The 115343-nt window shown below is 47.0% G+C and carries 98 protein-coding genes, 1 tRNA gene and 1 pseudogene (1 of these 100 running past the window's edge); 62 read left to right on the top strand and 38 right to left on the bottom strand.

Annotated features, from left to right (window positions below; translation table 11 throughout):
* Nucleotides 1-1715, top strand: the 3' portion of a protein-coding gene (locus BT127_RS04875; RefSeq protein WP_075423906.1) for a CotH kinase family protein. The gene continues 322 nt to the left of window position 1, outside the view; 1715 of the gene's 2037 nt are visible here — the last part of the coding sequence; the start codon falls outside the window, past its left edge; it ends in the stop codon at nt 1713-1715.
* Between the two features lie 287 nt (nt 1716-2002).
* Here the strand turns inward: BT127_RS04875 and BT127_RS04870 are convergent, their stop codons facing one another.
* From BT127_RS04870 to BT127_RS04860, 3 genes are read right to left on the bottom strand one after another with little or no spacing between them, the layout of a single operon-like run.
* A complete protein-coding gene (locus BT127_RS04870) occupies nt 2003-3076 on the bottom strand; it encodes a radical SAM/SPASM domain-containing protein (RefSeq protein ID WP_075423905.1) in 1074 nt (357 codons plus the stop codon).
* A 19-nt stretch (nt 3077-3095) separates the two neighbouring features.
* Entirely contained in the window at nt 3096-3926 is an 831-nt protein-coding gene (locus BT127_RS04865) for a dockerin type I repeat-containing protein (RefSeq protein WP_075423904.1), read from the bottom strand.
* A gap of 56 nt (nt 3927-3982) precedes the next feature.
* The gene (locus tag BT127_RS04860; RefSeq protein WP_075423903.1) at nt 3983-4930 is read right to left on the bottom strand and encodes a dockerin type I repeat-containing protein; all 948 of its coding nucleotides are present in this window, start codon (nt 4928-4930) and stop codon (nt 3983-3985) included.
* A gap of 553 nt (nt 4931-5483) precedes the next feature.
* Here BT127_RS04860 and BT127_RS04855 point away from each other — a divergent pair.
* The gene (locus tag BT127_RS04855; RefSeq protein ID WP_075423902.1) at nt 5484-6878 is read left to right on the top strand and encodes an MBOAT family O-acyltransferase; all 1395 of its coding nucleotides are present in this window, start codon (nt 5484-5486) and stop codon (nt 6876-6878) included.
* Nucleotides 6879-6907: 29 nt separating this feature from the next.
* A complete protein-coding gene (locus BT127_RS04850) occupies nt 6908-7858 on the top strand; it encodes a GDSL-type esterase/lipase family protein (RefSeq protein ID WP_075423901.1) in 951 nt (316 codons plus the stop codon).
* Nucleotides 7859-8129: 271 nt separating this feature from the next.
* On the opposite strand, the gene BT127_RS04845 is transcribed toward BT127_RS04850, so the two are convergent.
* From BT127_RS04845 to pth, 4 genes are all read right to left on the bottom strand, one after another.
* On the bottom strand, nt 8130-9029 hold the full coding sequence (locus BT127_RS04845) for a patatin-like phospholipase family protein (RefSeq protein WP_075423900.1): 900 nt from the start codon (nt 9027-9029) through the stop codon (nt 8130-8132).
* Complete coding sequence (locus BT127_RS04840) at nt 9026-9877, bottom strand: hypothetical protein (RefSeq protein WP_075423899.1); 852 nt, start codon at nt 9875-9877, stop codon at nt 9026-9028. The genes BT127_RS04845 and BT127_RS04840 overlap by 4 nt, the downstream gene beginning before the upstream one ends.
* A 162-nt stretch (nt 9878-10039) precedes the next feature.
* On the bottom strand, nt 10040-13498 hold the full coding sequence (mfd, locus tag BT127_RS04835) for a transcription-repair coupling factor (protein ID WP_075423898.1): 3459 nt from the start codon (nt 13496-13498) through the stop codon (nt 10040-10042).
* Nucleotides 13499-13519: 21 nt separating this feature from the next.
* A complete protein-coding gene (gene pth / locus BT127_RS04830; RefSeq protein WP_075423897.1) occupies nt 13520-14146 on the bottom strand; it encodes an aminoacyl-tRNA hydrolase in 627 nt (208 codons plus the stop codon).
* Nucleotides 14147-14891: 745 nt separating this feature from the next.
* Between pth and BT127_RS04825 the strand changes: the two genes are divergently transcribed.
* The 5 genes from BT127_RS04825 (at nt 14892) to BT127_RS04805 (ending at nt 21274) form a co-directional block, all read left to right on the top strand.
* Nucleotides 14892-15902, top strand: coding sequence for a M42 family metallopeptidase (locus tag BT127_RS04825; protein ID WP_075423896.1), 1011 nt, complete (start codon nt 14892-14894; stop codon nt 15900-15902).
* A gap of 2 nt (nt 15903-15904) precedes the next feature.
* Nucleotides 15905-16924 (top strand): M42 family metallopeptidase, encoded by a 1020-nt coding sequence (locus BT127_RS04820; protein ID WP_075423895.1) that lies wholly within the window; start codon nt 15905-15907, stop codon nt 16922-16924.
* On the top strand, nt 16921-17721 hold the full coding sequence (locus tag BT127_RS04815; protein ID WP_075423894.1) for a GNAT family N-acetyltransferase: 801 nt from the start codon (nt 16921-16923) through the stop codon (nt 17719-17721). Before BT127_RS04820 ends, BT127_RS04815 begins: the two co-directional genes overlap by 4 nt.
* The gene (locus tag BT127_RS04810) at nt 17711-18991 is read left to right on the top strand and encodes a methionine gamma-lyase family protein (protein WP_075423893.1); all 1281 of its coding nucleotides are present in this window, start codon (nt 17711-17713) and stop codon (nt 18989-18991) included. Before BT127_RS04815 ends, BT127_RS04810 begins: the two co-directional genes overlap by 11 nt.
* Before the next feature lie 198 nt (nt 18992-19189).
* A complete protein-coding gene (locus BT127_RS04805; RefSeq protein ID WP_075423892.1) occupies nt 19190-21274 on the top strand; it encodes a protein kinase domain-containing protein in 2085 nt (694 codons plus the stop codon).
* 368 nt (nt 21275-21642) lie between these two features.
* Here the strand turns inward: BT127_RS04805 and BT127_RS04800 are convergent, their stop codons facing one another.
* Both BT127_RS04800 and BT127_RS04795 read right to left on the bottom strand, forming a co-directional pair.
* On the bottom strand, nt 21643-22821 hold the full coding sequence (locus tag BT127_RS04800) for an iron-containing alcohol dehydrogenase (RefSeq protein WP_075423891.1): 1179 nt from the start codon (nt 22819-22821) through the stop codon (nt 21643-21645).
* A 13-nt stretch (nt 22822-22834) separates the two neighbouring features.
* Nucleotides 22835-23848 (bottom strand): SDR family oxidoreductase, encoded by a 1014-nt coding sequence (locus BT127_RS04795; RefSeq protein WP_075423890.1) that lies wholly within the window; start codon nt 23846-23848, stop codon nt 22835-22837.
* Between the two features lie 404 nt (nt 23849-24252).
* On the opposite strand from BT127_RS04795, the gene lepA reads away from it, so the two are divergent.
* The 4 genes from lepA to hemW are packed head-to-tail and all read left to right on the top strand — an operon-like array spanning nt 24253 to nt 27951.
* Complete coding sequence (lepA, locus tag BT127_RS04790) at nt 24253-26055, top strand: translation elongation factor 4 (protein ID WP_075423889.1); 1803 nt, start codon at nt 24253-24255, stop codon at nt 26053-26055.
* Between the two features lie 19 nt (nt 26056-26074).
* Entirely contained in the window at nt 26075-26521 is a 447-nt protein-coding gene (locus tag BT127_RS04785; protein WP_075423888.1) for a hypothetical protein, read from the top strand.
* Nucleotides 26522-26860, top strand: a complete 339-nt coding sequence (locus tag BT127_RS04780; RefSeq protein WP_075423887.1) for a hypothetical protein — start codon at nt 26522-26524, stop codon at nt 26858-26860.
* Nucleotides 26857-27951 (top strand): radical SAM family heme chaperone HemW, encoded by a 1095-nt coding sequence (gene hemW / locus BT127_RS04775; RefSeq protein WP_075423886.1) that lies wholly within the window; start codon nt 26857-26859, stop codon nt 27949-27951. Before BT127_RS04780 ends, hemW begins: the two co-directional genes overlap by 4 nt.
* Before the next feature lies 1 nt (nt 27952).
* Here hemW and BT127_RS04770 read toward each other — a convergent pair whose 3' ends face one another.
* The 3 genes from BT127_RS04770 to BT127_RS04760 are packed head-to-tail and all read right to left on the bottom strand — an operon-like array spanning nt 27953 to nt 29352.
* Complete coding sequence (locus BT127_RS04770; RefSeq protein WP_075423885.1) at nt 27953-28609, bottom strand: sigma-70 family RNA polymerase sigma factor; 657 nt, start codon at nt 28607-28609, stop codon at nt 27953-27955.
* A complete protein-coding gene (spoIIAB, locus tag BT127_RS04765; protein WP_075423884.1) occupies nt 28599-29036 on the bottom strand; it encodes an anti-sigma F factor in 438 nt (145 codons plus the stop codon). The genes BT127_RS04770 and spoIIAB overlap by 11 nt, the downstream gene beginning before the upstream one ends.
* Before the next feature lie 10 nt (nt 29037-29046).
* On the bottom strand, nt 29047-29352 hold the full coding sequence (locus BT127_RS04760; RefSeq protein WP_082334899.1) for an STAS domain-containing protein: 306 nt from the start codon (nt 29350-29352) through the stop codon (nt 29047-29049).
* A 326-nt stretch (nt 29353-29678) separates the two neighbouring features.
* On the opposite strand from BT127_RS04760, the gene BT127_RS04755 reads away from it, so the two are divergent.
* The 19 genes from BT127_RS04755 to BT127_RS04670 all read left to right on the top strand — a co-directional run bounded on the left by BT127_RS04755 (nt 29679) and on the right by BT127_RS04670 (nt 47691).
* The gene (locus BT127_RS04755; protein WP_075423882.1) at nt 29679-29927 is read left to right on the top strand and encodes a TM1266 family iron-only hydrogenase system putative regulator; all 249 of its coding nucleotides are present in this window, start codon (nt 29679-29681) and stop codon (nt 29925-29927) included.
* A 22-nt stretch (nt 29928-29949) separates the two neighbouring features.
* Entirely contained in the window at nt 29950-30264 is a 315-nt protein-coding gene (locus BT127_RS04750) for a TfoX/Sxy family protein (RefSeq protein WP_075423881.1), read from the top strand.
* 58 nt (nt 30265-30322) lie between these two features.
* Complete coding sequence (gene hydG, locus BT127_RS04745) at nt 30323-31774, top strand: [FeFe] hydrogenase H-cluster radical SAM maturase HydG (RefSeq protein WP_075423880.1); 1452 nt, start codon at nt 30323-30325, stop codon at nt 31772-31774.
* A gap of 393 nt (nt 31775-32167) precedes the next feature.
* Complete coding sequence (locus tag BT127_RS16425; protein ID WP_139275417.1) at nt 32168-32317, top strand: LPXTG cell wall anchor domain-containing protein; 150 nt, start codon at nt 32168-32170, stop codon at nt 32315-32317.
* Between the two features lie 58 nt (nt 32318-32375).
* Complete coding sequence (locus BT127_RS04740) at nt 32376-32642, top strand: YlmC/YmxH family sporulation protein (RefSeq protein ID WP_075423879.1); 267 nt, start codon at nt 32376-32378, stop codon at nt 32640-32642.
* Nucleotides 32643-32814: 172 nt separating this feature from the next.
* Nucleotides 32815-33576, top strand: a complete 762-nt coding sequence (gene rpsB / locus BT127_RS04735) for a 30S ribosomal protein S2 (RefSeq protein WP_075423878.1) — start codon at nt 32815-32817, stop codon at nt 33574-33576.
* A 22-nt stretch (nt 33577-33598) separates the two neighbouring features.
* A complete protein-coding gene (locus tag BT127_RS04730; protein WP_075423877.1) occupies nt 33599-33835 on the top strand; it encodes a hypothetical protein in 237 nt (78 codons plus the stop codon).
* 72 nt (nt 33836-33907) lie between these two features.
* On the top strand, nt 33908-34825 hold the full coding sequence (gene tsf / locus BT127_RS04725) for a translation elongation factor Ts (RefSeq protein WP_075423876.1): 918 nt from the start codon (nt 33908-33910) through the stop codon (nt 34823-34825).
* A gap of 55 nt (nt 34826-34880) precedes the next feature.
* On the top strand, nt 34881-35609 hold the full coding sequence (locus tag BT127_RS04720; protein WP_075423875.1) for a hypothetical protein: 729 nt from the start codon (nt 34881-34883) through the stop codon (nt 35607-35609).
* An 18-nt stretch (nt 35610-35627) separates the two neighbouring features.
* The gene (locus BT127_RS04715; protein ID WP_075423874.1) at nt 35628-36290 is read left to right on the top strand and encodes a DUF6709 family protein; all 663 of its coding nucleotides are present in this window, start codon (nt 35628-35630) and stop codon (nt 36288-36290) included.
* Between the two features lie 191 nt (nt 36291-36481).
* Nucleotides 36482-37420: an AAA family ATPase gene (locus tag BT127_RS04710; RefSeq protein WP_075423873.1), complete on the top strand. Its 939-nt coding sequence runs from the start codon at nt 36482-36484 to the stop codon at nt 37418-37420.
* Nucleotide 37421: 1 nt separating this feature from the next.
* Nucleotides 37422-38579, top strand: a complete 1158-nt coding sequence (locus BT127_RS04705; protein ID WP_075423872.1) for a DUF58 domain-containing protein — start codon at nt 37422-37424, stop codon at nt 38577-38579.
* Between the two features lie 3 nt (nt 38580-38582).
* Complete coding sequence (locus BT127_RS04700) at nt 38583-40886, top strand: transglutaminase-like domain-containing protein (RefSeq protein ID WP_075423871.1); 2304 nt, start codon at nt 38583-38585, stop codon at nt 40884-40886.
* Between the two features lie 19 nt (nt 40887-40905).
* Complete coding sequence (locus tag BT127_RS04695; RefSeq protein ID WP_075423870.1) at nt 40906-42357, top strand: dockerin type I repeat-containing protein; 1452 nt, start codon at nt 40906-40908, stop codon at nt 42355-42357.
* A 13-nt stretch (nt 42358-42370) separates the two neighbouring features.
* On the top strand, nt 42371-43339 hold the full coding sequence (gene prmA, locus BT127_RS04690) for a 50S ribosomal protein L11 methyltransferase (protein WP_075423869.1): 969 nt from the start codon (nt 42371-42373) through the stop codon (nt 43337-43339).
* 21 nt (nt 43340-43360) lie between these two features.
* Nucleotides 43361-44521: a DUF6348 family protein gene (locus tag BT127_RS04685; RefSeq protein WP_075423868.1), complete on the top strand. Its 1161-nt coding sequence runs from the start codon at nt 43361-43363 to the stop codon at nt 44519-44521.
* Between the two features lie 111 nt (nt 44522-44632).
* Nucleotides 44633-46327, top strand: coding sequence for an NAD(P)H-hydrate dehydratase (locus tag BT127_RS04680; protein ID WP_075423867.1), 1695 nt, complete (start codon nt 44633-44635; stop codon nt 46325-46327).
* 50 nt (nt 46328-46377) lie between these two features.
* Nucleotides 46378-46962 carry a hypothetical protein gene (locus BT127_RS04675; RefSeq protein WP_075423866.1) on the top strand — a complete coding sequence of 195 codons (585 nt, stop codon included), beginning with the start codon at nt 46378-46380 and terminating at the stop codon, nt 46960-46962.
* Nucleotides 46963-47097: 135 nt separating this feature from the next.
* The gene (locus BT127_RS04670; RefSeq protein ID WP_075423865.1) at nt 47098-47691 is read left to right on the top strand and encodes a flavin reductase family protein; all 594 of its coding nucleotides are present in this window, start codon (nt 47098-47100) and stop codon (nt 47689-47691) included.
* On the opposite strand, the gene BT127_RS04665 is transcribed toward BT127_RS04670, so the two are convergent.
* Nucleotides 47684-48022 carry a hypothetical protein gene (locus BT127_RS04665; protein ID WP_075423864.1) on the bottom strand — a complete coding sequence of 113 codons (339 nt, stop codon included), beginning with the start codon at nt 48020-48022 and terminating at the stop codon, nt 47684-47686. The genes BT127_RS04670 and BT127_RS04665 overlap by 8 nt on opposite strands.
* A gap of 260 nt (nt 48023-48282) precedes the next feature.
* On the opposite strand from BT127_RS04665, the gene BT127_RS04660 reads away from it, so the two are divergent.
* The 4 genes from BT127_RS04660 (at nt 48283) to BT127_RS04645 (ending at nt 53180) form a co-directional block, all read left to right on the top strand.
* Complete coding sequence (locus tag BT127_RS04660; RefSeq protein ID WP_175541912.1) at nt 48283-50868, top strand: transglycosylase domain-containing protein; 2586 nt, start codon at nt 48283-48285, stop codon at nt 50866-50868.
* A gap of 62 nt (nt 50869-50930) precedes the next feature.
* Nucleotides 50931-52046: a THUMP domain-containing class I SAM-dependent RNA methyltransferase gene (locus tag BT127_RS04655; protein ID WP_075423862.1), complete on the top strand. Its 1116-nt coding sequence runs from the start codon at nt 50931-50933 to the stop codon at nt 52044-52046.
* A gap of 1 nt (nt 52047) precedes the next feature.
* On the top strand, nt 52048-52713 hold the full coding sequence (locus BT127_RS04650) for a ComF family protein (RefSeq protein ID WP_075423861.1): 666 nt from the start codon (nt 52048-52050) through the stop codon (nt 52711-52713).
* Nucleotides 52710-53180: a C-GCAxxG-C-C family protein gene (locus BT127_RS04645; protein WP_075423860.1), complete on the top strand. Its 471-nt coding sequence runs from the start codon at nt 52710-52712 to the stop codon at nt 53178-53180. The genes BT127_RS04650 and BT127_RS04645 overlap by 4 nt, the downstream gene beginning before the upstream one ends.
* A gap of 378 nt (nt 53181-53558) precedes the next feature.
* Here BT127_RS04645 and BT127_RS04640 read toward each other — a convergent pair whose 3' ends face one another.
* Together BT127_RS04640 and BT127_RS04635 are read right to left on the bottom strand one after the other, a co-directional pair.
* Nucleotides 53559-54509 (bottom strand): hypothetical protein, encoded by a 951-nt coding sequence (locus tag BT127_RS04640; RefSeq protein ID WP_075423859.1) that lies wholly within the window; start codon nt 54507-54509, stop codon nt 53559-53561.
* Between the two features lie 12 nt (nt 54510-54521).
* Nucleotides 54522-55463, bottom strand: coding sequence for a patatin-like phospholipase family protein (locus BT127_RS04635; protein ID WP_075423858.1), 942 nt, complete (start codon nt 55461-55463; stop codon nt 54522-54524).
* 193 nt (nt 55464-55656) lie between these two features.
* Here BT127_RS04635 and BT127_RS04630 point away from each other — a divergent pair, with 193 nt between their 5' ends.
* Nucleotides 55657-55836 (top strand): hypothetical protein, encoded by a 180-nt coding sequence (locus BT127_RS04630; RefSeq protein ID WP_075423857.1) that lies wholly within the window; start codon nt 55657-55659, stop codon nt 55834-55836.
* 308 nt (nt 55837-56144) lie between these two features.
* On the opposite strand, the gene BT127_RS04625 is transcribed toward BT127_RS04630, so the two are convergent.
* From BT127_RS04625 to BT127_RS04595, 7 genes are all read right to left on the bottom strand, one after another.
* Nucleotides 56145-58865 (bottom strand): calcium-translocating P-type ATPase, PMCA-type, encoded by a 2721-nt coding sequence (locus BT127_RS04625; protein ID WP_082334898.1) that lies wholly within the window; start codon nt 58863-58865, stop codon nt 56145-56147.
* Nucleotides 58866-59375: 510 nt separating this feature from the next.
* On the bottom strand, nt 59376-59681 hold the full coding sequence (locus BT127_RS04620; protein WP_075423855.1) for a DUF1292 domain-containing protein: 306 nt from the start codon (nt 59679-59681) through the stop codon (nt 59376-59378).
* 32 nt (nt 59682-59713) lie between these two features.
* Nucleotides 59714-60928 carry a glycoside hydrolase family 3 protein gene (locus BT127_RS04615; protein ID WP_075423854.1) on the bottom strand — a complete coding sequence of 405 codons (1215 nt, stop codon included), beginning with the start codon at nt 60926-60928 and terminating at the stop codon, nt 59714-59716.
* The gene (locus tag BT127_RS04610; protein WP_075423853.1) at nt 60928-61482 is read right to left on the bottom strand and encodes a DUF5662 family protein; all 555 of its coding nucleotides are present in this window, start codon (nt 61480-61482) and stop codon (nt 60928-60930) included. Before BT127_RS04610 ends, BT127_RS04615 begins: the two co-directional genes overlap by 1 nt.
* Nucleotides 61483-61484: 2 nt before the next feature.
* Entirely contained in the window at nt 61485-62522 is a 1038-nt protein-coding gene (locus tag BT127_RS04605; RefSeq protein WP_075423852.1) for a LacI family DNA-binding transcriptional regulator, read from the bottom strand.
* A gap of 266 nt (nt 62523-62788) precedes the next feature.
* Nucleotides 62789-62977, bottom strand: coding sequence for a hypothetical protein (locus tag BT127_RS04600; protein ID WP_075423851.1), 189 nt, complete (start codon nt 62975-62977; stop codon nt 62789-62791).
* Nucleotides 62978-63044: 67 nt separating this feature from the next.
* Nucleotides 63045-64049 (bottom strand): dockerin type I domain-containing protein, encoded by a 1005-nt coding sequence (locus BT127_RS04595; protein ID WP_075423850.1) that lies wholly within the window; start codon nt 64047-64049, stop codon nt 63045-63047.
* Nucleotides 64050-64368: 319 nt separating this feature from the next.
* Between BT127_RS04595 and BT127_RS04590 the strand changes: the two genes are divergently transcribed.
* Nucleotides 64369-65550 (top strand): acyltransferase family protein, encoded by a 1182-nt coding sequence (locus BT127_RS04590; protein ID WP_075423849.1) that lies wholly within the window; start codon nt 64369-64371, stop codon nt 65548-65550.
* A 393-nt stretch (nt 65551-65943) separates the two neighbouring features.
* Here BT127_RS04590 and BT127_RS04580 read toward each other — a convergent pair whose 3' ends face one another.
* Nucleotides 65944-68985 (bottom strand): vWA domain-containing protein, encoded by a 3042-nt coding sequence (locus BT127_RS04580; RefSeq protein ID WP_075423847.1) that lies wholly within the window; start codon nt 68983-68985, stop codon nt 65944-65946.
* A gap of 360 nt (nt 68986-69345) precedes the next feature.
* Here BT127_RS04580 and BT127_RS04575 point away from each other — a divergent pair, with 360 nt between their 5' ends.
* A complete protein-coding gene (locus tag BT127_RS04575) occupies nt 69346-70977 on the top strand; it encodes an alpha/beta hydrolase-fold protein (RefSeq protein ID WP_075423846.1) in 1632 nt (543 codons plus the stop codon).
* 383 nt (nt 70978-71360) lie between these two features.
* Here the strand turns inward: BT127_RS04575 and BT127_RS04570 are convergent, their stop codons facing one another.
* The 10 genes from BT127_RS04570 to BT127_RS04525 form a co-directional block, all read right to left on the bottom strand.
* The gene (locus BT127_RS04570; RefSeq protein ID WP_075423845.1) at nt 71361-73157 is read right to left on the bottom strand and encodes an LCP family glycopolymer transferase; all 1797 of its coding nucleotides are present in this window, start codon (nt 73155-73157) and stop codon (nt 71361-71363) included.
* 77 nt (nt 73158-73234) lie between these two features.
* Nucleotides 73235-75754 (bottom strand): hypothetical protein, encoded by a 2520-nt coding sequence (locus BT127_RS04565; RefSeq protein WP_075423844.1) that lies wholly within the window; start codon nt 75752-75754, stop codon nt 73235-73237.
* A 10-nt stretch (nt 75755-75764) separates the two neighbouring features.
* The gene (rlmB, locus tag BT127_RS04560; protein WP_075423843.1) at nt 75765-76529 is read right to left on the bottom strand and encodes a 23S rRNA (guanosine(2251)-2'-O)-methyltransferase RlmB; all 765 of its coding nucleotides are present in this window, start codon (nt 76527-76529) and stop codon (nt 75765-75767) included.
* Nucleotides 76530-77005: 476 nt separating this feature from the next.
* Complete coding sequence (locus tag BT127_RS04555; RefSeq protein WP_082334896.1) at nt 77006-77896, bottom strand: metallophosphoesterase; 891 nt, start codon at nt 77894-77896, stop codon at nt 77006-77008.
* The gene (locus BT127_RS04550) at nt 77893-78138 is read right to left on the bottom strand and encodes an acyl carrier protein (RefSeq protein ID WP_075423842.1); all 246 of its coding nucleotides are present in this window, start codon (nt 78136-78138) and stop codon (nt 77893-77895) included. The genes BT127_RS04555 and BT127_RS04550 overlap by 4 nt, the downstream gene beginning before the upstream one ends.
* On the bottom strand, nt 78131-79930 hold the full coding sequence (locus BT127_RS04545) for an HAD-IIIC family phosphatase (RefSeq protein WP_075423841.1): 1800 nt from the start codon (nt 79928-79930) through the stop codon (nt 78131-78133). Before BT127_RS04545 ends, BT127_RS04550 begins: the two co-directional genes overlap by 8 nt.
* Before the next feature lie 8 nt (nt 79931-79938).
* Entirely contained in the window at nt 79939-81291 is a 1353-nt protein-coding gene (locus tag BT127_RS04540) for a DHHW family protein (RefSeq protein WP_075423840.1), read from the bottom strand.
* A 10-nt stretch (nt 81292-81301) separates the two neighbouring features.
* Entirely contained in the window at nt 81302-82699 is a 1398-nt protein-coding gene (locus BT127_RS04535; RefSeq protein ID WP_075423839.1) for an MBOAT family O-acyltransferase, read from the bottom strand.
* Nucleotides 82700-82826: 127 nt separating this feature from the next.
* Nucleotides 82827-83411 (bottom strand): hypothetical protein, encoded by a 585-nt coding sequence (locus BT127_RS04530; protein WP_075423838.1) that lies wholly within the window; start codon nt 83409-83411, stop codon nt 82827-82829.
* 45 nt (nt 83412-83456) lie between these two features.
* Nucleotides 83457-83942, bottom strand: coding sequence for a metallophosphoesterase family protein (locus tag BT127_RS04525; protein ID WP_075423837.1), 486 nt, complete (start codon nt 83940-83942; stop codon nt 83457-83459).
* An 89-nt stretch (nt 83943-84031) separates the two neighbouring features.
* On the opposite strand from BT127_RS04525, the gene BT127_RS04520 reads away from it, so the two are divergent.
* The 9 genes from BT127_RS04520 (at nt 84032) to BT127_RS04480 (ending at nt 94063) form a co-directional block, all read left to right on the top strand.
* Nucleotides 84032-84280: a hypothetical protein gene (locus tag BT127_RS04520; protein WP_075423836.1), complete on the top strand. Its 249-nt coding sequence runs from the start codon at nt 84032-84034 to the stop codon at nt 84278-84280.
* A gap of 4 nt (nt 84281-84284) precedes the next feature.
* A complete protein-coding gene (locus BT127_RS04515) occupies nt 84285-84635 on the top strand; it encodes a hypothetical protein (protein ID WP_318257148.1) in 351 nt (116 codons plus the stop codon).
* Between the two features lie 23 nt (nt 84636-84658).
* On the top strand, nt 84659-84949 hold the full coding sequence (locus BT127_RS04510; protein WP_075423835.1) for a hypothetical protein: 291 nt from the start codon (nt 84659-84661) through the stop codon (nt 84947-84949).
* A gap of 11 nt (nt 84950-84960) precedes the next feature.
* Nucleotides 84961-85215 carry a pro-sigmaK processing inhibitor BofA family protein gene (locus tag BT127_RS04505; RefSeq protein WP_075423834.1) on the top strand — a complete coding sequence of 85 codons (255 nt, stop codon included), beginning with the start codon at nt 84961-84963 and terminating at the stop codon, nt 85213-85215.
* 72 nt (nt 85216-85287) lie between these two features.
* Entirely contained in the window at nt 85288-86550 is a 1263-nt protein-coding gene (locus BT127_RS04500; RefSeq protein ID WP_075423833.1) for a thymidine phosphorylase, read from the top strand.
* A 103-nt stretch (nt 86551-86653) separates the two neighbouring features.
* Nucleotides 86654-87160 carry a zinc ribbon domain-containing protein gene (locus BT127_RS17050; RefSeq protein WP_075423832.1) on the top strand — a complete coding sequence of 169 codons (507 nt, stop codon included), beginning with the start codon at nt 86654-86656 and terminating at the stop codon, nt 87158-87160.
* 381 nt (nt 87161-87541) lie between these two features.
* Nucleotides 87542-91570, top strand: a complete 4029-nt coding sequence (locus tag BT127_RS04490; protein ID WP_175541911.1) for an endo-1,4-beta-xylanase — start codon at nt 87542-87544, stop codon at nt 91568-91570.
* Nucleotides 91571-91773: 203 nt separating this feature from the next.
* The gene (locus tag BT127_RS04485; protein ID WP_082334894.1) at nt 91774-92247 is read left to right on the top strand and encodes an RNA polymerase sigma factor; all 474 of its coding nucleotides are present in this window, start codon (nt 91774-91776) and stop codon (nt 92245-92247) included.
* A 1-nt stretch (nt 92248) separates the two neighbouring features.
* Nucleotides 92249-94063, top strand: a complete 1815-nt coding sequence (locus BT127_RS04480) for a PASTA domain-containing protein (protein WP_075423830.1) — start codon at nt 92249-92251, stop codon at nt 94061-94063.
* A gap of 304 nt (nt 94064-94367) precedes the next feature.
* On the opposite strand, the gene BT127_RS04475 is transcribed toward BT127_RS04480, so the two are convergent.
* Nucleotides 94368-95228: an AraC family transcriptional regulator gene (locus BT127_RS04475; protein ID WP_075423829.1), complete on the bottom strand. Its 861-nt coding sequence runs from the start codon at nt 95226-95228 to the stop codon at nt 94368-94370.
* Between the two features lie 323 nt (nt 95229-95551).
* On the opposite strand from BT127_RS04475, the gene BT127_RS04470 reads away from it, so the two are divergent.
* The 5 genes from BT127_RS04470 to BT127_RS04450 are packed head-to-tail and all read left to right on the top strand — an operon-like array spanning nt 95552 to nt 100181.
* The gene (locus BT127_RS04470) at nt 95552-96862 is read left to right on the top strand and encodes an ABC transporter substrate-binding protein (RefSeq protein ID WP_075423828.1); all 1311 of its coding nucleotides are present in this window, start codon (nt 95552-95554) and stop codon (nt 96860-96862) included.
* Nucleotides 96859-97752, top strand: a complete 894-nt coding sequence (locus BT127_RS04465) for a carbohydrate ABC transporter permease (protein ID WP_075423827.1) — start codon at nt 96859-96861, stop codon at nt 97750-97752. The genes BT127_RS04470 and BT127_RS04465 overlap by 4 nt, the downstream gene beginning before the upstream one ends.
* Nucleotides 97749-98579 (top strand): carbohydrate ABC transporter permease, encoded by an 831-nt coding sequence (locus BT127_RS04460; RefSeq protein ID WP_082334893.1) that lies wholly within the window; start codon nt 97749-97751, stop codon nt 98577-98579. The genes BT127_RS04465 and BT127_RS04460 overlap by 4 nt, the downstream gene beginning before the upstream one ends.
* Entirely contained in the window at nt 98576-99718 is a 1143-nt protein-coding gene (locus BT127_RS04455; RefSeq protein ID WP_318257144.1) for a glycoside hydrolase family 88/105 protein, read from the top strand. Before BT127_RS04460 ends, BT127_RS04455 begins: the two co-directional genes overlap by 4 nt.
* Nucleotides 99708-100181, top strand: coding sequence for a GNAT family N-acetyltransferase (locus BT127_RS04450; protein ID WP_075423825.1), 474 nt, complete (start codon nt 99708-99710; stop codon nt 100179-100181). The genes BT127_RS04455 and BT127_RS04450 overlap by 11 nt, the downstream gene beginning before the upstream one ends.
* Nucleotides 100182-100303: 122 nt before the next feature.
* Here BT127_RS04450 and BT127_RS04445 read toward each other — a convergent pair whose 3' ends face one another.
* The 3 genes from BT127_RS04445 to BT127_RS04440 all read right to left on the bottom strand — a co-directional run bounded on the left by BT127_RS04445 (nt 100304) and on the right by BT127_RS04440 (nt 103706).
* On the bottom strand, nt 100304-101776 hold the full coding sequence (locus tag BT127_RS04445) for a DUF2828 family protein (protein ID WP_075423824.1): 1473 nt from the start codon (nt 101774-101776) through the stop codon (nt 100304-100306).
* A 149-nt stretch (nt 101777-101925) separates the two neighbouring features.
* A tRNA-OTHER gene (locus BT127_RS16720) sits at nt 101926-102064 on the bottom strand.
* 406 nt (nt 102065-102470) lie between these two features.
* Nucleotides 102471-103706, bottom strand: coding sequence for an RtcB family protein (locus BT127_RS04440; protein WP_075423823.1), 1236 nt, complete (start codon nt 103704-103706; stop codon nt 102471-102473).
* Nucleotides 103707-103851: 145 nt separating this feature from the next.
* Between BT127_RS04440 and BT127_RS04435 the strand changes: the two genes are divergently transcribed.
* The 7 genes from BT127_RS04435 (at nt 103852) to bioA (ending at nt 110767) form a co-directional block, all read left to right on the top strand.
* A complete protein-coding gene (locus tag BT127_RS04435) occupies nt 103852-105126 on the top strand; it encodes a WYL domain-containing protein (RefSeq protein ID WP_075423822.1) in 1275 nt (424 codons plus the stop codon).
* The gene (locus BT127_RS04430) at nt 105110-106117 is read left to right on the top strand and encodes a WYL domain-containing protein (RefSeq protein WP_075423821.1); all 1008 of its coding nucleotides are present in this window, start codon (nt 105110-105112) and stop codon (nt 106115-106117) included. Before BT127_RS04435 ends, BT127_RS04430 begins: the two co-directional genes overlap by 17 nt.
* The gene (locus tag BT127_RS04425; protein WP_075423820.1) at nt 106095-106877 is read left to right on the top strand and encodes a hypothetical protein; all 783 of its coding nucleotides are present in this window, start codon (nt 106095-106097) and stop codon (nt 106875-106877) included. Before BT127_RS04430 ends, BT127_RS04425 begins: the two co-directional genes overlap by 23 nt.
* A gap of 422 nt (nt 106878-107299) precedes the next feature.
* The gene (locus tag BT127_RS04415) at nt 107300-107908 is read left to right on the top strand and encodes a biotin transporter BioY (protein ID WP_502687140.1); all 609 of its coding nucleotides are present in this window, start codon (nt 107300-107302) and stop codon (nt 107906-107908) included.
* A gap of 2 nt (nt 107909-107910) precedes the next feature.
* A complete protein-coding gene (gene bioB, locus BT127_RS04410; protein ID WP_075423818.1) occupies nt 107911-108882 on the top strand; it encodes a biotin synthase BioB in 972 nt (323 codons plus the stop codon).
* A complete protein-coding gene (bioD, locus tag BT127_RS04405; protein ID WP_075423817.1) occupies nt 108879-109571 on the top strand; it encodes a dethiobiotin synthase in 693 nt (230 codons plus the stop codon). The genes bioB and bioD overlap by 4 nt, the downstream gene beginning before the upstream one ends.
* Complete coding sequence (bioA, locus tag BT127_RS04400; protein WP_075423816.1) at nt 109568-110767, top strand: adenosylmethionine--8-amino-7-oxononanoate transaminase; 1200 nt, start codon at nt 109568-109570, stop codon at nt 110765-110767. The genes bioD and bioA overlap by 4 nt, the downstream gene beginning before the upstream one ends.
* Before the next feature lie 189 nt (nt 110768-110956).
* Here the strand turns inward: bioA and BT127_RS04395 are convergent, their stop codons facing one another.
* Nucleotides 110957-112645: a hypothetical protein gene (locus BT127_RS04395; RefSeq protein WP_075423815.1), complete on the bottom strand. Its 1689-nt coding sequence runs from the start codon at nt 112643-112645 to the stop codon at nt 110957-110959.
* Between the two features lie 198 nt (nt 112646-112843).
* Between BT127_RS04395 and BT127_RS04390 the strand changes: the two genes are divergently transcribed.
* The 3 genes and pseudogenes from BT127_RS04390 to BT127_RS04380 form a co-directional block, all read left to right on the top strand.
* A complete protein-coding gene (locus tag BT127_RS04390) occupies nt 112844-113398 on the top strand; it encodes an RNA polymerase sigma factor (protein ID WP_075423814.1) in 555 nt (184 codons plus the stop codon).
* Nucleotides 113385-114767: a hypothetical protein gene (locus tag BT127_RS04385; RefSeq protein ID WP_075423813.1), complete on the top strand. Its 1383-nt coding sequence runs from the start codon at nt 113385-113387 to the stop codon at nt 114765-114767. The genes BT127_RS04390 and BT127_RS04385 overlap by 14 nt, the downstream gene beginning before the upstream one ends.
* 271 nt (nt 114768-115038) lie before the next feature.
* A pseudogene (locus BT127_RS04380) lies at nt 115039-115343 on the top strand (hypothetical protein); the annotation flags it as partial.

Raw genomic sequence — 115343 nt, 5'->3', positions numbered from 1 at the left:
AAGACAACGTCCTCTCAACAAACATCAAAACTACCTATCCAAGCGCAGGTATGCTCTATGCACCGAAAGATCCCGTTGCAAAGGGCACTGTAATACGTGCTGCCGCTGCGGATAAGGACGGCAGACTCAGTCTTGTGGCTACAAAAAGCTACTTCATAGGCTTCGACCTTTCAGAGAGATATAACGGACTTCCCATAATCTCTATCTCTGTGAACGCCGACGACCTCTACAACGAAAAGACAGGTATCTATAACTTGGGCGAGGTCTGGGATGCTTTCAAGGACGATGAGGCTAATAAGGATCTCATCTCCTCAAATACCTACTGGAAGTATGAGGCTAACTTCACTCAGCACGGAAAAGAGTGGGAAAAGCCTGTACATGTCGATTTCTTCGAGGGCGACGGAAAGCTCGGATTCTCCGAGGACATGGGCATGAGGATAACAGGCAAGGCTTCAAGAGCTGCGGTACAGAAGTCCCTTAAGTTCTATGCACGTAAGGAATACGGCTCGGGCAAGGTGGACTACGAACTCATTCCCGATGCTAAAACGAGTACAGGTTCAGCCATAACAAAGTATGATACATTCGTTATAAGAAACGGTGCAAACGACAATCAGGGCACTAAATTCCGTGATCCCTGCCTTCAGGAACTGGTAAAGGACCGTGATTTCGAGACACAGCAGGGACGTCCCGTAATAGCCTTTATAGACGGCGAATTCTGGGGCGTATACCACATAAACGAGGACTACAGCGGCAAGTATATACAGGAGCGCTACGGCTATCCCTCAAAGGAAGTAGTCATAATAAAGAACGGCGAGCTTGAGGATGGTGAAGAATCCGACCTTGCAGACTATAAGGAGCTTCTGGAATTCGTCCGCGGCAACGACCTTTCATCTGCCGAGAACTACGAAAAACTCTGCAATATGGTTGATATACAGAGCATGGCGGACTATTTCGCAGCTCAGATGTACATAGGCAATGAGGATCTTTTCTATGAGGATTCCGTAAACAACTACCGTATGTGGAAAATGCGCAATAAGATTGATGACGCCGAGGGCGACGGACGCTGGCGCTGGATGCTCTACGATGTGGACTTCTCATCAAACGTTTACGGCGGAAATGAAGGCGGTTCAACCAAAACTATCGAAGATTCGCAATTCACCGACATCGATACCGTTATTTTCACAAAGACACTGAACGAGAATGAGTCTTTCAGACAACTTTTCTTCAACACTGCCCTTGATATAGCCAATAACAACTTCACAGAGGACAAGGTCGAGGCAATGATAGAGAAGTATAAGGAAATGTACATGCCCGTTATGAAGGAGCATTTCGACCGCTTCGGACCTGCCTATATAGTCCCCAGCTTCAGCAGCACATATCCTTCAAGCATCGGAACTCTGAAATCCTTCTTCCGCGGACGTACAGATGTATTCATCGGCGGACTTCAGAACGTACTCGGTGCAGGCGATATCTCCGATATGACATTATGGGTAAACGACCAGAGCATGGGTACCATAAAGGTGAATACGATATCACCGCAGTTCGTTGACAATAACTGGAAATGCAGATATTTCAGCGATATCCCCGTAACTCTCACAGCAGTACCTGCCGAAGGCCACACCTTCACAGGCTGGGTAGGAGACGCATATTCAACGGATACTACTATTGAAGTGCTGCCTCGTGACGTCTATGCAATACAGGCTGATTTCCAGTAAATGCAGTACGTTACAGTGGATTTATATGCATAAGCTTATATTATTTATCGGCGAGATCATTCTGATGAATGATCTCCCTGCTTTTTTTCAGAGCCTTTACTTTAAATTTTAAGCCTGACAGGGTACTCATGTAAAACTACTTGTTTAGTAATACTATAAGAGAGTACCCTGCCAGGCTTAAAATTTGGGGCAGAAAGTCTTTGGAAAAGGGGTTCGGGGGAAGAACCTTTCTTCAGAAAGGTTTTCCCCCGATAATTACATATGAATCTTTTGCATGTATATTTTTATCAGAACAGTATATCCTTGAAGCAGAGCAGCGGCTCGTGCTTATCGAAGTCCCAGCTATGGAAGGAATCTCCGTGGCAATACTGTCTTTCCTGACATGATGCGCATTTTTCGTTCTCTTCGCAGAGATCGCGTCTGAACTCCTTGAAACCGTTCTCCCATACATCCTTGAAGCGGTCTTTCAGGATATTTCCCTGTATGTGCTCGGGGCGGCGTTCGATGTCAAGACAGGCGGTGATATCGCCGTTTGCCATGATACTTGCAATGTATGTACCTGCTGTGCAGAGGAAGTACCAGTCGCGGACTTCTCTTTCGTATTCCATGCCGAGATAGTGGCTGCATCCGTAAGTTACGGGTTCGCCTGCGATACGCTTATTGCGGATATACTCGAACATATATTTATAGTCATCCTCGGTGAGGAGGTATTCAGGGTACTGTTTTGCACGTCCCATAGGCTCGATGTTGACGATACGCCATGAATCTATGTCCATATCGTTGAAAATGCGGTAGAGCTCGTCAAGATCGCCGATATTCTGATGTGTTACAACAGTTGTTGCCTGAACTGCATGGAAACCGCCCACGCGCAGGAGACTTTCTATACCGTCCATAGCTTTCTGCCAGCCGTTCGGAGTGCGGCGGAAAGCGTCATGGTGCTCGGCGAGTCCGTCGATACTGATCGAAATTGTATCCATACCGACACGTTTAAGGTCTCTTGCAACGCTGTCATCGATGAGAGTGCCGTTGCTTGTCATGCCCCAGTGGAATCCCAGCTCGGCAGCGGAGCCCATGATATCGAAGAAATCCTTTCTGAGAAGCGGTTCTCCTCCTGTTATGCATAGCATTTTGTTTTCAACACCGAAATCGCCCTTGACCTCTGCAAGGAATTTCTGGTACTGAGTGGGAGTAAGCTCCTCGGAATGAACGTCGCCGCAGCTGCTTCCGCAGTGGAGACATTTCTCGTTGCATCTCAGAGTGAGTTCGAGAAAGAGGTGCTTCAGCTGTGGGGTAACTTTAAGGCTTTCGCGGTACTGTCGTACCTTATTCATATCATTTATCTTGGTCTGAACGTTAAGCATGGATATTCAACTCCTTAAATTATTGTCCGAAAACCCACGGAGGGCCGTAGAGAGGTGTAGCCATTACAGAAGTAGTAGTTGTTGTTCCGTCGGGATGGTCATATACATCGTTGGTACCTGTAGTTTTTATGTCCTCATTGTTTTCGTTGTTCTGTGTCTCAACGGCGTCGGTCTTTCCTTCAAGGAACTTGTTGAGCTTTACTATATCTGCAATGGAGAATACGCCGTCCTTATTGAGGTCGCCTGCCCACACAAGCGGGAAAGTAACCATTGGATCGTTTTCATCAGGAGGCGAAACGATGAGCTGTCTAGCGGATACAAGATCGAAGGTATTAACTCTGCCGTCGCTGTTGATGTCACCGAAATACGGCTGAGGACCGTAAATTGGTCCGAGGTTTTCGTTTATCTCGGCGATAACTCTGTCGCCGGGTTCGAGTACCGGTGCAGGCTTGGTATTGGTAGCAGTAGTTGTAGTGGAATACATTTCCTCGGTATCCTCGTCATTCTGGGTTGTGGTTCCGAATACCCACGGAGGGCCGTAGAGAGGCGTAGTCATTACAGCAGTAGTAGTTGTTGTTTCATCGAGATAAGGATCCTCGTTAAACACTGTTGTAGTACGAGTATCTGCATCCTCGTTATCCTGAGGAGTTGTTGCAGGCTCGAACATCCACGGAGGACCATACAGTGGAACTGACATCGGCATAGTGGTAGTGGTTGTAGTCACAATAGCCGCATCGGCCTGTCTATTCTGCTGCGGTGAAGCGGCATCGGCTGAACCGGGTTCGGGCATGAAATTCAAAGCTGCTGCGAAAACTGCTGCTGTAAGCGCTGTTGCACTTGTTTTTTTCATAGGTCAAAACTCCTTTCGCAAAGTAGGAAAATCTGCCGGAATTTTCGCTTTTCCGATCAGCGTTCAAACATTGAAGGCGGACCGTATAATGCCGCATAAGTCGGCATTGTGGTTGCAGGTTCGGTAGCCGGTTCTGTAACCGGTTCTTCAGCATATTTCTTCCAAGTTTCTTCACGGGCTTCCTGAACTGCCTTTTCGTTTCCTGCAAGGTACTTGTTAAGAAGCAGAACGTCGGCTATTGAATACACACCGTCCCCGTTGAGGTCGCCGTGCCATACATACTGGAAAGTTGATGTAGGAGGAGTTACGACGGCTTGTCTTGCAAGGATAAGATCGAATGTGTTTACGACCTTGTCTCCGTTGAGATCGCCTGTATAGGGCATAGGTCCGTAGATCGCACCGAATGATTTGTATTCTGCAAGAACTCTGTCTTCAAAATCGGTAACGGGTGTTGTTACGGTATTTGCTTTGGTTGTAGTCTGTGTAGTGGTGGGACGTTCAAAAAACGGGTCAGTCCTGATGTATACAGGCGGACCGTACATAGGCTGTTCTTTGATATCTGTCAGAATGAATGAAGGAATTCCGTCAGCTGTAGTGGTAGTGGTTTCAGGTGTGAAAACGCCTGTAGGTATGGTAAATATTACCGAAGGCGGACCGTAAAGAGGCTGAGCATACAGATCTGTCTTTATAAATGACTGATATCCGGTAGCTGTTGTTGTGGTAGTTTCCGGATCGTCCTGAACAGCTGGCAATGTGAAGAATGAAGGCGGGCCGTAAAGTGCAACCATTAATTCTGTTGAAGGACCGTAGGTCGGTTCATCAGCAGGCTTTGTAAATACTGAAGGCGGACCGTAAAGGTCCTGAGATACCATAACAGCGGGATCGAAAGATGTTTCATTGTTGTTGGCGGACGCTGCATCGGCACTGATCCCGTTATCGGGGATAAAATTCAGCGCAGCCGCAAACAATGCCGCGGTCAGGGCAGTTGCATTGGATTTTTTCATGAACAATCGCTCCTTTCGTATTGTGGTAACGCAGATCGATACATATAATAGAATCTGTTGAGTTAATTATATCCCACAAATAAAGGATTGTCAATAAAAAAGCGAAAATTCGGCAAAAATTCTCCTGTATAAAACACACTCGCAATAAATGGAGCATTTATAACAGATTTTGAAAGAAAATTTTACGGCAAAAGGTTACTAAATGGTTACAAAAGGCGAAATCTGTTGAATTTACTGCGAATAACGTGTAGAATAGTATATAGGTCATCTCTAAAAACCCACTTTTAAGAAAAAACGGCTATGCTCGTCATATGCTGCGTCAAACTCCCTCGGAGTGCGACAGCACGCCTTCGGGAGCTTTCCTTGCCTCTGTCGCACCTATCTGTTTTTTCCTTAACAAAATGGGTTTTCAGAGATGCCCTATAGGCATTTTGTGATGGATATTTCAGCGGACACTTGTTTTTGTCCGTTTTTTTCTGATTCACGGACAAGCGCTCCGTGAACAGTTTCTTACCCCTCACTTTCCATATAGTTCAGATTAAAGGGTGATAGAATGGTTTTCAGCAGCCTGGAGTTTATTTTTATATTCCTTCCTGCATTTATGGCAGTATATGCCTTGACTCCTTCAAGGTATAAAAATGCGATACTTTTCCTTGGTAGTATCATCTTCTACAGCATGGGTGTTCTCAATAACCCGATATACATAATGCTGTTCCTTCTTACGATACTGTTCAATTTCATTATCGGCGAATTTATTTACTATAAGCGACGGTCCGCCAAGGCGTGGCTGACTCTCGGTATTATCTTCAACTTCTGGTGGCTTGTGTTCTTCAAGTATTCGGGATTCTTCCTGACAAATGCGAATGCACTCCTCCGGACGCATATGACGGTAAAGGATATTATCCTTCCTATCGGTATAAGCTTCTATACCTTCCAGAACGTTTCCTATATCATTGACGTTTACCGAAGGAAAACACGTTCGGAACAAAGTCTTGTGAACTACGGCGCATACATCAGTATGTTCCCTCAGCTCATTGCAGGTCCTATCGTTACATACGGGACAGTTGCGGAACAGCTGAAAAAAAGACAGCATACTCCCCGAAAGATAGAGAACGGTCTCAAGACCTTCACCATAGGACTCGGATACAAGGTCCTCATCGCAAACCAGCTTGGCGGTCTCTGGAGAGATGTTGCCAATATCGGCTATGAGAGCATTTCCTCAAAGCTTGCGTGGATGGGTATAATCGCTTATTCTTTCCAGCTGTATTTCGATTTCATGGGATACTCCTACATGGCAATGGGACTCGGTCAGATGATGGCTTTCGATATCCCGAAAAACTTCGATTATCCTTACCTTTCCGTAACTATGACAGAGTTCTGGCGCAGATGGCATATAACACTCGGTTCGTGGTTCAGAGAGAACATATACATCCCTCTCGGAGGAAACAGAAAGGGTACTCAGAAAACAGTCCGCAACTTCCTGATAGTATGGCTGTTCACAGGTCTCTGGCACGGCGCAAGCTGGAACTTCGTACTCTGGGGACTGGTGCTGTTCGGACTTATTATGCTTGAACGCTTCGTTATCGGCGATTTCCTGAATAAATACAGGATAGTCGGACACCTTTACATGTTCCTTGTGATTCCCCTTACCTGGCTCCTGTTCGCTATAACAGATTTCCACGAGCTCGGTATCTACTTCCGCAGACTTCTGCCCTTCCTGCCGCAGAAAACCTATGCGGTCATGGCTGACGACTATGTGAAGTACTGGGGCATCTACCGCAAATTCTTCATTGCGGGCATAGTGTTCTCAACAAGGATACCCGAAATGATATACAAGAAGATCAAGGGTTCGCCTTTCTGTGCGATACTGCTCCTTGCAGTATTCTGGGGATGCGTTTACTGCATGTACAAGGGTATGAACGATCCGTTCCTGTACTTCAGGTTCTGATGACAATTAAGGAGAAGGATGATAGATAAATGAACAAAGGCAAACAATACATATACACTTTCCTGCTTCTGATAACCTGTTTTGTGGCATCGCCCTTCATGTGGCATAAGATCTGGAAAACAAGTGCGGACGCAAAGAAAGAACCTGCTGTACCCGTTTCGGCAAATGTTACGCCGACTGCTCCTGCAGGGGAAGTTCCTGCGGCTACAGAGGCATCTACCGAGGGTTCTGCTCAGCCTGCCGTCAACTATACCGCAGGTTCGGTGAGCTACTTCGATGACGCTCTGTTTATCGGCGATTCACGTATGGTGGGAATCAGTGAGTACGGCTCGCTGAAAAATGCGGACTATTTCTGCAGTGAGGGACTTCAGGCAAGCAGGATAGCTACAGAAGCGGTCGACGGAAAAACTGTGGATGATGTCCTCAACAGCAAGACCTACGGTAAGGTCTATGTGATGCTCGGCATCAACGAGGTCGGAAATGATATGGACACAACGATATCAAAGTACAGTGCGCTTGTGAACGATATCAAGGCGAAACAGCCTCAGGCTATAATATATCTTCTTGCTAACCTGCACGTTTCCTCTTTCGTTGAGGACGGTATCATCAATAACGGCAATATCGATACTCTCAACAGCAGGATAGCTCAGCTTGCGGACTATTCCACAACTTACTACCTCGACGTCAACAGTGTATTCGATGACGGATACGGCGGACTCAATGCCGAATATACATCTGACGGCATTCATCCGCTTGCAAAATACTATGGTGAGTGGAGCGACTGGCTCTGCGCTAATACAGTATCGAAGGACGGACAAGCTGCTGCTCCCGAACAGGCAGAAGTTCCGCAGGATAATGCGGCAGAAGCAACAACTCCATTTGCTGCGGATGCACCGCAGGAAGCTGCTGCCGAGACTGTTACAACTGCCGCTGCCAACAGCAATTCATCAGGAAGCAACGACTATTTCTCGGAGTATTGAACTTGCGAATGATATAATGTAACATAAAGGAACGCCCTCTCTTGCAGGGCGTTCCCTCTTTCAAAACAGTCCACCGGACTGTTTTGAAATTCACCCTTTGCTGAGCGCTTCATATAGCAGGGCTCTGCCCTACCTTACCGGTCCGTCCCCTCTGTCAGCTTCGCTGACATCTCCCCACACTGTGGGGAGTCACCCGCCAAAGGCGCTGCCTTTAGAATCCCAGCATAGTTGGTTTTACAAAAAAACGAAAGCGGACTGTAAAGTCCGCTTTTTATGTATTATCATTCACCAGTGATATGAGCTCGTCCATCCGGTCTGTGGCGTCTTTGTATCCCAGCTCGATGTCATGCGCTATCTTCTCGCTGTTGAGATTCAGAGTTCCCGATATCATCCCTCCAAGGTCCTCGGAAGGTATGATATTCACTATCTTTGCTCCGCTGTAAAGCTTCTGGTCGGAGATATCCGCGTAGTTTTCAAGATGCACCGCTATTATCTTTCGGAAACCCTTTTCGTAAAGGCAGAATATTGGCGTATTATCGCCGTTTTCGGAGTATCCTCCGTCAAAGTACATGCCGTCATGTCCCTTTATGCGTATTCCCTCTGCGCCGCAGAAGAAGCCCGGTATCGCCGAGGATGCAAGTATTATCTGCTTTTTCTGTTCGTCGTCGTACCACGGATAGGGACGGTTAAGGTGGAAACATTCCGCTTTTCTGTCCGTCGGAGCGAGAAAAGTTCTTCTCACTCTCAGGCACATTATGTAAATATCACGCTGAAGCTTGTCGAAGTCGATATATCGGTCGATAAGCTGGGATATCCTCTCCTGCGTGAAGGGAAGTCCCTCAGCTACGAGGTCGCTGACCTGAGAGTAAACGCTGCTGCCCGTATCGTTTGACGAGGGTACGGTATTCATTCCCAGCAATGACTCTGCTATCCTTTTCATGCGGGACCTGTCGGGATTTACAAGGTCGGTGAATTTAAGCTCCTGCCAGACCTGTTCAGCATCTTTGCCCATACACTCCAGCAGTACGGCGTTGAGCGCACCTACGGAAGTTCCCGAAAATGCGCCGATATATCGGTCTATACCGTGCTCGCAGAGCGCTTTGTACACGCCTATCTCATAAGCGCCTTTTGCACCGCCGCCGCTCAGTACGAGTCCTGTAGCTTTTTTCATTGAGCTTCGGCAGCCTCTTCGGGTGTGCTTTCTTCGGAAGCTTCGGACGTATCCTCGGTTTCGGTAGTTTCGTCCGTATTGCTGTAGACTATCGGCAGTGACTCGCCGTTCTCGTCATAGAAAACGATATTGTCAAGGTAAAGGTTGCCCTCGTTCTGAGCGCCCCAGCGCATTATCAGGAAGGAAGCCTCGTCCATATCTGCATCCCAGCATATACCTCCTGCGGCAAGCAGGAATTTGAAGGTAACGTGGACAGGTCCCGACATTTCAAAGTTATATTCTCCGCCGCTGAATTCTGCGAAATCGTACCACTTGTCACCTGTGGTATTTGCTCCGCCTCCGCCGCCTATCCAGCCGGGAGCCTTAACGTTTTCCTCGGCTTCTGTAGCAAGCTTGTCCGATGTGGCGTCTGCGTAGAGGTCGAAGTCTATCGAGCGTACCTTTGCGACGTCCTCGGGGGAGAGGAGCTTTGCCGCATCTATCTGTATCTTCTGTACTGTTCCGTCTGCGAAGTTTGAACCGCTGTCTGTGAAGCGGAGCATCGGATTGCCCTCGAAATCGGCTATTTCCAGTGTACCCTGAGCGGAGTCCTTATCTGTAGTCTTTGCCTCGGCGAAGAAGAACTCGCCGTCATCGAAGGTGACTGTATTCGGATCGGAAGCCTCAGCAGGTACGGGAGGAATGAGCTCTTCCTCGGTTACTTCCTCTGTGGGAGCTTCTGTAGCTTCAGCGACTGTTTCTTCGGGAATAATGCTGCTTTCCGAAGATTTGCTGCCGTTTCCGCAGGCTGTGCAGAATGCAGCTATTGAAAGTGCAAGGGCACTTGTGATTATTTTTCTGTTATCCATAGATTATCTCCTTTAAAAGCAAGCCCCCACTGATGTGGAGGCATTCTTTGTTCATCACACGGGCATAGCCCTATTTTCATTTTAGCACAAACAGAAATTGTTGTAAAGTCGCAGTTTGAACAATAAAGTTGATTGTTTTTCTATGTATTGCACAAATTCTACTTATCTTTTTGCTGAACCGATTATGTCAACTACCTGTTTCATCATGTCGAAAGGCTTTATTTTTGCCTGAAGCTTAACCGAAACATAGGATTTTCCCGAGCCGTTGAAGGTTATCCTGCCCTTATACTCGTCCACAAGTGCAGCTACCTGTTCGGTAGTGAGATACTCCGTGAAGAAGTACATAGAGCCGTTTTTCTGGGATATCTCCGTAATTCCGAGATGTGCCGCCTTGTTTCTCAGCAGTGATACCTCGATAAGTCCGAGGACTGATTTCGGCGGATCACCGTAGCGGTCGATAAGTTCATCGATAAGGTCCATTTTGTCCTCGTCCGAAGTAACGAACATTATCTTGCGGTAAACGTCAAGGCGCTGATTGAGGCTTGAAATGTACTTTTCGGGGATGTGTGCGTCAATCTGTATATCCACAAGACACTCGGGTATCTTCTCGGGCTGCTCGCCTTTTTCCTCAGCGATCGCTTCGGAGAGCAGCTTCAGGTACATATCGTATCCTACGGCTTCCATGTGACCGTGCTGACTTCCGCCCAGTATGCTTCCTGCACCGCGTATCTCCAGATCACGGAGAGCTATGCGGAATCCGCTTCCGAACTGCGTGAACTCGCGCATTGCATTGAGCCTTTTGGTAGCGACTTCGGTGAGGACCTTGTCCTTGCGGTAGGTGAAATAAGCGTAGCCTCTGCGGTTGGAACGTCCCACACGTCCTCTGAGCTGATAGAGCTGAGAGAGTCCGAATCGGTCGGAATCCTCGATAATAAGGGTATTTACGTTGGGAACGTCCACACCTGTTTCGATAATGGTAGTGCAGACCAGTATATCTATCTCGTGCTCCACAAGCTGTTCCCAGATATCGGACATCTCGTCCTCGTTCATCTGACCGTGTGCATAGGCGATACGTGCGTCGGGAAGGAACTCCTGGAGCCTGTTCACACATGCGGTTATGGTCTCGACACGGTTGTGGATGTAGTATACCTGACCTCCGCGGCGAAGCTCCCTGACTATCGCCTGTATAAGAGTACCTATATTGTACTCGATAACGTAGGTCTGTACGGGGTATCTGTCCTGGGGCGGTTCTTCAAGTACGGACATATCACGTATGCCGCTCATAGCCATATTCAGTGTACGGGGGATAGGAGTAGCCGATAGCATCAGTACGTCAACTCCCGAGAAGGTCTCCTTGAACTTCTCCTTGTGAGCGACTCCGAAGCGCTGCTCCTCGTCGATTATGGCGAGTCCGAGGTCCTTGAATACAACGCTTTTCTGTATTATCTTGTGGGTGCCGATAAGGAGGTCGATGCGTCCCTGTTTCAGCTTCTTGATTATCTCCGCCTGCTGTTTCGGAGTTCTGTAGCGTGACAGAAGCTCCACATTTACGGGGAAGTGCTCGAATCTGCGGAGTGCGGTCTGGTAGTGCTGGAAGGCGAGCACCGTAGTAGGTGCAAGGAGAGCGCACTGTTTGCCCGAAAGTATGCATTTCATTGCCGCACGAAGGGCAACTTCGGTCTTGCCGAAGCCAACATCTCCGCAGAGAAGTCTCTCCATAGGACGTGGGCTCTGCATATCCGCCTTTATCTCCGCAATGGACTGTAACTGGTCCTCGGTCTCGACATAGGGGAAGCGCTCTTCGAAATCGTGCTGTATCTCGTCATCCTGATAGAATGCGAAGCCCTGACTTTTCTCTCGTTTTGCGTAGAGTGCGATGAGCTCGTGAGCCATGTCCTTGACTGCACGTTTTACGTTGCTCCTTGTACGCTGCCATTCGTTGGAGCTGAGTTTGTTCAGCTTAACTCCGCTGTCATCACGGGGACCGATGTACTTTGATACAAGGTCCAGCTGGGTTACGGGGATATAAAGCTTATCGGTACCTGCATACTGTATGGTAATGTAGTCCTTGGTAACGCCGTCGAATTCCAGCTTGCGTATGCCTATGAAGCGTCCTATACCGTGGGTGGAGTGTACGATAAGGTCGCCCTCGGTGATGTCCGCAAGTGAGCGTATCTCCTCGGCTTTGTTTTTCTTCTTGCGGCGCTTTTTCCTTATGGAGTCCATTGCCCGTCCCTGAGTTATGAGGACGGTCTTGTTATCGGGGTACTCGAAGCCTCCGCTGAAGCTTCCCGACATAAGGCAGACACGTCCCGGGACAGGTACTATATCATCGGATGCAAGGTCGCATGGGATGCCGTTGTCGATGAGGTCCTGCTGTACTATGGGGAGAGTCTTTTCGCTTCCTGCTGCAAGGATTATGCGGTATCCCCGTGACTTGTACTCGGTTGCGTCCTCTATGAGCTGTTTCAGCTCACCGCTCCAGGGAGCATTCTGCATCGCTTCAAAGCTTACCAGTCTGCGGAAGCTGACTCTGTCGCCGCTCTGCATGAAGCTGCTGAGGTAGAGGCAGTTCTTCTTCTCTGCAATAAGCTGTATCTGCGGAAGTTCGAGGATATATCCGTCCAGTCCCTTGCAGAGCTGACCGTCCTCCATGAGTATGCGGACATCCTCGTTGCTGCGTGTTGTAACGCCGTTTGCGGAGTCGAGAATAGCCGAGTAGTCGCTGTAATACACGATACCGTCGATATAGTCGAAAACTGTTGAGGGTTCGCCGTACACAAGGGGATAGTATTTGACTCCGTGAGCCAGTATCTCTCCTGCACGGAGCCTTCTTACGTCCGCACCGAGATGCTCGCGGATAAGCTCCATACGCTTGCCCCTTGCCTTTTTGCAGAGTTCCTCTATCTTGTCTGCAAGCTCCTGACCGTCATACAGTATCTCACTTGCAGGGGAAATGTCTATGCTTTCAAGTTTTTCCTCGGAACGGCGCTGGGTATCGGTATCGAATTCGGATATAGAGTCCGCTTCGTCGCCCCATAGCTCTATACGTATCGGTTTATCCGCCTGAACAGGGAATATGTCCACGATAGAGCCGCGTATGGAGAACTGTGAAGCGCCCTCGACCTTCTCGCAGCGCTGATAGCCGCACTGTGCAAGACGCAGACTCAGTTCCTTTGTGTCTATCTCGCCTCCTGCCTTTATGGTGATGCCTGCGGCTGTAAGGACTCCCACAGGTATAACAGGCTGCATTACCGCTTCGATGCTTGCACATATGACTCCGCAATCCTTCTTCGCTGCACGTGAGAGGGCGGATATACGCATATGCTCGTACTCGTGGTTAGCGCTGTCCACGGGAGTGAAAACAAGCTCCTTTGAGGGGAAGAGTACTGCGGTCTCGGTCCCCGACATCATGTTGATATCGTCGCAGAGGCGTTTTGCTTCCGCCTCACTGCCTGTTATGACGAGGTCCACTTTTCCGCTGTTGAGCGCATATATGAGCTGTGCCCTGTGTATATGCGAAAGGCCCGTCACTGAGACGGGTGAGATGTTCTTATTCAGCGCTTCGCTGAGGCTTTTGCAGCCTTGCAGCTCGGCGAAGAGTTCTTTGAATAATTTCATGATATCGCTCCGTTTTATCGGTTATGAATTGAATTTGTTCATAGCCTCGTCGGTCTTGCCCTGTACCATGAGTTCGATGCACCGGCAGGCATTTTCAGCGGCTTCTCTGAGCTTTGCCGAGTCCTCCTTGCCGAATTTGCCGAGAACCCATTTTGCAAGGTCGTAATCGGGGTGGGGCTTTTTGCCAACTCCCATTTTGATACGGGGGAAATCGTCCCTGCCTGTAAGCTCGATGATGCTTCGTATGCCGTTATGACCGCCGTGACTTCCTTTGCGGCGTATCCTGAGCTTTCCGGGATCCAGCGAGATGTCATCGTATATGACTATCAGGTTCTCTGCGTCTATCTTGTAGAACTCCATTGCCTGTACCACGGATTCGCCGCTGTTGTTCATGTATGTGGTAGGCTTCAGCAGAAGACAGCGCTTTCCGCCTATCACAGCCTCTGAGGTCTTGCCCTTGAACTTAAGGCGGTTTATCTCGGTGCTGTACTGCGAAGCAAGTGTATCGATCGTGAAAAAGCCTGCATTATGACGGGTGCCGTCGTATTCCATACCGGGGTTGCCGAGTCCGACTATTATATATTCTATTTTACCATTCGACTTGTTAGAATCAGAAGCTATCCTGTCGAAAACATCGAAAATACTCATTTTTATTTCTCCTTATTGACCTGTGAACAGGTAGTAAATGTGCGCTCAACAACAAAAATCGGCTTTAAAGCATGGTTTAAAGCCAACGGATCGTCCGAAAGGTAAAATCGAGCACAAACTGATTATAGCACATACGGAGACGGATTTCAAGAAGATTTTATGATTTATCTGTTATTCATCTTGTAGGGACTGCCTTTGGCGGTCCGCAGATAACCACATAATCATAATGAACCGATTGCAGGGATGGTCATTAATATTTTAGTTGTCAGAATGGGGCGATGTAGGCATCGCCCCCTACACAGCAACATGGAACACTATGTACAGTCAACAACAAAGGACTGCCAAAGGCAGCCCCTACAGGATATCAAGGTTACGGATAATTGTGCATTTATCCCATTTCAAATCCGTCCCCGACATGGGACACAATAATTATTATTTATTCATTATTCGTTATTCAATATTCATTAATTCAATACATGCGGACGGCCATTGGCCGCCCATACACTGCTTTCTGATCACTGATTACTGAAAGGGGCATCGAGTACGCCGTCCCCTACACTAAGTTCTTAGCTCTGAGTTCTTATAACTGTTTTCTGCGCTCTGACAACTGATTCGTGAATTTCGTGCGGCTTGACCTATTGAATTTTCTTGTAAGACCTGATATAATGTATATTGGTGTTTTATTGCCGTTGTTTTTTCAGTGAAAGCGGCAGTATGTATGAAGAAATGAAAGGACTGTTTTGATTTGGATCTTAAAAATACTGTAATATCACTCTCTGAGATCAGCGGAGCCTCGGGCGACGAGAGCCGTGCCGCACTGCTTGCAAGAGATCTGCTCAGGGAGTATTGTCCCGATGCTGAGATAGTAAGCGGAAATGTTGTGGGTACTTTCGGAGAGCAGAGAGAGGGACTTCCTCTTCTTGTGCTTGACGCTCACATCGATCAGGTGGGAATGATTGTAACATACATCACGGACGAGGGATTTGTCAAGGTCGGCAATCTCGGCGGTCTGGACCGCAGGCTTCTCCCTGCACAGGCTGTGACTATACACGGTAAAAAGGATATAAGCGGAGTTATCTGCTCTGTACCTCCACATCTCTCGGGCGGAAGCGGAGAGGTGCTTCAGATGGACGATATTTCCGTCGATACAGGCATGACTAAAGAGGAACTCGAAGAAATTGTGAGCTTCGGCGACAGCATAACCTTTGATGTTACATGTCGTCCCCTTGCAGGAAACCGCATTACAGGCGGCGCTATGGACGATCGCTGCGGTATCGCTTCTATCCTTGCGGCTCTGGATATGCTTAAGGACTGCAAAACTGCCTATAACGTGAAAGTCATTTTCTCCGCTCAGGAGGAACTTGGCGAGAGAGGCGCAAAGATAGGCGCTTATGCTCTGAACCCCGATATCGCTCTTGCAGTTGATGTAAGCTTCGCTTATGCCATAGGTGAGGACGAAAAGAAGTGCGGATACCTGGGAAAAGGTCCTATGATAGGCATTTCTCCGTCACTTTCCCGTGAGATATCGGATAAGCTCACAGATACCGCCAAAAACTGCGGCATCCCTTACCAGACAGAAGTCATGAACGGTCTCACCTCCACAAATGCGGACAGGTATTCCGTAAGCAGGGGCGGCTGCAAGGCATGTACTGTGTCCATTCCGCTCAGGAACATGCACTCTCCCGTTGAGGTCATAGACCTTGAGGACGTAAAACTTACCGCAGAACTGCTTGCGGCATTTATCAGGGAGGTGTAATTATGAAGGAACTGCTTAAGGAACTCTGCCTTATCGACGGCGTCTCAGGTGACGAGAACGCAGTACGTGAGGCTATAACAGAGAAAATAAAGGACGTCTGCGAATACAGAGTTGATCCGCTGGGAAGCCTTATCTGTTTCAAAAAGGGCAGAAAGGCTCCCGAAAAGAAGCTGATGATATGCGCTCATATGGACGAAGTCGGCTTCATCATCACATCCATACGGGGCGACGGTACCCTTACATTCGGTGCAGTGGGAGGGATCGATCCCTCTGTTGTCATCGGCAGACAGGTAAGAGTCGGAAAGAAGCGCATCAGCGGAGTTGTTGGCTCAACTGCTGTGCATAACCTCTCAAAGGAGGAGCGTGAAAAGGCTCCGAAAATGGACAGCCTTTACATAGATATCGGCGCATCGGACAAAAAAGAGGCGGAGAGCCTCGTTCAGCTTGGAGACTGCGCTTACTTCGATTCACGTTTCACCGAACTCGGCGAAAGACGGATAAAGTCCAAGGCTATCGACGACCGTGCAGGCTGCGCTATGATGATACGTCTGCTTCACGAGGAGCTTGAGTACGATACATGGTTCGTGTTCAACGTGCAGGAGGAGATAGGCCTCCGTGGTTCGACTGCTTCGGCATTCTCTGTAGCTCCCGATATGGCGATAGTGCTTGAAGCTACTACCGCTGCGGATATCGACGGCGCATGCGGTGCCAAGAGAGTCTGCTCACTGGGCGGAGGTCCTGTAGTGGGATTCATGGACAGGAGCACTGTTTACGATAAGGAGCTTTACCGCCTTGCCTTCGATACAGCTTCGGCTAACGGCATACCATGCCAGACCAAGACTATGATAGCAGGCGGAAATGACAGCGGAGCTATCCACATAAGCGGAAAAGGCGTCCGCACTATCGCAGTATCGGTGCCGTGCAGATACCTCCACTCGCCTTCCTGCGTTATAGAGACTGAAGATATGGAAAATTCCTACAGCCTTGTAAGGCTGCTTGCAAAGAGGATGCATGAGATATGATTAAACAGATCAGATCAGAGGACGAGCTTGACCGTCCGCTGCTGCTGGAGACGCTTCTCGGCAGAAAGATGCTGGCTTACATGAAAGCCTACGGTCCGAACTATGATTTCTGCCGTTTCTATAAGGTCACGGACGAATCAGGAGTCGGCTACATGTTCTTTATGAATGCCACAATGATCATTTGTACCGACGGAGAGCTTGAAGCTACCGATGAGCTCCGCATGTTCGTGAATATGAATATGCCATTCCGTGTTGAGGGCAACAGAAAGGTGCTGGACGGTCTTATCGGACTGGAACGCTATCAGGTGCTGAACAGGACGATATTCGAGCTTATACCCGATGAGAACAGCTATAAGTTCGCAGAGGAATATGTGAACTTCGATCCCTATCTTCCCGATGTGTACAAGATACTAAGCGAGGGATTCCCTAATATATCGGACTTTTCGCTGTGGTACACCGATACCTCACACAGATGCCGCCACGGTATAAGCCGTGTATTTACATACAGAGACTCCACTACCGCTTCCGTGGTATTCGACATAGAGAACAGCGTACTCATCGGCCAGGTGGCTACAAGACTTTCGGCAAGAGGAAGCGGCTATGCCCGTGAATTCCTCAAATGGCTGGCACTCTGGCTGAACGGTCTCGGTAAAAGAGCCTACCTTCTGGCACTGGATGTACGTGTCAGCTTTTACCGTGAGATAGGCTTCCGTGAAGTGGAAAAGGAGATAGTCCTTGAACGTATCGACGTGGATAAGGACAGCGTAATGAAAGGAAAACTTGCAGATGAACACTAAGATAAACGAATTGTACGGATTTTCACTAAAGCTTGCAGAGCTTGCCGCAAAAGCGGAGGAAGCCTGCGGAGATTCATTCAGAAGGATAGAGGCTAACGCAGAATACTGCGGAGCCAAGGTACTTAAGGCTTTTTCCGATAACAAGGTCAGCGAACCCTGCTTCTACGGCTCTACGGGCTACGGCTACGGAGACATAGGCAGAGAAACTATCGACAAGGTATTCGCTCAGGCTCTCGGTACCGAGGATGCTCTTGTGCGCTTCAACTTCGTATCGGGTACCCACGCTCTGTCCGTAGCGCTTTTCGGCGTTCTCAGAACAGGGGACAAAATGGTATCTGTCACAGGCAAGCCTTACGATACGCTTGAAGAGGTTATCGGACTTGCAGGCGAAAAGGGTAACGGTTCACTTATGGACTACGGCGTTGAGTACGGTCAGGTGGACCTTAAAGAGGACGGAACTCCCGACCTTGAAGGCATTACAGAAGCGGTAAAAGGCGCAAAGGTAGCTTACATACAGCGTTCGAGAGGATATTCTCTCCGTCCTGCCTTCACCGTTGAGGATATAGACAAAATGGTCAGAGCCATAAAGAAGGGCAACCCCGATGCTATCGTAATGGTTGATAACTGCTACGGCGAGTTCGTTGAGGACAGGGAGCCTTCCGAGGTCGGAGCTGATATCATCATCGGTTCTCTCATCAAGAATGCAGGCGGCGGAATCGCACGTACTGGCGGATATATCGCAGGAAGAGCGGACCTTGTGGAACTTTGCTCCTATCGTCTTACCTGTGTAGGTATGGGCAAGGAGGTAGGCTGTACTCTCGGAATGAACCGTGAGATGCTCCTGGGACTTTTCTTTGCACCTGATGTAGTCGCTTCCGCAATAAAGACATCCGCATTCGCAAGCGAACTTTTCACGCTTCTCGGCTTTGAGTGCTCACCCCGCAAGGACGACAGCAGGGGAGATATAATAACTGCCGTAAAGCTCGGCGACGAGGAGCATCTTACCGCATTCTGCCGCGGTATACAGAAGGGCGCTCCCATTGATTCCTTCGTAACTCCCGAACCGTGGGATATGCCCGGCTATACGAGTCAGGTCATAATGGCGGCAGGTGCCTTCACTATGGGTGCTTCCATCGAGCTTTCTGCGGACGCTCCTATCCGTGAGCCTTTCGCAGTATGGATGCAGGGCGGTATCACCTATACTTCGGGAAAACTCGGAGTTATGCTCGCAGCTCAGCAGATGATAGACGAGGGACTTATCACCCTTTGATGAATTGTTACAAAATAGTATAAAAACCTGCTGAATTGTTACAAAAAAAATACAAATTCCAAAGAATCCGTAATAAGACGCTTTTAACGGTTGACTTTTTCGGGATTTGCTGATAAAATAGATATGATACGATAGCGTAAGTGTCTATCGGAGCAGTAAGTTGTGCTGCTTATCAATTGTCAAGAAGGAGGATCTGCTTTGGGAGAACTTAGATTTTGCTATAAGTGTATGGAACAGTATGATTCGGATAAGCATGTCTGCCCAAATTGCGGATATGATGAAAAAACTCCTCATAATCCGATGTATATAGCCCCCGGTACTATTCTCCGCGACAGATACCTCGTCGGCGTTCTTCAGGAGTATAACGGCGAGGGTGCAACATATATCGGCCATGATCTCTCAACGGGTACAAAGGTGCTTCTCAGGGAGTATATGCCTATAAATCTCTGTACAAGAGTCAAGGGCAAGGCCACTATCAGTGTAAACTACAATAACCTTGCGAAATACAAGGCTTTCATGGCAGAGTATACCGAGCTGAACAAGTCACTTGCAAGGCTCAGGAACAACTCCAATATTGATCCTGTTCTCGATATGTTTGCAGAGAACAATACTACATATACCGTTTTCGAGTACATCGACGGCGTTAAAATGCTTGATTACCTCAAGGATAATGCAGGTGAACTCACCTGGGAACAGGCTTCGGCTATATTCCCTCCGCTGTTCACTACTATCGGCATCCTTCATAACGCAGGTATCATCCACCGCGCTATCAGTCCTGATACGGTGTATATCACCAATAAAGGCGAGCTTAAGCTCTTCGGCTTCTGCATCTCCGCTGTAAGAACTGCAAATGCAGGTCTCGAATACGAGCTCTTCAAGGGCTATGCGGCTCCCGAGCAGTATTCCGCAAGCAGCAGCAGCCGTCAGGGTTCATGGACGGACGTTTACGGCGTAAGTGCTCTGCTTTACCGTGCTGTAACAGGATGTATGCCTGTGGATTCGGTAAGCCGACTCAAGCATGACGACCTCTGCGAGCCTTGCAGACTCAATAACAGCGTTCCTCCACACGTTTCAAAGGTCATCATGGACGGCATGAACCTTACGGGACGTGACAGGATACAGACTATCACAGAACTGGTAACACGCCTTTTCGAGCAGCCTGCACCTGTGAAGCCTGTGAATCAGAATCCCGCACCTGCACCTGAGAATGTCCGCAATAACCGCGAACCTCAGATCAGCGAGCCGCCTCAGCAGAACGTTTACAACAACGGCGGTTACAATAATAACCCCTACGGCGGTAATAATTACGGCTATCAGCAGCCGCAGCAGTATGCTCCGCCTCCGCCGCCTCCAGCACCGGTTTACGAGCCGCGTGAGGAAGAATACCGCTATGAAGAAGTTAATATAGTTGACCGTATAAAGGTGCCTGTTATAATCGGACTCCTTCTTCTGGTCATTCTTGCGATAATAGGTACTGTTATAATCAATATGGTATCTCCGGGAAGCCTCAGCAACTCATCATCCAGCAGTTCTTCTGTTTCGGATAACATAGTTACAGGCGAAGCTGCGGATGCAACAGAGCCTACAACTCAGAAGCTTGATACCGAAATGCCTGATCTGGTCGGCAAGTTCTATGAGCTCATCGAGCAGAAGTATAAGGATTACTTCACTTTTGAAGCTATATATGACTATAACGACGAGTATGAAGCTGATATGATCTTTGAACAGGATATCGAGCCCGGTACTCAGATAGCACAGGGCAGCGTTGTAAAGATCAAGGTCAGCAAGGGCAATGAAGGCGCTATAATCCCTGATTTCAGCGGTCTAACCCTTTCACAGTACGAGAACCGCCTTAAAGAAGCAGGTATCTCAAACTACTCGCTTATCGCTTCCACAACTTCATGGGGAAGCCCGAATACCGTAACTATGCTTCAGGTGGACGGCAATATCGTAAGCGCAGGAAGCTACTTCAGCAACAAGGAAGGCAAGAAACTCATCGTTTACTACATGCCTGCGGATGCTACAGCTGCACCGCAGCAGGCAGCTAATAATAACGATACCTCTTATGTTGCTCCTGCAACGGATGCTCCTACAGCAGCACCTCAGCAGCAGCAGCCGTCTCCGACGGAAGCACCGTATGTTGCACCTACAGATCCTCCTGCACCTCAGCAGCAGGAACCGCAGCAGCCTGATCCTCAGCCGGAAGTTCCTGATACAGGAAACAGCGATCCTAACACTGGCGGAGATCCTAACAGCGATACTCCCGAATACGGAATCTGGTAAAAGGACTGCATTAAGAGCGGTATATTTAGAAGTTTAATATGTATTATCAGGGAATACCTTTGAATGAGGTGTTCCCTGATTCTTTTCTGAGCCTTTACTATAAATTTTCAGCCTGACATGGCACTCTTGTAAAACTACTGTTTTAGTGATACTGTGAGTGAGTGCCATGTCAGGCTTAAAATTTGGGGCAAAAAGTCTTTGGAAAGGGGTTCGGGGTGACTCCCCGCAGTGCGGGGAGATGCCGAACAACGTGAGGCAGAGGGGACCGCCTCCGTCAGAGGGAACCTTTCCTCAGAAAGGTTTCCCCCGATAAATTCACATAAAACCCTATATGAATATCTCTGTGTTAATGTTGCCCTTTAAGTTTATCAGAGTGAAGCATTTGCGGCGATGTTGTATATCTCTGTGATATCGGCTGCGGAAAGTGCTACGAATCCGCCTGTACGTCCGTCGCCTATGCCGAATTTCTCAACAAGTGCAGGGATGTCCTCCTTCTTTGCGCCAAGCTCCTCGAAGTTTATCGGCATACCGATGCTGTGAAGGAAGCTGCGGAAGCGTGAGATACCTTCAAGTGCGGTAGCTTCGGGATTCTCGAAGTCCATCTTGCAGCCCCATACTCTTACGGCTGCCTGTGCAAAGCGCATTACGTTGTGCTTGTATACGAACTCCATCCATGCAGGCATTATAACTGCAAGTCCTGCACCGTGAGCGCAGTCGTAGAGGGCGGAAAGCTCATGCTCGATGCCGTGGCTGTTCCAGTCCTGCTGTCTGCCGACGCCGACTATATTGGTGTGAGCTACAGTACCTGCCCACATTATGTTAGCTCTTGCCTGATAGTTTGAAGGATCGGCTATAACTCGGGGAGTCTCCTTTATCATAGTCATGAGGACAGCCTCGCAGAGACGGTCTGTTATCTCAACTTCCTCGGTGTTTGTGAAATAGCGCTCGAAAACGTGAGCCATTATATCAGTAGCTCCGCATGCTGTCTGATAGGGTGGAAGGGTGCATGTAAGCTCGGGGTTCATTATAGAGAAGCGGGGACGGATAAGATCCGAACCTGCACCGCGCTTAAGTCCGCCTTCTTCCTTGGTGATGACCGAGTCGCCTGAACCTTCACTGCCTGCGGCTGCAATAGTGAGGATAGTAGCAACGGGAAGTGCTGCCTCGGGACTCTTTCCTGTATAGAAATCCCAGAAATCGCCGTCATACGGAACTCCCATAGCTATTGCCTTTGATGAGTCGATTACCGAACCGCCGCCTACTGAGAGGATGAAGTCCACCTTTTCCTCACGGCAGAGATCGATTCCCTCGTATACGAGAGTATCTCTCGGATTCGGCTTAACACCGCCGAGTTCAACGTACTCTATGCCATTATCCGAAAGTGACTTTCTGACTCTGTCGATAAGTCCGCTCTTAATTGCCGAGCCTCCGCCGTAGTGGAGGAGCACCTTAGTACCGCCGTGCTTCTTTACGTATTTGCCTGCCTCGTTTTCCGTACCCTTGCCGAATACGAACTCGGTTGGGCTCCAGAACTGAAAATTATCCATTGTTTTTACCTCCTCAGAACTCTATCTTAGCGGAATTTTCCATTGCTTCCACTACCTTGTCGCACCATTTGTCAAATTCATCGTCATCCTGCTGACAGTCGGGGTGTGCGAGAATGTACTCAACTGTCTGACGGATTCCCTGATCTGCACGTACCGTTGCCGTAAAATCGGGGACTGCACGTTTTATCTTGGAGTTGTCGAATACTACCGTAGAAGCCTTGTCGCCTATCAGTGTGCCTTCAAAATCATAGGGACCGACCTTGCAGAGCCATTCTGACGGTACGTGGCAGGCTTTGAGTTCAACTCCGAGAGTATCTGCGATTATCTGATATATCTGATTCCACGTAACGCTTTCGTCCGAGGTTATATGGAAAGCCTGCCCGATAGCGTGTATGTTGCCGATAAGTCCCGCATAAGCCTTTGCAAAGTCTGTATTATGGGTAATGGTCCAGAGCGAAGTGCCGTCGCCGTGGATTATTACAGGCTTGCCCTGTATCATGCGCTTTATTACCTGCCAGCTTCCCTTATCGCCGTGAACGCCCAGCGGTACCGACCTCTCATCGTAGGTATGACTGGGGCGGACTATAGTTACAGGGAAACCATTCTCACGGTACATACGCATAAGGAACTCCTCACAAGCTATCTTGTCACGGGAGTATTTCCAGTGGGGATTGGAAAGGGGAGTGCTTTCGGTGATGCGGTAATCCGAAAGCGGCTTCTGATATGCAGAAGCGGAGCTTATGTAGATATACTGCTTTGTTTTGCCCTTGAACAGTCTGTAATCCCTCTCAACCTGTTCGGGGATGAAGCCGATGAATTCTCCCACAGCGTCGAAGGACATATCCTTCAGCTTTTCAGCTATTTCAGCTTCATTGCTGATATCGCCCTTTATTACGTTTACGCCTTCGGGGAGAGCGCCGTTGCGGACTCCGCGGTTAATGAGCCAGAGATCGTGTCCCTGAGCTGACAGCAGACGGGTTATAGCCATACTTATAGTACCAGTTCCGCCGATAAGTAAAATTTTCATGTGATCACCTCTTGGATAAAATGTTCTATTATTATAACATAAATCTTTAAATCATGCAAGGCGTTTTTTGTTATAACTGCAAATTTTAAAATGATTATTTTTGTAAATAATATCAGAGTTTTAATTAATCAACCGTTCGGATCATCCCATATATAAAAATGAGTATTGAATAACGAATAATGAATAAATGATAATTGTGGTATCGCTTTACGACGATGAATTTGAATGTGGTTTACTAAGTTCTTAGCTCTGAGTTATTAGTTCTTATAACTGCTTTCTGATTTCTGTTAACTGATCATTGTATTTTGTGCGGCTTCTGTGAAAAAAATTTTTTTCTTCTTTACAAACTGCGGAGAATCTGGTATAATTATACTGAATAAATATGTTTGAAATGAGGAATAACATTGGCTAACGATAAGATCAGAAATTTCTGTATAATAGCACATATAGATCACGGAAAGTCCACTCTTGCGGATCGTATCCTCGAAAAGACCGAGACCGTTGCCGTCAGAGACATGGAGGATCAGCTCCTTGACAATATGGATATCGAACGTGAGCGCGGTATCACTATCAAGGCCCGTGCAGTCCGCCTTAAGTACACCGCTAATGACGGCGAGGACTATATCTTCAACCTGATAGATACTCCCGGTCACGTAGACTTCAACTATGAGGTATCACGTTCTCTTGCCGCATGTGAAGGCGCTATACTCGTCGTTGACGCTTCACAGGGTATCGAAGCGCAGACACTTGCGAACACATATCTCGCTATCGAGCACGATCTGGAGGTTGTCCCCGTTGTAAACAAGATAGACCTTCCTTCGGCTGATCCCGAGAGAGTCTGCAATGAGGTGGAGAACGTAATAGGCATACCTGCTATGGATGCTCCCCGTATCTCCGCTAAAATGGGTACTAACATCGAAGCAGTTCTTGAAAGGATAGTTACTGACATCCCCGCACCTAAGGGAGATCCCGAAAAGCCGCTTAAGGCGCTTATCTTCGACAGTTATTACGATTCCTACAAGGGTGTTATCATCTACGTAAGAGTCAAGGAAGGCAGAGTAAAGATCGGCGACAACATACGTCTTATGGCTACAGGTGCAGTATTCACCGTTGTGGAAGCAGGCTGCATGGACGCTACAACACTCAATAACACAGGTATGCTCGAAGCAGGAGAAGTTGGCTATATTGCGGCTTCTATCAAGAGTATCGGCGATACCCGTGTAGGTGATACTGTTACGAACGACGAGTTCCCCTGTGATGAACCGCTCCCCGGTTACCGCAAGGTAAATCCTATGGTGTTCTCGGGTATCTATCCTGCGGACGGCGCTAAATACGGCGATCTGCGTGAAGCACTGGAAAAGCTCCAGCTAAACGACGCTTCTCTCTCTTTCGAGCCTGAGACCTCTATTGCACTCGGATTCGGCTTCAGATGCGGATTCCTCGGTCTCCTCCACATGGAGATAATACAGGAGCGTCTTGAACGTGAATACAATCTGGACCTCATAACCACTGCACCTTCGGTTATCTACAAGGTAACTATGACCAACGGCGAGGTGCAGTATATCGATAACCCTACCAACTACCCCGATCCTGCGCTGATACAGGTAGCAGAGGAGCCGATGGTAAAGGCAAGCATCCTTTCCCCTTCGGACTATGTCGGCAATATCATGGAACTTTGTCAGGACAGACGAGGCGTTTTCAAGGATATGAAGTATCTGGACGATACCCGTGTCGAGCTCCACTATGAGCTTCCGCTGAACGAGATAGTATACGATTTCTTCGACGTTCTCAAGTCCAGAACCAAGGGATATGCTTCATTCGATTACGAGATGCTGGGATATGTTCCCTCAAAGCTCGTCAAGCTTGATATACTCCTTAACGGTGATGTTGTGGATGCGCTCTCATTCATCGTTCATACTGACAAGGCTTACGGCAGAGCACGTAAGATAGCCGAAAAGCTCAAGGATAACATTCCCCGTCAGCTCTTTGAAGTACCGATACAGGCTGCTATCGGCGGAAAAATAATCGCAAGAGAGACAGTCAAGGCTATGCGTAAGGACGTTCTTGCAAAGTGCTACGGCGGTGATATCACTCGTAAAAAGAAGCTCCTCGAAAAGCAGAAGGAAGGAAAGAAGCGTATGCGCCAGCTTGGTACGGTAGAAGTGCCGCAGGAGGCGTTCATGAGCGTTCTAAAGCTGGATTCATGATTACGGAGGTGACGTGATAATGCTGAACTATATCGCACTGGGTGCTTCGGCAGTTATACTGCTGCTGAGTCTTATAGCTGTGCTTACCGAGTTCATATCCTATAATACAAAGGTCGGAAGAGTTCTCAGAAAGCTGAGGATAACCCTCAGGGAGATAAGCTTTTCGGCACTTGTTGTTACAGCTGTTGTACTGCTCATAATCTCGGCGGTAACAGGCGACCACAACAGGAAAATGATGTGGGCGGATGTGGGCATCCTTGCGGCAAGCTGGCTGATACTCCACATAAGACGCTTCCTCGGTGTGAACAGAAGCAGACATCACGCACATAAGAAAAAAACGCTCCCCACTGTCGGAAGGAGCAGTATTTCGGATAAATTCGCTCCGCTTGCTGCCGAAGCAGCACTTGCAAAGGAGCTTCCCGAAGCAGCTGCTGCTGCCGAGGCAAAAGGAAAGGATATTGCGTAAATGAGTATATATGTTTGTCCGCACTGCGGAAAGAAGTCCTTCAATCCCGTAACGAAGGCAATGGCAGGTCAGCTCAACTCCCACGGCAAACCCTGTAAGGAGTGCGGAAGACTCTGCGTGAACGGTAAGGCGGCAACTGCATTCAATGCGGTATTTGCCCTTATCTGCTTTGTACTGGTAGTGCTGACCTACCTGAAAGCACCTGATATAGACTGGCTCTACCCCATAGAGAAGAGAGTCGTGCTGGGACTGATACTTGCTATATTCATCGTCCCGAGGATAGCAAACGCCTTCTTCTTCAAAATGGAACCTGCTATCAGGATAGAACTTAAACGATGAGCGATCTCGGTATCTATATACACGTTCCCTTCTGCGGGAAAAAGTGCGGCTACTGTGATTTTTACTCCGCCTGTTACTCGAAACAGCAGGCGGAGCTTTATGTAAGTGCGGTAATACGCAATATACGCCACTACGGTGACGGTGAGCGGAAGGTGGATACGGTCTATTTCGGCGGAGGTACTCCCTCGCTGCTTTCACCTCATCAGCTCGGAGAGATACTCGGATGTATCGGTGAGTGCTTTGATGTTGACAAGGATGCGGAAGTTACTATTGAAGCCAATCCCAACACTCTCACTCCCAAGAGACTTGCAGGATACAGGGATGTCGGCATAAACCGGCTTTCTATCGGAGTTCAGTCCATGAACGACAGGGAACTGAAGATGCTGGGCAGGACTCACACTGCGGAACGTGCCGAAAAAGCCGTCAGGGACGCACATGAAGCAGGCTTCGGAAATATATCCTGCGACCTTATGACGGCGCTCCCACATCAGGATGTGAACAGTCTCGATTCTACCATAGAACGCTTGACAGAGCTGCCGATACAGCATATCTCCGCCTATATTCTTAAGGTGGAGGAGGGAACTCCCTTTGACTGCGACGATATACGTTCAGTCCTTCCCGACGAGGAAAAAACTGCCGGACTCTACCTTCATATGGTGGAAACGCTTGAAAAGCACGGCTTCATGCAGTACGAGGTGTCAAACTTCGCAAGGAAAGGCTTTGAGAGCAGACATAACTGCCGATACTGGAAGTGTCGGGACTATCTGGGGATAGGTCCCTCGGCTCATTCCTGCTATATGGGAAAGCGGTTCGCTGTTCCCCGTGACCTTGAAGGCTTCATCGGTTCTGAGGTACAGCAGACGGAGATAACGGACGAGTCGCCCTGCGGATTCGAGGAATACGCAATGCTGAGGCTGAGACTGCGTGAGGGACTGCTTCTCAGCAGAGTTCCCGAACACAGAGCGGATATCGAAAAAAAACTCCCTGCACTCATAAGCGCAGGGTATGCGGAATACAACGGAGAATGTGTACATCTTACGGCGAAAGGCTTTCTCATGTCCAATTCGGTCATAGAATACCTCATTTTCTGAATCATTCAAGAAGCTCCTTTTTCATCTGAACAAGGAGCTTTTTTTCACGCCTTGATACCTGTACCTGCGTCATGCCCAGTGCGGCGGCTGTACTTGACTGGGTAAGACTTCGGAAGTAGCGCAGTTCAAGCAGAGCGCGGTCCGTGCGGTCAAGACGTCCCATTATCTGCCGAAGGGCAAGTATATCGGTTATTTCTTCGTCGGGAGCGCTTACGGGTACATCAAGCTGTCCATCATCCTCGGATGAAGTGAGGGACAGTACAGGCTGACTTACGCATAATGCCTGTGCTACGTCGGATTCGCTCTCTCCCGAAAGCTCCGCAAGCTCACTTACCGCAGGCTCGCGTCCCTCTGATAGTATCAGCTCATCCCTTAGCTTTTGCAGGCGCAGAGAAAGCTCCTTAAGACTGCGGCTGACGTGTACTGTCCCGCCGTCACGGAAAAGCCGCTTTATCTCGCCGAGTATGACGGGTACCGCATAGGTGGAGAACTTCACGCCCCGTTCCGCATCAAACGCCTTTACCGCCTTGACCAGTCCCAGACAGCCTGCGGAGTACAGCTCATCGTACTCGATGCCACGACCTCTGAAACGGTTAGCGCAGAGGTGTACCAGTCCGAGATTTTCTTCAGCAAGCGGAGCCTTGACTTCACCTGCCATGTACCTTTAACCTCTTGCGCATGGTCACTGTAGTACCTTTTCCCGTTACGCTCCTGACAGTGAGCTTGTCCATAAAGGACTCCATAACAGAAAAGCCGAGTCCGGAACGTTCTTCCTCGGGAGCGGTAGTGTAAAGGGGTTCCATTGCCTTTTTTACGTCGGGGATGCCGCAGCCGCAGTCCTTTATGCGTATGTATATCTCGCGCCCTGCAAGGAGCTTCACGGAGATGTCCACTTTCCCGAAGCTTCCCCTGTAGCCGTGTACTATCGCATTTGTCACCGCCTCTGATACTGCTGTACGTATATCGGAAAGCTCCTCCACGGTGGGATCAGCCTGCACCAGAAATGATGATACTACCGCCCTTGCGGTACTTTCGTTGACCGAGTGGGACGGAAGACTGAATTTTATTTCGTTAAGTATTTCCATTTTTACCTCCTTAAGTTATCCTTACCAGGCGTTCGATGCCTGAAAGCCGCAGAACACGCCGTATATACGGCTGCGGCGAGCGTATTTCGATGCGTCCTCCGCATTCCTTCATCAGCTTGCAACGTCCCATGATAAGACCTATGCCCGAGCTGTCCATGAAGGTGATGCCGCTCAGGTCTATAGCGAGTATATCGGGCTGCATCGCGATGATGAACCTGTCCAGGTCGGTGCGGAGCGCTCTTGCGGTGTGGTGGTCTATTTCTCCGCTTATGTGAGCTATAGCGGCTCCGTTTTCCGAGGTTATGTCAAGTGCCATATAGTCGCCTCCTTTTTGAACTATGAAAGTATTATACCACTTCGGACTGGCGGAAAATGTCGTTTCGTGCAAGGGAGCGACAATTGATTTTGAGGTTATTATATTAGTAGATACTAACAAAATTGTTTGACAATATTATGTCAGAGTGGTATAATATGATTGCGGATCATTGGATTTATCCTGTGCTCGGCATTAATTTATCTGTTTGTTTTCGGGCAGCGGAGTGCAAACTTCGTTATCGGAAGGCGGCTGTTTTTATGCGTATATGGAACAACTGTACCTGTCTGCCCTTTTGGCGGACTTTTTTGTTTTTCAGGGAGGCTGATATGGAAGATAAACGTATAGCGGTAACTGCTATCGTCATTGACGAGCAGGAAGCAGTACCCGAAGTGAACAATGTGCTTCATGAGTATAATGACATTATCATCGGACGTATGGGCATACCATACAAGGAGCGCGGTATATCGCTCATATCGGTCGCTCTTGATGCTTCACCCGACGAGATAAGCAGTCTTACAGGCAGACTCGGGCAGATTTCGGGAGTCTCGGTCAAGGCGGCTATCTCCAAGAAGTGATAACGGAAATAAAGGTGAGCTTATGGCATCGAAAAAAGAATATCTGGATTTCATTCTGGAACAGCTGTCAGGTCTTGATGATGTGTCTTACCGTGCGATGATGGGCGAATATATCATTTACTACAGAGGTAAGATAATCGGCGGTATCTACGATGACAGGTTCCTTGTCAAACCCACAAGGTCGGCTCGGGAGCTTATGCCCGAAGCTTCAATGGAACGTCCATACGAAGGCGCAAAGGAAATGCTCCTTGTGGATGATGTGGACGATAAGGAGTTTTTATGCGGACTATTTAAGGCTATGGTTGATGAACTGCCCGAGCCTAAGAAAAAGAAGTGATATGCGGCGATTCCGTATCGCTGCATTTAACTCAAAATATTGATCGGAGGTCAAATATATGTACGACGTTAAATCTTTAAAAGCAGAGGAATTCATAAACGACGAGGAAATAAAGGCAACTCTCGCCTATGCAGAGGAGCATAAGCACGACCGTGAGCTTATCGAGTCGCTCCTTGAAAAGGCACGTCCCAAGAAAACAGGCAGAGGAGTTGAATGTTCAGGACTCACACACCGTGAGGCAAGTGTTCTTCTTGCCTGCGATCTTCCCGAGATGACCGAGAAGATATACTCCCTTGCCCGTGAGATCAAGGAGGCTTTCTACGGCGACCGTATCGTTATGTTCGCACCGCTCTATCTCTCCAACTACTGCGTGAACCAGTGTGTATACTGTCCCTATCACATGCAGAACAAGGAAATACCGCGTAAAAAGCTGACTCAGGAGGAAGTCCGTCAGGAAGTTATCGCACTTCAGGATATGGGACACAAGCGTCTTGCTATCGAAGCAGGTGAGGATCCTGTAAACAATCCTATAGAGTACATCCTCGAATGTATCGACACTATCTACTCAATAAAGCACAAGAACGGCGCTATAAGACGTGTAAACGTCAACATTGCCGCTACTACCGTTGAGAACTACAGGAAGCTCAAGGACGCAGGTATCGGTACTTACATCCTGTTCCAGGAGACCTACCACAAGGAGAGCTACGAGAAGCTTCATCCCGCAGGACCTAAGCACAACTACGCTTACCACACCGAGGCTATGGACAGAGCTATGGACGGCGGTATCGACGATGTGGGACTCGGTGTTCTCTTCGGACTTGATATGTATAAGTACGAGTTCGCAGGACTTCTTATGCATGCCGAGCACCTTGAAGCAGTACACGGCGTAGGTCCGCACACTATCAGCGTTCCCCGTGTAAAGCGCGCAAGCGATATAGATCCCACTGTTTTCGATAACGGTATTGACGACGATACATTCGCAAAGATAATCGCATGTATACGTATCGCAGTACCATACACAGGCATGATAATCTCTACCCGTGAGAACGAGACCTGCCGTGATAAGGTGCTCGGACTCGGTATATCCCAGATCTCAGGCGGTTCACGTACATCTGTCGGCGGTTATGCAGGCTATTCGGCTGACGAAAGACCTCATGACACAGAGCAGTTCGATGTTTCCGACCAGCGTTCACTGGATGAGGTAGTAAACTGGCTCATGAAGGGCGGTTATATCCCTTCGTTCTGTACTGCCTGCTACCGTGAGGGACGTACAGGCGACCGTTTCATGGCGCTCTGCAAAGTCGGACAGATACAGAACTGCTGTCACCCGAACGCTCTCATGACCTTACAGGAGTACCTTGTTGACTACGCTTCACCTGAAACAAGAGAAGTCGGCGAGGCTCTTATTGCCCGTGAGATAAAGAATGTACCAGATGAGAAGCGCCGTGCAAGAGCTATCGAGTACCTTGACGAGATAAAGAACGGCGGAAAGAGAGATTTCCGTTTCTGATCAGGGCAGCATATATTTTGAACAAATACAGGTCGGGTTGAGAACTGGTGTTATGCAGTAAATTAAGGTGCGAATAAGCGGGGTGCAGGGAGCCGCTCGCTCCCTGCCGGAGTCCAGAGGCAGAGCCTCTGGCAGGGTGAGGGACGGAGTCCCTCATTACACAAAGCGCTCCGCAAAGGGTGAATTTCAAAACAGTCCGGTGGACTGTTTTGAAAGAGGGAACGCCCTGCAAGAGAGGGCGTTCCCTTCTAACATATACAGAGCGATTTTAACTTTATACTAAGTAAATGCTGTAGTCGTGCGTTTCTGATGCTCCTGATTTGACAAATCCGTTTCATTGTGATACAATATTGACCGTAAGTGCATAAATCTATATGTCACAGGAGGATAAATATGTTTTACGAATTAATGGCAGCTTTCGCTGCTTCGCCTGCTACAGGTGACCAGTTCCCTGTAAAGCTTCTGCTCATAATTGCAGCAGCTGCGGTAATTATAGGTATTATAACCGCTGTTATAGGCAAGAAAAAGAATAAGGACGAATAATTGTCGGCAAGTCCCTCTGCATATACTATAATATATAGTATGTCAGGGGGATTTGTTTATGATATACAGCTTTGAGGAGCTTTGCAGGAAAGAGGTTATAGACATAAGGAACGGCGAAAGACTCGGATATATAGACGATCTGCGGCTCGATGCGGATTCGGCGGAGGTGACTGCGCTGCTGATTTACGGGCGCCGCTGGTTCTTCGGACGTGAAGAGGGGATAGAGATACCCTGCAGCGGTATAAGAGTAATCGGGAGCGACGTCATACTTGCGGACAGATATCTTCCGTTAAAATCACTAAAAAACGATGATAAATGTTCTTGAAATTCTGCGGCGGCTGAACTGCCTGAAATCTTGCATATTCTGTCGGTTCGTGTTATAATTATAAGGCAATTCGCACGCTTGTACTTTTACGGATTGGTGCGCCTTTCGGCGTTGTCCGTGAGCTAAGTCGGGCGGAGGATTAATATTAACCAATTTTAAGGAGGACTACACAATGTCAGTAGTTTCAATGAAGCAGCTTCTTGAGGCAGGCGTTCACTTCGGCCACCAGACAAGACGCTGGAACCCAAAAATGGCACCGTACATCTTCACAGAGAGAAACGGTATCTACATCATCGACCTTCAGAAGACAGTCAAGAAGCTTGAAGAGGCTTACAACTTCGTTCGTGAGATCTCTGCAAACGGCGGCGAGGTACTTTTCGTTGGTACTAAGAAGCAGGCAGGAGATTCAGTTAAGGAAGAGGCTACACGCGCTGGCGCTCACTACGTAAACGCAAGATGGCTCGGCGGTATGCTCACAAACTTCAAGACTATCCAGACAAGAATAAAGAGACTTGAGCAGCTCCACACAATGGAAGAGGACGGCACATTCGCTCTTCTCCCTAAGAAGGAAGTTGTTAAGCTCAACCTCGAGATCGAAAAGCTCGAGAAGTTCCTCGGCGGTATCAAGACAATGAAGAAGCTCCCTGCAGCTCTCTTTATCGTTGACCCACGCAAGGAAAAGATCGCTGTTGCTGAGGCTAAGAAGCTCAACATCCCGATCGTTGCTATCGTTGATACAAACTGCGATCCTGACGAAGTTGATTACGTTATCCCTGGTAACGATGACGCTATCCGTGCAGTTAAGCTCATCGCAGGTACAGTTGCAAACGCTATTCTCGAGGGCAGACAGGGTGATGACACTGCTGTTGAGGCTCAGGCAGAAGAGGCTCCTGCTGAGGAGGCTGCTGCTGAGGAAGCAAGCGACGCTGAATAATTAATGATTGGAGAAGTATGTTATGAGAATCGAACCATCACCAGCTACTGATGAAGAGAACGCTTATGTATATAGAGTCGTTTGGACTGATGAGAGCGATCGAAATGATATGCTTCATTCATTAGGCCCTGGATCTATGGAATTTCATGATTTTGACCATGCTTGGGATTGTTTTGATCGTTATAGTGAAAGTGCTTTTTATCTTGGCGTTGAATTACAAAAATTAGATTCAGAAGGCAATATTATTTGTACATGGTAATCATTGCAAAAACCCGAATTATTTCGGGTTTTTGTAGATTTGTAACTTATTAATTTATGGGAGGTAATAACAATGGGTAAGGTATCCGTTGCAGAGATCAAGGAACTGATGAAGTCCACAGGCGTTGGTATGATGGACTGTAAAAAGGCTCTCGAAGAAAACGATGGCGATATGGACAAGGCTATCGAGTTCCTCAGAGAAAAAGGACTTGCTACACAGGCTAAGAAGAGCGGAAGAGCTGCTGCAGAGGGCGTAGTTGCTGCTGTAGTTGAAGGCGACAAGGGCGTTCTTCTTGAAGTAAATACAGAGACAGACTTTGCTGCTAACACAGACGATATCAGAAACTTCGTTGCTAACGTTGCAAAGACTATCATAGACAAGGCTCCTGCTGACGTTGAGGCTCTCAAGAACGAGCCTATCGCAAACGGCACAGGTACAGTTGGTGAGGCTCTTACAGAGCTCGCAGGCATGAAGATCCGTGAGAACATCGTTATCCGTCGTTTCGTAAGACTCGAGGGTGCTCTCGCTTCTTACATCCACAACGGCGGCAGCATCGGCGTTCTCGTTAAGATGGACACTGATCTTCCTGCTGACAAGGTTGCTGCTATCGGTAAGGACGTTGCAATGCAGTCCGCAGCTCTCAATGCTCCATATCTCTGCCGCGAGCAGGTTCCTGCTGAGGTTATCGAGAAGGAGAAGGAGATCATGATGGCTCAGATGGCTGAGGATCCTAAGATGGCTTCAAAGCCTGAGCAGGTTAGAGCTAAGATCGTTGAAGGCAAGGTCGGCAAGTACTATTCAGAGAACTGCCTCCTCGAGCAGGCTTTCGTTAAGGACGATAAGCTCTCAGTTCAGGGCTATGTTGACGCTGAGGCTAAGAAGCTCGGCGGTTCAATAAAGATCGTTGACGTTATCCGCTATGAGCGCGGCGAAGGTATCGAAAAGAAGGAAGATAATCTGGCTGACGAAATAGCAAAGATGATCAAGTAATCAATCGCGGCTGCAGAATTTCCTGCAGCCGTTTTTCTTTTTTCGGAGGTTTTGTATGAAAGGCAGTTCGGGAAGAGCAGTTTTCCGTATGTTCCTTGTTTTGCTGATAGGTGCGGTGTGCATCTTTTTCGGCGCAAGCGATGCGTATATATGGTTCAGCGGAAAAAAGATAGATCTCAATGACTCGAAGCGTATGCAGTATAATGCTCCTTCGGGTATAGTGGGAGAAGTTTTCGCTGTACAGTCGGTCATGAAGTCTGAGGAGACCTTCCGCGAGTATGGCGTTATACCTGTCAAGCGCAAGGTCAACTATTATCTTGTTACAAACCTGATGCGCGAGGACTGGGCAAAGGCTATATCCTCGGCTGAGTACGGACTTTTTGACGGCGGCTTCTATACGCTCGTCCGTGTCAGCGATAAGGAACGCATCGAAGCCTTTGATAAGGCATCCGAAAAAACGGAAAGATACATTTCAAAGCTCGTCAGCGGCAGTTACAGTTCGGCTGTTCCTTCGGTTTCGATAAAAATAGACGGAAAACTGATGGCACAGCGTACCGACAGCGACTATATTAAAGCACGTGATACATGGCTGGAAAATGCAGGCGTGAGCAGTGATCTTATGACGGAATACATTATTTCCGATGAAACTTCCGATAAGAAGGATGCTGTGCTTGCTCTTGGCGGCGCTGCACTTGTGCTTATAAGCCTGATCGGTATGATCGTTCAGGCGGTCAAAAATATTTCAGAGAGAAAAAAAGAAAAACAAAAACATGTCCTGTACTGATTTTTCGGAGGGTATTTTATGAAATTAAACGGCTTTTTCAAGCTTCACCTGATACTTACGATAGGCTGCTTCCTTTTAGCTTGTGTAGCTTTTACGGATGTAAGGATGTATTTCAGCGGCAAGACCATAGATTTTAATACTGCTGAAGTTGCCGACCTTACTGACAAGGCACTTATAGAGGGCGATATCGATTTCGTTTACGGACCTTTTGCAACTCTTGAAACGTCCGAGAAGAGATTTGGAGTTACAACCTCAACAAGCGAGACTCCCTATTACATCGTTACCTATACCGGCGGAAAGGCTTATGCTGTTTTCTCCACTACAGATGAGGAAATGATATCAAAGCTCAACGCTCTTGCCGACGAGTGGTATGAGTATCTGACAAATGACGATATCGAGAAGGGCGATTTCCCCGAGGGTGATATCCCTTTCAAGGGCAAGCTCTGGGATCAGCCTTCACATAAGGACTATAAGCCCATATACGATGATACTATCGAGGATCTTGTATATGTGGGCGCTGATGAGACTGAATTTGCACCTCTTATGATAGTGGAGGGCGAAATAGGCAAGGAACAGCTTGCAGTGTTCTTTATTTCGGCTGCAATAGCTCTTATCGGTATCATCCTGTTTGTTATCAGATTTGTAAAATGGCTGAAAAACAGGAAAATATCGGAGTATTGATTCACTTTTAAACAATTTTGCGTCTGTATTTTTGTGCGAAACTTACAAAAGTACAGGCGCATAATTTATATATATGACCCTTGCAGTAATTTGTCGGATGTGGTATAATATGATTAAATGGATAAATGTGACCCGCAATTTTTTGTGAAGCATTTACCGTTTAAATCACTGAAATTACGAGGTATTCGCTAATGAATAACAGGATCAGCAAACTTGCAGAGTCTATAGGACAGGTCATCGTCGGTAAGGACGACACTATCCTCAGACTTATAGCCGCTCTTCTCTGTGAAGGTCATGTACTGCTTGAGGACGTTCCGGGTGTGGGAAAAACTCAGCTCATTACCGCTCTTTCACGTTCCATAGGCGGTAAATTCAACCGTATACAGCTTACACCTGATGTAATGCCTTCCGATATAGTCGGTTTCACTATGCTCGATTCAAAATCGGGAGATTTCATATACCGTGAAGGAGCTGTAATATGCAATTTCCTCCTTGCGGACGAGATAAACCGTGCTTCGCCGAAGGTACAGTCGGCGCTCCTTGAAGCTATGGAAGAACGTCAGATATCTCTCGACGGTACTACTCATCAGCTCCCTAAGCCCTTCCTTGTTATGGCTACGCAGAATCCTGTTGAAACCTACGGTACTTTCCACCTTCCCGAGGCTCAGATGGACCGTTTCTTCATGAAGCTGTCAATGGGCTATCCTTCAGTGGAGGAAGAAATAAAGATACTCGAACGCACTGAGCTCCACAATCCCATAAGAAATATACAGGAGCCCGTTATGCATGTTGATGACGTTGTCGCAATGCAGGAGGAAGTACGCAGGGTAAGAGTATCGGATGAGGTAAAGCAGTATGTGGTCAATATAGTGGATTCCACACGAGGAGACAGAAATACTACTCTCGGTATCAGTCCCCGCGGAAGTATCGCACTGTATAAGGCTGCAAAGGCTTTCGCTTATATCAATGAGAGAGAATATGTAACTCCCGATGATGTAAAGAATACTGCTGTATCAGTGCTTTCTCACCGTATTATCCTCTCGCCGCAGGGCAAGAGTCAGTTCGGTACACCTGAGGAGTATGTAAAGCATGTGCTTGCATCATGCGCTGTTCCCTCAGTGGTAGGATGATATGAAAAGTATTTTTGCTGTGCTCGTGGTAGCCTTCCTTATGGTGATATTCACTCTCTTTGTGGACGGCGAAATGGGCGTTATACTTATAGCTTTTCTGGTCTTCGCACCGCTTATATCGCTGATATTCATGCTTTATTCGCGGAAAAAGGTCAAGGTCAGCATCGACTGCGACGGATATGTGAAGAAGGGAAGCAAGCTCAGCGTTACTGTCAGAGTTGAAAAAAACGGAAGACTTCCGCTGAGCATCATTGAGATACATACAAAGGCTTCTGAGGTATTCTCTCAGGAGAATATGATATATCGTCTTTCTTCGGGTTCAAAGGAAGCGGAAGAATTCACCTATGAAGTGGACGCTCTTACAGGCGGAAACGGCGAGATAAGCATAACAGACGCTTTCGTAAGCGGATTTCTCGGCTTTATGCGTCTGAGGATAGCTGCTCCTCTTCCCGAACCTGTAAGCGTAGGAGTTATCCCCGAGATACCCGAGCTAAAATCATCTTCTCAGCTGTTCAGAAATATAGCTGATGTTGTCGTTACAAGCGACGAAGAGGAAGAAAACGATACTTCCATGATGTTCTCGGCGAACACAGCACCCGGATACGAGCACCGCGAGTATGTTCAGGGTGATCCGCTGAAGCGCGTCAACTGGAAGCTCTCCACAAAAAAACAGAAGCTTATGGTAAGGCTCGACGAGGCTGTTGCCTCTGTTCAGCCTTTGATAGTACTTGATATCTATCGCAGCAGCAAGACTCCTGCGGCAGAAGCTGTAGCAAATGAGGAGAAACTCATACAGTCCGTATTCGGACTTCTTCAGCTTATGATAGAACAGGGAATAGCCTGCGGCTTCGCCTATGTCGGACAGAATTCCGAGACAGTCGTGGAAAGCGCCGACAGTATCGATTCGCCTTCACAGTTCCTGCTTAAGGTCCTTGCTCAGAAGGTCGTGACCGACAGGCACATCGAGCTTGATAAGGTAGGCGACAGCGCCTGTGCATGTATAATTGCATCTACGGATTTCGGAAACGGTCTTTTCGATACAAATATGACCGAGGATCCCGACAGGATAAGTCTTCTCGGCGTATCAGCCGAATCCGAGAATCCTACTAATCTGCCGTTGTGGTTCCTCGACGGGGATAATAACTTTAAAATGGTATAAGATATGACGATTACTAAAAATAAAATCTCATGGAAAGATGTCATTGAGAAAACGGTGTTTGATCCTGTTCTGCTTTATACTGTGGCAGTTGTGATGTCTATCATGTATCACTATCGTGATAACAGCGAGGAGATAACCAGCATCCGTGACAAGATAGAGATCGGATACGGGATCCTGACATTCATCATCGGCTGGGCAGTGTTCAGATTGTTTGACTTTGTCAAGAAACACAAGCTCATAGGCGGACTTCTGCTTATTATCACCTATATCCTTTTTGGTGCGGCTGCTGATAAGGCTATGTCAAAGGGACGTGACGGCTATCCTATCTCATGGGGACTGTGGTTCATGTCTCCGCAGGACTCGGTGGACTATAACAAATGGTATACCGTTGCGATGTTCATACTATTCTGTATCTTCATGCTTTCGGTAATATACTATTTCAACCGCGTCCGATACAGGATACTGATGAATTTCCTTATATTCCTTATCCCCTTTGCTATATACGGTAAGGAATATGTTAAAATGCCGATAGGGTATATAATGATTCTTTCAGTTGGATATATACTCCTTATGATATATTCGAGACAGATATGTTCGACAGACAAAAAGATCACTGTCGATCATAAAGAGGTCTGGAAATCGGTCACGGTCTATGCCGTACTTTTCGCACTTTTCGCTACTCTTACTCCTAAGCCGAAAATAGAGGCGGACAGAACCGCACTCGAAACACTCGTAAGTGCGGATGCATTTACCGACCGACTAAATGCCATGCTGAATGCGTTCCGTGATACCGCAGGCGGTAATCAGTTCAGGAACAACAGCAGCAACCTTCCCGTATATTATGTCAGGTCGAAGGATCCCATGCACCTTAAGACCACCACTTTTTCTAAATATGACTATGAAAATGACAGCTGGCGGGCTTCCATGCTTGATAAATCGATATATGCGAAGAATCAGGAGTTCCCCATAAATATATACGGAAACGGTCATATGACAGAGGCACTGCTCCTTGCTGCAAAGCTTGACAGCGGATTTGCTCAGAAATATGGTCTTGAAGATCTTGATTATTCGGAGCTCACCCTCACAAAAGAGCGTGAAGCTAAGATATATACGGTAATGAGAGGCGGAAAGATAGCTCCTATGCCGCAATCTGTACAGAGCTATACCGATTCCAGTACAGACGAGAAAATGACCTGTCTTGATTCAGGACTTGTTTACATGGAGTTTGAATTCTACAAGGACAACGAGACGTATACATTCAACTATATCCCCGATGTGTTCTTCACCTATGACTACAATGCAAAGGCTGCTGCACGTTTTTCGGAGGATGACTATGCAGATATCGTAAGCGATGCCGAAGCTTTCTATGAGAGCGATGCGTTCCTCAGATACCGTGAAACTCAGAGCGACGAGGCAAAGGATTATCTTGACCGACTTGCAAAGGAAGTTGCATTTTCTGATAAGAATTATGAAAAATATCAGGATGAACTTCTCGATTACGGTGACAGCAAGAGAATTTACGAGCTTGCACAGTCCATAACTCAGGGACTTGAAACAGATTACGAAAAGGCAAAGGCGCTGGAGTATTATTTCTACGAGAATAACTACGTCTATGACCTTGAATACCGCAAAAAAATGGGCGAAAATGTAGAGAACTTCATTTTCGATTCAAAAACAGGCGTTTGCTATGAGTACGCCACTGCCATGACTCTCCTTGCCCGTGCGGCAGGAATCCCTGCAAGATACTGCGAGGGTTACTCAGTACAGGAGGCATTTGAAGGAGACGAATCATGGAACGTGGATTATACCGTATGGCTCAAGGATGCACACGGATTCCCTGAGCTGTATATACGCGGCTTCGGCTGGATGGATTTTGAACCTACTATGACCGATCAGCTGGAAGTTGTAGAGAGAGAATCCACTACAAGTCTGCTTTCAAAGGCAGGTATCATACTCCTTATAGCTGCGGTCATCGCACTTCTTTTCATACTTGTTTCACCTGCACTTATTCACAAGCTTTTCCTGATGATTTGCAGGAAGCGTTCGCCCAATGATACAGTCAGGGGCATTATCAAGCGTATCTATAAGCTGCACGGTCTCAACGGAAAGAAAACCACTCATGAGGCGTCGGAGTACGTTCAGAGTTATTCGGGTGCGGATATGAATACCGCTGCCGATCTGTTCGACAAGGCAGTTTACGGCGGCGCAGAGCTTGACGAAAACGAAAAGCAGACTGCCATAGACGTATATGTGAAAGTCTATGAAGCCTATAAGGAAGCAAGAAAAAATCGGCGTAAAAAAGCCTGATGATCATGGAGGTCATAATATGGAACGTTCAAAAGTCGGAAAACCGCTGGGTGCTGTTACCGCACTGGTGTTGATACTTACACTTCTGTTAAGCAGCTTTGCTTGTCCGCTTAACTCAAAGGCTGCGGAGAGCTATCGTTCCTGGAGACAGATGGACAGCCGCTGGAGCGGTATAATGCTCGGCACCGAGTCGTATGCAAGCCTCGGCGGAAGCGGATGCCTTGTAACTTCCCTTGCGATGCTCGCTGTACATACAGGCCTCAGGAACGAGGAATCCTTCAATCCCGGAGTTTTCGCAAATCAGCTGAAAAAAGCGGACGCTTTCAACCGCTGGGGCGGTATCTCAAGCTGGGCAAAGATCTCTCAGGTCATCCCCGAAATGAGCGTTGTATGGGCTCCCGAGAAGTATTCCTACTACTGGGGAACTACAGATAAGAATATAAAGCTCAATATGCTTAAGTCCTTCATGATGGAGGGCTACTGGCCGCTGGTAAACGTTAATACTCACCACTGGGTAATGGTGGAGGGAATAGTAGGTGATAAGGTCTATATGATAGATCCCGCTACTGACAATACGGATATGTTCGGCTATTACGGCAATATCACAAGAACAGATACCAACGATTTCGACTATATACTTGTAAAAAGCAAAATAAAGCCCGATGTTTCAGGCTTTACACCACCTGTAGTCTACGAGCCTTCTGTTACGGTAAATATCGATAAGCTTCCTTCCACACTTTCATTCGAGAAGGATCAGCCTATAGATATCTCGGACGGTGTTGCTTCGGTAACTGTTGTTGACAGATACAAGGGCGAGAGCAAACTGAGTCCCGAGCCTATGAACGGCAAGTCCAAAAGCTTCGCTGTCTATACCGAGTATTACTACCCGTTCTCGGATATGAACAAGCCTTACGTTCCCGGAGAGTCCTCATTCGATGAACCCGGTACGTATCAGATAATACTTGAAGCTTACGTCAATTCCTACGTCTATACTACGACTACTTTTGACGTGAAGATAACGGGCGAGGTAACGGGTACTCCCATAGAGCCTGAGGAGTATTACTATGCAGGCTACGGCGACGGAAAGGTCATGACTTCTCCACTTGATGACGGTGAGACAGCTGCCGTAATGGACCGAGGAGACGTTGTGAAGATAGTTGCAAGATATCGCAACTACGGCAAGTTCCTTTCGGGCGACCGCTATCTGTGGGTGGACCTCGACAATATGAGCTATATTTATGATTACTACGATGATGAGTATGAAGCAGGTGATATCAGCAGAAACGGAGTTATCGACAATATCGACCTCGACCTGCTTGTACGCTTCATTATGAGCAATAAAGAAAAGCCCGAAGGCGTTTCGGCATTCTGTGAAAAGGAAGCTGCGCTGGCTGATGTAAACGGAGACGGTAAGACGGACTCCTCAGATATTACTGCAATGATAGGGCTTATCTGCAAAGAAACAGAATGAAAGGAGTTCCGCAATGGAATGGACAGAAGTTGATATTTATACTACTACCGAAGGCATCGAGCTTATCTGTTCAAAGCTTATGGACATAGGCATAAAGGGATTTGCTATCAAAGATGCCGATGACTTCAACGAGTTCCTCGAAAACAAAAACGGTCAGTGGGATTACATAGACGAGGACCTTATGGGACTTTCAAGCTGTGAGACCTGCATCACCGTATACCTCCCCGATAACAGTCAGGGAGTTGATATGCTGGCGTCTATCAGGTCTATGCTGGCTGAGATGAAGTCGGCAGACAGCGAAGGTGCCTACGGAAGACTTGAAGCTGAGCTTTCAAGCATCCGTGAAGAGGACTGGGCAAATAACTGGAAACAGTATTTCAAACCGCTGAAAGTCGGCAAAAAGCTTGTTATCAAGCCCTCCTGGGAAGATTATTCCGACAACGGCGAAAATCGAACTATACTGGAGATAGACCCTGCGTCAAGCTTCGGTACAGGTCAGCACCACACCACAAGGCTCTGCCTTGAACTGCTTGAGGATTGCATAAAGGGCGGCGATAAGCTCCTTGATCTCGGCTGCGGAAGCGGTATACTCTCTATCGGTGCACTGCTTCTCGGCGCAGATTCGGCTGTGGCTGTGGACATAGAACAGAATGCAGCAGCAACTGCTGCGGAAAATGCGGAGAAAAACAACATCCCGCAGGATAAATACACGGTTTATTTCGGCAATATCCTTGATGATAAGGCTCTTGCCGATAAAATAGACGACGATTATGACATCATTACAGCTAATATAGTTGCAGATGTTCTGATCGCAATGAAGGAATACTTCCTCCGCTACCTCAAGAAGGGCGGCTTTCTCATCGTTTCGGGAATTATCGAGGAACGAATGGAAGAGGTTCTTTCGGCACTGGAGAATACAGGCTTCACCCGACTTGACGTCAATGTAAAAGACGGCTGGGCAGCGGCTAAGTTCACTAAATAATCAATAAGGAGAATGATCAAAGTGGCATTATTCAAGAAAAAAAATCAGGCAAATGAAAACAAGGAAGAAAAGAAGGAGTTCGATGTCAAGACAGCAACTCTTGAAGAACTGAACTCAAAACTCAACGGTCACCTCTATGACGGATGTATCATCATGCCGAGAGGCGGCTATACTATCGATGTAAATGTCGGCAGAAACGAGGAAAAGGACGGAGTTTCAATTATCCAGGTCATCTTCATCGTAAGAAACGATGCTTTCGATGAGCCTATCATCGAGCCTATCGACTCTCAGGGCAAGACTCCTCAGGAAGCTGTAAATATAGCTGTACAGATGTTCATGGGCGGCCTCTGGCATCCGCTGGAGCAGGCTGATCAGAAGAAGAACGGCCTTCACGTTTCCATCAACTACCTCATGCAGCACTATGATTTCGATATGTATGCACAGTCTATCGTCAGGATCGGCGTTGAAGAAAACAAGACTCCCACAATGCTCATCAACTACATCAAGGCTGAGATCCCTAAGTACCTCGGTTCAAAGAAGTATTACTGGGTAAGGATCTACCTTGCTAAGTATAAGGATAAGGAAACTGCTGAGATCCGTGTCAACGGTTCTGTGTGCAGCGAGCTCGGACGCTATTTCAAGCCTTATATGGATACATGGGATGCAAGCGAGACTTTCATGTGCGAGAAGCAGTACGCTATCTTCGTACAGCGTGAGGACGACAAGTGCCCATTCACAAAGGAAACTGTAGTTAACGCTGCAAAGACTGCTATCGAGAAGATGGTAAAGATCAACAGCCGTGAGGACTACAACGATATGGCTAAGACTCTTGAGGATATGACAGGCGACAAGAACCTTGCTGCCGAGATAAGAATATTCATCCCTGAGATACTCGCTAAGATGACTCTCGGTTATCAGGAGGGCGACAGCCTCTTCCTCCTCGAGGATGATTCACAGATCGAGTTCAAGAAGACTCAGCTTCGTTCTTACTTCTACTTACAGCAGGTGCTCATAGAGTATCTCTCAACAAGACCTCCGCAGGAGGACGTTCAGAGGATCGTATTCAACAGTGTTGCTTTCAGAGAAGTAAAGAAGGCTCACGATGAGGGACACGAGCCTAAGGAACTCTATGTACCCGGAACTTCTTACAAGATCGGCAACGGCGATTATAAGGTTTGGTAAGCCGTTTAATGTACAGCAACTGTAAATAATTTTATACCTGATATTGAGGGAAATTCTTTTAAAAGGGTTTCCCTCAAACTCCATTCAGATATATAAAGGAGGTCTTTATTAATGCAGATAGTTACACCTAAACAAATGGCGAAGATCGAAAACCATTCGGAAAAGCTTGGAGTATCGAAAAAACAGCTCATGCTCAACGCCGGAAAGGCACTTGCTAAGCTCATCGAGGAGTGCAGCACCCGTGAAAACTCGAAGGAACAGCCCCATATCGTATTTCTTGCAGGTTCGGGAAATAACGGCGGAGACTGCTTTGTGGCTGCGGAACTGCTGGTCTACAGAGGATTCAGAGTTACTGTTATCAACCTTATAAAAGCTCCTTCGGCAGAACCTGCAAAGGAGATGTTCGAGAAGCTCCCTTCAAGAGTTAACGTCATAACAGGCTATAAGTCGGCAAACGAAGCCGCTGCCGCCGAGGCTGCGGAACTGGATTTCATGACACTTCAGGATAAAGACCTCACTGATATTTCCAAAAAGAAGGAGCGCTCTCCGATAGAGAACATACTCCTGAACGAAAAAAAGCGCCTCTCGGATATCCGACATGCAGTTATAGATGCGGATATTCTCGTGGACGGCGTGTTCGGTACAGGATTCCACGGCAAGCTCGATAAAGATATAATGTCCCTGTTCAATATCGGTACAGGTGCATACAAGATAGCTGTTGATATACCAAGCGGCGGAAACAGCAATTCGGGTACTGTTGCAAAAGGCGTATTCAAGGCGGACGAGACTATTACATTCGGCTACATAAAGACAGGTATGTCGCAGTTCCCGCTGAAGAAATACTGCGGTAAGATAACCGTTGCAGATATCGGTATCCCGCGTATGGCTATCGACTGCATAGAGGGCGAACGTACTTACTACAGGATAGAAAGAAAGCACCTTGCAGGCTTTCCGCCGAAGCGCGAAAGAGATGCCCACAAAGGTACTTTCGGAAGCGTACTTGTTATCGCAGGCAGCAGCAGTATGCGAGGTGCAGCAGCTTTTGCGGCTCTCGGAGCGCTGAGAGGCGGCGCAGGAATGGTGCGTGTGGCATCGGTGGAAAAATGCATTGATACGGTATCTGTACTTGCTCCCGAAGCTACCTACATCACCCTCGACGAGGACGATTACGGCTTCATGCTCTTTGACAGCAGCAAGGATGCGCTTCTGGACGCTATGGAAAAGTCGGACACTATAGTTATCGGCTGCGGAATGGGCGTTACAAATGATACTGCCGAGATAGTACGCTTCGTCCTTGCAAATGCAAAAGTTCCCGTGATAGTTGACGCAGATGGAATAAACTGTATAGCACGTGACATAAATATATTACTGAACAGGAAGTCAGAGGTCATAATAACTCCCCATCCGGGAGAAATGGCGAGACTGCTCAACTGCGATGCGGCTGCAATAAACGATAACCGTATAATGACTGCGGAGAAGTACGCCGAGAAATTCGGCATAACAGTTGTCCTTAAGGGTGCAGGTACACTCGTTGCCGACAGCCATAAGACTGCCGCTAATCACACGGGCAACGCAGGTATGAGCAGAGGCGGAAGCGGCGATATCCTTGCAGGTATCATAGGTGCAACTGCCGCACAGAAATATGCTCCATTTGATGCATGCTGTGCAGGCGTTTACATACACGGCCTTGCAGGTGACGCTGCTGCGGATAAGTACGGTCAGGAGGCAATGCTGCCCCGTGACATCATAAGCTGTCTGCCTGATGCCTACAGGATACTCAAGGAGAAGCAGCTCGGCAACATATGATCTGATAAAAACGGACGTGAAAGCAATATTATAGGATCGGAGCGATCATTATGAAAAAACTTTTTGCGTCCGCGATCATATTTGTTATGGTGTTTGTACTGAGCAGCTGTGCGGTACCTGCGCAGAACAGCTCTGAGCGGACTAACGGTCTTAACTGCGCTTTTACCGCCGAAATGAGCATAACCCTCGATAAATTCAGCGGAGAAGCCGAGGTAAAGCGTTTCGGGGACGGTGTGTGGTCCGCAGAATTCAAGTCGCCGAATACTCTCAGCGGAGTTACCCTCTCATTTGAGGCAGGAAACGCAGAAGCAAGCTATAAGGGACTGAGCTTCTCAGTGCCCCGTTCGGCGCTTCCCGTTAAAGCCATGATGCTGAACCTTATGGACGCTGTGGACACTGCCGCAAAGCTTACTGAGCTGAAAGGCGAGGAAAAGGACGGTATGCTCCTTATCAGCGGAAGTCTTGAAGGCGGTGACTATACCGTGACCGTTGACGAAAACGGACGGCTTGCGGCTTTCAGTATGCCTAACAATCAGCTTTCCATGACCTTCCGTGAGGTGACACTGATAAGCACATCCGATGCTGCTGAGGAAACTGTTCCCACTCAGGAGGAAACAACAGTATCCGTTCAATAAACAATTATATAAGCCGTTCCTTTGCTAAGGGACGGCTTATTTTTGCATAAATTTTGCATTTATATCCTTGAATTCGCAGTTATATGGTGGTATAATAATATCGTGAAATACTAAATACAGATGTCAGGAGAGATTATGGCTAAACAATTCTGGAAAGGCAGTGCTCTGCTTGCTCCCGTTCCTGCCGCACTGGTCACCTGCGGTAATATGGAGAAATGCAACGTTCTCACTATCGGCTGGACAGGCATCGTCTGCACTCGTCCGCCTATGACGTACATATCTGTGCGTCCCGAACGCTATTCCCACGATATTATAAAGGATTCGGGAGAGTTCGTTATCAACCTCACTACCTCCGCTATGGTGCGTGAAACAGACTTCTGCGGAGTCAAAAGCGGCAGAGATATGGATAAGCTTGAAAAATGCGGCTTCCACATCGAACCTGCGGCAAACGTAAGTGTACCGATAATTACCGAATGTCCCGTAAGCCTTGAATGCAGGGTGAGCGAAGTTAAGCCGCTTGGCTCACATACAATGTTCCTGGCGGAGATAGTCGGTGTGGACGTTGACGAGAGATACATCGACAGCAAGGGCAAGCTGAATTTACAGCAGTGCGGACTTGCTGCCTATGCACACGGCGAATACTTCGCACTTGGCAGAAAGCTCGGAGATTTCGGCTTTTCGGTAAGGAAAAAGAAGAAGCACCGTCCTGCGGACAAAGGCGTCAGGTAGCTATATCCTCGATGAAGCGCTGTAATTCATAGTCGCTGTTCATCTCTATTCCCTCGCTGAGCTGTATCCTGTCGAAATCGGAAAGCAGTGAGATATCGTAGTCTATGACACGGTAGGGGACTGTGCTTCCCCGTGCGAATACACCTATCCTGCCGTTGTATTCCTTTACGATGCGGTCGGGGAGGGATTCGTAAGCCGCTCCTGCGGATATGCGCTCGGCAGTCTTCCTGCGGTGTGCGGACTGTCCCATTGTACAGATAACTATGAATCCCGAGAGAGTAAGTCCCGTTAAAAATGTAAAATACACCCGTTTGTCGATAATTCCTGACATTTTATCACCTCAATGATCAATAAATGTGACTAAACCATACTTCTATTTTGTCCGTTTTTTGATATAATATACAAATCTTAAATTATTTCTTTCCGTACTATTAACAAACGTTCGGAAATATGGTATAATATAAGATGTGTTTTAATGCGAAAAAATAAAGAATGAAAGGAGATCCCGCCGCTTTTCCGTGGATCGCGGCAAGATGATATATGAGCAATTATAGTGTTAATGGAAGGCGTCCTGCGCCTCAGAAGAAAACTGTGAAAAAGAAAAAACGGAATCCCGTTGCCACTTTTTTCAAGAAATTTTTCATGGTAATAGCTACCACACTGCTTTCACTGTTCCTGGTAATGATAATTACGGGTACTATCGTAGCAACTGCACTTACAGTCTACGTCCTCGACTTCATGGAGGAGGCTACAAGTATCTCACTTTCAGAGCTTGAATCAGGAAGCGATACCTATTTCTACGGTACTGAGCTTGACGAGAACGGCGAGCCGCAGTTAAAGGTGCTCCAGAGCATAAAGACGGACGTTCAGCGTATCCCTGTTTCTATCGATAAGATACCTCAGCACGTCCGCAACGCTTTCGTTTACACCGAGGATGAGCGTTTCTATACCCACGACGGTGTTGACTACAAGCGTACCTTTTCGGCGTTCCTTAACATGTTCCTTCACTTCTACAATACCGACCAGGGTGGTTCGACTATCACTCAGCAGCTCATCAAGAACCTGACAGGTGATGACGAGCGATCTCCGCAGCGTAAGATACGTGAGATCTTCTCTGCGATGCAGCTTGAAAAGACCTACTCAAAGGACGAGATCCTTGAAGAGTACCTCAACTATATCGGATTCGGCGGTCCTATCAACGGTATACAGCTTGCTGCTACACGTTATTTCGGAAAGAGCGTTGAGGAGCTTACAGTTCCCGAAGCTGCCGTACTTGCCGCTATCCCTCAGAGCCCTGAGTGGTACGGTCCGTTCGTTGAGTATTACGATGACGACGGCAACCTTATCCGCGACGGTAAGGCAAATAACAAGGAGCGTCAGCAGTACGTTCTCTGGCAGATGTACAAGAACGGCGCTATAACCTATGACGAGTATCAGGAATACCTGAATACACATATCCTCTATACCGATACAGAGGAATACAGAAAGCTCCACCCCGAGATCGACCTCGAAAAGATGGAGAGCGAACAGCAGATATATACATGGGAAGTCGATGCCATGATGTACGAGGCAGCCGGCTATCTTATGGAACAGTACGGCATAGACAAGGAAGAAGCTATCAAGCGTATCAACAAGGGCGGCTATAGGATCTATTCAACTATCGATCCCCAGATGCAGGCTTACGTTGAGGAGAAGTTCCTTGACATCAACAATATGGTATCAGCTGATTACGTAAGAAGATGGGCTGACCTTGATAACGACGGAAAGGCTGAGGAGTATCTTCCTCACATCGCCTTCGTAGCACTCCGCTATGACGGTTCGGTAATGGCTCAGGTAGGTAACTGGGGACCAAAGGAATCCTCACTTTCAACCAGCTATGCTGTTACAGAGCCAAGACAGATCGGTTCTACAATGAAGCCTATCTCGACATACGGACTTGCTCTTGAAACAGACTACATCCACTGGGGTTCGACCTTCAAGGATGAGGCTATAATGGAAGTAAACGGCAAACCGTGGCCTACCAACTACTCGGTTGACGGAAACATCAGTATCTCTCATGCCACAAACTTCATTTACTACTTCCTCCAGAAATCCTTCAATACAGTTCCTGCACAGCTTTGTCAGGCACTTACACCTACTGAAGTATTCGAGTTCTGTAAGAACAAAATGGGTATGCAGCTCGATCCTGATGACGAGGCTTATTCACCTCTGTCTGTTGGTTCGCTGACATACGGTATAACTCTTGAAAACCTTGTTAATGCTTACCTCCCTTACGGCAACAACGGTATCTACAACGATGCTCACATAGTTTCACGTATCGAGGACAGCAACCGCAACGTTATCTACTCCAACGACGGCAACCCGAGAGAAGCTGTTTCTGATGAGACTGCATGGGTAATGAACCGTCTCCTTAAGAACGTTGTTGAAAATGGTACAGGTACTGCCGCTAAGGGTTACTACAAGACAGTCTGCGGTAAGACAGGTACGACCGATAACTGGTATGACCTTACATTCGTTGGTATGACACGCGATTTCGTAAGCGGTATCACTATTGGATACAAGCAGTACAATGAAGCTCTTGAACTTCCTACCTCGCTTAAATCAGCTCAGGTATGGAGAAACATAATCGGCGAATATGCTGATACGATGTTCACTGATACTCCTCAGGACTTTGAGCCTGTTGCTTCTGTTATTGAAGCTCCTATGTGTACCGCTACAGGTATGATCGCAGGACCATATTGTCCTAAGGGAATCACAGGTTACTGGAAGTCCACTAACGCTCCTACATGTAACGGAAACCACGGCGGCGGTTATGTGGATTCAGGTCAGACCGATAACTCAGGCAATACATGGACCGATCCTAATGCAGGTGCAGGCACAGGCGGCAACACATGGACTGATCCTAACGCTGGTGCAGGTGCTGGTACAGGCGGAAATACATGGACTGATCCTAACGCAGGCGCAGGTACAGGCGGAAACACATGGGTTGATCCTAACGCAGGTGCAGGTACAGGCGGAAACACTTGGGTTGATCCTAATGCAGGTGCAGGCGCAGGAACAGGCGGTGATGTCGGCGGCGGCGCTATCGATTACACAGGCGGCGGTGCTGACTATAACGGTGGAGGCGTTGACAGCGGTGCAGCTGCTGTCGGCGGCGGAGAACCGGCAGTTCAATAATACACAATGAAACGACCTGTCTGCACTCGGTGCAGGCAGGTCTGCCTATAGAGGGAGATAATATGAGCAATACAATGAGATTATGCTGTCCCTGTCATTTCGGACTGGAAAGCGTACTGAAATATGAGATAACAAAAATAGGCGGCACAGACCTTAAAGTCAGCGACGGAAAAATAAGCTTCACAGGTGATGAAAACATCATGGCAAGAGCGAATCTCTGCCTTTCAACTGCCGAGCGTGTACTCATAGAGCTTATAGAGTTCCGTGCAGAGTCCTTTGAGGAGCTGTTTCAGGGCGTAAGAGCTATAGAGCTTGAAAGGTACATCGGCGTAAACGATGCCTTTCCTGTTAAGGGCTATTCGCTTGATTCAACTCTGCACAGCGTCCCCGACTGTCAGTCCATAATAAAAAAAGCCGCTGTTGAGCGACTTAAATCAAAGTACGGCGTAAGCTGGTTCGACGAGACAGGGCCTGCGATACAGATAAAGTTCAGCATCCTCAAGGACGTTGTTACTATTTACCTTGATACAAGCGGTGTGGGACTTCATAAGCGAGGCTACAGAAAGAACTCCAACGCTGCACCTATCAAGGAGACTCTTGCGGCAGGTATAGTTGACCTTGCCCGTGTAAGAGCCGATTCAATTGTGTGCGATCCCTTCTGCGGAAGCGGTACTCTGCTGATAGAGGCGGCAATGAAGGCTCTTAAAATACCTGTTGGCATAAACAGAAGATTTGCTGCTGAGAAATGGGCATCTATCGACAGTAAAGTATGGCAGGAGGAACGCAAACGTGCTATCGATCAGGTGGATCGTTCCGCTGAATTCGAGGGAATAGGCTTCGATATCGACGATGCAGCTGTTGCACTGACTCTCGATAACGCTCACAAGGCAGGCATCAAGTCCCGTATCAGGGTAGAACAGGCTGATATTTCCTCTTTCCGACAGCCCGAGGATTCAATAGTCATCTGCAATCCGCCTTACGGTGAACGTCTTCTCGAACTCCGTGAAGCTGAGGGCATCTACAGACAGATGGGACGTGTTCTCGGAAAGGGCGGAAACCGTCAGAGCTATATAATCTCGCCCCATGAGCAGTTTGAGCAGTTTTTCGGTTCTCCTGCAAAGAAGCGCCGAAAGCTTTACAACGGAATGATAAAGTGTCAGCTGTACATGTACTTCTGATATGAAAAGCAATACAAAACGGAGTATACTGCATCTGCTGTATCCGAACCGCTGTCCCGTATGCGGAACAGTTATAGAAAGCGACGGACGATTCTGCGGTGAGTGTGAGGACAAGCTTACGGTGTACTCTGACAGCTTCTGCATAAGCGGTGCTGAGAGCTTTACCGCTGCATATGTGTATGACGAGGCTATAAAGCCTGCCATAATACTTATGAAGGACGGAACTCTCGGTAACAGTGCTTTTGCGCTGGGAAATGCGCTCTGCGACAGACTTCGTTCCGAAGGTATCACAGAACGTACAGATATTATAGTCCCCGTTCCCATGTACGGCAAGGACCTGCGTGAAAGAGGTTACGATCAGGCAGTTGAGATTTGCCGCATCATCAGCGAAAACTGCGGTATACCTTACGTTGCGGCGGTTGAGAAGTATATCGATACCATGCCGCAGAAGGAACTGAATTTCAAGGAACGTCAGGTAAACCTGAAAGGGGCTTTCAGAGTTCCCGAACCTGATACCGTAAAGGGGAAGCGGATATTACTGGTGGATGATATATGTACTACGGGAAGTACACTTGCAGAGATAGTTTCTGTGCTTCTGTCATCCGATGCGGCGGAGGTTCACTGTGCCTGCTGCTGTAAGACTGAAAAAAAGGAAGGGATCATATGAATACCGATCATGCTGAAAAGGCATGCGATCTTTTTGCCGAAGGAAGAAGCTGCGCTCAGGCAGTATTTGCGGCTTTTACCGATGTTACGGGTTTGGACGAAAAAACCGCACTTCTGCTCTCATCGTCCTTTGGCGGCGGAATGGGACGAATGCGCGAGGTGTGCGGTGCTTGTTCAGCTATTTTTATGGCTGCGGGACTACTTTACGGCTACACTTCCACGGACGATATTAAGGAGAAAAGCGAGCACTACGCAAGAATACAGGAGCTTGCAGCACGATTCCGCGAAAAGCACGGTACTATCATTTGCCGTGAACTGCTTAAGGGACTTAATGTGGACAGTTCTCCCATGCCTGAGGCGAGAACTGCGAAGTATTATAAGGTTCGTCCCTGCATACGATTTGTGAATACGGCAGCGGAAATACTCGATCAGTACATGAAAGAAAATCCTCCGTTGAATAGTAAGTAGTATATAATTGTTATCGGCTCTATATGTAGTATTGAGGGGAACTATCTGAACAAGAGTTCCTCTTGATCTTTTTCTGAGCCTTTACTTTAAATTTTCAGCCTTGCATGGCACTCACGAAATATTACGGTTTCAGATAACTGTAATTGAGTGCCATGCAAGGCTGAAAATTTGGGGCAGAAAGTTTTAGGAAAGGAGTTTGAGGGTGACTCCCCGCAGTGCGGGGTAACTCCCTACAGTGTAGGGAGATGTCAGCAAAGCTGACAGAGGGTCATCGCTCCTGTTAGGAGATGTCACGCAGTGACAGAGGAGACCGCCTCCGTCAGAGGAACCCTTTTTCAAAAGGGTTTCCCTCAATAATATATACAAGTGAATTGTATCCTATGCTGCTCTGAGGGCTTCAAGCATGTCCTTAAGAACGGCAGGCTTTATTCTTACCTTTTCGTTAATAACAGCGTTGTTCATGCCGTTGCTGAAGAATCCGTTTATGTAGAGGTTCATATTGAGGTCGATGCTTTCTATCTCGTCATAACGGACAAAGAACTTAGACAGCGATTTTTTATAGGCAAAACCTTCGGAAGTAAATATCATTCCTTCAAAATTGTCCTTATTGCCTGAGAAATCGATGAATCCGATGATATCGCCCTGTACCTTGCCCCTGAAAGCTCCTGATGCTGCTTCGATACGGTCTGTAATATCGGCTATCTCTGAGCTGTTATAAGTATTTTCGCCGACTTCCTTGATATATCTGTCCGAAGCGGCTTTTCTGTGCTCGGCGATATTGATATCAGGCTCGAAGCCTTCTTCCTCTTCGTATGGCAGAGCTTCAGGCTCTTCGCTGTCGGGGAGTGCTTCTGCGGCAGCTTCAGCAGCTGCGGCTTCCTCGATCGCCTTTGCGCGCTTTTCGTTGTAGTCCGTCAGGAGAGGTTCAACGTCTGCGGTGGTGAGTCCCTTATCCTGCATGTCGCTGAGGAGTCTTATGAGGTACATGCTTTGCAGGTCATCGGACTTCTTTATGTCAGTGAGCTGATTCTGCAAATGCGCCTGTTTCAGCTTAAGTGAATCGTTTTCCTTGCTCAGCGCAATGAGTACGTCCAGTACTATCTTTATGGACGTATTAGTATCAAGTGATATCTGGTTCCTTATCTGCTTGTCCTTTCCCGTAAGTACTCTCAGAAGCTGACGGAAACCGCTTTCATTCAGTACCTTTATCCTTGATTCGTTGTTCTGAAGAAGGAAGGAGAGTTCGCTTATAAGCTCATTTTTTTCCGATGCGGTCATCGTGCTGATGACCTCTGCGTGTACAGATGGTACGATGCTGTATTCGTTCATTTTATCCTCCGTTTATATTATACCGTTAAGAATTTTTTTCTCGGTTTCGAGTAGATCTCTTGCGTTATCGGCTTTTTTCTGCTGAACTGTTTTTTCAGCTTCGTCAATTGCCTCTGAGATATCCGTGCTGATTATCGATGACCTCAGCTGGCGCATAAGGGGGAGACTGTCCCTGTAGCCTGCCTCTATAAGCCTTTTTGCATGATCGCAGCTGAAATTCAGTGTGCCGCTGAGGAGCCCAAGTTCGTCCGAGGCAACATCGGGAAATATCTCGTATATCCTGATATCGCCGTATTCCTTGCGGTCGGCGATGCCCTTTATGTGATCGAGGTGGACTATTATGACAGTATCACAGAACTCGCCGCCCCAGTCCAGCGGAAATACAGGGGAATTGTCCTTTATGCCGCCGTCGTGGTGGAACATGCCGTTTATGACCTGCGGACCGCATAATATCGGCATGGCACTTGTCGCAAGAAGAATCTTTGCGGACATCGAGTTATTGAACAGCAGATCCTTTCTGTCCTTCTGGGACATTGATCTCATCCTGAAATAATTCATGTTGCCCGATACTATATTTTCTATTTCGCCGTCAACTCCGTAAACTGCGTGGGGAGGAGTATCCTCGTCCTGATTGCTGCAGAATGTAGCGATAAAGCACTCTATGGGACTTTCGGAGAATACCGAAAGGTCAAGGTTGTTTTCATCCTGTATAAGGTCCCTGACGGACTCCGCAAGACGCAGGACGTTTATCTTTTCGATATCACGAGTCCAGATGCGTTCGGCTTTTTCATAGTCGCCCTGAACGAATAAAGCTGCATTTAGTCCTCCAACAGAAGCTCCCGAAACAGCTTTTATATACTTATCAATGCCTGCTTCACGCATAGCTTTCCAGACACCTATCTGATAAGCGCCTTTACCGCCTCCGCCGTCAAGAACAAGACCTATTCTTTTCATAGACAACCCCTTTCGTATTGTTGATATCTGTATCAAAGTATAATGGATGCTTCAGCATTCATTATACCATTTTATGGGGAAAGTGTCAATCATTACAGCATGAAGCGGAACCATAACCTACAGATAAATCAATGGAAAAAGCTGGTACGAATTATTGAACTGTAAAGGGAAATCCTTATCATGGGGTGATAAAATGGATAATTTCAGGCTTCCCATGAACTTTTCTATGGCTCTTGCGCTTGAACCCGAAGCTATGCGGAAATTCGCACTTCTCAGCACAAAGGACAAATGGGAGATAGTAAGTGCCTCTCACGCAGTAGAATCGGACAGCGACATGAGACGCTATGTTCAGAACATGATGAAAACTTATTAAAACCGTACTGCATAGTTCTGAACTCAGGACTGTACTCGTACGGTGGTTTTATGTGCGTTATTGAGGGGAATCTTCTGAGAAGATTCCCCTTGATCATTTTCAGAGCCATTACTTTAAATTTTCAGCCTGATAGGGTGCTTAAGTAAAACTATTGTTTAGTGATACTATGAATAAGCACCCTATCAGGCTGAAAATTTGTGGCAAAAGTCTTTGAAAAAGTGGTTCGGTGGAAAACCTTTCTGAGGAAAGGTTTTCCACCGATAATACATATATTACTTATGTACCGGTACAGTTTTACGGTATAGAATTTACTTCTTCTTTGCTGATGATCTCTGTATCAGCTTAACTATCTCAACAACAGGTACTATAACTGCTGCAATGAGGAAAGCGTTAACGTAATTGATGCTTGAGAGCTTAACGAGTGAGAAGATGTTTCTCAGTGCAGGAACAAAGAGTATCGGTATTATGAGTATGAATGAGAACATTATAGAGAAGATGAGCATCTTGTTATGTGTTCTCATAGCGAATATCGATTCCCTGAGACTTCTCATGTTCCATGCGTGGAGCATCTCGCAGACTGAAAGTGTGATGAATGCCATTGTTGTACCTGCTTCGTGAGATGTCTGTGCGCCGATAAGGTAAGAAACTATCGTCAGAACTGCTATTACAGCGCCCTGCCAGAGAAGGTTTATACCAAGTCCGTCAGAGAAGATATGTGCATTGCTGCTTCTCGGTTTACGCTCCATGATGCCGTGTTCAGCGGACTCCATACCCAGTGCAACAGCAGGGAAGCAGTCGGATATGAGGTTTATCCAGAGAAGGTGTACAGGACTGAATATGCTCTTTCCGGGAGCGAGGATGAAGGTCGCAAAGAGTATGCAGAGCACCTCGCTGAGGTTACTTGAAAGCAGGAACTGTATTGCCTTGCGGATGTTATCGTAGATACGTCTTCCTTCCTCGACAGCTCCGACTATAGTTGCGAAGTTATCATCGGTAAGCACCATATCTGCAACGTTCTTTGTAACGTCTGTACCTGTGATACCCATTCCGACGCCGATATCAGCGCTCTTTATGGAAGGAGCATCGTTAACGCCGTCACCGGTCATGGCAGTGGTCATATTCTTCTTGCGCCATGCGTTTACTATACGAACCTTGTGCTCAGGCTGAACTCGTGCATAAACACTGTAATCGCCGACAGTTCTGTTGAATTCATCATCAGGGATAGCTGAAAGCTCTGCACCTGTGATAGCCTTCTGACCTTCGCTGAGGATTCCGAGCTCCTTAGCTATAGCAACAGCAGTATCCTTGTGGTCGCCTGTTATCATAACGGGACGGATGCCTGCTGTCTGGCAAAGGCCGATAGCGGGTTTAACTTCGGGACGTACAGGATCTATCATGCCTGTCATTCCGATATAGATGAGATCGTGTTCAAGTCCCTCGGGAGTTGTATCTGAAGGTAACTGATCATATTCGCGGTAAGCTGCCATAAGAACTCTGAGAGCCTTGTCAGCCATTTCCTTGTTTCTGCTGAGTATCTCAAGTCTGTCGGATTCTGAAAGGAGATGTACCTCTCCGTCCTCGTCCAGCATATGTGTACATTTGCGGAGTACTTCGTCGGGAGCGCCCTTTGTGTACTGAACATAACCGTTTTCGGTCTTGTGAACTGTTGACATCATCTTTCTCATTGAATCGAAAGGAGCCTCAGCAACTCGAGGAGTCTGAGCTTCAAGCTCGTACTTCTTAAGACCGCACTTATGTGCATAAGCTACGAGAGCAGCTTCGGTAGGCTCACCTGCAACGCTGTCGTCCTGATTGAGAACTGCATCGCAGCAAAGAGCCATTGCCTTTGCAAGGAGAGGCTTGTCCTCGGTGTTTTCCTGTACGACAGTCATCTTGTTCTGAGTGAGAGTACCTGTCTTATCACTGCATATTACCTGAGCACATCCGAGAGCCTCAACAGCTGTAAGGCGGCGGATAACAGCTCCGCGCTTGGACATGTTTGTAACGCCGATCGAGAGAACTACCGTAACTACAGCAGCAAGTCCCTCAGGGATAGCGGCAACGGCAAGGCTGACAGCTATCATGAATGAGTTAAGGAATCCCGGGAGAGTTATAGCACCGTTCTTGACGAGCATTTCTATAACATTGATAACGAGTATGAATATACAAATAAGAAGTACAGCAACAGAGAGTATCTTACTGAGCTGAGTAAGGCTCTTCTGAAGGGGAGTTTCATCGTCCTCGGCATCTGCGATAGCGCCTGCGATCTTACCCATTTCTGTCTTCATTCCTGTAGCGACTACTACAGCTTCGGCACGTCCGTAAGCGACGCTGCTGCCCATATAGAGCATGTTTTTTCTGTCGCCGAGCGGTATTTCATCGCCTGAGAGCTTTTCGCTGTCCTTGTCACATGGAACACTTTCACCTGTAAGTGCTGATTCCTCAGCTTTGAGTGAAGCTGCTTCGATGATACGGCAGTCGGCAGGTACGTTGTCGCCTGCTTCAAGGGTTATAACGTCACCGGGAACGAGGTCCGAGCTTGGGATAACTACGAGTTCGCCCGAACGGAATACCTTGCTCTGTGCAGCACTCATAGCCTGAAGGGCTGCGATAGCGGATTCTGCCTTGTTTTCCTGATAAACGCCGAGAACGGCATTTGCTATAACAACGAACAATATAATGAATACGTCCGCTTCAAGCTTTCCCTCGGATATGATGCCTGTAATGGCAGAAATAACAGCTGCCGCAAGAAGTACGAGTATCATTGGGTTTTTGAACTGTTCTATAAAGCGGGCAAGAAGTGTCGGCTTAGGCGGATCATCCAGCTTATTGCTGCCGAACTCGCTAAGTCTTTTGGCAGCTTCTTCAGAAGTAAGACCTTCCGGAGAGCTTTTGACTTCTTCGAGAACAGTCTCGGTCGATTCAAGATAATGTTTCATTTCATGTTCCTCCAATAAATTGTATTGCCTCGGGTATCGTCCGACAAAAACTGCGGAAAAATCACCCAAGGACAATGTATTACAAAACATACTGATTATATCACTCCGGAGGGGATTTGTCAAGCGCTTCGGCGTGGTAATACTGGCAAAAACAGCGGATTTAACATAGATTTTACATATTTCAATAAATGTGATGGATCTGTAAAAAACAATGTGAAAAAAAGATGACCGTCGGCTTTACGGATTGTATGCATATAGAATTTTTAAATGTATTATTGAGGAAAATCTTATGAGAAGATTTCTCTCGATCATTTTCAGAGCCATTACTTTAAATTTTCAGCCTGATAGGGTGCTCAAGTAAAACTGATGTTTAGTAATACTATGAGTGAGCACCCTATCAGGCTGAAAATTTGGGGCAAAAGTCTTTGGAAAAGGGGTTCGGGGGTGACTCCCCGCAGTGCGGGGAGATGCCGAACAAAGTGAGGCAGAGGGGACCGCCTCCGTCAGAGGGAACCTTTCCTCAGAAAGGTTTGCCCCCGATAATTACATATAAAGCTGCTATATGAGTACAACCCTTATAGCTGACGGTGCTGTAATTGCTTATTCAAACTCGTATTCGCCGCTGTAGTTCTTCTTGAACTCCTCGAAAACGTCGTTGAGAAGCTCCTCGTCCTCAACTGCAACGAAATCGTCGAACTCGGGATCCTCGGATGGGATTATCTCGAGTATAACAACTCCGTCGTCCTCTTCGTCGAATGGAAGAAGCACTGCGAAAAGTCTTTCGTCATACTGAACGGTATCCAGTATCTCGAAAGATACGTCCTTTCCGTCATCATCGGTAAGGGTTATATAGTTCTCGTTGTCCTCCTCAAGTTCTTCAAGGTTTTTATTTTCCTGATCGTTCATGTTAGTATCCTCCTTAAATATTATATGAAAGGTCAGCTTATAAGACCTGACTCATCCTTCTTTTCGAGTATTTTAAGTACGCTCTCGTCGATCCTGTCAGGTGTGATCCTTCCTGAGTAGACTGCATTTTCAAGTCCGCTGACGGCATCTGCGATGTCGTAGGGCATGAGTATCATATCCATACCTGCTTCAACGGCGAGTACGGCAGAATCTGCGGAGCTGTAATTATCGGTTATGGCGCACATGGAATGTGAATCCGTTATGGCGAGACCTTTGAATCCGAGTTCGCTTCTCAGCCAGCCGTTGACTGCAACGGGGGAGAGGTCCGCAGGAAGACCGTCACCTGTGCCCGAGGTTATCTGGTGTCCGACCATAAAGAAGTCTGCGCCTGCTTCGATACCTCCCGAAAATGCGGGGAATTCAGCGGATCGGAGTTCGTCGGCAGTACGGTCTATGAACACTGACTCATAGTGGGTGTTTCCGTCGCCTGCGCCGAGTCCCGGAAAGTGCTTCACGGAAGTGAGGATTCCCTGAGAGTGCATGCCGTCTATGTAGGCTTTGGACATATCGGCAACTACCTTCGGATCGGTGCTGAATATACGCGAGCCAAGCTCGTTGTACGGACTTATCTCCACATCGGCTACGGGAGCAAAATCGAGGTTGAATCCCAGTTCAGCGAGGTAACTGCCTATATAAGCGGCAGCATTGTAGGTCGTGCTGTAGTCGTTGATATCACCGTAAGTACGCATAGTATCCACAGGCTCAAAGCCGAGGTTCCACTGCACACGGGTTATATCTCCGCCTTCTTCGTCCACCGAAAGGAAAGCACCTGTTCCTTTTTCTAATGACATAGCTTCTATATTATCCAGCATAGCGGCAGTCTGGTCATAGTAGGATATATTCTGGTCGAAGAAAATGAATCCTCCGACGGGATAGGCATCGTAGCACTGATCGAGCCAGTCGTCATACTCCGTAAGGCAGTCATAGCCTGTAAGCGATTCGGGAGTTACTATGAACATCTGGCAGATCTTATCGTGCAGAGACATACTGTCCAGCTTCTTCTGCATCGGAGATGCAGGAGGTTCTGTAGGGAGCTCCTCGGGGAGAGTGACCTCCTCCGCAGTGCCCTCTGTGCTCTCTATATCGGCAGATGCAGGAACTGCATCGTCATACTGCTTCACAGCCTGTCCGCAGGAAAAAGCGGATAAGCTGATAACAGCCGCCGCAGATAATAAAAGCTTATTCATCAAGACCACTTCCTGAACTTGTTCTTCCTTACCTGTCTGCGTATAAAGCGGAAAGCGGCGTCTTCGCCCTTATCAGCAAGGAGTCTCAGGAGAAATTCGAGCTTTCGGCAGGTCTCCTCGTGGATCATCCTTTTGTGCTTTGCGCGGAGAAAATACTCCAGCGGACAGGAATCATTGTATTTTTCCTTATTGTAGGTTTTTGAAGCTGCAACACGGTCGCAGAACATTTCAAAAATATACTTATCCGGCATTCGGACAGGTTCGAGTTTCTTTGTTTTGATGTTATAGTCAGTCCAGTATTCAAAATGGTGGCGGTTCCGTCCTTTATGGTGCATCCATGCCTTTGAGTAGCCCGTTATCTCACGTTCTCTCTCATTCGGACTTCTTGTGCCCTGATAATAGAGAACTCCGGGTATGAACTCGGTAGGCGAGAATTTTGAAAGATCGTGCAGAAGTCCGTTCAGGGGGATGCCTGCCCTGAAGCAGTGCTTCATAACAAGATGTCTGTGGGTGGTCACGGTCTTAAGGTGACCGAGAAAATTATTCAACAGCATTGTCACTCCTTATAGCTTCCACGTATGTCGAGGACGCTGTTCTTGATTATAAGTTTGCCCGTGATGATACGTCTGCCCTCACGATACTGGGGATCGGCAAGCTTTCTCACCATCATATCCACGGATACGGTAGCCATTTTATCAAGATCCACTTCAACCGTAGTGATAGTCGGGATGCAGATGCTTGAAACGGTGTAGTTATCATATCCCACTACCGAGATATCCTCGGGGACACGTACTCCCTTTGATTTCAGTGCCGAGATGACACGGAAGGCGGTCTCGTCGCTGTTGCATACGAAAGCTGTAGGCAGATCGTCGGGGAAGTCTATCTTCTCGTAGAGTATACCGCGGTGATCTCGGTCATCGAGAGTCCATTCGCGGCGGTATTCCAGTTCGTTTTCCATAAGGCATTTCACATAGCCGAGGAAACGGTCGTTGATGCTGCTGGTCATGTTGAAGGTGCCGAAGAAGCCTATCTTGCGGTGTCCCATTTCGACCAGATAATCTGTAAGTATATATCCGCCGTGGTAGCTGTCCGAATTGACAGAATCCACATCGAAGCGGTTATCATAGAAATCCACGAATACCAGCGGAAGGTCTATTTTGCTGATGCGTTCTATGTATTTTCTCTCGACCTGACCGATAACTATGATGCCGTCAACCCGACGTTCTGTTATCATGGTCGGAAGAATTGCATTCTTTTCGCTTTCGGCGGTTATGCACTCGTATACCGTCATAACGTTCATGGCTGAAAGCTTGTTTGAAATGAGTGCAGTCAGTTCCCAGTAGAAAGTTCCGCGGTTTCCCACGAAGCGCTCGGATGTAAGTATTCCCACGTTTTTGCCGAGTTTCGGAAGAGCAGATTTTTTCCTGCCGCTTTTGGTGTTTGAAGGCTTATAGCCCATTTCTTCAGCAGTTTCAGTGATCTTTTTGCGCATTTGTTCACTTACGCCGTCGCGTCCTGCGAGAGCGTTTGAAATGGTAACTACGCTTACGCCAAGCTTGTTGGCGATATCGATCATTTTTACTCCGTTTTTCATGATTACCCCCTTGCAGCGTTATAAACCTGTTACGATCACTTAAAAAGTTTTCAACCGCTTATCAGTTAATATATGAAAAATCAGCGAAAGCTCTTTACATTAAGGTGTGTTGACCGTTTCACAGGCATTTTTTGCTGTTCATATTAATCAACAACATTATATCATGTTTTAATCGATAATTAAAGTAGTGAAACTAAACTTTGTAGAAAACGTCAGTTTCAACACATTTCATAAGGCGTATTGTATAAAAAAGATGCGGAATATGGTCATTCCGCATCGCTGTTGGACTGATATCCGCTGTTTCCGCCGTACTTCGGAAGGAATGGATAAACGTCCGTATAGTCAGAGGATGTGATTTTATCGTTTGGGATAATTCCCGTCATATCGCCCCATGAAGCCGAGGGACAGTAGTAAGTTATATCCTCTTTATTGTTATCGGGTGTATGTTTTTTCATCTTATCATCTCCCGTAAGTATTTTGTGGATACGGCAGAAAAAGATGCAAGGAATTTAATGGTTTGCGTCAGTTCTCCTGTTCTCTGAGGGCATTTCTCATAAGCACAAGATCGAAAACATTGAGTTTCCCGTCATCATTGAGGTCTGCGGAAGACATGTTTTCAGCGGATCCGCTATCATCGTTCATAAGCCATTTGCTGAAGGCTACCGCATCGGATACCGCAAAGCTTCCGTCGCCGTTCACATCGCCCTTTACTGTGGTTACGTCCGCAGATTCAAGGACTATGAGCTTTTTTTCGCTGTCAACGGTGTTTACACGTATCTCGCCTTCACCGATGTATTTACCGTAGTATTCGGGCAGGAATACGGGATAGGCGTAGGTCGTGGACTTTGCTGCACTTTTTATTTCATAGTCGTAGCAGAGGAGGTGAGTGCTTCTGTCTATAATATCACCTGATTTCAGGGTTCTGCCGTCGAGGTAGGTGATACCTTCTATCTCGGGAGCTATATAGAAATTGCCTGCAAGATTTCCTACAAGTTCGGCATCAAAAGGCAGAACGTAGTCCTTTTCGTTTATGAAAGCTAAATCATAGCTGCCCTTTGTATTTACTATATTAGCGACGAAGCCTGTGTTTTTGCCGTCGTAGTGGATAGTATCGTTTATCTTCAGCTTCATGCCGAGAGTCATCTCGGAAGTGTTGTAAACTGTGCTTGGAGTTTCATCACCTGATACTGTAACAGTCAACTGCTTGTCCGTACCTACAGTGCCTGTGTGCTTTATGGTGATAACGGCTGAACCTGCGGAAACACCTGTGATAGTTCCGCTTCCGTCAACGGATGCAACATCTGCGTTATCGGATGTGAAGATAAGATCCTGTTTTGCGCCTGTACTCCATTCCAGTTCTATTTTTACAGATTCACCAACGGCTATAGTATCCTTTGATACGGATGCTTTTTTAACGCAGGCAACGATAGTAAGTGCGTGGGATGAAAGTGTGGCTGTTGGGATAACGTTTGCGGCAGTGCAGCAAAGGCAGCCTGCAAGCAGTAATGAAGTGAATTGTCTGTGCATTTTTAAATTCTCCTTTTGTTTTAATTTACTTTAGTATACCATGTTTTTGCTTATCGTTAAACTTAACTCTTTGTCAGCGATGTAACATTATTGTATTATTCTTAAAATTTCTATCAATGTTTTGCGGAAAAAGGTGAGACTTTTTCCTTTTTCGGGAGACTAATAATTAGTAAGGAAAAAGCGGAATTGACTTTACACTTGCCGCGTGATATAATTAATATTGCTTGATTGGACAGTATTATTTTTCATATTTATGTTATATTCTGTTCGTCCTGTGCGAGTGTAACAGTTGATGATTATTGATGTGAGGAGACGTAAAATGGACATTAACAAGGATCAGAAGATCAAAAACGGATTTCAGCTGCTTTCAAGATACCGCGGCGCAATAATGGGTATCGCTGCTATATGGATACTCGTTTTCCATAAGTGGATAATCCTTTCGGCAATACCGCCCGAGGGAACCTTCGACCTGGTGAACTTCCTGGAGCAGTATATCAAGAAAATAGGTTTTTGCGGAGTTGATATATTCCTTATGCTTTCGGGTATCGGACTTACCTTCGCTATAAAGAAAGAATCGCTCCCGAAATTCTACTACCGCCGCATCCGACGTATTATCCTGCCGTTTCTTGCTGTAGCCGTTATACGCTGGAAGCTGGAAAAATGGACGACACAGGCATTCCTCGGAAATATCAGCGGATTCAACTTCTATACCAAGACCATTTACTCGTTTTTGTGGTTCGTACCTGCGATAATCACACTGTATCTGCTGTTCCCGCTGTATTACAAAATATTCAGCAAGGCTAAGAACAAGACGATGTTCACTGTCGGAGCTGTTACGCTCTGGCTTCTGGTGACGCTTCTTGTACGCGATCATATGCGTATAGACCTTTTCGGCTTCACTAACCGTATACCGATATTCATTATCGGAGTTCTCTTCGGATACCTTACTCAGAACCGCAAGGATATCGAATTTACTCTTTCTACCTATTTAATGCTTCTGATAACCCTTGCACTGGGACTCTATATGGCTTACCTTTCCAATTACTTCGGTTACGGACTTATCGTACCTGTCGGAAACTGCTGCTTCCCTAACTGCCTTATTGCAGTGAGCCTGCCGTTTATCATTGCCCGTATCCTTTACTTTTTTGAAAGGAGACTCTCGGTCTTCGGCAAGGCTGTTATAAAGGTGCTCAGCTTCTTTGGTACGTTCTCGCTGGAATTCTACTGCGTTCAGGAGTGGTTCGCAGGAATAATGATACCGAAGCTTATGTCTAAGGGCTGGAGCAACCTTAAGATAAATATAGCGATATTCCTTATGATAACTGCTATATCATTTGTGGCAAGCATGGTGTTCAAGTTCTTCTGGAAGCTTGTGGAAATGCCGTTCGGACGCAAGAAAAAGGCTGAGGCAGCAGCTTCTGAGGAAAAGACTGACAAGGCTGAGACGAAATCGGAGAAAAGCACCGGGAAAGTCGAAGCTGCAGAACAGAAAAGTGAATAATACGCAGCTGTACGGAAGTTCCGCTTATGTATCAATGAACGGACAGCCTGTATGATTGCATGAAAAAGCGGCCTCGCAGGATGAATCCTGCGGGACCGCTGTTTTGTTTGGTATTTCATACCCTTCTGTAAGCCAGATATGGTATCACCAGTAACGCTATGCTTATGATAATGTATACGGCATCCAAACGGTGCTTCTTTATGAGGACTATAAGCTCGATGATATTAACTGCAACAGTAATTATCAGAGCTGCTGCCAGTATTATATAAAGATAACCAGGAACTTCGCCGGTATTGCCTATTATGCTTCTGTTGTATTTTATGAATTTGATGTAGCATAACAGACACGTATTTATAAGCATAAAAACTGAATTAAAAATGTAATACTTAGCCATTATACCCAATTATTTATTATGTCAAGCATTGTCGAATGGTAATCAGCATCAGCATCAGCCTTCTTAAGAATGCATTCCTTCAGATACATAGGAGTATCGAAACGTACTGTAGGATCAGCAAATGCCTGAATTACATTAGGTAATAAACCACTATACTCGATAACAGCATCCCACCAATCTCTTGGTGCCATAGAGTCAAAACCGTCTTCTGAGCCGAATGCTGCTTTCCATGCTTCGGACGCAACAGAAGAACAGTTATGTGAGTAAACATTATAATAACTGTTATTATTATGATATGCCATTACTGCATCAAGCTGATCCTGTGTTATCTGTCTTGTGTATGCTGCCATTTCTGTATAAGCGTTTTCATAGTTACTTTCATAAGCAAATTCCAAGTTATAGTGTACTCCGCCTGTAGAACCAAAACCTAACGTCGATGAAGGGACGCTTAAAGTTTTAGGAGTGCTTTCAGAACTGAAATTTCCAAGGGAAACATGACCGCCTTTTTTTATTTCATAATTGTCTTTGTCGTTTTCAATGTTAAAATTGCCGGAAAAATCATAAAAATTTCTTAATGTATAGTTATAAACTATACCATCTTTAAAACCACTTATATCAAGTGTATCGTTAACATAGCTCTTATAAGAAAGCCATGCATGACCGCCTGAGAAGCCTTCGTTGTCGGGGTGGCAGGAAACGATAGTCAGTTCGCCGATAATGCCGCCTGCAAGTCCTTTAGCTCTTGGTGCTGTGTCCTCGTTATCAAGGATACCGTCCTTATCTGTATCTTCCTCCTCGGGATCGGATACAACATAGCAGTATATCTTTCCGTTGTTTTCGCTGATAACAAGTTCGTCGCCGTTCTTAACGTGGTCGCCGTCGTAATCGTCATTTGCCTGAACATCATCGTATGATAAGCCCTTGAATGCGTTGATTCCCGTGCCTGTGCCTGTTGTGAGCTTTCCTTCGCAGAGGAGCTTTGTGTAGTAATCGGAGATACCGTCGTCATTGCTGTCGGTATGGTAGTCGATAGTTTCCTGCTCGGCTTTTTTATAGCCTTCGGATAATTCATCTGCGCTTGGTGCGTAGTAGTACTTACCGCCTGTTTCGTTTGCGACCTTCTCTAATACAGAGCTGTCAACGTCGCCAAGACCGATAGTATAGATCGTTATCTCGTTTTCGTTTGCCATATTGATAAGATCGGAATATTCGTAGGAATAGTGGTTATCTTCACCGTCTGTCATGAAGAATATGTATCTGCTGTTTCCGCTTGCATCGCCCTTAAGCTCCTGGATACCTGTATAGATACCTGCGCTTCCGTTTGTACCTGAATTTGAATTGCGTCCGCTGTCGTTCACGATAGAATCAACAGCATTCTTTAAAGCTGCTTTATTATTTGTAAGCTTTGCAACTACCTTTGCATCAGCGATGAATGATACAACGCTTCCCTTATCTGTATCCTCTGAGAGTTTTTCTACGAACTGTGTTGTAAGCTTGTTTCTGAGGTTATCTTCGTCATTCCAGTCCATGCTCTTTGAACGGTCTAATACAAATGCGATGGAAACGCCGTTGCTTCCGCTGTTTTCAGCAGGCTTTCTGATATCCTGCTCCCACATCTTGTCCACATCCTTTTTATTGAGCAGGATGTATGTTGAGAAGTGGGGAACTACAGTTGATGCTTTATTGCCCTCTACAGTTGTGGGGAGTTCTTCAAGAAGCTGTGTTTCTTCGTTGAAATAGTAGATAACAGGCTCGAAATCCTCATCAGCAAGAAGTGCTTCATCAAACTCGAATGAGATAGTTGCTGAATCGATATCGCCTTCTGTTTCAAAATTGAAAGCAGGACCTATATATCCGGGTATGCCTTCATCAAGAAGCATATTGTCCGATCTGCCTACCTTAAGGTTAGAAGCCTGTGAAGCTCCGCCTTCAAGTGATACGCTTGCAGTTACAGAGTCGGCACTTTCGGTTGCTGTTACTGTGAAGGAATCGTCGGGAGTTATGGGATCGTATCCGTGTGTTTTCTCCCAGCCGTCAGAAGCGTGGTCGCCGTCTGTGTCTGCATTAAGCGGATCTGTGCCCAGTTCCTGCTCTTCCTTATCTGTAAGGCCGTCGTTGTCTGTATCAGCCTTAAGAGGATTTGTTCCGAGTCTTATCTCGGTGATGTTGCTGAGACCGTCCTGATCCTCGTCACGGTCGGCATCCTTTACGCCGTCACCGCCTGTTGATACCTTGTTTGGATCTGTATTTGTCAGGCAGTATTCCTGATAATCTGTAAGACCGTCTCCGTCGGTATCTGTAGTGCTTGAGCTGCCCTCAAGAACTGCTAACGGGATATCGCTGATATCAACAGTCGAGAAGGATACATTGCCCTTGACAACTACATCAGAGTCCTTTAGTTTGATAGTTTTTTCGATTCCGATAGATTTTTTGAGGTCAGCAGCCTTTGATACAGGTATATCAAAGCCTGTGAATCCGTCCAGTAAAGCGAATGCGAGGAAGAGTGAAAGCATCTTCTTTGCTTTCTTATCATCCTTCTTTAAAAACATGAATCCGCATACAAGCACAGAAAGTCCGAGGGCTGCCCAGAGGAGAAGGATATTCTCCTTGTCGCCTGTCTTAGGACTGCTTGAATTAGAATTTTTTGCTGTGGTCTTTGCTGTTGTTTTTGTTGTGGTAGTTGTGGTTGCAGCCGCAGTTGTTGATGCCTGTGTAGCTGTAACATAAACAGCTTCAAGCGAAACGGTCTCGCCTGCGCCAAGGGAATCGAATGATATTTCGTTATATCCGCCCTCTGCGAGAACATAATCGGATACCTGAACACTTTCAAGTGTGACATCCTTTAAAGCGTATGGGTTGTTGTTTTTCACCGACAGATCCACTTTTATGGAATCCTTCTCTGCATACTCATCTTTATCGGTCTCCAGAATTACCTGAAGTCCGTCCTGCTCGACCGTTTCGGCAGAAGCAGGGAGCGCAGCACTGCTGAAACAGATCAGCATTGAAGCGAGGATCGGTGAAACCATCTTTTTGATCTTCATGATTTTCAACCTCCAATAAAACTATGATGATTTGTTAATTAATGTCAGATTCATTTTTACCCGTTTTGAGTTTTTGAACAGACATAAATCGAACAAACTTTTTTTATTATATCATAACACATATAATTATGTCAAACCATTTGTTGCGATATAGCTTGATTTCTGCGAGGTGTGACTAACTTTCAGGAGTCCCTGTTTCTTTTTGCAGCCTTGAAAAAAATAATATTCATTTTGTCCACCGTTTTCTTCATTTATACAGTTTACAAATACAAGATTTATTATTATAATATATGTTACAATGGTGTAATTGTACACATTTATAAGCGGTTTGTCAAAAATATTGTAAAGGGGCGATTACTTATGAGTAAAAAAACAAAGAAAGCAGCTGCTATGCTGGCGACAGGTTCTCTCCTGTGTTCAGCTCTCGGTATGTACGGTACCGCATCTGCTTCAGCCGCAGAGGATGATGTGAGCTACATCCTTCATGATACCTTTGAAAGCGGCAGCGACGACTGGTCAGGACGTGGCTCGGCAAGTGCGGAAAGAAGCGACAGTTCACCCTTCAAAGGCGAAGGATGCCTTCTTGTAGGAAGCAGAGCAAGTTCCTGGAACGGCGCACAGAAAGAGCTTGGAAGCATAGTAAGTGCAGGCAAGGAGTACAGCTTCAGCGTCTGCGTACAGGCTATGAGCGGAAAGCCGCAGATGATGCTGTCACTTCAGTACAACACCGCAGACGGTAAGACGGAGTATGGTCACATAGCTCAGGGTAAGGCAGAGGCAGGAAGCTATCTTCAGCTTGCAGAGACCAATTACGCTATACCCGAGGGAGCTTCTGATTTTGTGCTTTATGTTGAGACGGAAAGCGGTACGGACAGCTTCTGTGTTGACGAGGTTGTTATCGCGGAAGCAGGAACTGTGATAAAGGAAAAAGCTCCCGGTAAGATGATTCTCGGAGATATAAACAGCGACGGAATTATCAACAGCTTTGACGTTGCTGCTGCAAGAAGCGGTCTTGTAAGCGGATTTACGGACAAAAACCAGAAGAAGGCGGCTGATGTTGACCGTGATACAGAGTTCGCTATGGCTGATGTTGTGCTGATAAGCGAGTTTGTACACGGCAAAATTAACGAGTTCCCGGATAATTCGCCCGAGGTTCCTTCCGTAAGCGGAGGTACATACACTAAGGAGGAGCTTCTTGACCACATCAACAGCACCCTTGTGAATAACGAGCCTATGGATTCACGTACCGAGAAACCCGGTGTGGATTACGGTACTATAAAGAAGAGTAAATATTTCTCCAAGAAGGCAAACAAGGAGAAGCCGTACAATATACTGCTTCCTGCAAATTACGATCCCAACAAGAAGTATCCCGTTCTTTACCTGCTTCACGGCTTCTTCGAGAATGAGGACCGCATGATGACTCAGCCGAATATGTACACCCGTCAGATCATAGGCAATGCTATTGCCGAGGGCGAGGCAAAGGAAATGATCGTTGTTGTGCCTTTCATATTCACCAGTTCAACTCTTGACAATGCAAAGGATTTCGGCGATGCGGCTTCAAACGAGGGCTACGAGAACTTCGTTGACGACATAGTGGACAGCCTTATGCCGCATATCGAGGAGAACTACAGCGTTGCTACAGGCAGGGAGAATACTGCGGTAACAGGCTTCTCAATGGGCGGAAGAGAGTCACTCCAGATCGGTATGAAGTACCCTGACAAGTTCGGCTATGTGGGAGCTATTTGTCCTGCACCAGGCGTTGTAGGTTCATTCAAGTGGAGCAGTCCCGAGGAAGAGCCGTACTTCCTGATGATAACAGGCGGAGATAACGACAATGTCGTAACGCCATTCCCAAGCAATTACCATGACAACTTCACCAAGAACGGCGTACCACATGTATGGCAGTACATCAAGGGAGGCGCTCACGGAGACAACTCGATACATCCTGCTGTATATAACTTTGTAAGAGCTATTTTCCAGGTAGCTACATGATAGAATGATATAGTTATATAAAAAAGGGACACTTCACACGAAGTGTCCCTCAGCTTGTCAAAAAAGTATGGATTTATCAGGGAACGCCCTCTCTTGCAGGGCGTTCCCTCTTTCAAAACAGTCCACCGGACTGTTTTGAAATTCACTCTTTGCTGAGCGCTTCGTATCGCAAGGCTCTGCCCTACCTTACCGGTCCGTCCCCTCTGTCAGCTTCGCTGACATCTCCCCACACTGTGGGGAGTCACCCACCAAAGGCTCTGCCTTTGGAATCCGCTAAAGGGATAGCATCCCTTTAGAATCCCCAAATTAATGGCTTCAGGTTCTTTTGACGCTTTAAGGGACACTTCACACGAAGTGTCCCTTTATTTGTGATCTTAATGATTTCAGCTGAATACCTTATCCGCAATTATATTGTGGTTCTGATCGAAATCGACCATGAGTACGGAAAGATAATCTTCGCCTATAAGGGCGCTGTCGCCGTAGTAAGTACCCTCGGCAGGTATCTGTATCTGCTCTATCTCGTACTGTGAAGCGATAGGAGCTCTCAGTGAAAGCAGATAAAGCTCGGGAGTCTCCATATTTGTGACAAGCTTTGGCATAACGTCTGTTGCGATGTTCTTTATGGTATCAGGTCTCAGCTTCTTCGCCTTGCCGATAACCTGTGTAAGAACCTCTCGCTGACGCTGTGTACGCTCAAAGTCGGCGTTTCCGATGTATCTTATACGCGCATAGGAAAGTGCCTGTTTGCCGTCGAGGTGGAGTTTTCCGCCGCCTGAGAGAAGGTCGTCGAAGGTGTTGTCGCCCATTATCTCGTTGACCTCTGCCTGGAGGATAGTATTTATCTCGCCTGCTTCTGCGTCCGAAACGTCCATATCAACACCGCCTACAGAGTCGATAAGTGCGGCGAATGACATGAAGTTAACGCATACGTAATCGTCTATCTTGACCTTGAAGTTGCTCTCGATAGTATCCATAAGCAGGTCTGCACCGCCGTAGGAGTAAGCGGCATTGAGCTTGTCCCAGCCTCTTCCCGGTATCTCCACATAGCAGTCACGCATGAACGATGTGAGAGTTATCTTACGCTTTTTGCTGTTTATGGACATGAGTATCATCGTGTCGGAGCGTCCCTGTTCTGTGAGTGAACGTCCGTCCGTACCTATGAGGAGTACGCTTGTAACTCCGACTGACTGGAGTGCGCCTGCTGTACGGGCACGGCTTCCCGATTCCTGGTGGTTGAGCTTCTTGATGAGAGCCAATGAAGCGCAGGAGTAGAGTGCGAAAAGAAGTATCAGGATAGTAAGGAGCGAAACGATTATCTTTTTTATTATCCTTGAAAGCAGGCTCTTGTGCTTTCTTTTTTGTTTCTTTGGCTTTGGTGCGGGAGCAGTGGGACGAGGTCTTGGTGCTGATGAACCGGAGCTTTTTCTGTGCTGTTGGGAAGTGTTCTGCGGACGCTGTTGTGGCTGTCCGTAATTTGGCTGACCGCCGTACTGCTGTGGCTGTCCGTAATTCGGCTGACCGTTGTACTGCTGAGGCTGACCGTAATTTGGCTGACCGCCGTACTGCTGAGGCTGACCGTAATTCGGCTGACCATTGTACTGCTGAGGCTGTCCGTAATTCGGCTGACCATTGTACTGCTGAGGCTGACCGTAATTTGGCTGACCATTGTACTGCTGAGGCTGTCCGTAATTCGGCTGACCGTTGTACTGCTGAGGCTGTCCGTAATTCGGCTGACCGCTGTACTGCTGAGGCTGACCGTAGTTCGGTTGACCGTTATACTGCTGAGGCTGACCGTAATTTGGCTGACCATTGTACTGCTGAGGCTGTCCGTAATTCGGCTGACCGTTGTACTGCTGAGGCTGTCCGTAATTCGGCTGACCGCTGTACTGCTGAGGCTGACCGTAGTTCGGTTGACCGTTATACTGCTGAGGCTGACCGTAATTTGGCTGACCGCTGTACTGCTGAGGCTGTCCGTAGTTTGGCTGACCATTGTACTGCTGAGGCTGTCCATAATTCGGCTGATTGCCGTACTTAGGCAGCGGCTGAGTATCTGTGCTGTCAGCAGGACCTGATGTACGCGGATAATTTGATGAGCTTGGGATAGCGTATATGGTATTTTCGTTATCCGAGTTGTCCTTATGAGTTTTTTTCTTTAATCCTTTCATTTTGTTGTCTGACATTTATCCTTTCTCCTTTCCGAAGAAATAAGGACCGCTTGAACGGCAGTCCTTATCTGATAGCCGATGCGCGGCGTATATTATTTCAGCTTTTTAATGCTTACTGCTATGCAGGTCACGGCAGTTACAAGAAGATTGTAGATGACGAGTGCCGAGGCGGACATGTAAACATAGTTTATCTCAAACGCCTTTGAGAGAATCATCATCATACCGAGACCGAGTCCCGTAAGTATTGAAACCGTCTGCACTATAAGACCTATGATAGCGGATATGTGTATTACCTTAGTACCTAAGATAAGCTGTGCCATAGAGCTGAATCTTCCTGTACATGCCATAGAAGCGCTCATGCGTACTGTTTTCTTTGTTTCTGAGTCAAAGTCTTCGTAAAGACGCTTGGGGATAACTTTTATCATCTCGTCGGGAATACCGAAAAGTGAGGCGATATAGCCTGATGTAAGGCAGGGATCAACGCTCTTGGTTATCATATAGACCTTGCTCTTGGCAAGACGCTTTGCCCAGCGCTTAACGTACCTGTCAGCATTCAGCTCGACCATGAACATTGCTGCAAGGTTGCCTGAGATCGAGAGATAGAGCGGTATCTGTCCCTCGGTAGCGTATTCGGCTTCCTTTGCCTTTGTGGGAACGCCCTCTATATTGTGGCTCGTCATAAGCTCGCGGCTTCCGAGAAGAACTCGTCTGTTGTTTATCCAGCCGCAGAGTCCCTGATCCTCTTCGATAGAGAAATTCTCGATAGGATAGAGTATATCGTCCTTTCCGGGCACTACAACGTCACTGAAAAGACGACGCATGATGCTTCCTGCGTGAGTTGAAAGGCTTGCTGCTTCAAGGAGAGCTTCATCCAGCTTGGTATTCGAGAATACCTTGATGCCGCCCATTTTTACGGTACCCTCGGGGAAGAAGGTGTCAGCACTGACGAGGATCGAGTTTGCATCATAAAGGTCGTCAACGCTCTGGTATCCGAGGAGGATGCCCTTGTTCCTGAGAGTCTGGTGTGATACCTTTTCAAGCGGAACGTTCGCTACGAACGGCATACCTATGCAGGCTGCAGCACATATCAGCATACTGAATATGGAAAGTCCGAATACTGCCGAGTCTACGGAAGCAAGTGTGCCCATTCTCACTATAGTGAGAACTATCGATACTATCATTGATACCACAAGGCATATAGGTGCAGCCTTGCGGCAGTATGAATCGGTTATATCTGATGAGTAGGTATATCTCAGGAAGTCCGTAAGGAAGTCCGTCTTGCGCATTGCCGCAAGTATCGGGAAATCGCCTATAGTACCTCTTGTAAGCCTTTCTGCACGTTCCTCGTCCCTGACGTAGACAACTGCGTGGCGGTCGAATTCCTGCGATATGAAGCGGAAGTTCCTGTCCGCACGGCGAAGTATCAGGAGCTTTCCTATTGCGTTGAACAGAAGTGCGAGTATGCCTACAGGCATATAGACGTGTATGGTCTCTGCCTTAGCCATGTCCATGCGGAAGAAAGCGAAAAGCAGTGCAAGGGTACAAGCTATTGCGGTAATTGCGGACATCGAATCGCTGTCAGCGCTCATGGTGAAAAGGTTCTTTACGCCCTTGGTTATAACGGGAAGTGATACCACCAATGCGATAGCGCCGAGAATGAGATGCACCAGCAGATACGAGAAGATATGCTCACGGCTGAGTATATCAAGTATCGGCAGTCCGAACTGGTCGCATACCGTTATGTAAAGACTGAGGAAGGCAGTGAGAGCAAGTGTGCTGACTCGTGAGGTGAGCACGTTTTTCAGCTCGTAGATATCACGTCCAACGTCCTCAACATCGCCGTAGTAGTTGAAGTCCACCAAACGCTTTGTACGGCGCTTTTTAGTCTTTGCGCCTGTCTGTTCTTCGATATCGTGCTGGATATGGACATCAAGCGCCTGATCGGGCACTTCCGGTTTGGCACTGAGGTCTATGCTCGTAACATCCGCCCTTGGAGTATTTTCAGCAGGCTTTGCTGCTTCAACCGCAGCAGGAGAGGGGACGATATCCGTAACGTTTCTCCAGCTGTCGGGACCGTTTGCATCGGTGAGTATCTCACCGCGGCTGCGCTTTCTGCGGCTTATATTCGGCGGATCGTACATGTACTCTCCGCTTGGAGTTTCCTTTTTGTATGTGAATCCTGCGTCCTTCTGACGGCGGGACTTCTTGTGCTTTTTCTGCTGTTTTGCAGCTTCTTTGGCTCTTGTAGAGTCGGACATACGCCTTATCATCGGAGCTGCACCCGTTTCATCAGGTTCGGGAGCCTTCTGAGCCATTATGTCCTTGACATCGCTTATACCCTCAGAGCTTGCAACAGCTATGGTATTTCGTGAAGGATCGGCAGGCTTCTGTTCAGCGATGACCGCTTCGTCCTTCGGCTTATCGAACAGCTCGTTCTTCTCGTGCGAAACCGGTCTGCGCTGAGGCGCCGGAGGCGGCTGAAGTGCAGGTTCGGGAAGAGTGGAGTTGATTATCTTCTGTGCGTCGACTCTGCCGACATGGGGGTAAGTATCCGATGCATCGGGGGAATATTCTTCGAGTATGTCTTCAAGTGATAGTTTATTATCGGGCATGGTTACCTCCTTATCTGCCCTCTGCCCTGCGCTGGCGCAGCACCTCGTACATGAAGATGCCTGCCGCAACAGATGCGTTGAGCGAATTTATCCTGCCAAGCATAGGCAGTTTTATCATGAAATCACATTTTTTCTGTATCAGTTTGCTGATGCCGAATCCCTCGGAACCTATGACAAGTCCGCAGCTTCCTGTGAAGTCGGTCTCGGAGTAGTCACTGCCCGAAGCGTCCGTACCGTAAATCCATACGCCTTTTTCCTTAAGTTCGTCGATAGCAGCGGCGAGGTTGGAAACTCTTGCAACAGGCACATAGCTTGCAGCGCCTGCCGAGGTCTTGAAAACGGTAGCATTGAGGCTTGCGCTTCTTCTTTTGGGGATGATAACACCGTCTGCACCCGAAGTCTCGGCAGTACGGATGATAGCACCGAGGTTATGTGGATCCTCTATCTCGTCGCAGATTATGATGAAAGGCTTTGTGCCCTTTTTTTCGGATACAGCAAGTATCTCGTCGATAGTGACGTACTCTCCGCATGCGCCTACGGCAACGACTCCCTGATGTGAAGCGCCGCCTGAGAGCTGTGAGAGCTTTTTATCCTGGGCGTCCTTTACAACAACGCCCTTCTCCTTTGCGAGACGGCGTATAACGTTAAGACTTCCGCCGTTTCCGTCGATGTATATGGTATCGAGGAGCGCACCTGATTTAAGTGCCTCGATAACTGGATTCCTTCCGCAGATAACGTCTGAGGAGGACTCGCTGAAATTACTGTTTTTATCCATTTCGCTAATCGGGGAAGCTTCCCCGCTCCTTGTATCGGTTTGTAAAACTGGTGTGAGCGGACGTGAAAACAGCCTGAAACCGTAAATTATCGGGTGAGAGGCTGCAAGTCCGCATAAAAATACATTATATATTATATCATGCCTTTTCAGAAAAAACAAGTATTATTTTATGTTGGCAAGGCAAAGACATTTACTTAGGTTTGAATTCAGTTCGTAGGATGATCTTTCTGTAGAGTCAGAAGGGAACGCCCTCTCTTGCAGGGCGTTCCCTCTTTCAAAACAGTCCACAGGACTGTTTTGAAATTCACCCTTTGCTGAGCGCTTAGTATCGCAGGGCTCTGCCCTGCACCTGCCAAAGGCTCTGCCTCTGGACTCCGGCAGGGAGCGAGCGGCTCCCTGCACCCCGCTTATTAGTGCCTTATTTTTTATCGCTGGTTTTTAACACGTCCATATAAGATAAAAAGGAGAATGATGTCCTATTCAGTGGGGATTTCAATGCTGCTTGTAAAATCTTCTGCCGCCGCTTCAATATCGATGACAGTAAGCTCGGGACGGTTGAATATACGTGGAATGAATATCATTCTCAGGGGACGTGCGAGTCCTTTGCTGATTATATGCACGGTATCACCGTATTCATACATTCCCTTTGTTCTTTCGGGGAATATTCCCTGGTCGGGAGCGTACAGCCCCTGTTCGAGAATGAATGGTATCTCCCACTGTCCGCCGTGAGCGTGTCCCGAGAGTATAAGGTCGAATGGCACTTCCTTTGCGGCATCGATACAGGCATCTGTCTGTTCCGGCTGGTGCGAAAGGAGGACGTTATAGCAGTCCTCAGCAAGCAGTTCGCAGCAGTTTTCAAGCTGAGTTCCGTTTTTTCCGTACTCTATAGTGTCGATAATTCCGCAGATACGGATTTTCTGATCGTTTACCGTGAATTCGGTGCAGCTGCCTTCAAGTCGGGGAACGCCAAGCGCATCAAGCTGATCGTAGAAGTCCTGACGGTCCGAACGCATCATCTCGTGGTTCCCGGGAGTGTAGGCGCAGGGATATTTTGCCTTTACGAGTCCGGCGAGCTTAAGAGAGTTGTCAAAGCCGCCGTACATATCTATGAGGTCGCCTCCGAAAAGCACTATATCGGGATCCTGTTCCTGTATCTCGTCCCATATACCCGATTGGTCTTTACCGCCGTAAAAGCCGTTATGGAGATCAGAGATAAAAACTATCCTTACGGGACTGCTTACCTTTGATGAGCTTACGGTATAGTTCACCGTTTCAAGTGCATATCCCCATGTTTCCAGCAGGACTATTATAGCAAATGCAGTCAGGACTATAATGATACGGCGCTTTTTGTTCCTGACTTTAGTCATTGCTTACCTCTTTCTTTTATGATCGCTATCATCTCTCCCACGTTTTTCATTCCCGATACCTCACGCATCCTGAACTGCATTGAGAACTCGTCCTCGACAGCGGAGATAAGGTTGATATGTTCTATGCTGTCCCAGTCCTCGATATCGGCGGAAGTGGTATTTTCGCTGACTGACAGGGAATCATCGTCAAAAACGTCCCTGAATACGCTGTTGAGTCGTGTTATTATGTCCTGGTCATTCATATATTTTCTCCTTTTCGTTTACCTTGATGACTTTATTTTTATTTTCGTAGGTGTCAAGATCAAGGTTCCAGACAGAGCTTCCGTTCTCGGACTTGTTCAGCAGAGTGAACCCGAGATCGCCGTAAAGCTCTGCGACCATGCTGTTTTTTTCGGTCTTGTAGTAGTAACCCATTATCCTGCTTATGCCGCGGCGTATGCACTGGTGTACAAGTTCGTCCAGCATAGCATATTCCATATCCCTTTTCAGTACACGGCAGCTCATGAGCCAAAGTTCAACGTGGAGAGTTTCCTTTTCACATCTGCCGATAATCACCGATACTATGCCGTTATCGCCGAATTTGTCCGTAAGGCTTCCGCAGAGCCTTATCCTGTCGGAAGAGCGGCTTATGTCCTCCATTTCCTTGGAGGTATATCGGCGTGTAGTGAGGTTGAACTGGTTGCTCTTGTTGGTGAGCTGGGTTATCCTCGGCAGGAAAACAGGTGTGAAGTCGGCTATCTCTGCATGCATGTCGAGACTGAGCAGATAGTCCGTATAGTTGGTGAACTGCTTCTGCATTGCCTGACGCTTTGCATTTGCAGCGTACATTTCGTTTCTTACAAGATCGTCTCCCGAGAGGTCCGTAACTTCAAACCAGCTGCTGCGGCTGAGACGGTACAAGGTGTCCTTGACGGACGATGCCTCTATCGTTCTTACTGACGGGAGCTGTGATGATACTATATCGCATTCGGCAGGGTTATCGTCCACAAAAATGAAGCTTTCGGGGAGCAGTCCCAGCTCCGCAGCGGAGGCTTCGATGTTCTCGCTTTTAGGCTGCCAGTTGGCTTTTATGGAAGCAAAATCGTCGGGACGGAGTATACCGCTGGGGTGTTCCAGTCCGAGAAGTGCGTTCTCTGCATCGTTTTTGGAGCATACCGTAAGGAGTATGCCGTACTTTTTGTAGGTCCTGAGCCAGTTCTGGAGCATTGAATAGGACTCGCCCTCGGCTGTTTCCTCGCCTATCTCGATGCCCTCCTGACCGTCATCTCCGATGACTCCGCCCCAGAGGGTGTTATCAAGGTCGAGAGCGACGGCTTTTTTGTTTTTTCCGTAGAGGGAGCGGATGATGCAGACCGTACTGTAAGCCAGATCGGGTATCGCATCGATGTTCATGGCGTATTTATAGAGGAACCAGCTGTCTGGATCGTGCCATTTTTCCAGTCCCACTGCTGCGGAGAGGTAGTTGATGTCGTTAACATAGAATCCGTGGCAGTTCCTTGCGTATTCCGATACGGCAAGGTTCATGCGGTCGATGAATGCCGAACGTCCCGTAATTCCCCAGCGGTCATAGCTGCCTGTATGACGGTACAGCGGTAGCTCGAAGTTGTTCTGAATTATCGGAACGCCGAAGTTCTTTGCAAGACTTGTCCAGACCTGTTTCAGTATACTTGTCTGCATTTCAAGGCGCTGTTTTATATCGTCCTCGGTCTCGTTCGGATCGTCGGGAATATATTTCAGGTTGCATGAGGTAGTGTGTATGTATATCACGTCGGGGTGGAAGCTTTCAAGAGATTCATTGCCGAAAACGGCGTCCTCGTAGAATCTGTTGTACTCGGACTGCCAGAAGGCGGGCTCGATGCCCGAATCCAGCAGGAAAAGCTCCATAGCCGAAACTATATCATTTGTGGTGGAGCCTCCCAGAACGGCTATCCTGACTTTTATACGTTCGCTGCCGTCTGCAAGGAGCTGCTTCTTTATGCCTCGTCTGTGACGCATTATATATCTGCTGTCGAATGGAAATTCAAGCTCTTTCATTGGATCACTCACTTATACATGTTATTATATATGCAGTAATGGTTATCTCCCATAGCGGAGAAGGTACACATAGTAAAAAGTACGTCTGTAGCGCCGACATCCTTAATGAATTTTATGGCGTTAAGGTCGAAATATCGTATATCGCAGAGGTATATGTTCTCGAAGGAGCTTGTAAGGAGCGGCATAAGTGCGTTTCCGTAGCTGTCCTTGAAGATAACGAGAGTCCTTGCGTTTTTGCAGTCAGTCTCAACGTGGGTGATAGCCTCGTCTCCGCCGAAAACAAGGTAATAGCTGGATGAAGCCATATTTATCGGATCGTTCAGCAGAGGCTGCACCGATGGATCACCGAATGAAGTGTTATAGCGAGTTACAGTCATTTCCGTCGTTGGCTTATAGTAAACGAAATCCTCGGGATTGTCAATGAGTGAAGCGCTCTGTGTATAGCCGTAAAGAGTGCCTACATAGCCGCTGAGGATCACTCTTTCGTATGTGTCCAGTTCGGGGTAAGGCACACCAGCAGCCTTTGCAAACTCTCTTCCTGCGTAGTAAGCGCCGATCTGCTGCCAGTGGTGGTCTGTACGGGAGTAGATATGCTCGTCCTTGTGCTCTGCGAGTGCGGAATAGGCATCGATGCTGCCGACATCCACAAGGGCATCCCTGATAGTATCAAGGTCGGTCTTTTCGTCTGCGGAAAGCTCCTTGAACTTATCGGGCATGTAGAATGAGCAGGCTGTAGGTATTACCATTGACCAGACCTTTACTCCGTCACCGAGCTGACGCTTGTATTCGCTTACATAGTCAGCATATTCAAGCTCTCTTCCCCAGCCGCCGCCGTAGAGCATGATTCCGCGGTTATTGGCAACAACGATGTTATTGGTCAGCTCACCGTCATCATTGTTGACCTCCTGCGGTTCCGGTTCGGGCTGCGGAGCTTCTGTTGCCTCGGCTTCCTCGACGGTGTTTTCGGGAGCTTCTGTCACTTCCTCAGTGGGAGCTTCTGTTGCAGACTCCTGCTTTTCCTCGGGCTTTTCGGGTGCGGAACCGTATATCGTTATGTTGTCGCTGCCGTACTCTATTCCCTTTAGCGGAATGAATTTCTTGGCGATAAGGTCCTTGTACTCCCTGCGCTTGGGGACGTTGTCATCGAAGTAATGAGCCAGTGCTTCGGTGTATTCGCCGCTGAGATAGCTGCTTAGGGTAAAGTGGGGGAATTTTGCAAGGGTGCGGTTCTCCTCTGTGGATATCTTATCCTTTTTGCCGAAGATAAGGTACCCCATGCCTGTTCCCAGCAGCCAGACTACAGCGATTATATTTGCCAGTGATATCGAGTTCCTGATTATTCTTTTAGTTTTGTCATTCATAACATTTACCTCAGAATCTGAAATAAAGGAATGGGTTGGTAGTTGCATCCACAAGCATTATGCTTGTCAGTACAAGAAGCGCAGCAGACAGGAATACGGTTACTCCTGAAGTTACGTAAACTGCGATCTCGTTTTTCTCGGTGTACTTCTTTACTGTGCTGATTATCGGGAAGGTCAGTGCAACAGCTGCGATTATCAGCCATACATTATTAAAGAAGGTGAGCTTGTCGGAGGCAGAGATCACACCGCTTCCGCCGAGCCCTATGAGAGCCTTGAAGAATCTGCCGAGTTTTCCGAGGTCCTCAAAGTAGAAAATACCGAATCCGATGATTATAACAAGTTTGCTGTAGATATGGCGTATGGGAGTGCTGATGCTTTTCATGCGCTTTTTGCCTATCTGCATCTCCATGAATACGAAGAGTCCGTAATAGAGTCCCCAGATTATGTAGTTCCAGCTTGCACCGTGCCAGATGCCTGTACAGAGCCATACGAGGAAGAGTCCGCCGTACTTTCTGCGCTTGCCGAAAATAGGGATGTAAAGGAGGTAATCACGGAAAAAGGTGCTGAGTGAGATGTGCCAGCGCTGCCAGAATTCGGTGATGTCCTTGCAGACAAAGGGGTGACGGAAGTTCTCGTTGAAGTGGAATCCGAAAACTCTGCCCATGCCGATCGCCATATCCGAATAGCCTGAGAAGTCGAAATAGATCTGAAGTCCGTATACTGCCGCACCGAGCCATGCTCCCATAAGTGAGATACCGCTTCCGCCGAGAAGATTATCGGCAACGATGCTAAGCTGATTGGCGATAAGCACCTTTTTTGCAAGTCCCAGCACGAACCTGTTAAGACCGTAGGAAATATCGCTGAGGTCGGCGCTTCTTTCGTTTATCTCCGCCTCTATGTCACTGTAGCGCACTATAGGTCCCGCTATAAGCTGAGGGAAGAGACACACGTACAGCAGGAATTTCTTGAAGCTGAACTGTGCATCCACCTTTTCCCAGTATACGTCGATAACGTAGGAAATGGTCTGGAAGGTGTAAAAGCTTATGCCTATGGGAAGCCTTATATGGGGGACGTTCAGGGAGGTGTGGAGCAGCAGATTGATATTTTCTGCGATGAATCCGCTGTATTTGAAGACTCCCAGCATAAGAAGGTCGAAAATGACTGCGGCGGCAACTGCGGAACGATCCCTGCCGTTGCCTCTGCTGTGGTGTATAACAAGGGCGGCTGCGTAGTTCACTGCTGCACTGAGTATCATCAGCAGTACGTAAACGGGTTCGCCCCATGCATAAAATACGAGTGAAAATATTATAAGAACGGTGTTTTTCCTGTCAATTCCCCTTGCAAGTGAATATGCAAGAAGACACAGCGGCAGGAAAAAATATATAAAAAACAGTCTTGAAAAAACCATTTATCAGAAAACTTCTTTCGTTAAATTTACTGTCAGGACAGTCCGAATATTATTATACCATAAATAAATACAAGTGTAAATAGTGATTTTGTAAAGAAAAATCGGCGGAACTTCTCCGCCGATAGTGTTATATTTCATCCATTGTTTCAGATTTTCCGCCGAGGTCTGTAGATACGGGGATCTCAGCAGGGAGTTCGAGCATGTCCTTTGATGAGTTCTGTATTATCTCCTGATAGCGCTTCTCGAAATGGTTCTCCTCGAATTTTTTCTTCTCTTCCTTGTTGTGCTCGATAAGCTCGGAAAAATAGGGGAATCCCTCTTTTTCGCTGAGTGCATTGTAGAGCTTGTTAGTGAGTATCAGAACTATCGCAACGACTAAATTTATGAACGTGAAAAATCCGTTCACAATACCGGTGCTCAATGATCCGCCTATGAGAGCAGCTGCACCTGTGAAAACAGGAGCGATAAGCAGCAGGATATTCTTTTTACCCTTAAGGGAGTACAGTGTCATTCCGACATATGCTCCCGGAATCAATAATCCTGAGAAAACAGCAGCAATAGCCATATCTGAGGATGAAAACATGAAACTGGAACCAAAATTTATTATATCGATTATGATGTAGAAAACAACGATATAAAAACAGACCTTGTATATGTGTTCGGTCATTTTAAGTTGTTTGCGGTATTTATCGAAATCCGGATTATATGCCATAATGACTCCTCCTGTAACAATTTGTGCGGTATTGAATATAATATGTTATACATCGGCAATGTTGGTAACAACACCTGCTTCCGATATGTCGATATGTCCGAATGAAGGCTTTGTGCTGTCATAGGGTGCGGAAGCGCTTCCGGGGTTCATGATGTATAAGCCGTCCTCGTACTTATTGTAGCGGACATGAGTGTGTCCGTAGAGGACGATATCACATTCGTTGTCAATTGCTGCCTGTTTTATGCGGAGAAGTGAATCACGGACGAAGTATCTGTGACCGTGGGCTGCGAATATACGGTGTCCGAAAGGGAGAGGAAGAACGAAGAAATCGGGACTGAGACTGTTCTCGTCGCAATTTCCCTTTACGTGTATCACTTTCTCGGTAAACTCGGGATTAGCAAGAATGAAGCGGTCCAGGTCGCGTTCGCCGTCGCCCAGGTGTATGAACCAGTCAGCATCAGCGTTACGGGTGATTATTGACTGCAGGGCGCGGTAGTTGCCGTGAGTGTCGGACATAACGATTATACGCATACAGAACCTCCTTGGATAATATACTTTAATAGCCTGTTAAATAATTATATCAGGTCTGAGGAGAAAAATCAATAGTTTACGGAGGAATTATGAACAAAAACAGTATTGATCCGCAGAAAATATCGGGACTTCTCTCGGTAGTCAGCAAGAAAATAGGCGTACCGCCCGAACAGCTCCGCAAAGAGCTTGAAGAGGGAAAGTTCGATAATGCCCTTGCGGCAATGAACGGCAAAGATGCGGCGAAATTCCGTCAGGCGGTGAACGATCCCAAGCTCGTTGAGAGACTGATGAGCACTCCGCAGGCACAGGCGCTCTACAAGAAGCTTTCGGGGGAGTGATCTTTTGACTGAAAATGAAGGGATCATGGATAAAATAACCGATCTGCTGTCGGACGAGGAAAGTGTCAGACAGCTTACGGAGCTTGCACAGATGCTGGCAAGCGGAGATCTTTCCGAAGAGGGCGAAAGCGGTACACCACAGACCGGGATGCCTGATCTGAGTGCGATAATGAAGCTTTCGGGCATGGCGGGAGCGTTGAAGGGCAATGACAGGAACACAGAACTGCTTATGGCGCTTAAACCGCATCTCAGTGAGGAAAAACAGGGCAGAGTGGATAAGGCGGTGAAGCTTCTGAAGATACTTGCCCTGTGGAATCTGGCGAAGGAGAGCGGACTTCTGAACGAACTGCTCTGAGACGGGCAAAGGGAGGCGATGATATGGCAGGATACGGTCATCAGGGAAGAAGACATGAACGTTCGGACGGCGGAATGTCCGCAGGTACGGTGAGCTCACATTATTCGGAGGGCGGACAGACCGATCTGCCCGAGCCGCCTCCCGTGTCCGTGAAACCGCAGGAAAACAGCGGAAAACACGGCGATCTGCTTAGGCAGATACTGTCTGGCGGTACAGACAAGGATAAGCTTCTGATAGGTGCGCTGATGTTCGCACTTCTTCGTGAGGGCGGAGACATGAAGCTCATCCTTGCACTGGGCTACATATTATTATAAGGAGAAGTGAAATGACGGCAAACGGTTTATTTGTACTTATGTGCTGCGCTGCGGCGGCGGTGATGCTTTTTTACTATCATAGCAGAAAAAGGAAGGTCCGCAGTGCGCTTTTCGGCTCTGTTACGGGATTTGCAGGACTTCTTCTGCTGGAGCACTTCGGAGGTGTGTTCGGCGGAGAGGTGCCGCTGAACTGCTTTAACGTGTGCGGAAGTCTGCTTCTGGGTGTACCTTTTGACCTGTGTATCGTACTGCTGAGAATTCTGTAAACTTTTTTCACCGAAACTATTGAAATTTTGGTTATAATATGGTAAAATATATATTATGAGGAGGTGGGATACTTGAATATAATTGATATTATCAGTAAAACCAAACGATCAGAAGAACTGTCCGATGAGGAGATAAAATGGCTGGTAAACAGCTATACTTCGGGTGAAACCGCTGATTATCAGATGGCGGCGTGGCTTATGGCAGTATGCCTGAACGGACTTACCGAGCGTGAGACCGTAAGCCTTACCCTTGCTATGCGTGACAGCGGCGACATACTCGATCTCAGCTGCATCGACGGCGTTACCGTGGACAAGCACAGTACGGGCGGAGTCGGTGACAAGACAAGCCTTGTTATAGGACCTGTTGCGGCGGCGTGCGGTATAAAGGTGCCGAAAATGTCAGGCAGAGGACTTGGCCATACAGGCGGAACTATCGACAAGCTTGAAAGCATCAGCGGTTTCCGTACAGAACTGCCTTTTGCGGATTTTGCGAAGATAGTCAATACTACGGGATTTGCCATAATCTCTCAGAGCGGTGACCTCTGTCCTGCGGACAAGAAAATGTACGCTCTCAGGAATGCAACTTCGGCGGTTGACAGTATTCCGCTGATCTGTGCAAGTATCATGAGCAAGAAGCTTGCCCTGAATGCGGATTGTCTGCTTCTGGACGTGAAATGCGGTTCGGGTGCGTTCATGAAGACTCAGGAGGATGCCGAAAAGCTTGCCCGTCTTATGGAACGTGTAGGACGTGCTGCAGGCAAGAAGTGCCGTGCTATAGTCACCGATATGGACAGTCCTCTGGGAAACAACATAGGCAACGCTCTTGAAGTAAGGGAAGCTGTGGAACTGCTTCAGGGAAAGGTGAAAGGTCCGCTTTATGACACCTGCATCGACCTTGCGGCTAATATGCTGGAGCTTGCAGGCAAGGGCACTATAGAACAGTGTACTGCAATGGCTGAGGAGGCGGTTTCTTCGGGTGCTGCACTGGACGTGCTTCGCCGTACCATAGCTATGCAGGGCGGAGACAGCAGTATCTGCGACGATGTCTCACTTCTTCCGCAGGCAAAGTTCAGCCACGAGATAAGAGCTTCAAGGGATGTAAGGATAGTTGCCGTAAACAGCGAGGAAATCGGCATGGCTTCGCTTATGCTGGGCGCAGGAAGAACGGTCAAGGACGGCGACATCGACGCTACAGCAGGAATAGTCATGGCATGCGGCGTGGGAGACAATATATCCATGCATGCGCCCCTTATGACTCTGTATTCATCGGTGTGCAGTGACTTCTCGGAAGCAGCTGTACGTGCGGTAAGAGCGCTCACCTTTGAAGATATCTGAGCTTTGTGAATTTATTGTGATAAATTGCTATTTCCTATTGACTAACAAAAAAATATGTGGTATAATATAGACATAAAATAAAACCGAATGGAGGTAATGACCCATGGGATTTATGGATTCATTAAAAGGCCTTGCCGATAAGGTAGGCGATACAGTTGAAAAGGGCGTTAAGACCGGCTCTGATGGTTATAAGAAAATGACTGAGAAGGCTCGTATAAAGAAGGAGATCACTCAGGCTGAATCTGCTATTCAGGACGCTTATGTCGAGATCGGTAAAAAGTTCGCAGCTGAAAATCCCGAAGCAGAGGGATTCATGGACTTCTTTACAGCTATTGCTGACAGCAAGGCTAAGATAGAAGCTCTTAATGCAGAGCTGTTCGATCTTGAAGATAAGATCACATGTAAGGGCTGCGGTGCTTCAGTTGATAAAAACGCTAAGTTCTGTGCAAAGTGCGGAACTAAGGTTGAGATCGAAGTACCTGCAGAGACAGTTGCTGAAGAGGCAGAGAAAGCTGAGGCACCTGCTGAGAAAAAGGTATGTTCAAACTGCGGCGCAGAGCTTGCTGAAGGAGCTAAATTCTGTGAGAAGTGCGGTACCGAGAACGAGTAATTCGATATAGTCTTTTAAGATGACCAAAGGCTGCTGCGTTTAACTACGCCGCAGCCTTTAATATTTGTGCAGAATATAAAGTTTTGTAAAATTCAGAGTTGATATTACAAAATGTAGAGGCTGCAAACCGCGATATATAGCCAAAAACCAGATGTTGGCATATTGAACAAAAAGAAGCAATATTCAACAGGAAAACAGCAAAAAATGACTATTGAATATTTGTTGTTAGCAAAAATTGACTTGAATAGTTCATAGAAAAGTAATAAAATGATTACAGAAGCTGCAAGAGGGAGGGACACATGGAGAAAAGCTCCGGTGCCTCTGCAGTGAGAAAAAATACGTATATCATTATAAACCGCATGAAAGTGAGGAATGATTAACATGAAAAAGAGCAGATTCAAGAAGGGCTTTGCTGGTCTCATGGCTACTCTTATGTGTGCTATGAGCGTACCCGCTACTACCGCTTTCGCTGCTGACCAGCAGGATAAAGGTAAGACATCTGATGGTTACGACTATGAGATGTGGAATCAGTGGGGACAGGGTCAGGTAAGCTTCAACCCCGGTACAAACGGTTCTTTCAGCTGTTCATGGAGCAACATTGAGAACTTCCTTGGACGTACAGGTAGAAAGCTTACAGACAAGAAGCCTTATTCTACTTATGGCACAATCACAGTTGACTATGATGTTGACTACAAACCAGACGGAAACTCATATATGTGTATCTACGGTTGGACAGAAGATCCTACAGTTGAGTACTACATCGTACAGGCTTGGGGTACTTGGAGACCACCCGGACAGCAGGGCGGCGGTCTCGGAACATTCTCTTCCGACGGCAGCACATATAATATCTATAAATCAACTCGTGTAAACCAGCCTTCTATCCACGGTACTGAGACATTCGACCAGTACTGGAGCGTTAATACAACTAACCCGGCTAAGGCTTACTCATCTACACACCTTACAGGTACAATCACAGTTTCTGACCACTTCAAGAAGTGGGAGGGCGCTGGCCTTAAGATGGGTACACTGTGGGAAGTTTCTCTTAACATCGAGGGTTACCAGTCAAACGGTAGCGCTAAGGTTAACAAGAACAAGCTCACAATGAATGCTTCAACTAACCCGAATCAGACCACAAACCCAAGCACAACTCCAAGCACACCTGCAACACCTAACGAGCCTAAGAACTCTGACGGTTCATACTGGAAGACAGACTTCGAGAGCAGCACAGGTGACTGGGTAGCAAGAGGTACAGGAACTAAGATCGCTACTGATTCAAGCAATCACGTTGGCGGAAGCAAGGGCCTTGCTGTAACAGGCAGAGGCGATAAATGGCACGGCGCTCAGGTTGAGCTCGACTCCAGCGATTTCGTTGGCGGCAACTCATACAGCTTCAGCGTTGCAGCTATGCAGAACAGCGGTTCTTCTGAGACTCTTAAGATGACTCTCCAGTACAGCCTTGGCGGAGAAGAAAACTATGATGAGGTTGCTTCAGTGAAGGCTGCAAGCGGCGAGTGGGTTAAGCTTGAGAATACTTCATTCAAGATCCCTTCAGGCGCTACAAACCTCGTTCTTTACGTAGAAGCTCCTGACGGAACATCTGATTTCTATATTGATGATGCTATGGCTGCTAAGAGCGGTACAAAGTCATCTATAAACCTCAGCAATGCTTCTTCAAGCACACCTGCAACAAATCCAAATCCAAATCCAAATACAAATCCAAATACAAATCCAAATACAAATACAAACAACAGCGCAAGCACAAACTTCAATACAAGCGATCCCGGACTTAAGGATTACTTCTCTAAGTACTTCAAGATCGGTACTTCTGTAAGCCCTAGCGAGCTTGGCAGCGGCGCTTCATTCCTTAAGAAGAACTACAACTCAATTACTCCTGAGAACGAGCTCAAGCCTGATGCAATCATCGATCAGCAGGCTTCTATGCAGAGGGGTAATAACGTTAATACACAGGTTAACCTCAGCAGAGCAGCTAATACTCTTAAGTTCTGTGAGGAGAACGGTATCAGCCTCAGAGGTCATACATTCGTATGGTACAGCCAGACTCCTGACTGGTTCTTCAAGGAGAACTTCTCAGATAACGGCAACTGGGTTTCTAAGCAGGTTATGGATCAGAGACTTGAGAGCTTCATAAAGAATACTTTCGAGGCTATTGCTAAGCAGTATCCAAAGCTCGACCTCTATTCATATGATGTTTGTAACGAGCTCTTCAAGAACGACGGCGGCGGAATGAGACCTTCAAGAGCTCAGGACGGCCAGCAGGGTTCACGTTGGGTACAGATCTACGGTGATGACAGCTTCGTACTGAACGCATTCAAGTATGCAAGAAAGTACGCTCCTAAGAACTGCAAGCTCTACCTCAACGACTATAACGAGTATATCGGTGCTAAGACAACTGATATCTACAACATGGCATTAAAGGTTAAGGCTGAGGGCAACATCGATGGTATCGGTATGCAGTCTCACCTTGCTACAAACTATCCTGACAAGAACACATATTCTGCTGCTCTTGAAAAGTTCCTCAGCACAGGACTTGACGTTCAGATCACTGAGCTTGATATCACATGCTCTGACTTCCAGTCACAGGCAAGTCTCTATAAGGATATCTTTACACTTGCTAAGAATGCTTCTGAGAAGACAGGTAAGATTCCTGCACTCACAATCTGGGGAACTCAGGACCCTGTAAGCTGGCGTAAATCACAGAATCCTCTGCTCTTCAGCGATGGTTATAAGCCAAAGCCTGCTTATGATGCAGTAATCGGCCTTGTAGATCCTGCTGATATAGGTAAGACAAATAATTCTTCTGTTGTTCAGACACCTACTAACGCTCCAGCTCAGACACCTACTAACGCTCCAGTTCAGACACCTACAAGTGCTCCAAACAACACAAATAATAACCCATCAGTATCTGCTGATGCTGACTTCGGTGATGTTACACTTGACGGAAGCGTTGGACTTTCTGATGCTCTTGCAATCCTTCAGTATGTTGCTAATGCACAGAAGTTCCCACTTACTGAAAAGGCTATAAATAACGGCGATGTATACAACCGCGGCGATGGTATAACAGCTGCTGACGCTCTCTCGATCCAGAAGTATGATGCTAAGGTTATCACAAAGCTTCCTGAGAGCTGGAGTGCAAATGCAACTGCTAACACAAATACCAACAACAACGCAAGCAGCAACACAAACAACAATAACTCCTCAGCTTCTGCAAACACAGGTTCTGTAAAGGCTATCTCAAGCTCATTCGAGAGCGGTAAGGATGGCTGGGCAGCAAGAGGCGATGTTACTGTTGAGTCTGATTCAGATAACTACTACAGCGGAAGCAAGTCTCTCAAGATCTCCAACAGAGGCGATGCTTGGCAGGGTTTAGGCTATGAGCTCGGCAGCGATTTCAAGGCTGGCGGCACATACAGCTTCAGCGCAGCTGTTCTTCAGGGCAGCGGTTCAGCTGAGACAATGAAGATGTCTCTCCAGTATGATGATGCTTCAGGCGTGACTCAGTACGATCAGATCGCTACTGCTTCAGCTGCTGACAAGACTTGGACAAAGCTTGAGAACACAGAATACACAATTCCTTCAGGTGCTACAAACCTTCTCCTCTACATCGAGTCAGATACTTCTTTAACAGATATCTATGTTGACGATGTATTCGCAGGCGACAAGGGTACTGCTTCAAAGGTTACAACAGGCGGCGGTAAGGTTAATATCACAGCTGCTTCTACACCTTCAGTTACACCTTCAACTGGTAACACTTCAATCGATCCAAGCAAGCCAATGATCGCTATCAGCTTCGATGATGGTTGTCAGAAGCCTGCAATCGGTACAAGAATCGTTGATGCACTTTCAAAGAGCGGATTCCATGCAACATTCTTCTATGTTGGTGACTGGATCGGTGCTGGTGCTGGCGAAAACGAAGTTAAGTATGCTTACAGCAAGGGCATGGAGATTGCTAACCATACAACATCACATCCACATCTCCCAAAGCTCGGAGCTTCACAGATCCGTTCAGAATTTGATAATACACACGCTAAGCTCAAGAATATAATCGGCGCAGAGCCTTCAAAGCTTATGAGACTTCCTTTCCTCGAGTCAAATGGTACAGTAGAGTCAACTCTTAACGATGTTGCACTTATCAGCTGTCAGTTTGATACTCAGGACTGGAATGGTCATTCAAAGGATCAGATCGTTAACGACATCAAGGGATGGGTATCATCTGGTCAGGGTAATGGCGCAATAGTTCTCTGCCACGAGACATATGATGCAACAGCATCAGCTATGGAAGAAGTTCTTCCTTGGATCAAGTCACAGGGCTGGCAGGTAGTTACCATCTCAGAAATGGCTGCTGCAAAGGGCAAGACACTGAGTGGTGGTAGAGTTTACAAGACAGTGTAAACTTCTAATAATTAACTAACGATATACACACACATTCTGATTATCCCCTAATTTTCCCTGGAAAGGCAGTCGGTTACCCCGACTGCCTTTTCGCTTTATAAAAAAAGTGACCTTTTCTTCTTTTGGTTCGTTTTATTAGTGAAAGGATTCATGATTTGTGTACACATTGAAGCCTTCATAATATTATGGAAGGAGTTGAGATTATGGTTTCAGAGGATCTTATCCGGGAAGCCGTCGAGAACTATGCAGATGATCTCTACAGGGTATGCCTTGTGATGCTGAAAAATACTGCTGATGCGGAAGACGCTGTGCAGGATTCGTTCATTACATATATGCAGAAGGCTCCGCGATTCAACAGCTCAGAACATGAAAAGGCGTGGCTGATACGTGTTGCATGCAATAAGTGCCATGACATGATCCGTTACAGGGATCGTCACAGCACCGTAAGCGACGAACTGCTTGAAAGCTATTTCGTGGAGGAGAGTGATTCTGCTGTTATCGATGCGCTTATGGAGGTCCCCGAGAAATACAGGATAGTCCTATCCCTTCACTATATTGAAGGCTACAAAGTGGACGAGATCGCCGAAATGATAGGCAGATCACCTTCCGCTGTTAAAATGCGCCTTTCAAAGGGACGGAAAAAACTCGAAGAAAAGTACAGAAAGGGGTACATGTGATATGAATGACAAGGATATCAGAAATGCTGCGGAAAAAATCAGACTTTCAGATGAAAAAAAGCAGCAGATAATTGATGAGTGTGTTAAAAATATCGATAATACCGATTTGAACGGCGAACAGGTAAGCGGTGTTGAGCGAGTAAAATCAAGACCTGTTATGCGGTTCGCTGCTATGGCAGCTGCATGTGCGGTCATAATCGGCGGAGTTGGTACTACGATGCATTTTATGTTCAGAAACGGTACAGCTCCTGCACAGTCCAGTGAAGTTGAAACTCATGTAGTTATGATGCCGTTCGGAGATTTTGTGGATATGAATTATTGGTTCATAGGCGGACGTTACGAAAATCCTGATGACCATCACGTGGTCGGAGAGTATCTTAATACTGTTGAATGGAGATCCACTGAATTAGCGGATATCAACACCCATGCTGATGATATTCCGGAATACATTATTGATATTAATGAAGATGACAGGCATAAGCTCATTATGATATACGATGACGGTGTTGCAGCCTGCGGTGAGTTAAGTCCTGATTTTGATTTTGCTCCTGAAGTAGTTTTCACTCAAAAGGTTTTTGAGGATGCTCCTGTAACCTATTATAAGATCAATTATCCGAGCTTTGATGAGCAGATGCTGGCTTTTGAACAGGAAAGAAATATCAAGATAAAAAACAGCAACGGCACTCTTGTACCTGTTGAGGATATAGAAATGCTCGATGTTACAAATATGCAGTATGAGCTTGCTATGGATCAGCTGATGCAGAGCGGCTTTGAGCATGTAGAGTATAAAAGCCAGCCGTCGGATGAAATTTCGGAGGGTTACGTAATAAGCAGCGATCCAAAGCCGGGAGAAGTAGTTCCTTCGGACACAAATATCACGCTTTATGTCAGCTGCGGCGCAACAGATGATATCAAGGTTGAAAACTACATCGGCATTCCTGTTGTTGATGCATCTGCTATGGCTTTGTATAATGGATTGAAGGTCAGAACACTTGATAATGGCGGTGACGATGAAAATCGTACAGTTACAGCGCAGTCCATAGAAGCGGGTTCTGTTGTACCTGTCGGCACAGAGATAACTCTTACGGTCGGTATGGTCAATGATCTGGACCTTGATTTTGATCTTCCCGATGAAAATGTCCGCTTTGTCAATTATAAAAATACCGAGTGTCCTTTTATTCTCTCGAAGGAGCAGCGTGATAAGCTTGTTTCTGCTATTGAGTTAGGCTGTTATGAGTCGGTTTCAAGTGAAGATATCAATGGTATGGTCAACAATGTAGCTCCCGAGGAACAGCTTGGATTCGGTGCGTATTGTCTTGACTGGAATGACGGCAATTCATGGGGCGAGCTTACTGTATTTGATAACGGTATAGTTTCTTATGACCGTGAAATAGTCGGCGGTGAGCAGAAGTTGGAATGGTATCGCATAGATGCGTCGTATATCGATATGAAGATACGAAGCATACTTGGCTGGAGCGAGGGCTACTGTCCCTTTGGCACTCCATATAAGACGGGACTCAGCTATAACGGCGAGGCGCTAACAGGTTCAAAGCTCCGTGAAGTCTCGAATGCATTTTTCGGCTGGGACTGGAGCAAGGCGGAAGCTGTTGATTCCTTCCTGGGAGAGACTCCGACATACAAGTTCACATATGGTGCTGCTGATATAGGTGATGTTGTTATAAACGTATACAGCGACGGTACTATCGAATGGTCCATACCTGAAAGCGGAGTATATCGTCTTACAGATGCAGACGGTGATGCTTCAAACGCAAATATCGATCTGATAAATCAAATTCTTGACGATATACTGAAATAAAACGGCGGACTTTCAGAGTTGTGCCTATACGGAAGTTTTAAGTGTTTTATTGAGGGAGACTTTTGAGTAAAGGTCTCCCTCTATCTTTTTCAGAGCCTTTACTTTAAATTTTCAGCCTGACAGGGTACTCATATAAAGCAATCAGTTTAGTAATACTATGAGTGAGTAACCTGTCAGGCTGAAAATTTGGGGCAAAAAGTCTTTGGAAAAGGGGTTCGGGGGAAGAACCTTTCCTCAGAAAGGTTTTCCCCCGATAATCACATATAAAATTTCCGTAAAAGCAAAACTTAAAAGTCCGCTTTATTTAGTGTAGTGTGTACAGCTTCTTAAAATCCGTGGGTGTGCAGTGTTTGATCTCTTTGAATATACGATTGAATGTTGTAAGGCTCTTGAAGCCCGATCGCATTGCGACCTCGGTTATCGGCATTTCAGAGTCCATAAGCAGATGCTCGGCAGCTTTTGTACGCCTTGCATTGATATACTGCAGATAGGACATAGAGTTATACTGCTTGAAAATACGTGAGAAGTGATATTTGCTGTAGCCTGCAACGTCTGCAAGCTGATCAAGCGATATGTCGTACATATAGTTGTTGTCTATGTATTTCAGTACCACTCCGAACTTCTCGCTGTATTCGTCGATCTTTCCCTCGTCCACATCCATGCTGCTCTTGTTCTGTTCGATCTGGAACTCTCTTATCGTCATGAAAAGATTGATGAGCTCGGTATAGATCTTAACGTCAGCAAGCTCTGCATGGGAGTTATAGAGTGTAAGGATATCGAGCATGGTCTTTTTAGCCATAACGTGGATCTCCTTATCGTACTCGGGAGTCAGAAGGATAGGACCGTTCAGTGCGCGCATTATTGGTTCCAGTGCAGCCACCTGGCTGAGCACTGAATTGTCGCACTGGAAGATGAGTCTTCTTCCGGGCATAGGCGGCATGGAATGAAGCTCGCATGGGGGAACGATAAGGATATCGTTCTCGCGCAGGTTATACTCCTCGTCAGCCACCGTTACACGGTATTCGTTTTTCATTGGCATTATCATTTCCACCGCATCGTGCCAATGGACGGGATACGGCTCGTTTTCCACATTGTCGTACAGCAAAATACATCGTTTGCTGTCGTACTCGACTGTTTCATAGTCGCCCATTAAATTCTTGATCATAACTTTTCCCCTCGTCAAAAATTGCTCTTTCAAAGCAATCGCAACTGCATTTACCCACTTACATTATAGTATAATCCGTGTAAAATGTAAATAGTTAAGGCGAAACTTTGTGAAAATAATACAAATCGCCACAACAATTTTTGGGGCATTATAACTACGGAACTTGCCTGTATATTGCGTTTTGTATAGATTTCAGAGACTTTTTTAGTAAATCTGAGTTAACTATTGCAGACTGTATGATTGTCATAATTAATAAAATCAGGTTGATTTCAGGGGAGAAGTAGTGTATAATAATGGTATCATTATATTTAAGGGTTGAGAGTATGAAGGATAAACTATTGAAGCTTGCGGCATTTTGCTGCGCTGTGACTCTCTCTGCCTGCGGAGGCAGAACAAATAAAACCGTGACGGCTCCCGACGGTAAGCTTGATCCCTGCACTATTCGTTTTTCCTGGTGGGGAGGGGACGACAGGCATGAAGCTACCCTTGAGGCTATCAAGCTCTGGAACAGCCGACATCCCGAGATAGTTATAACTCCCGAATACGGCGGCTGGGACGGCTGGACTGAAAAAACTGCCGCTCAGATAGGCGGAGGTACCGCTCCCGATATCATGCAGATAAACTACGACTGGCTGGTAACGCTTTCTCCCGACGGAAAAGGCTTCTACGATCTGGACAGACTTGCGGATCAGCTCGATCTTTCGGGATTTGACGAGGACGTTCTCTCCTTCGGACGTGTGGACGGGCTTCTTAATGCAGTTACCGTTTCGGTATGCGGCAGGGGACCTTTTTACAATTCGCAGACTTACGAAAGTCTCGGAGCGTCTTTCCCCGAAACATGGGACGACCTTCTGGCGCTGGGCGAGACTATGAGAGGTTCGGACAAATATCCCATAGATCTTGATATACAGTCTGGCTTTACTGCCTGGTATCTTTCTGTAGTGTACATACAGCAGAAAACAGGACGCAACCTTATAACTATGGACGGCGAGCTTGGATTCACTGTGGAGGACATCGAGGCTGCACTTGATTTTTACAAGTCGCTGGAGGATTCCCATGCAGTCCGCACCGTAAAGGAGCATACCGATCAGGACGGTAATTCCGCATTGTATCAGTCCTCTGAGTTTATCAGCGGAAGAGTAGCGGGAGTTCTCGAATGGGGCAGCTCTGTGGGCAAGTATGAAATGGTACTTCCCGAGGGTGCGCTTAAGGCAGGTCCTCTGCTTGCGGACGAAAGCGGCAATAACAGCGGCTGGATGATAAAGCCTTCACTGCTTTACGCTATATCTGCAAATACAGAGCATCCCGATGAAGCGGCTGCTTTTATGGACTTTATGCTCAATGACAGCGAGTGCGCCGAGATACTGGGCACTACAAGAGGTATACCCTCTTCGGAATATGCGGAGAAAAGCCTTGAAAACAGTGAAAAGCTTGAGGGACTTGTCCTTGAGAACCATGATATGCTCGAGGCAGCCGATACAGTTACCATAAGTCCGTATATGGAGCTTGACCGAATGAAGGAGTTCTATAACACGGCAATAGAGAAGGTATCCTACGGTACTGAGGATACTCACACAGCGGCGCAGGAAATGTATGACGCAATGTCTTCGTATCTGGAGAAGATTAGAAAATGAAAAAACGAACTTACAACAACCCTGTTGGTGTGGGCAAGTATACGGGACTGCTCCTGATAACGCCGTTTATAGCAGGATTCCTCCTGTTTACGCTCTATCCCTTTGCAGCTTCGTTCCTGCTTGGACTCACCGATTATGACGGCGTTCATCCGCCGCAGTTCATCGGCTTTGAAAACTACAGGGAACTGCTTGCTGACAGCGAAATGCATGATGCAGCTCTCGTTACCATTAAGTACACTCTTATACTTGTCCCGCTGAAGCTGATAATATCGCTTCTTGCGGCAATGCTGCTGAATCTGGAGGTCAGGGGGATAGGTATTTACAGGACTGCTTTCTACGTTCCTTCGATACTTGGGGCAAATCTGGCTGTTGTCATAATGTGGCAGTTCCTTTTCACATCGGGCGGACTTGTAAATCAGCTCATCGGTCTGACGGGAGCTGATGCCGTAAGCTGGTACGGCGACAGCAGATACGCCCTGTTTACGATAATACTCCTGCGTCTGTGGGAGTTCGGTTCGGCAATGGTACTCTTTCTCAATGCACTTCGTGACGTGCCGAAGGAGTATTATGATGCCGCAAAGGTGGACGGCTGCGGAGGAGTCAGGAGCTTCTTTGCAATAACCCTTCCCATGCTGAAAAATGTCATATTCCTTAACCTCGTTTTACAGACGATAGCCGCAATGCAGGAGTTCAATGCGCCGTATATGCTTACGGGCGGCGGTCCTATGCGTTCGACCTATACCATAGGAATGATGATATATAACGAGATGTTCAGATACCACGATGCAGGTACGGCAAATGCGGTCTCGTGGCTGCTTTTCCTGTTCATAACCGCCGCAGTGCTGATACTTTTCAGGCTTACAGGCAGAAACAGGGAGGACAGCATATGAAGAAGAAAATAACTGCATATCTGCTCCTTACTGCTATTGCAGTAGTCATGATATATCCGCTTCTATGGCTTATCGGAGCTTCATTCAAGTCCAACGACGAGATATTCAGCTCGGTATGGTTCATGCCGAAGCACTTTGACTTTTCGGTTTACAGAAGCGCATGGGAGACCGTTACCCCTTACTCTATGGGACATTACTTCCTTAACACCTTCTGTATAATCATCCCCAAAACTGTTTTCGCTGTACTGTCATCGGTACTTGTGGCATACGGCTTTGCAAGGTTCGATTTTCCTATGAAGCGCATGTGGTTCTCACTGCTTATGGGTTCGATGTTCATGCCTGCGATAGTTACGGCAATGCCCCTTTATCTGCTGTGGAGCAGACTCGGCGTACTCGATACCTATATACCGCTTACTCTGCCTTCGCTGTTTGCTGCCGAGGGAATGTTCGTATTCATGCTGATACAGTTCATGAAGGGCGTCCCGAAAGAGTTTGACGAGGCGGCAAGGCTGGACGGCTGCGGCGCTTTAAAGACGCTGTTCTATGTGCTGATACCCTGTATCCGTCCCGTAATAGTGTCGATATCTGTATTCACTTTCCTCTGGACTATGAACGACTTCCTTACTCCTCTTATCAACATAAGCTCTGTTGAAAAATATCCCCTCTCACTTGCTCTGCGGCTTTCTTCCGACAGCACAGGCAACGGCTATGAACAGTGCAAGATAATTGCAATGTCCGTGATAGGACTTATACCGTCTGCCGCTGTATTTGCAGCTGCACAGAAAAAATTCATAAGTGGTATAACCGCAGGAGGGCTGACAGGATGATGGACATTTCAAGAGCCGAAAAGGCGGTAAAGGACTATCTGGATAAGCTGATACTGATATCAGAGCCTCTTTGTCCGATGTGGAACAGGGAGAATTTCATATTCAGAAAACAGGCTAAGTGGAACTATATCGACGGATGCATGATAAATGCACTTCTCATGCTTTATAGGGTGACAGGTGACAAGCGTCTGACTGAGTATTCCGAGAAATTCATCGGAGCGTATGTCCGCGAGGACGGTACCATACCCACAATGCATACCGAGGACTTCAATCTGGATAACATAAACGGCGGAAAGGTCCTCATCAAGCTGTGGAAGCTGACAGGTGAACCGATGTACAGACGAGGCTTCGTGCGCCTTTACGAGGAACAGCTGACTAAACAGCCGAGACTTCTCTGTGGAAGCTTCTGGCATAAGGCGATATATCCTTTTCAGCTCTGGCTGGACGGAAGCTATATGGCGCTGCCGTTTATGGCTGAATACGCCGTGATGACCGAGCAGAGCGGAATAATTGAGGACGTTGAGCGTCAGCTCGGCAATATCCGCGAGAAGCTGAGAGATGTTAACACAGGTCTTTATTATCACGGCTATGACGAGACTCGCTCGATGAACTGGGCGGATAAAACTACAGGCTGTTCCCGTGAATTCTGGCTTAGAGCGATAGGCTGGCTGTGCGCAGGACTTGCGGATATTGCGGAGATACTCCCCGATTCGGATGTCTGTCGTGGAATGCTCAGGGATATTTTGCTGTCTCTGTGCAGGTATACCGATGATGACGGGATGCTGTATCAGCTTCCCGTAAAGCGTGAACTCAGCGGAAATTACCCCGAGACAAGCGGTACTCTGCTGTTTGCCTATGCAATGATGAAAGCTGAACGCCTCGGCATTGTCGGTGACGGCAGTGCAGGAGCAAAAGCCTTTATGACGGTAACTGACAGATTCATAACCTTTACAGAGGATGCGCCGATACTCGGTAATATCTGTCTTATGGGCGGTCTCGGCGGAGACAGCGGCAGGGACGGTTCTGCGGAGTATTATCTCGGTGAAAAGATCGTTGAAAACGATGCCAAGGGAATTGCGCCTTACCTTATGGCTTTTACAGAACTCAAAAGGCGGAATGGTGAGATAAATGGACTATAAGATCAGACAAATGCGTGAAAGCGAATACCCGCTGCTTCAGGACTTCATTTACGAGGCGATATTCATCCCCGAGGGACAGGAAAAACCTCCGAGGGACATCGTATTTCGTCCCGAATTACAGGTATATACCGCCGATTTCGGCAGGTATAAGGACGATATCTGCCTTGCTGCCGAAGCCGATGATAAAATAGTCGGTGCGGTATGGGTGAGGATAATGGATGATTACGGACACATCGACAACGAGACACCATCCTTTGCAATATCGCTTTTTGAAGAATACAGAAATTTCGGCATAGGTACTGCCATGATGCGTGAGATGCTCGGACTTCTTAAAGAACGAGGCTACAGACAGGCTTCTCTTGCGGTACAGAAAGCAAACTACGCTGTGAAAATGTATCGCAGACTGGGATTTGAGGTCATAGACGAAAACGAGGAAGAGTATATAATGCTTTTCCGGTTCTGATCGGGGATTCCAAAGGCAGAGCTCTGTGATATGAAGCGCTCAGTAAAGGGTGAATTTCAAAACAGTCCGGGAAAATAAAAAGGGGAGATCTTTCTGCTGAAAGGTCTCCCCTGATAGTTTATTTACGCAGCTGTTATGCAGGCATATCTTTCGGCTGCGAGTATCCTGTCCATTACCAGCTCGGGTGAACACTCTCCGCCCATTACCATATCGAATATGGAAGGTGAGTAGCCTGATACCAGTGCCGCACCTGTTTCGGAGCGTGTCACGGGTATCGCATCACAGCGGCTGTTGACGTTCCAGAATATTACCTCGGGAAGTCTGTAGCCGTACTGGCTGTAGAGCTTCTTTACAGCCCTGAACAGAACCTCGTTATTGCCGCCTGTAACACAGTAGTCGAACTGCATATCCGATATTATGTATATCTTTGAGGGCAGCTCGGACTGAGGTACCTTGTTCTTTATGGCAGTCTTGAGTATCAGCTTGAAAACTGCTTCCAGATCGGTGTTTGCGATCTCGTTGAACGAACGGCAGTAGCTTACCTTTTCAACGATATCTCTGCCCTTTATCTCGACCAGCTGAGGGTTTTCAGAGAAGGTTATGAAGTGGTTTGCAAAAGCACCTGTATTGTGCTCGGCGAAGAATATTCCCAGGGACAGTGCCGCATCTGCGGGACGTATTCCGCCCATTCCCCAGTACATAGAACCTGAGCCGTCTATAACTGCGATAGCATTTTCACGCTTTGCTGCATTCAGATCGGGCAGAGACTTCCATGCGGTATCCAGCGAGAGTCTCTCAGCATCGGATATAGAGGGCTCCATAGCCGAACGTACTATATCGTAGGGGAAAAGTCTGTCTGCGTGGAGCTTTGCTTCTCCGCTGTTGACCTTGTTCAGGAAATCCTTGTAGCGCTCGCCGTCGTTGCGTATGAACGCCTTGCGGTACTTGAACATAGCACATGAAGGCTGTACACCATAGTTGAATGTGTAGTCACGCTCACGGAGACGGTTCTCCAGTATATCCGAATACTTGCGGAGTGCGGACAGAGTCTTTCTGTACTCAGGCTCGGACATTCCCAGCAGTTCTGCCAGACGTCTGCCCATGTTCCTTGTCTTCTTTGAGGAGGTGTTGACCGAAGGCATCCACTTTGCAAGCAGAGATACCTTGCCGCCGTTAGCCATTGAAGCCTTATCGGTGCGGAGCTGAGCTGCGATGATATCAGCTGCATCCTTCTCCAGAGGAGTTCCGATCAGTATGCACAGGTCGTCGAAACGACCGTACTCGGGGAACAGTTCCAGATTCTTTCTTACAGACTCGGGAGCTGTCTTTACCAGTGTGCTTACAGCTATGCGGAAGAAACGCCTCTCACCGAGACCGCCTCTTGCGTCACGGGCAAAGAAGATTATCTTCATTGTCTTGTCGGGATCCTCGGCGTATGCACGAGTTACCGTATTAGCAATCTCTTCGGGTGAAGAGTTTCTCATAGCGCCTGCCTTGAAGAACATATCAAGACAGAAAGACTCGGATGAACGGAAAGCCGCAGCACCGTTCTCGGTATATGTGTTATTAGCTTCATTCTTCAGAAAATTCAGCATAGTTATTCTCCTTCCAGCGGGGAGTCCCCGCGAACTACCACGTTTACGCTCGCAAGCTCGCTCACATCTTGTAAAATTAAAGTCTGCTTTCGCTTACGGCAATAAAAATGTAAGGGTAGTTTTCAAGACAGCATTTTATCCCATACGTTTCCGCAGGGCAGGATTCGAACCTGCGTAAGACCACTATATTATTGCTGTTGCTGACTTATATTATTATCGTTAAAAATGCCGCCCGTCACGGCTCGTTTTTATTCGCAGCGCTTTGACCGTAAGGAAAGCTCTCTGCGGCGACAAAACTATTGCTGTAAGAGCCGTGGACGGCGGAAACAAGACGCATTATACAAAAACCATATGTATGATATCTGCTGTTTGCGTCTTAGCAAGGCGCATAAATGATCCTACGTTAAAAGCATAGTCATGATTGCTGCTGTATGCGCCTTAAGGATTCAAGACGTGTAAAAAGAAATTCATCATAATAAAAAACCAATAATGAAATTAACTGCTGTTCACGTCTTAGAAAAAATTGTTCTGCGGCAGACTTTTCGGTTTGCCGCAAACTCATAATAAAGACAAGGCACTATTTATCTTGACAGGATAACGTTGACTGCTGTAAGTGCCTTAAACCACACCTCGCCGCCGTGGGAGTTGAACCCGTTCCGAAGGAACTGCCCTGATTGCTGTAAGCGGCGAAAAATCAGCCTTTGATAACGCCGACTGTGAAGAGTCTCTTTACAGGCTCTGTAAGGTCGGTCTGATTGGACATGACATCATTGATGTCCTTGTATGCGAAACGTGACTCTTCAGCCACATCCGACTTGTTGTTCTTTGCAAGAACTACATTCTGCTGCTTTAAGTCTACCATTACGGACTCTACCGAGAAGGTGTCCATTGCAGCTGTACGTGAGTAAGCTCTGCCTGCGCCGTGGGACGAGGACATGAAGCTGTCGGGATCGCCCTTTCCGCGTACTATGTAGCTGTATGAGCCCATAGCTCCTGGGATGATTCCCATATCTCCCTCACGGGCACGTATAGCGCCCTTTCTGTGTACCCACACATCCTTGCCGAAATGGTTCTCCAGAGCGGCGTAGTTGTGGTGGCAGTTTATTTCCTCCGAAAATTCGGGAACTATACCTGTGTGCTTCTCAACGTGCTTTGTGAAGATGTCCTTCACCTTTGAAAGCATTATTGAACGGTTCTCATATGCGAAATCCATGCAGAGCTGCATCCACGCAAGGTATCTCTTTCCTTCGTCCGTATCAACGGGAAGGAACGGGAGATTCCAATCGGAAGGTACCTGTGAGAACCACTTGTCATTCAGCCCGTGAGCTATGTGATTGAAGTATTGTCCCACGATATTTCCGAAATGACGGCTTCCCGAATGGAGCATTATACCGCACATTCCGTCGTCGTCCTGCTGGAGTTCGATGAAGTGGTTTCCGCCGCCGAGAGTACCTGCCTGATAGTAGCCCTCCTCTATTTGTGGGATGAGCTCCCTGTCGGCTTCATAGCGGTTCATCTCAGCCTTTGCTCGGTCCAGCACCTCTGAATTCTGAGCTGTTTTGTAATGTGCAAATCCTGTGGGGATATTACGCAGTACATCTCCGCATATGGTCTGTACCAGATTACCGCTTCCTGTGAGAGTCTCACGCAGGAGTGATACAGGGATATTGGTCTGGATGTAAGCCATTCCGCAGCCGATATCCACGCCGACTGCATTTGGGATAACTACATTCTCGCAGGCGATAACTCCGCCTATGGGCATACCCTTACCTGCGTGGGTATCTGGCATAAGTGCTATCCACTTATGTGCGAACGGGAGTTTTGAAAGGTGCTCCGCCTGTTCGATACATTTCTCGCCGACAGCTTCCATATCTGTCTGCCATATCTTTATGGGGAGCATTTTTTCATTCTTCTTGTAATGTACGAACATTTTCTTCACTTCTTTCCTTTAGCTTGATTCCAGTATACCACACGAAATGAAAATAATCATATAAATTTTTCTGCACACACTCATACCGTCTTGAAAACGGAAAGAATTTCTGCTAAACTATTAATATAGGAAGGAGTTGGAAATAATGGCTGGATTTTCCGAACTTATCAAGAATTTCGACAAAACACGTGATTATGTCCGTGATTTTTTCATATACGGCTGTAAGGTTAGAAGCGATTTCGACCGCAAAAGCATACGCACCTACGGTGACGAAAAGCGCCGTGTGGAAAGCTGGATAGGCGACTATATGCGCTATGATGATTCAGTACGCGGAAGAAGTGTCTCTATCTCGGTGGACAGCGGACACATTCCCGAAAATCCGCTGTATAACGCCTATTACTCCAGAAGCTTCACAGATAACGATATCCGCCTTCATTTCCTCATCATGGATGTTCTTCAGGACGGCGAAAGCCGTACTCTCAAGGACATAACGGATATACTTAATAACGAATACGCTCAGCTTTTTGACGAGCAGACCGTCCGCAACAAGCTTAAGGAATACGTCGAAGAGGGGATAATTCTTTCCGAAAAGCAGGGCAAAACACTGTACTATTCACTGTCGGCTGACAGGGCGGACGAGTATCTCCGTGAATTCCGTGGACTTGATGATACTCTTAAATTCTTCTCCGAGGCCAATGACCTCGGTATCATCGGCAACAGCATCCTTAAAATGTGCGGACTTGAAAACGACCTGTTCTTCATAAAACACAACTATATAATCCACACTCTTGAAGATATCCTTCTGCCCGAGATACTGGACGGCATCAACGAAAAACGCTTTATTTCCTTCCGCACGTTCTCCGCAAAGAAGGTCAGGGACAGCAGTCAGCCCGGTTCCGAAAATCAGGTGATACCGATGAAGGTGCTTATCTCTGTGCAGACGGGAAGAAGGTACCTTGCGGCGTTTATCCCTGCCGTTAACAGGTTCTCGGCATTTCGCCTTGACTATATGAAGACGGTTAAAAAGGGCGATATCTGCGAGGACTACGATGTAGTAAAAGCAAAATTCGACCGCAATATCTCCCGCTGTTTCGGCGTTTCGTTCGGTATGCGCAACGATACGGGAGCGGTGACTCCCATGAAGATAACTTTCTTTGTGGACGAGGAAAGTGAACCCTATGTCCTTGAACGCCTTGAACGTGAAAAGCGGTGCTGTACACTTGAAAAGACGGGCGACCATCTCTATACGCTTACTGCGGACGTTTTTGATCCTAATGAGATAATGCACTGGGCAAAGACCTTCATCGGCAGGATAGTACGCATAGAAGGCGGTGCAGATAGCGTAAGGGAGCGCTTCAGAAGCGATATCGCAAGGATGAAAAGAATGTACGGCGGTGATGAAGATGAACATATTCAGTGAGATATACGGTACTTATTTCAGGATAGCGGCGAAGCTTCTTGAAAATGAAGTTACCGATGAAAAGACGGTCAGGGAGACCGTACAGCGTGAGGGATTCAGGGATTCTGTGCTTTTTCTGCCGCAGAAGCTCATCCCTGGAAGCGAGGACTGGGGACTTTTCAGCCGAGGAACTGAGGGAGAACTCAGACGCATAACCAAAAATGCGCCTGTAAAGGTACTTACAAAATTGCAGAAAATGTGGCTGAAAGCAAAGCTTTCGGATCCTCGGATAAGACTGTTCATGGACGACGAGACCATTGCAGGGCTGAACGGTAAACTTGCGGACGTATCTCCGTTATACACTCCCTCACATTTCAGAGTTACGGACAGATATGCGGACAGCGACGACTACCTTAATGAGCGCTACATATCCAATTTCCGCAATGCGCTGAAAGCCGTCAAGCGCCGCAGTATAATGTATATCGAGTTCATTTCTGGACACGGGAACCGTGTGAGCGGAAAATTCGTACTGCTGAAAATGGAATACTCTCCCAAGAACGATAAATTCCGTGCTTACTGCTATCTGCTGCGGAATGACAAGATAAAGAGCAGCGGTCTCATAAATATCGGACGGATCACACACATCGTCGATACGGGACGCATCTTCCGCACTCCCGTATCGCTGGACGATTATTTTTCGAGCCGCAAGTGCAGTTCCCCTGCGGTGATACGTGTTACTACTTCACGAAACGGTGTTGAACGCTTCATGCTGGAGTTCGCTTCATACGAGAAACACACTGTGCGGGACCTTGAAACGGGTGAATATACGGTTGAACTCTGGTACGACAGATACGACGAGACCGAATTGTTGATACGCCTTCTGAGCTTCGGTCCCGTAATTGAGATAATGGGACCTCCGCATCTGCGTGAACAGGCTAAACAGCGCATATTACGTCAGGCGGAGCTGCTTGACAGCGAGGAGGATAGATATGCCTACGGAAATAATGAATGAACTGAAAAACGTCCTTCTCACTTCGGAAAAGCCTTCGGGATATTTTGAGAAGATTCGGAACAGTAACGGACTTGACAAGTGGTTCCCCGAACTGAAAGCGCTTATCGACCTGCCTCAGAACCGTAAGTATCACCTTGAAGGTGATGTGTGGACTCATACCATGCTTGTACTGGATGAGGCGGCTGCAAGGCGTGATACGGTACGGAATCCCATAGGATTCATGCTTTCGGCACTCTGTCACGATTTCGGCAAGGCTGTATGCACCACTGTTTCAGAGGACGGTACAGTTCATTCCTACGGGCACGAAAATGAGGGACTTCCGCTGGTAAGGGTATTCCTTGAACGTCTCGGGACAGATGAGGAGTTTATCCTTTACGTGCTGAATATGACGGAGCTCCATATGGAGCCGAATACTATGGCACATGCGCGTTCCAAACTGAAAAAGACCAACAGGCTGTTTGACAGCTCGGTTGAACCGTTCGACCTTATACAGCTTGCTCTGTGTGACGGTCTGGGGAAGATACCAGAGTGCGATGATACCGAGGAATTCCTTATGGAGCGCTACAGTCGTTTCACCGAGATAATGGAAAGACCGTATGTGACCGAAAGGGAACTTACCGCAGCGGGACTTGTCCCCTCGGATGAACTGGACGAGATACTTGTATACGCTCATAAACTGCGGCTTGCAGGCTTTGACAAGGACAGTCAGCTTTGCCAGAGTCTTGCCTATGCAAGGAGTGTACTGAAACTAAAGGTTTGAAAAACGAGCCGAAACGTGTCATAGTGGAAATAGATTATTTTACAGTGTCCGATACTATTATCGGACAATCAGCTTGTCAAAAAAGAATTGATTTATCAGGGAACGCCCTCTCTTGCAGGGCGTTCCCTCTTTCAAAACAGTCCACCGGACTGTTTTGAAATTCACCCTTTGCGGTGCGCTTTGTAGAATGTGGGACGCTGTCCCAACCTAACCGGTCCGTCCCCTCTGTCAGCTTCGCTGACATCTCCCCACACTGTGGGGAGTCACCCTGCCAAAGGCTCTGCCTTTGGAATCCGCTAAAGGGATAGTATCCCTTTAGAATCCCCAAATTAATGGCTTCAGGCTTTTATAATGCTCTCAGTGTCCGATATTATTATCGGACACTTTTATCGTTTTGTTGTCACCTTTTACGTGAAAACAGGTTGACAAAGAGCTCCGATGATGATATAATATATGATCGAAAGGATGTGACTGTTATCAGAACTCAGAACAAGACAAGGGATATTGTACTTACTGCGCTGTTTACGGCGCTCATTACCGCAGGTGCATATATACGCATACCTGTACCCGTTTGTCCCTTTACGCTCCAATTCCTGTTTACTACACTGGCAGGTGTATTCCTCGGTAAAAACAAAGGTACAGCTGCGACCGCTATTTATGTAGTGCTTGGACTCGCAGGACTCCCCGTATTTACAGGCGGAGGCGGTATCGGTTATGTACTTCAGCCGACGTTCGGCTATCTTATCGGCTTTATAGCAGGTTCCTACATCACAGGCCACATCGTACACAGCGGAAGCCTGACTACAGCACGTCTGCTTGCAGGCTGTTTTGCGGGACTCGGTATAGTCTATGCACTTGGAATGGTGTATTACAGAATGATAAGCGTTCTCTGGCTGAAGGATCCAATCGGTATCGGAAAACTGTTCCTTTACTGCTTTGTACTTGCAGTTCCGGGAGATATTTTACTCTGCATACTTTCAGCGGTTCTCGGAAAGAGACTGCTGCCTGTGTTAAGTCTTAAGGAGGCGTAAATATGGATGTTATAAAACTTGCTGAGGATATTATTGGCGGATACCGTATAAAGCGCGGTGACGATACGGATTTCTTTATCACTGCCGAACTTGAACAGCTTTGCAGCGGTGCTGACAGGATAAGAAAGCATTTCAAGGGCGAACATGTGGACCTTTGCAGCATAATAAACGGCAGAAGCGGACGCTGTTCCGAGAACTGCAAATTCTGCGCTCAGTCCGCACATCACTGCACTGGTATAGAGGAGTATCCCTTCCTTGACGAGGAGAAGATACTTGCTGAGTGTCTGCATAACGAGGAGAGGGGCGTTCACCGCTTTTCAATTGTCACGGCAGGCAGAACTCTCAGCGATGATGACTTTGAAAAGGCGATATCTGCCTATAAGCTTATGGACAGCAAGAGCAGTCTTGAACTATGCGCTTCACACGGACTTCTCTCTCAGGAGCAGTTTGACAGGCTTCACAGTGCAGGAGTAAGGCGCTATCACGCCAATATAGAGACTTCACGGAGAAATTTTCCCAATATATGCACCACTCACTCCTACGAGGACAAAATAGAATGTATCAGACGTGCTCAGAAAGCAGGATTCGAGGTCTGTTCGGGAGGCATAATCGGTATGGGAGAGAACTGGGAGGATAGGATAGATATGGCGGTAAGTCTCTCGGAACTGGGCGTAAAGTCCATACCTATCAATGCATTAATGCCTATAAAGGGGACTCCCCTTGAAAATACAGTGCGGATAACTGCGGAGGATATTCTGCGTACTGTGGCATTGTTCCGCTATATAGTCCCCGAAGCAGATATCAGACTTGCGGCAGGCAGGAATCTCATGGAAAACTGCGGCGCAAAGGCTTTTCTTTCGGGTGCGGATGCAACTATCACAGGTGATATGCTGACGACTTCGGGAAATGACATACAGGGGGATATTGAAATGCTGAACAGTATGGGCTTTTCAACGGAAAGGAGACAGAAATGAGTATATTCATCACGGGAACAGGTACGGATATAGGCAAGACATACGTGACGGCCTTATTGGTGAAAAAACTCCGTGAAGCAGGAGTTGATACCGCATACTTCAAGGCGGCTGTAAGCGGGAATGAAAGGGACGAAAAGGGCGGACTCATCCCCGGGGATGCTCAGTTCGTAAAGACAGTATCGGGCATCACTCAGTCCCTTGATACCATGTGTCCCTATGTCTATGAAAGAGCCTATTCTCCGCATCTTGCTTCAAGGATAGAGGGAAACCCCGTCGCAATGGATACGGTCATTTCACAGTACAGACAGCTGTGCAAGGAGTACGAGACCGTAGTCTGCGAGGGAAGCGGAGGTATAGTTTGTCCCATACGATACGATGAAACTGTTATCATGCTGGAGGACATCATAAAGGCACTGGAGCTGCCGACTCTGATAGTTGCGGATGCAGGTCTCGGAACTATCAACAATACAGTGCTGACTGTTGAATACATGAGGTCTCACGGTCTTGAAGTCAGGGGAATAATTCTGAACAATTACCGCAAAGGTGATGTAATGCAGGAGGATAACAGGTTTATGTGCGAAAAGCTGACGGGACTTCCCGTTATCGCATGTGTAGGATATAATGACAGCGATTTGGATATCTCCGCTGAAACGCTTATCGGTATATGCAGTCAGGGAGGTAATTTATGATCTGGTATCCTTATGCACAAATGAAAACACTTGATGCTCCCCTAAAGATAGTACGTGCAGAGGGAGTTCATCTGTATACCGAGGACGGTCACGACCTTATCGACTCGGTATCATCGTGGTGGAGCGTGATACACGGTTACAGTCACCCTGAGATAAACGCCGCCATTAGCGGACAGCTTGAAAAGTTCGCACATGTGATGCTTGGCGGTCTTACCCATGAACCTGTTCAGAAGCTATCGGACAAGCTTGCAGAATGGCTTCCGGGAGATCTGGACTACTGCTTTTTCTCGGATTCGGGAAGCGTAGCCGTTGAGGTGGCGCTGAAAATGGCTTTGCAATTCAACACAAACAGAGGTTCGGGACGTGATACCATACTTGCGCTTGAACACGCTTATCACGGTGACACCTTCAAGGCAATGGAGGTCGGTGACGACGAGGACTACCACTTTGCTTTCGGAAGCAGCGGCGAGAAGAAAAGGGGAGTTGTACACATCCCGACTGAGATACCTGCGCTGGAAAAAGCGTTTGCTGAGTACGGAGACCGTCTTACCTGCATTATCGTTGAACCTCTTTTACAGGGTGCAGGCGGAATGAGAATGTACGACGTGAGCTTCCTTGAAAGGGCGAGACAGCTTTGCAACGAGTATGATGTACTGCTTATTTTCGACGAGGTGGCTACAGGTTTCGGACGTACAGGGAACCGTTTCGTTTCGGACCTTGTACTGCCGGATATACTTGTCCTTGGAAAAGCACTGACAGGCGGATATATCGGTCATGCAGTCACTGTAGCGAATAAAAGGGTGTGGGACGGATTTATAAGCGACGATCCCACTCACGCGCTGATGCACGGACCTACATTCATGGGAAATGCACTTGCATGTTCGGCGGCGCTTAAGTCCATAGAGCTGTTTGAGCGTGAAGATTATATGTTGAAGATACGCAGGATAGAGGAGATAACTAAACGTGAAATGGCAGGCTTCAGCGATCCCCGTGTAAGAGAGGTAAGGATAATGGGCGGATGTGTCTGCATAGAGGTGACGGATGCTAAGACGCTTGACGGCTTCAGAAAATTCGCATACGAGCGAGGAGTTTTCAGCAGACCTTTCCTTAAATACATGTATGCAATGGTACCGTATGTCATAAGCGAAGGAGAGCTTGTTACAGTTCTTGACGTGATGAAGGAATGGTTCACTTGAATATCGGCAAAAAAGCCATAGTATCGTGATGATACTATGGCTTTAAATGTTTTATCTGCCGCAGTTCTTGTCAAATGAAGGGTTGCAAGCGTAGAAATTCTTCGAGTTCAGATTATCCTGAGCTATACGGAGCGCTTCACCGAAAATACTGTTTTAAATAAACTGACGTTTAAGCCTGAAAACAGCCTTTTATTCCAGTGCAGACTGCGGAACTGAATACGGGTTGCCATAATTTGCATCCCACTTCTGTATCTCGAGGGCATCGAGAGGAGTAATGCCGTCGCCTTCGCCGACTATGTCAGCATTGAAAAGTCCCTGTGTTGTCAGTGGGTACTTTTCAGCATTTGCGACATATTGCAGAATAGCCAGCGCGTCAGCAAGCCCAACGCCTTTATCACAGTTTGCATCGCCGTTGACATAATTATTAAGGTGGATCGTTTTTCCTATTATAGGAGGAACACCTGTATCGCTAAAGCCGTATGGCATTAGACCTGTTTTATCCTTGATATCCTGTGCCAGATCGTAGTGCTCTGTGAAGGATAAATCATCGTCGGGAACTATGCGCAAGGTATTTCTTTCCGACTGTTTTACAAGCGCAGCTTTCACGTTATTGTCCTTAAGGTATTCGTCGAGTTTTTCCGTTATCTCTTTTTCATTGATGTACAGATCATATTCTGTCAGATATGGACAGGCGGAATATGTGATCTCAGACTGATCGAACCTATAGATAAGATCATTGGCCACATCTGATAGTCTATTATAGAGTTTTTTGACGTTCACGCTGCCGATAGCACCGTCTTTCATCTTTACGGAACAATTATATGTCTCACCTGAAGCTATAGTCTCACATTCAAAGACAAGCTTATCATCAACTTCTGAAACTATCTGCTTTATCAGATTTCTGTCAGTCTCTTTCGGGACTTTGAAATTGATCATTTCGGGATAGCTTTCAATGAAATAGAATACAGCACCGTGGTCATCATCAGGTATCATAAAAGCCTCATCGCATTTATGTGTAAAAAGTGCGGAATCCTTATCAAGGGGGATGCGCTTTTCGTAGCTTTCCCTGAGGTATTCCTCAACGTTCTCGGGAGATCTCATAGTACCGGATGTACCGCTGTTTTCCTTGGTGTAGACTATGCGTGTACATTCATGCTCTTCCGTGATATCCTGTCCCAGACATGTCATTATTCCGCTCAGCATAAAGCCATAACCGCTTTCTGCCATGTTTGTAAGCGTATCATAGGCATTACTGAGGTCAAGTCCGCCTGTATAGCAATAATCGAAGCCCTGACGTTCTGCATCCTTTTTAAATTTTGGAGAATATACAAGGTCAAGCTCGGGGTATTCCTCTGTAAGAGCCTCGGGACCTTTATCCGTTTTTATGTACCATTGCTGAACGGCGAAAGCATTTACCGTATCCTCATAGGTAACAAGCTTTTCCTCTATTCTGCTGACGCAGTCACAGCTTTTCAGTGCATCATAGAAAAGCTTGCGCTGATCGCTGCGGATCGCCTCTAACGTGTAGGTGTCATTATCAACCTTTGTTATCTCGGGAGTTGCAGAACCCGCAATGAAAGCCGCATCCGTTATTTCCTCCACGGGAAGTTCCGTACCCTCTTCTACAGTTATAACAGTCCCGTGATAACTGCTCGGGATGATATGGATCTTATTGGCGGTATCCAGAATATGAGCAGTATTTCCGTAATATTGGTCCCAGAAGCTGAGATGAATATAGTTTTCTCCTGCAAATCCCTTAAGGACGTTTTCATAGCTTTCCGCATAGTTCCCCTCTGCGGTCTCAGCATTTGCGGTCACAGCGCTGACAGGTGCAGAAGTAAGTACCGCAGATAATAAAATAGCTGTAATTTTTTTCATAGTGATTCCTCCTTTGCTTATGGCGTAGTTTTAGCCTTTCACTACTTAGTAACATTTTCTGCGGATTTGTCTCACTGTTTTTTCAGAAAATTTCATATTGACAACAGAATTATTTTTTCATATAATCAAGGTGAGACAAATCGTGAAAAAATGTTACTAATATATAGGGGAAATATACTTTCATGAAAGGAGCTTTCTATGGATAACGGTGCAGACAGCTACCGCCGTTTTCTTGAAGGTGACAGAAATTCTTTTACCGACCTTGTAGCAGAATACTGGGACGGTCTTACACTATACCTTACAGGCTTTGCCGAAAGCATTACCGAAGCCGAGGAGATATCCGAGGAAACTTTCCTTAAGCTGTATACAGATAAACCAAAATTCTCCGGGAAGAGTACGTTCCGGACGTGGCTTTTCTCCGTCGGAAGGAATACGGCACATAACTATGCCCGAAAGCGGCGCAGGATAAGCGAGGTTCCCATAGATGATTTCTACAGTCTTTCGGACCGTGAGGATATAGAAAAGAACCATATACATACAGAGGACAAAAAGCTTCTCTACAGCGCAATGGAGAAACTAAGCAGCGACTACAGACAGGTTTTGTATCTGGTCTATTTAGAGAATTTCAGCAACACTGAAACGGCAGAGATAATGAGAAAGAATGAGCGTCAGATAAGGAATCTTCTCTATCGTGCCAAGGCGGCACTGAAAACACAGCTTGAAAAGGAGGGCTTTGAATATGAGGAGCTATGAAGAGATAGCCGAAAGAATAATGGCTCGCGGTGATAAGATAAACGAGGAGCGCAGAGTAAGAGCCGTTAAAATAAAACAGACTTCATATGCGGTATCGGGAATGTGTGCCGCAGTTATCGCAGGTATCGGATTATGGCGTGTTACCTCGGGCAAGGATGTTTCAAGCAGTAACTTTCCCGACAGCGGCATCATAAGCGACAATAACACACACACTTCCGCAGTTCCCACAGCAACCGATGCTTCCGTACAGACTGCCGCATCAACAGCGAAGACCACAAAACAGGTGCAGACTACAGCTTCGGGAGAACGGGGTTCAGCATCAACAGCGAAGAACGTATCTACAACCCGAACAAGCAGGCAGACCGATGCGGTAGCAGAAAATGTACAGGAAACACAAGTCAATACCTCTGCCGTAATGAGAACAGAATCGGCGTCAAGGACTACAGTACCTGCAACAAATGCGGCAAGGACTACAGTACCTGCAACAAATGCGGTAAGGACTACAGTACCCACAACAAATGCGACAGGAATACAGACTGCGGGAGCGGTAAGGACTACAGTTCCCGAAACCACGCAGACTACGGCTAAAAAAACGATCCCGACCGTACAGACGCAAAGTCCCGTTCCGTCTCAGACAAGTCCTGAGGTACAGACGAGGGTTCCTGTTGAGGCAACTGTTATCGTTACTCGGGAACAATCTGCTTTCGATCCTGTTTTAGATAATTACAGAATAATAAGCTTCAGATTTTTACACAACGAAAATACTTCTGTACCAACCTCGCCCACATCTTCCGAATATAAATGCACCTACTATTCTGACGAATCAGACGATACTAAGATAGGCGGATTTCTTGGTTCGATACACGTCAGATCGGTCGAAAACGAGGGCGTGGAAACAGACGCTTTCCTCTACAGAGTCATGGAGATAGATCCGAGTGTAATGATCGCCGTAAAGTACAGTGACAGCAATAATTTTTATTTCTATTACAGAAATGATTATCGCCCTGATACACTCGACATGCTGATGAATCACCTTAGCGTTGATGCAGGACAGCTTTTGTCTGATGTGCGGGTATTCCCCGAGGATTATGAAGTGACCGACAGAGAAGCACTGTGGGATATCATAATGGAGGATCCCTATATTCCTGATATCACCGACGACGAAAAATACCAAAAAAGCATATTCATTCCGAAGGCAGAGATCAGCTTTTTCCCGAAGGGTACCACCAATGAAGGCGGAACTATCAAGATATCCGGAAGGGGATATATGCGGCTGACCTATCACATGGTGAACAGGGCTTTCTATATCGGTGAAGAACGTGCGGAACGGATCCTTGCTTACATCAGGGAGAATTACGAGCCGAAATAACGGTCGGAACTGTTAGCAGTTTTACGCTGACGAATATATAATGAGGCTGTGCGGATAATCTGCACAGTCTCTTTTTGTGTATGATACACGAACGATCAGTATAGTAATTGTAGAAATGATACAAAGTAGTCTTATTTTCACTTAAATAATAACACTATATGGTGAAATTGTTTTATAAAGCACAATATTTGACTTGCACAATTAACAAAAACGTTGTACAATAAAGCCGTACATTCGTATAAACATTTATCCAGATGGAGGAATGGAAAAGATGAAAAAAACATTAAGCAATTACGCAAAAAGAGCTGCTGCAGGTATCGCTGCACTTGCTCTGATAGCAGGTTCTTACACTGCTGCAACTTCAAAGTATGATGCTGATACTTTCACTGCTGTTGCTGCCGGTAAGACAACACCCGGAGATGCTAACTGTGACGGCAAGATAGACATTAATGACGTCATAGCAGTGGCAAAATTCCTTAAGGATTCTTCAAAGTATCCTCTTACAGCTCAGGGAATTGAAAATGCACGTGGTGCATATCCGGGAGGAGCAAATCCTGATGCTCATGATCTTCAGAA

Origin of the sequence: Ruminococcus sp. XPD3002 (assembly GCA_900119535.1) — a bacterium.
Classification (GTDB): Bacteria; Bacillota; Clostridia; order Oscillospirales; family Ruminococcaceae; genus Ruminococcus; species Ruminococcus flavefaciens_H.
This window is presented reverse-complemented; position numbering and strand designations above follow the sequence as displayed.

What these genes read in the sequence shown, in the direction of transcription:
- BT127_RS04870 (WP_075423905.1), bottom strand. Translation starts at nt 3,076, where the DNA reads ATGCTTAACGTTCAGACCAAGATAAATGATATGAATAAGGTACGACAG.
- BT127_RS04865 (WP_075423904.1), bottom strand. Translation starts at nt 3,926, where the DNA reads ATGAAAAAAACAAGTGCAACAGCGCTTACAGCAGCAGTTTTCGCAGCA.
- BT127_RS04860 (WP_075423903.1), bottom strand. Translation starts at nt 4,930, where the DNA reads ATGAAAAAATCCAATGCAACTGCCCTGACCGCGGCATTGTTTGCGGCT.
- BT127_RS04855 (WP_075423902.1), top strand. Translation starts at nt 5,484, where the DNA reads ATGGTTTTCAGCAGCCTGGAGTTTATTTTTATATTCCTTCCTGCATTT.
- BT127_RS04850 (WP_075423901.1), top strand. Translation starts at nt 6,908, where the DNA reads ATGAACAAAGGCAAACAATACATATACACTTTCCTGCTTCTGATAACC.
- BT127_RS04845 (WP_075423900.1), bottom strand. Translation starts at nt 9,029, where the DNA reads ATGAAAAAAGCTACAGGACTCGTACTGAGCGGCGGCGGTGCAAAAGGC.
- BT127_RS04840 (WP_075423899.1), bottom strand. Translation starts at nt 9,877, where the DNA reads ATGGATAACAGAAAAATAATCACAAGTGCCCTTGCACTTTCAATAGCT.
- mfd (WP_075423898.1), bottom strand. Translation starts at nt 13,498, where the DNA reads ATGAAATTATTCAAAGAACTCTTCGCCGAGCTGCAAGGCTGCAAAAGC.
- pth (WP_075423897.1), bottom strand. Translation starts at nt 14,146, where the DNA reads ATGAGTATTTTCGATGTTTTCGACAGGATAGCTTCTGATTCTAACAAG.
- BT127_RS04820 (WP_075423895.1), top strand. Translation starts at nt 15,905, where the DNA reads ATGAAGGAACTGCTTAAGGAACTCTGCCTTATCGACGGCGTCTCAGGT.
- BT127_RS04815 (WP_075423894.1), top strand. Translation starts at nt 16,921, where the DNA reads ATGATTAAACAGATCAGATCAGAGGACGAGCTTGACCGTCCGCTGCTG.
- BT127_RS04810 (WP_075423893.1), top strand. Translation starts at nt 17,711, where the DNA reads ATGAACACTAAGATAAACGAATTGTACGGATTTTCACTAAAGCTTGCA.
- BT127_RS04800 (WP_075423891.1), bottom strand. Translation starts at nt 22,821, where the DNA reads ATGGATAATTTTCAGTTCTGGAGCCCAACCGAGTTCGTATTCGGCAAG.
- BT127_RS04795 (WP_075423890.1), bottom strand. Translation starts at nt 23,848, where the DNA reads ATGAAAATTTTACTTATCGGCGGAACTGGTACTATAAGTATGGCTATA.
- BT127_RS04785 (WP_075423888.1), top strand. Translation starts at nt 26,075, where the DNA reads ATGCTGAACTATATCGCACTGGGTGCTTCGGCAGTTATACTGCTGCTG.
- BT127_RS04780 (WP_075423887.1), top strand. Translation starts at nt 26,522, where the DNA reads ATGAGTATATATGTTTGTCCGCACTGCGGAAAGAAGTCCTTCAATCCC.
- hemW (WP_075423886.1), top strand. Translation starts at nt 26,857, where the DNA reads ATGAGCGATCTCGGTATCTATATACACGTTCCCTTCTGCGGGAAAAAG.
- BT127_RS04770 (WP_075423885.1), bottom strand. Translation starts at nt 28,609, where the DNA reads ATGGCAGGTGAAGTCAAGGCTCCGCTTGCTGAAGAAAATCTCGGACTG.
- spoIIAB (WP_075423884.1), bottom strand. Translation starts at nt 29,036, where the DNA reads ATGGAAATACTTAACGAAATAAAATTCAGTCTTCCGTCCCACTCGGTC.
- BT127_RS04760 (WP_082334899.1), bottom strand. Translation starts at nt 29,352, where the DNA reads ATGGCACTTGACATAACCTCGGAAAACGGAGCCGCTATAGCTCACATA.
- BT127_RS04755 (WP_075423882.1), top strand. Translation starts at nt 29,679, where the DNA reads ATGGAAGATAAACGTATAGCGGTAACTGCTATCGTCATTGACGAGCAG.
- BT127_RS04750 (WP_075423881.1), top strand. Translation starts at nt 29,950, where the DNA reads ATGGCATCGAAAAAAGAATATCTGGATTTCATTCTGGAACAGCTGTCA.
- hydG (WP_075423880.1), top strand. Translation starts at nt 30,323, where the DNA reads ATGTACGACGTTAAATCTTTAAAAGCAGAGGAATTCATAAACGACGAG.
- BT127_RS16425 (WP_139275417.1), top strand. Translation starts at nt 32,168, where the DNA reads ATGTTTTACGAATTAATGGCAGCTTTCGCTGCTTCGCCTGCTACAGGT.
- BT127_RS04740 (WP_075423879.1), top strand. Translation starts at nt 32,376, where the DNA reads ATGATATACAGCTTTGAGGAGCTTTGCAGGAAAGAGGTTATAGACATA.
- rpsB (WP_075423878.1), top strand. Translation starts at nt 32,815, where the DNA reads ATGTCAGTAGTTTCAATGAAGCAGCTTCTTGAGGCAGGCGTTCACTTC.
- BT127_RS04730 (WP_075423877.1), top strand. Translation starts at nt 33,599, where the DNA reads ATGAGAATCGAACCATCACCAGCTACTGATGAAGAGAACGCTTATGTA.
- tsf (WP_075423876.1), top strand. Translation starts at nt 33,908, where the DNA reads ATGGGTAAGGTATCCGTTGCAGAGATCAAGGAACTGATGAAGTCCACA.
- BT127_RS04720 (WP_075423875.1), top strand. Translation starts at nt 34,881, where the DNA reads ATGAAAGGCAGTTCGGGAAGAGCAGTTTTCCGTATGTTCCTTGTTTTG.
- BT127_RS04715 (WP_075423874.1), top strand. Translation starts at nt 35,628, where the DNA reads ATGAAATTAAACGGCTTTTTCAAGCTTCACCTGATACTTACGATAGGC.
- BT127_RS04710 (WP_075423873.1), top strand. Translation starts at nt 36,482, where the DNA reads ATGAATAACAGGATCAGCAAACTTGCAGAGTCTATAGGACAGGTCATC.
- BT127_RS04705 (WP_075423872.1), top strand. Translation starts at nt 37,422, where the DNA reads ATGAAAAGTATTTTTGCTGTGCTCGTGGTAGCCTTCCTTATGGTGATA.
- BT127_RS04700 (WP_075423871.1), top strand. Translation starts at nt 38,583, where the DNA reads ATGACGATTACTAAAAATAAAATCTCATGGAAAGATGTCATTGAGAAA.
- BT127_RS04695 (WP_075423870.1), top strand. Translation starts at nt 40,906, where the DNA reads ATGGAACGTTCAAAAGTCGGAAAACCGCTGGGTGCTGTTACCGCACTG.
- prmA (WP_075423869.1), top strand. Translation starts at nt 42,371, where the DNA reads ATGGAATGGACAGAAGTTGATATTTATACTACTACCGAAGGCATCGAG.
- BT127_RS04680 (WP_075423867.1), top strand. Translation starts at nt 44,633, where the DNA reads ATGCAGATAGTTACACCTAAACAAATGGCGAAGATCGAAAACCATTCG.
- BT127_RS04675 (WP_075423866.1), top strand. Translation starts at nt 46,378, where the DNA reads ATGAAAAAACTTTTTGCGTCCGCGATCATATTTGTTATGGTGTTTGTA.
- BT127_RS04670 (WP_075423865.1), top strand. Translation starts at nt 47,098, where the DNA reads ATGGCTAAACAATTCTGGAAAGGCAGTGCTCTGCTTGCTCCCGTTCCT.
- BT127_RS04665 (WP_075423864.1), bottom strand. Translation starts at nt 48,022, where the DNA reads ATGTCAGGAATTATCGACAAACGGGTGTATTTTACATTTTTAACGGGA.
- BT127_RS04655 (WP_075423862.1), top strand. Translation starts at nt 50,931, where the DNA reads ATGAGCAATACAATGAGATTATGCTGTCCCTGTCATTTCGGACTGGAA.
- BT127_RS04650 (WP_075423861.1), top strand. Translation starts at nt 52,048, where the DNA reads ATGAAAAGCAATACAAAACGGAGTATACTGCATCTGCTGTATCCGAAC.
- BT127_RS04645 (WP_075423860.1), top strand. Translation starts at nt 52,710, where the DNA reads ATGAATACCGATCATGCTGAAAAGGCATGCGATCTTTTTGCCGAAGGA.
- BT127_RS04640 (WP_075423859.1), bottom strand. Translation starts at nt 54,509, where the DNA reads ATGAACGAATACAGCATCGTACCATCTGTACACGCAGAGGTCATCAGC.
- BT127_RS04635 (WP_075423858.1), bottom strand. Translation starts at nt 55,463, where the DNA reads ATGAAAAGAATAGGTCTTGTTCTTGACGGCGGAGGCGGTAAAGGCGCT.
- BT127_RS04630 (WP_075423857.1), top strand. Translation starts at nt 55,657, where the DNA reads ATGGATAATTTCAGGCTTCCCATGAACTTTTCTATGGCTCTTGCGCTT.
- BT127_RS04625 (WP_082334898.1), bottom strand. Translation starts at nt 58,865, where the DNA reads ATGTTTTGTAATACATTGTCCTTGGGTGATTTTTCCGCAGTTTTTGTC.
- BT127_RS04620 (WP_075423855.1), bottom strand. Translation starts at nt 59,681, where the DNA reads ATGAACGATCAGGAAAATAAAAACCTTGAAGAACTTGAGGAGGACAAC.
- BT127_RS04615 (WP_075423854.1), bottom strand. Translation starts at nt 60,928, where the DNA reads ATGAATAAGCTTTTATTATCTGCGGCGGCTGTTATCAGCTTATCCGCT.
- BT127_RS04610 (WP_075423853.1), bottom strand. Translation starts at nt 61,482, where the DNA reads ATGCTGTTGAATAATTTTCTCGGTCACCTTAAGACCGTGACCACCCAC.
- BT127_RS04605 (WP_075423852.1), bottom strand. Translation starts at nt 62,522, where the DNA reads ATGAAAAACGGAGTAAAAATGATCGATATCGCCAACAAGCTTGGCGTA.
- BT127_RS04600 (WP_075423851.1), bottom strand. Translation starts at nt 62,977, where the DNA reads ATGAAAAAACATACACCCGATAACAATAAAGAGGATATAACTTACTAC.
- BT127_RS04595 (WP_075423850.1), bottom strand. Translation starts at nt 64,049, where the DNA reads ATGCACAGACAATTCACTTCATTACTGCTTGCAGGCTGCCTTTGCTGC.
- BT127_RS04590 (WP_075423849.1), top strand. Translation starts at nt 64,369, where the DNA reads ATGGACATTAACAAGGATCAGAAGATCAAAAACGGATTTCAGCTGCTT.
- BT127_RS04580 (WP_075423847.1), bottom strand. Translation starts at nt 68,985, where the DNA reads ATGAAGATCAAAAAGATGGTTTCACCGATCCTCGCTTCAATGCTGATC.
- BT127_RS04575 (WP_075423846.1), top strand. Translation starts at nt 69,346, where the DNA reads ATGAGTAAAAAAACAAAGAAAGCAGCTGCTATGCTGGCGACAGGTTCT.
- BT127_RS04570 (WP_075423845.1), bottom strand. Translation starts at nt 73,157, where the DNA reads ATGTCAGACAACAAAATGAAAGGATTAAAGAAAAAAACTCATAAGGAC.
- BT127_RS04565 (WP_075423844.1), bottom strand. Translation starts at nt 75,754, where the DNA reads ATGCCCGATAATAAACTATCACTTGAAGACATACTCGAAGAATATTCC.
- rlmB (WP_075423843.1), bottom strand. Translation starts at nt 76,529, where the DNA reads ATGGATAAAAACAGTAATTTCAGCGAGTCCTCCTCAGACGTTATCTGC.
- BT127_RS04555 (WP_082334896.1), bottom strand. Translation starts at nt 77,896, where the DNA reads ATGACTAAAGTCAGGAACAAAAAGCGCCGTATCATTATAGTCCTGACT.
- BT127_RS04550 (WP_075423842.1), bottom strand. Translation starts at nt 78,138, where the DNA reads ATGAATGACCAGGACATAATAACACGACTCAACAGCGTATTCAGGGAC.
- BT127_RS04545 (WP_075423841.1), bottom strand. Translation starts at nt 79,930, where the DNA reads ATGAAAGAGCTTGAATTTCCATTCGACAGCAGATATATAATGCGTCAC.
- BT127_RS04540 (WP_075423840.1), bottom strand. Translation starts at nt 81,291, where the DNA reads ATGAATGACAAAACTAAAAGAATAATCAGGAACTCGATATCACTGGCA.
- BT127_RS04535 (WP_075423839.1), bottom strand. Translation starts at nt 82,699, where the DNA reads ATGGTTTTTTCAAGACTGTTTTTTATATATTTTTTCCTGCCGCTGTGT.
- BT127_RS04530 (WP_075423838.1), bottom strand. Translation starts at nt 83,411, where the DNA reads ATGGCATATAATCCGGATTTCGATAAATACCGCAAACAACTTAAAATG.
- BT127_RS04525 (WP_075423837.1), bottom strand. Translation starts at nt 83,942, where the DNA reads ATGCGTATAATCGTTATGTCCGACACTCACGGCAACTACCGCGCCCTG.
- BT127_RS04520 (WP_075423836.1), top strand. Translation starts at nt 84,032, where the DNA reads ATGAACAAAAACAGTATTGATCCGCAGAAAATATCGGGACTTCTCTCG.
- BT127_RS04510 (WP_075423835.1), top strand. Translation starts at nt 84,659, where the DNA reads ATGGCAGGATACGGTCATCAGGGAAGAAGACATGAACGTTCGGACGGC.
- BT127_RS04505 (WP_075423834.1), top strand. Translation starts at nt 84,961, where the DNA reads ATGACGGCAAACGGTTTATTTGTACTTATGTGCTGCGCTGCGGCGGCG.
- BT127_RS17050 (WP_075423832.1), top strand. Translation starts at nt 86,654, where the DNA reads ATGGGATTTATGGATTCATTAAAAGGCCTTGCCGATAAGGTAGGCGAT.
- BT127_RS04490 (WP_175541911.1), top strand. Translation starts at nt 87,542, where the DNA reads ATGAAAAAGAGCAGATTCAAGAAGGGCTTTGCTGGTCTCATGGCTACT.
- BT127_RS04485 (WP_082334894.1), top strand. Translation starts at nt 91,774, where the DNA reads ATGGTTTCAGAGGATCTTATCCGGGAAGCCGTCGAGAACTATGCAGAT.
- BT127_RS04480 (WP_075423830.1), top strand. Translation starts at nt 92,249, where the DNA reads ATGAATGACAAGGATATCAGAAATGCTGCGGAAAAAATCAGACTTTCA.
- BT127_RS04475 (WP_075423829.1), bottom strand. Translation starts at nt 95,228, where the DNA reads ATGATCAAGAATTTAATGGGCGACTATGAAACAGTCGAGTACGACAGC.
- BT127_RS04470 (WP_075423828.1), top strand. Translation starts at nt 95,552, where the DNA reads ATGAAGGATAAACTATTGAAGCTTGCGGCATTTTGCTGCGCTGTGACT.
- BT127_RS04465 (WP_075423827.1), top strand. Translation starts at nt 96,859, where the DNA reads ATGAAAAAACGAACTTACAACAACCCTGTTGGTGTGGGCAAGTATACG.
- BT127_RS04460 (WP_082334893.1), top strand. Translation starts at nt 97,749, where the DNA reads ATGAAGAAGAAAATAACTGCATATCTGCTCCTTACTGCTATTGCAGTA.
- BT127_RS04455 (WP_318257144.1), top strand. Translation starts at nt 98,576, where the DNA reads ATGATGGACATTTCAAGAGCCGAAAAGGCGGTAAAGGACTATCTGGAT.
- BT127_RS04450 (WP_075423825.1), top strand. Translation starts at nt 99,708, where the DNA reads ATGGACTATAAGATCAGACAAATGCGTGAAAGCGAATACCCGCTGCTT.
- BT127_RS04445 (WP_075423824.1), bottom strand. Translation starts at nt 101,776, where the DNA reads ATGCTGAATTTTCTGAAGAATGAAGCTAATAACACATATACCGAGAAC.
- BT127_RS04440 (WP_075423823.1), bottom strand. Translation starts at nt 103,706, where the DNA reads ATGTTCGTACATTACAAGAAGAATGAAAAAATGCTCCCCATAAAGATA.
- BT127_RS04435 (WP_075423822.1), top strand. Translation starts at nt 103,852, where the DNA reads ATGGCTGGATTTTCCGAACTTATCAAGAATTTCGACAAAACACGTGAT.
- BT127_RS04430 (WP_075423821.1), top strand. Translation starts at nt 105,110, where the DNA reads ATGAACATATTCAGTGAGATATACGGTACTTATTTCAGGATAGCGGCG.
- BT127_RS04425 (WP_075423820.1), top strand. Translation starts at nt 106,095, where the DNA reads ATGCCTACGGAAATAATGAATGAACTGAAAAACGTCCTTCTCACTTCG.
- bioB (WP_075423818.1), top strand. Translation starts at nt 107,911, where the DNA reads ATGGATGTTATAAAACTTGCTGAGGATATTATTGGCGGATACCGTATA.
- bioD (WP_075423817.1), top strand. Translation starts at nt 108,879, where the DNA reads ATGAGTATATTCATCACGGGAACAGGTACGGATATAGGCAAGACATAC.
- bioA (WP_075423816.1), top strand. Translation starts at nt 109,568, where the DNA reads ATGATCTGGTATCCTTATGCACAAATGAAAACACTTGATGCTCCCCTA.
- BT127_RS04395 (WP_075423815.1), bottom strand. Translation starts at nt 112,645, where the DNA reads ATGAAAAAAATTACAGCTATTTTATTATCTGCGGTACTTACTTCTGCA.
- BT127_RS04390 (WP_075423814.1), top strand. Translation starts at nt 112,844, where the DNA reads ATGGATAACGGTGCAGACAGCTACCGCCGTTTTCTTGAAGGTGACAGA.
- BT127_RS04385 (WP_075423813.1), top strand. Translation starts at nt 113,385, where the DNA reads ATGAGGAGCTATGAAGAGATAGCCGAAAGAATAATGGCTCGCGGTGAT.